This window comes from Nocardia brasiliensis (genome assembly GCF_042691675.1).
Lineage (GTDB): Bacteria > Actinomycetota > Actinomycetes > Mycobacteriales > Mycobacteriaceae > Nocardia > Nocardia brasiliensis_D.
The window spans coordinates 4,893,421-5,008,763 of the sequence record NZ_CP170507.1; the positions used below are offsets into that span (position 1 = coordinate 4,893,421).

Below are 115,343 nucleotides of genomic sequence, written 5' to 3' on the forward strand. Positions count from 1 at the left end.
GAATACACCGTCGGTTGACGTCCACTCGCCGGTACCCCTGTGCGTCTGCGCTGGCGCGATGTCGCCGCTACGCGGGTCGTGAGTGGTCGCCGAACAGGGCGGGGGCAGCCCTGTTCGGCGATCGAGACGGGATATCCGGCTAGCTACCAGCCGCCACCTGTGAGTGCGCCGAGGCCGTCGCCTGCGCCTGCGAGTCCGCCCAAGAGGTCTCCGGCGCCCTCGAGTCCACCGAAGGCGTCTCCGGCACCTTCCAGTCCGCCGAAAGCGTCTCCGGCACCGCCGAGTCCGTCCAGGAGATCCCCGAGTCCGCCGAAGTCGTTGCCACCGTCAGCAAGTGCTCCGAGGCCGTCACCCGATGGTGCGTCGAATCCGTTGCTCCAGGGATCGAAGGAGGAGTCGTTTCCGCCATCCGAGAACCAATCGAAGGCGTCCGCGGAGGGGTCTTCGGACGAATCCCCGCTGTCATCCGAGAAGATGTCGGAGCTGTCGCCCCAGGAATCCTCGGAATTGCCTTCATCTTCCGAGAAGATGTCCGAACCGTCGCCCCAGGGGTCCTCGGACGAATCGCCTTCACCCTCCGAGGACTCGCCCGAACCGTCACCCCACGGGTCCTCGGACGAATCACTTTCACCCTCCGAGGACTCGCCCGAACCGTCACCCCACGGGTCCTCGGACGAATCACTTTCACCCTCCGAAGACTCGCCCGAACCGTCACCCCACGGGTCCTCGGACGAATCACTTTCACCCTCCGAAGACTCGCCCGAACCGTCACCCCACGGGTCCTCGGACGAATCACCTTCACCCTCAGACGGCAGGTCGGAGCCGTCTTCCGTCGGACCTTCGGACGAATCGCCACCGTCACCTGAGGGCTTGTCGCCGCCGCCCGAGGGCTTGCCCTCGCCGCCACCGCCGGACGGCTTGTCCTTACCACCGCCGCCCGAGGGCTTATCCTCACCGCCACCGCCGGACGGCTTGTCCTTACCACCGCCATCAGAAGGCTTGTCCTTACCACCCCCGTCAGAGGGCTTGTCCTTACCACCCCCGGACGGCTTGTCCTTGTCTTTCTTCTTGTCCTTGTCCTTGTCTTTCTCCTTGTCCTTGTCCTTGTCCTTCTCTTTGTCCTTGTCCGAACCGCTGGACGTACCGAAATCTTGTGTCCAGTAAGGGGTTCCGTTTCCGCTCTTGGCGTAGCCGACACCGATATCCTCGAGCCCGCAGTTCAGGATGTTCGCGCGGTGCCCCTCGCTGTTCATCCACGCATCGACGACCTCGGACGCACTCGTCTGTCCCTCGGCGATATTCTCGGCCCAGGTCTGCGCCTTGTAACCCGCGGCGCTGATCCGATCGCCCGGATCGCCTTTCGACGAGTTGTGGTCCAGATTGCCGCTGGCCGCCATATCATCCGTATGGGCCTGCGCGGCTTCGGTGAGATGCTTTTCGGATTTCAATGCCGAGCAACCGGCCTTGCTCCGGGCGTCATTGGTAAGGCTGATCACCTCATCGGCGGGGGAATCGGAGCCCGCCGAGGCCGCCGGGGCGCCGGCAATAGTGACAGCAAAAGCAGAAACGCCGAAAGCGGTGGACAACGTGAGCATTGTAGTCGGCGAAAGACGGGACGTTTTCCGCGGTGCACTGTGCTTACCCATTGAATGCCTTCTTGTTGCTGTTGTCGGCGGACTCGACCCGCGCGGGTATCAGAGAGCGCTACCGGAGAGCAGGCCGAGCAGGGGCGCGAGTCCACCGACCGCTTTGCTGCCGGTAGCGGCGCTGCCGGTGGCTGCCGAGCTGCCGGTGCCGAGTGCCTTCGCCAACGGTGCGACGGCGGCGCTGCCGGTGTTGAGGCTCTTCGCCAGTCCGCCGAGCGCGGCACTGCCGCTGTTCAGCAGGTCTGCCGGGTTCGCCTCCGGCTTGGGCTTGCCCTTGCCACCGGGCTTCTTCTTCGGCGCAGTGGGACGATCGGCCTTGGCGTGCTTGGCGGTCTGCCGGCTGACGGTCTGCCCCGACACGCCCATCACTCGTTTCGCCGGTGCCACCGCCGCGTTGTCGATGCTGGTGGTGGTAGTCGTCGATTCGGCCAAGGCCTGGCCCGCTCCGCTGTTGGCTGAAATTCCCAATCCGATCAACGTCGCCGTCGAGAAAATCACCAATCGGGCCGGGACCGGATTCTTACGAGGTGCGCTGTGCTTACCCATGAGATGCTTTCCTTCGAAGTGGTCGGTCGCATGTCGTGCTGCCGCGTTCCAGCTGCTTTCGGGACCCGCCGAGCGCCGTTGGTCGATGGCCTGGCTCGCCGGTTCCATCTGAATTGCTGATCCCGCGTTCGAGGGTAGGACTAATCGGAGCAACCCACGAGTTGTCAGTCGCGTTCTAAAATCGAGTTGAGGTCCGACTAACAGATGCACCCGATCACGGGCGGATCACACCCGGATCACGTCCGATCACGAGCGAGCCGCGCCCCAGCTTCGGCGGGCGGATGGGCAGTGGCTCTCACTGAGATCGTCTGGGCGCGAAGGAACCACGTCGACGACGTGGGTCCAGTCGCTCAGCGCACAGGTCAGCCCTGGACGGGCGAGCAGGTCGACCACGACCCGGCTCGACCGAAACCGGCCAACCAGCAACCACATCCAGACACCGGGCACCTGGGCCCGGTCGGCGAAGGACTACCGGAACGGCGGCTCGTTGAAGGTGCGCAGCTTGCGCGAATGCAGCCGATCCCCCTCGGCACGCAACAACTCCACAGCGCGGATGCCGATCTGCAAGTGCTCGGAAATGGCACCTTCATAGAAACGGTTCGCCTGCCCCGGCAGTTTGATCTCGCCGTGCAGCGGCTTGTCCGACACACACAGCAAGGTGCCGTAGGGAACGCGGAAGCGATACCCCTGCGCCGCGATGGTGGCACTCTCCATATCGATGGCGACCGCGCGGCTGAGGTTGAACCGCAGTGCCGACGCGGAGTAGCGCAGTTCCCAGTTCCGATCGTCGGTGGTGACCACGGTGCCGGTGCGCAATCGCTGCTTCACCTCTTCGCCCGGCATGCGGCTGACTATCTTGGTGGCGTCATACAGCGCGCGCTGCACTTCGGCGATGCTGGGAATCGGAATGTCCGGCGGCAGCACGGAATCCAGGACATGGTCGTCGCGCAGATACGCGTGGGCGAGCACGTAGTCACCGATCGCCTGACTCTCCCGCAGGCCACCGCAGTGGCCGATCATCAGCCAAGCGTGCGGGCGCAGCACCGCCAAGTGATCGCAGATGGTCTTCGCATTGGACGGTCCGACACCGATATTCACCAGCGTGATGCCGCGGCGGTCGGCGGCACTCAGGTGCCAGGCGGGCATCTGGTGCTTCTTCCAGGCGAGATCGGAAGTCATCTCGCTGCCGGTGGTCTCGGCGGTGATCACAGTGCCGCCCGCGCACGAAAGACCGTCGTACGGACTGTCCGGATCGGCGATCTGCTCATGCGCCCAGCGCACGAATTCGTCGACGTAGCGCGTGTAGTTGGTGAACAGCACGAACGGCTGGAAATGATCGACCGGTGTTCCGGTGTAATGCTGCAGCCGCGCCAGTGAGAAATCGGTGCGCAGCGCGTCGAAATGGCTGAGCGGGAAGGTATCTACGGCATTGAAGATGCCGTCCGCGGTTTCGTCACCGATGCTGGCCAGATCGGTGGTCGGAAAATGCTTCGCGATCACCGCGGCCATCGAGCGGTCGAGCGCGAGGTCGGCCCGATCGATCACGTAGGGAAACGGAATCTCCTGCCGAGACGGCGCCACCTCGATGCGCACCTCGTAGTCGCCCTCGATCATTTCCAGCTGTTCGGCCAAGTAGTGGCGCAGCAGATCCGGACGGGTGATGGTGGTGGCATAGCTGCCCGGCCGGGTGAAGCGTCCCCAGGCGCGTGAGCGATTCTTCGGCGACGCGTCGCCGTCCCAGCTGATGCGCAGTTCGGGATAGACGAACAGACCGGCGTCCCGGGCCGCACGGTCCGGCACGGTGCCATCGACGACGAAGTCCCGTATCGCGGCGCGCAACGCGGTGACCGACCGTTGGTAGAGCGTCTCCAGCTGGTCCAGCGCCTCGGCGCCGGTCAACGACATAGCTGGTTGCCGACTCGGCATATGCCTCCCTACCTCGCGTTCGTAAGCCGTCGTGACAACACCGTATTTCACCTCGTCCGAGGCGGCCAAACCCGAGCACGGGTCGCTGCCCTTCGCCTCGATCTTCGTGCTCAACCGGCCGGTTGGACTTCGGCCTCCCCACGTCGACCGTGGCGACGCCAGCTGCGATATCCGCGATGCGCGGCGAAAGCTCCGAGGGTGGCGGTGATGCACCAGACTGCGATCGCGGCATAGGCCAGGGGCGCCGACAGGTCACCGATCGACGCGCCGAGGGCGGTGTAGACGAAGGCCCGCGGTGCCGATCCGATGAAGGCGCCGACGGCCATCTGCCACAACGGCACTCCGAACGCACCGAACAGGTAGGACGCCAGCGCATCCGGGGCGCCCGGGACGAAGCGCTGCCCGACGACGGCCCATAGGCCGCGCCGCTCGATCTGCGCGTCGAGGCGATCGGCGCGCTCGGCACCGAGCAACCCGCGTGCACTCTCGCGGCCTGCTCGACGCCCGAGGAAGCTGGAGATGGTCGCTGTGCCTACCGTCGCACCCAGCGTCACGAACGTCCCGACCAGCGGTCCGAACAGCAGACCGCTGCCAGCGGCCAGAATCGGACCAGGAACGAGGATCGCGCCGAGCAGAGCCGAAACCACCGCGTAGACCACCGGTGCCGCCGGACCCGTCGCCGCGATCATGCCGCGCACGCTTTCGACGTCGATGACCCGTGCGACGGCGACGAGATAGAACAGCCCGAGCAGGAACGCGGCGCACAGCGCGAGCCGCGCGCCGTGTCGCCACCGGCTGGTCGTGGCGGAGCCGTCGTTGTCGGTCATATCGAGGCCAATCCTGCCGCACGCTGACGGCGCTCGCGATTCGAGCCCATAGGCAGGCTTCGTCTCGCCCCTGCGCTCCTGCGACCGCCTCGCCGATGATCCCTGACGCCGAGCACTCGCGTATTGCGGGGAGCATTTGAACAGTTGTCAGCGCGACCACGATATCTTCGCCATCCCGATCTGATCAGACCAGGATTTCGCCGATAAATGCCCGGACGAGCGTAGAAAGCGGGCCTTAATAGTCTTTTCAGCACACCTTAAAGTCCGATGTCGTTGCGACACATTCGGTAAGAATCGGTAAGAATGCTTCCCATGATAGGGACGGCTTCAACCGGGTTTATAGTGCGGCAGGCCGACTCCCATAACCGCGCAGCCGGGGCACATCGTGCGCGGCGCGCCTCCCCGCGTGCGGAATTTCGGCCTGACGTCGAGGGATTGCGTGCCGTCGCGGTGCTGGCCGTCATTGTTTTCCACGCGGGTACACCCGGTGTCAGTGGCGGTTTCGTCGGTGTAGACGTCTTTTTCGTCATCTCCGGCTTTCTCATCACCGGAATGCTGTGGCGGGAGATGGCGGCCACCGGGACCATCGCACTCGCGCGCTTTTATGGCAATCGGGCCCGTCGGCTGCTGCCCGCCGCAAGCGTCGTGCTGGTCGCGACCGCGGTCGGTGCGGCAACGCTGCTGCCCCCACTGCAGGCCCGCGAAGTCCTCGGCGATGGGATTGCCAGCGCGTTGTACGCGGGCAATTATCGGCTCGCTCTGCACGGCACCGACTACCTCGCCGCCGACGCGCCACCGTCGCCGTTCCAGCAATATTGGTCGCTCGGCGTCGAGGAGCAGTTCTACCTGCTGTGGCCTGCGCTGATCATCGGCATCGCCTGGTTCGCACACCGCCGGCGCAAGCCAGGGACCGAGGCCTCGCCCGCGCCGTACCTGCTTGTCCTCGCGGTGGTCGCGGCGGCGTCGTTCGCGGTCTCGCTGGCCTGGACGCGCACGCTGCCGTCATGGGCGTTCTTCGCACTGCCCGCGCGGGCCTGGGAGTTGGCCGTCGGGGGCATCGTGGCACTCTCGGTCCCGGTGTGGCGCCGATTTCCCGCGCCGCTCGCCACCGTCGCCGGGTGGATCGGGCTGGCATTGATCGTCCTCAGCTGCATCCATCTGGATGGGCGGACGCCCTATCCCGGTACAGCGGCGCTGCTGCCGGTGCTGGGGACCGCGTTGATCGTCGGTGCCGGTTGTGCCGCAACCGAATTGGGTGTCGGTCGCGCGCTGTCGTGGGCTCCGTTGCGGGCGCTCGGCCGCTTGTCCTACTCCTGGTATCTCTGGCACTGGCCGGTGTTGCTGCTCGCGCCGTCGCTGGTCGGTCGTCGCCTCGGCACGGTCGGCACGGTGGGAGCGGTGGCGATGTCCGGCGGTCTGGCAATGCTCACACTATGGCTCGTCGAGGATCCCATCCGTTTCGCGGCACCGTTGCGAGGTTCGGCCCGCCGCAGCCTCGCCTGCGGCGGGGGCGTCACGGCGGTCGCGGTCTGCGTGGGGCTGGCGCTGCTGCTGGCCGTGCCCGCCCCGATCGGCCGTGGGGCGGCGGCCGCGGCCCTCACCGTCACCGCGGCACCGTCTCCCTCGCCATCGGAATCCGTCGATCCCATGGACGCGACGGTGCAGCAGCTGACCACTCAGGTGCAGGCCGCCGTCGCGGCATCGGCCGAGCTGCGCTCCGTCCCGTCGAATCTCTCTCCGTCGCTGGCCGACGCACCAGCCGATAAGGCGGCGGTTTTCGAAAACGGTTGCGTCCGTTCCTGGCTCGATGTCGGACAGGCCGAATGCGCTTCAGGAGACCCCGCTTCGGCCAGCACGGTGGCACTGGTCGGCGATTCGCACGCCGCGATGTGGAGTCCCGCGTTCGAACAGGTTGCCGAGCAACGGCATTGGCGTCTGGAGACGATGAGCAAGGTCACCTGCCCGCTGCTGGAACTGCCCATCACGAGTCCTTATCTGGGGCGCGAGTACACCGAATGCGTGCAGTGGCGCCATCAGATCCTCGCCCGATTGCAAGCCGAGCACCCGCGCCTGATCGTGCTGAGCATGTCCCGGCGATACGGCGGCGACTTCGGGTTCACCACGTACGACCCAGCCTGGATCGAGAGCCTGTCCCGGTTGACTGCACAGTTGCGCGCTACCGGTGCGAATGTCCTTGTCCTCGGCCCGGTTCCGGATCCGCACACCACCGTGCCGACCTGCCTGTCCGACCATGTGGACGACGCCACGGCCTGCGCGCCGTTACGGCAAGCCGCCGTCAACGACGCGGGCATCGCGGCCGAGCAGGCGGCGACCATCGCGGCAGGCGGACAGTACGCCGACCTCACCGCCCTGTTCTGCACCACCAGCCGCTGCCCGCTCATCACCGGCAACAACCTGATGTACCGCGACGACAATCATTTGACCGTCGCCTACGCCGAGGCGCTGGAGCCGATCGTTGCCGCGCTCGCGGACCGCGCCCTCGCTCGACCCTGAGTCGGCGCCTCTCGGCACCGAGCTCGCCGGTTCTACTTGACCCGACCGATCCGCTGGTTCATCCAGTCGCCGATCCGCTGGTTCGTCCAGTCGCCGAGCCACTGGATGGCATTGCGGCCGGAGCCGTCGACGATCAGCGAGCTGTAGTTCATGTGTACGCCGGATGCGACAAAGCTTGCGGCACTGAGGCCGTCGCGGATGAGAGTGGCCAGATTGAGGTCATGGAAGGATGCCATCCGAGCGAGCGGCCCGGTGAGATCGTCGAGGTCGTGCACCGGCGGGGCGATGGTGCGCGCCGGGGCGTCGGACCGCTTGCCCAGCACCTCCGGCGGAGTCTGCTGCGCCTTGCCGGACAGCATGTCGGCCGCGACCGAGGCCAAGTCCACCCCGATCGGCAGCAGGTCGGCCAGCGCGGCCCCCGCGCCGGCCAGGTCGGGTGCCTGCCCGGGCGGTGGAACCAGCTTTTCGAGCACCGACCATGCGACGTCCTGGATGCGGCCGACGATCTTCGCCAGTCGTGGGACATCGATGTTGGACAGGATCGAGGTCGCCCGCGCAGCCACCTCGGTGAAGCCCTGCGCGTCCGGGATCATCGACAGAATCTGCGAGATCCACTTCAGGTCAACGCTCCCGACGAGTTCCACCAATGGTTGGAGCTCGTTGTTCAGCTCACCGGCGACTTGGTGGGCGCCCGCGGCGTCCATCGCGACAACCTTCTGCGGCAGCGCGATGAGGTTGTCCAAGATCTTCGGGAAGTCGAAGGTGGTGACGTCGGCGGCGACGTCTAGTGCCTGGTCGACCAGCACGCTGGGTTTGAGCAACGCCAAAATTCTCGTTGCCGATCCCAGGGTGCTGGCTGGTGCGGCGGCCAGCGGTGCGACCTCGTCGCGCAGGTTGCCCGCCGCCATTCTCAGCGAACGCGCTTTGACGGAGCTCGGCCGCAGTTTGCCGACCCCGTTGTTCAGCAGCTCGGTCGCGTTATCGGCGATCCTGGTCGCCGCGGCTGCCGCACCCGACAGGTCGGATTCCCCGGCTATGGTCAGGACCTGGCCTGCGCTGTATTCGGCTGTGCCGGTGGGGGCGGCGGTCAGCCGGGCAATGGCGGCCGGGTTGGCCGCACCGGAGTCGATCAGGTCGACCAGCGGGTCGAGGGTGTTCGACACCTTGCTCGCGCTACTACGGACCCGTGCCAGATTGATGCCGACGGGGGACGTCAGGCTTGCGGTGAGATCGCCGATCGCGGCAGCCAGGCCTGGCAGGTCGGTCTTCGAGAAATCCGAGGTCAGGGCCGCGGCGAGCGGAAAGTTGGTGTCGGCGGGTGGTTGGCCAGCACTGAGCGCCTTGCTCAGGATCGAGCCCAACGCGCCGAGCAGTGGGTTATTACTCTTCTGGATCGAGCAGTACAGGTCCTGGGGGTCGCAGATCGAGGTGACCCGACCGGAAAGTTTGCCCATGCCCTGCGGTCGGGGATCGGCAATGCCCGTGCCCGCCCTCCCCGGACCGACGACGACTTCGCCCTCGGTGCCCGCGCCCGGGTCGGCGAGTAGGCCGACGGACAGTACCCGGTCGGCGGGTACCGGGCCGCGATCGTTGCCGATGTCGGCAGCGATATCGCCGGCGGCGTCGGCACCCTGGCTGTAGCCGTTGATGGTGAATTTCGCGGCGGGGCAACGGGTTCCGTAATCACGCAAGACGGCCGTCGCATTGGTCAGTGCGGTGTTCTTGCTGTCGGCGTAGGTGTAGCCGTTGTCGAATGCGCGGGCCATGTAGGGAGTGAAATAGATTTCGGATTTCGGACCGTGCTGGCTTTGGATGGTTTCCGCGATCGGTGCGAGCATGCCGACGGGTTGCGCCGGGTCGGCGTCCTCGTCGGTCTCCCAGGTGCCGGGTATGAACAGGTTCAAAGTCGCCGCGCAGGGAGTCGGCTCCGCGTGCGCGACGGCGGGGGCAGTAACGGCAGACGAACCGACGGCAACACCGACGGTCACCACCGTGGTGACCACACACCGCTTGGACGTACGCATGACTGACATCTGCACCCTCACTACCGAACTCGGCCGATCACCGCGGACACGCGCATCACCGAGCCGTCCGCTGCTGAGCGGACCGCGCTGGCCTATTGCCGGGCGAATAGCGTGCCGCGCCCATCGGCGGCGGCCTCTTCGACTGGTCGATTCGGGACCACGGTAATTCAATTTCCCGAACCATGAACCCTCTGCCGTGTCCTACTTACTTTCTTTAAGAAGGTCTTTCAAGACCTTCCGGTAGAAACACACTGCCGCACGGGGGTTCGGTGCGGCAATTAGGATTCGATGGCACGCAAGTACGCCGCGCCCCGCGGTGATATCTCGTAGCCGATGTCCAAACTGCGGGTGAGGCCGAGGTTCTTGAGTTTGCGGACGTCGAGTTTCAGCGATTCCTTGTCCCTGCCGAGCAGAGCCGCCAATTCGGCTGCGCGCCGACCGGGATTGGCTGCCACGGCGTCGAGGACGGCGGTCGTCCACGGACCTCGGCGACTGGCTGTGTCCAGTCGTGCCAGCGCGGCAGCGATCTCGTCGAGGTCGCACTGAGACAGCGTCGCACGGCTGCTCAGTTCGACACGATCATCGGGCCCGACGTAGCGGACCGTGATACGGAACACCGGGTCGTGCGCGGCGCCACGAAATGCCGCACGCACGGCGTCGGCGTCGCGTTCGCCAGCGGCTCGGGCGTCCTGATCCGAAATGTCGGACGGAGCAATCGGATCCACGCTGACGATCTCGACGATTCCGGCGGTGGTGTGCATGGTGCTCCCGGCGCGGACCCGCGGTGTGGCCCAGCGGCGGAAGACGTGCACGACCTCGCCGTCCGCGATCCCGCGCGCGACCCGATCGGTGAGAATCACGTGCTCCACTGTGCCACGGTGAAACCGGCGACTGAGCGCGGCGTCACCGCTTTGGACGATGTCTTATGTTTCCGCGCCTTTCGGACATGGGAAAACGGGCCGTCGCCTGCTGTGCTTGTTTCTATGACAATGCGAAACCCGGACCGTTGGTTGACGTCGGCCGCCGTGATCGCCACCGCAATCAACGGCGGAGTATTCTTCGACTTCTCCTTCGTCGTCATGCCGGGCCTGCGCGAATTGCCTGCCGCGCAAGGAATCACCGCCATGCAAGCCTTCGACCGCACCGCGGTCACCCCACCACTCATGCTGATGATGTTCGCTACCGCCGCATTATGCGTCGTCCTCATAGTCCGATCGATCACGACGTGGAGCAGCGCGTCCGCACCATGGACCCTCGCCGCAGCCATCGCATTCCTGCTCGCCGCGGTCGTGATCACCGGCGCGGCCAACGTCCCCATCAGCGCGTCCATCGACGCCCTCGACCCATCGAGCACAGCCGCGCACACCCGATGGGACCACCTGTACACCCAATGGATCTGGTGGAACCACGCCCGCACCCTCACCTCGATCGCCGCCGCCATAGGATTCGCCATCGCCCTCCGCCCACCACCCCAACCTGCCTGAGCCGACCGATCGGCTATGCGGGAACGGTTACCCTGCGGGCGAGGACAGGGTGAGGAACTCAGGGGACTTTCCGGGGAGGACTCGTAGCATGGGGACCGGCTTGTTGACCGGGTTGCCTACCTCGTCGAAGTCGAGGGTGCCGCTGGCGCCGCGGACTGCCGTTGCGCCGTGCAATCGGTTCATGGACTGCAGTACGTCTTCGGCTCGTACGACGTTGCCTGCGGCACCGGCTGCCTGGCGGATCGCTTGGACCGCGGTGACTACGGCGTCGTGCGAGATGATGGCGAAATTGTCTTCCAGTCCGTCGCTGGACAGTTCGCGGTAGCACACTCTGCCTTGGCAGGAGGCATCGAATTGCGCGATGGAGTGCAGGTTGAACGCGTCTTGCTTGGCTCGCCAGGCCTGCGGATGAGCCAGGCCGGTATAGACAACGGAGACCCCGGAATCGAGCGCGGTCTGGATGGCATCGTCCGGCGCGGTGTAGGAGGACATGTCGTCGCCGGTGAGGACGGTGATCGGGTCCTTGCGGCACCCGCGTTCGGCGAGTGCCTTGATGAATGTCATGGCGTGTCTGGCTCGGCCGGCGAAGTACACCACTTCGGGTGCGGCGTGGCAGATATTGGGCAACATGTATTGAAAAGTGTTGTCGACGTTGATGTCTTGGGAGTTGTACTTTTCGGTCGGACCCGAGAATTCGTGCGTGGCATCGGGAAAAGACTTGCTGAACTCTTCGGCGAGGGTCAGCGAATAGTGGTCCTGCGGATTCTCGTCACGAACGAGTAGCGCACGGTGCACGTCCGGTTTGATGTAGGCGGCGGCCGCCCGCGCCTGGGCCCTGTTGGTCGGTGATACCCGCAGCAAGCCCGGGATAGCGGAGAGGTTGTCGGCCGTCAGCGTCGAGCCGACCATCGGCATCCGCATTTCGGCCAGCCTGCGCATGGCGTTCACAGCGTTGTCGACGCTGATACCGAAGCCGGTCACTGCGACGATGCGCTCCCGATCGCGGCGCTCGGCGAGTTCGTCGACCGTCGACTTCCATTGCGCCAACCCGCTTCCCGCGTTGGCGAGCAACAACCGGATCCGTGGTTTGCTACCCCAGGTGGTTGCGTGGTTCGCCGCCAGCTGACCCAGGTGGGCGCCCTCCAACTGATGGCGGACCCACTCCATTGTCACGATTTCGTCCCCGGTGCCGCGCAAGGTCATCGGCAGCAGCACGGCAATGCTGACATGCGCAACACCCGACCTCGCCACATCGTCGTTCTCCTTGCGGATGCGCTCTTCGATGGCGCGCAGCTCCGGCGCGAACACCACGCGACCGTCGGTCACCCCCGTGCACTCGTTGTACGGCCCGGTTCGGACGACGCCATCGCCGCAACGCCTGACCCTATCGAGGATGACGAGCGTGGCGACCACCACGACGGCGACCGTGACGGCAGCCGTCGCGGCCAACGCCCACTTCCGCCACCACGGTGGCGGCGGCACGATCTGGGTGGTCACCGGTACTTCTCCGCCCGTTCGTGCAGCACTCCCGCGCCACGGCCGCGGCCGCGGGCCAGCTGCCGGAATTCGTTCTCGATCGTGTGGTTCAGTGCCCGCTCCGGATCGGCGACCGGGTCATTCGAAACCCACAGGCAGGCGACGAGCCAGGCCAGGGTGTTGTCGGGGCCGAGTCCGTTGTCCCGGACCAGTTCCGCGACTTGGTCGATCGGCGCCGCGGTGCCGCCGAGGCGGTTCGGTGCCGAGGTGATGAGATCCAGGTCCGACAGCCAGGCTGCCGCCGCGGGCACGTCGAATTCGGCGCCGTTCGATGCGAAAGGACGGGCGAGGTAGCCGACCACCGCGCCGAGGTCGCCCAGCGCCAGATCGTGGTAATGCGCGGCGGCCTGCTGACCGTCGCGCCGATAGATGTCGCGGCACAGGGTGTGTGTCCTGGTCCAGTCGCGCGGATCGGTGTCGGGTCGGTCGGCCAACTCCCGCAGCAGGATTCGCCGCAGCCAGGGGTTGATCGCCAGATCGGGTCCTCGACCGTACTCTTCCCTGATCCATAGTTGGTTACGCAGCGTCTCCAGCAACTGTTCGCCGTTGGGCACGGCCGAGTCGAGCACCTCGGGCCGATAGAGCATGTCGACATTGCGCGCGGCGCTCGCGGTAACCAGGTCGCGGCGTGCGGGTGACGTCCCGAAGTCCCGCAGCAGATCACTCGCCCGTTCGCGTACCGTCGACTCGACCGTCTCCGAGTCCGGCTGTGGCAGTGGCGAATCGAAGATCCTGCGCGCGGTGGTCGCACGCTCGCGGTCGTCGGCCCGAGCGAGCGCGGCGAGCACTTCGACGGTGCCACCCGGGTGGCCCGCGGTGAGCCCGCGGGTGAAGTCGGTGATCCACCGGTCCGCGTGCATGCCCTGTCCGACAACGTCATCGGCGAGATCGGCAATGGCTTCCGTGGTCAGCTGGCTCAAATCGAGCAAGTACCACGGAGCCCACGGGCAGTCAGGACTATCGGTATCGGGCCAGTCGGCATCGATGTCGGCGGGCTTGCGTGGGCTCGGCCACGGGATGTCGCCGGTGCGGTGTTCGCGTGGCCGGGTGTCGTCGTTCTCGTGAAACCGGTGCGCACCGGGGCGATGCCAGCTGTCGCTCCAGTACGGAATCCAGGTGCGGCTGCTCGCGAACACCACCATGGGATCGGATTCACCGGGGACCCTGCGGCGGGCCTCCTGCAGTGCCAGCAAAAATTTCCGCCCCGCGGGAGTGTGCACATTGTCGAGCAGCACAATGCAGTTCAGCGTCCGTCGCGACCCGTTGAATCCGGCGTACGCACGCCGCAGGTCATGCAGGAAAGCCTCGAAGAAGATGGCGTCGACATCATCGCGGACGTCGGCGCGGTCGTCGTCGTTCGCCCACTTGGCGAGGTCGATCAGAACGTCCACGCTACTGCCTTGCGCGCCGGGAAGTCTCGGCACGTTGCGCAGCAGCCTGCGACGACCGAACCAACCGAGTCCGCGTAACAGTCCGTCGGCGGCGGGGACCGCCCAGACCGGCAGTCCGCTGCTGGCCGTCCCCGTCGACTGCACCAATTCGACGATCCCGGTGCGATTCTGTTCGATCGGCTGAGTGTCCGAGATAATCTTGCGCAGCTGTCGGATGGCCTCTCTGCGGTTGTCGGCCCGGGTGTGCAGGGTGCTGCCCACGATGAGCAGGCACAACCACAGCTGCGGAAAAGCCAGTCTGCCGAACTGCTTCCAATGCTTGCTCAGCTCGAACGCGAGTTCACCGAGCACTTCTCGCGGTTCCCGCTCGGAGCGCTCGAAATCCAAATAGGCGTGCGGGATACGCTCGCACCGGTATTCCACCTCGCGTAGCAGCGCGGTCTTACCGGTGCCGCGTGGCCCGAGCGCCACCACGACCGGCAGGTTTCGGCTCCGTCCATTCGGCCGGTCGACCAAGTGTTCGAGCAGCCAGCCGGTCACCGCGTGCAGCCCGTGGAGACTCGGTCTCTCCTTTGGCATCGGGCCCCCTCGATCCCCTGACGTTCTTCCGCACCGCCGATGTGATGAGCACTGCACTCGTCGGGGCCGGATCTCCTGATAGTACGGACGACTCGTCCGGCTCGGGGCCGCTAGTCGCTTCGATACCCCAGAAATGGGGGGATCACTCCCCCGGTCGGCGGACTGGGATCGTCGCCGTGCGACAGGGCGAACGCGCCGTATCGAAACAGCCGCGAGGCCGAAACTCGGATACGAGGGTCGGTTGGGTAGCGTCGATGGCCTGCGCCGAGACTACTCATTCCGGGGAGAGACGATGCCGAAGAATGTCACGCTTATTCGTTCGAACACGCTGTCCGATGTGGCCGAATACGCTTACGCAGCAACCGCTCCCGCCGAGGCGCGGCTGATCTTTCTGGCGGGGGCCTGTCCACTGAATGCGGACGGATCGACTGTGGCCGTCGGGGATTACGCAGGGCAAGCGGCGAAAGTCATGGACAGTCTGCGGATCGCGCTCGCCGATGCGGGAGCAACGCTCGAGGATGTCGTCAGCACGCGGGTCTACGTCGCGGCCACGCGGCAAGCCGATCTGGTGTCCGCGTGGGAAGTGGTCCGCGCGGCGTTCGGCGAACACGACGTGCCGAGCACCTTGCTCGGGGTGACTGTCCTCGGCTATGACGATCAGCTGGTCGAAGTGGAAGCGGTTGCCGCAGTCGTGGATTGACGACAATGCCACGGACCGGATAGTGCTTGCCCCGGACGCTGCGACCTGCGGCTCTGGTGGCGCGGCTGCGTCGCTAAACTCGAACCCATGATCACCTGTGTCGTGGAGTACGTGATCGATCCCGCCGAAACAGCCGCATTCGAACGCTTCGCCCGTCGCTGGATGGACCTGGTCGATCGGCACGGCGGTACTCATCACGGCTATTTTCTGCCCTCGGAAGGCGCGAGCGACAAAGCCCTCGCCCTCTTCAGCTTCCCAAGCCTCGCAGCCTACGAACAGTACCGAAGCCTGTTCGGCACCGACCCGGAGTTCATCGCGGCGGACCGCATCCGCGAGGAGAGCGGCTGCGTCCTTCGCCACGAGCGAACCTTCATGCGTCCCTTGCTTCCTGACCACGACTAGCGCGTGTTCGGCCGCCAGTAGCGCGTGATCGACCAGCTCGATCCGGGTGCGGCACCGTCGTCCCGTCGCTACTGAGCAGGTCGAAGAAGCGGAGCGCCAAATCCTGGCGGTGTTCATCCGAGGACTTCGGGGGAACGGGCGAACCGGAGGGTGACGAGTTGGAAAGGCCGCAGGCGCAGGCGAACTCCCGCGCCTTCCCGGGTAGCTGCGGTGTTCTCCTGGATCGGCCGCTCCAGTAGATCGCAGACCTGGAATTCGGCGAAATCGAATCCGCCGGTTACCAATGCCGAGGCTCGGCCACCGTGTGCCTCGTAGACGCGGAGCACGACGTCGCCGCTGCCGTCGTCCGCGAGTTTGACCGCGCTGGTCACTACGGCGTCGTTGTCGATGGTGAACAGCGGCTCGACGGCTTCGGCCACACCTGGCGTCAGCTGCGGCAGGTTTACGCGGTAGCCCGCACGCACCGCGTCCCCGATCGAAGCACCCGGTAGCAGCGAGTGCCGGAAGTGGTGGGCACCGTGGTCGGTCTCCGGATCGGGAAATCGCGGCGCTCGCAACAGTGAAACCCGCAGCGTTGTCGTCGTTCCGCCGTCGGCGCGTACCGAGCGGGTGACGTCGTGACCGTAGGTGGCATCGTTGACCAGGGCCACGCCCCAGCCGGGCTCGGCGAAGTGGACGAACCGGTGGTTGCAGGCTTCGAACTTCGCGTACTCCCAGCTGGTGTTGGTGTGGGTGGGCCGGAACAGGTGTCCGAATTGCGTCTCGGAGGCGTAGCGGTCGGCGTGAATGTCGAGGGGGAAGGCCAGTTTGAGGAACTTCTCGGTCTCGTACCAGTCGACGCTGGTGTCGATATCGAGGCCGCCCGCCCGCAGCGCCAAGGTCTGCTCGACCTTGGAGGACCCGAACGAGCGGCCGATCCGCACGCTATTCGAATCCGGTTCCGCCACAACGTAGTCTGCTTCGATCAGGTCGGTGACCCGGTTTCGGTAGAACAGATCCACATCCCAGGCGTCCCACGAGTTCGGGAAGTCCGGATGCAGCTGCAGCAGGTTCGCGACCGAACCCGGCGGCAGTGTCTCGCGCTGATGCTCGAGATCGAACACCGACACGACGAGCCCGCGCGCATCCACTTCCACCCGCAAAAGCCCGTTGTCGAGAACGAACCCGCCACCCGCGCGCTCGGTCACCGCGCTCGGGCGCCCCGGCTGCTCCGGAGCGGCCGCACCGGCCGGAACCGACCACCAAGTGTGTGGCGTCGAGTTGAACATATTCGGTCCCACCCGCTCACCGCCGAGTGACCATTGCGCCCGCTCGATGAGCGTCGTCAGCTCCTTGGCCACTACCGCGTACGTCTGCTCCGCCTCTCGGTGCACCCACGCGATCGACGAGCCCGGCAGGATGTCGTGAAACTGGTGCAGCAGCACCGTCTTCCAGATCCGGTCCAGGGCCGCGTACGGGTACTCGACGTTCTTCCGCACCGCCGCCGTCGCGGCCCACAGCTCGGCTTCCCGCAGCAGGTGCTCACTGCGGCGGTTGCCCTGCTTGGTCTTCGCCTGACTGGTCAGGGTGGCGCGGTGCAACTCCAGATACAGCTCCCCCACCCACACCGGCGGGTTCTGATACTCGGCCTCGGCTTGGGCGAAGAAGTCGGCAGGCTTGTCCCACACCACCTTCGGTGAGCCCTCGAGATTCTTCATCCTGGCTGCCTTAGCGATCATCTCCCGCGTCGTCCCACCACCGCCGTCGCCCCAGCCGGTCGGCGCCAACGACCTCGACGCGCGCCCCTTGTCCTTGAAATTCCGTGCGGCGTGGGCGATCTCGCGTCCGTGCATGGTGCAGTTGTAGGTGTCGACCGGCGGAAAGTGGGTGAAGATGCGGGTGCCATCGATGCCCTCCCACAGGAAGGTGTGGTGCGGAAACTGATTGATCTGGCTCCAGGAGATCTTTTGTGTCAGCAGCGATTTGGCTCCGGCGGCCTTGATGATCTGGGGCAGCCCGGCCGCGAACCCGAATGTATCGGGCAGCCAAACATTCTGGTCCTCCACACCGAACTCGTCGAGAAAGAACCGCTTGCCGTGCACGAACTGCCGCGCCATCGCTTCCGAGCCCGGCATATTCGTGTCGGCCTCGACCCACATGCCGCCGGTCGGCACGAACCGTCCGGCCGACACCGCTTCCTTGACCCGTTCGTAGACCTCCGGGCGGTGCCGCTTGATGAAGTCGTATTGCGCGGCTTGGGACATCGCGAAGACGAACTCCGGTTCCTCGGCGAGCAAGGCGGTCATGTTCGCGGTGGTGCGCGCGACCTTGCGCACCGTCTCGCGCAGTGGCCACAGCCACGCCGAGTCGATGTGCGCGTGCCCGACGGCGGAGATCCGGTGCGCGGACGGTACCGCCGGTTTGGCCAGCACATCCACCAGGCACGCGCGCGCTGCCGCCGCGGTGGAGTTCACGTCCTGTAGATCGATGGCGTCGAGCGCGCGCTCGATCGCCCGGACGATATCGAAGCGGCGGGCGGGATCCTCCGGCATCTCGTGCATCAGTTCGCCGAGCACCTCCAGATCCAGCGCCAGCTGCCAGACCTCTTCGTCGAAGATCGCGAGATCGATTCGGCCCAGCCGGTATTGCGGCTCGGTACCGGCGGTGAGCTTGTCGCCCAGGGCATTCGGCGAGAAGAAGGGAATGATCGGGTTCGAAGCCGCCTCGACATGCAACACCACGTGCTCGCCGCCGACCGCCGGCGACCCCACCCGCACCCACTGATTACGCGGATGCAGACCCTTGACCGGCGATCCGTCCGGCCGATAAACCAAGCCCTCGCACTGGAAACCCGTCATGTTCCGGTCGAAACCGAGATCGATGATCGCCTCGACAGTCTTACCGGCCCACGCGGCAGGGACCGTTCCCTCGACGGTGAGCCAGCTGGTCCCCCACGGCGCACCCCACGGGGCGCCGGGCCGGGTAGGCGTCCGGGGCGCGACCAAGCCCTCGGCCACCGGCACCGGCTCATCGGGCGCGACCCAGATGGACACCGCCAACGGCACCGACTCCGGGTAGATCGCCGGAGCGATCCGCTCCGTCAGAACCCGCCCGAGGCGGCCCTCGACCAACCGACGGTCATCGTGCATAGCGGTGGCTCCGATCGGATCCGAGGGCATGGCGAAAACGCGACTACCCCCATTGTCCGACAGTGCCGTGAATTCTCCGGCACACCGGCCGCAGGTTTCAGTACTGTGACCCCACCGTCCACGGCCGGAGCTTTTCGGGATTACGTATTGCCCAAATGTGTGTGATCCGGTCGCCTGCGATGTCGAATGCGTAAACCGTCACGGTGACGCCGTCTTGCTGGGCGACCAGGCCGGGCTGACCGTTGACCGTACGTTCCAGCAGCGTCATGTCGGATGTCCGGCGGGCGAGTTCGATGACCATGCGCGCGATCTGCTCGGCACCTTCGAGCGGGCGCAGCACGGTGCTGGCGAGGCCGCCGCCATCACCGATGGCCGTGGCGGCCGGGTCGAGCAGGCCGATGATGGCGTGGATGTCCTTGGGCGGCGCACCGGGCCGTCGGGGTCGCGGGGGTCTGCGGCGCGCGAATGCGGCGGCGGGCCGATGCGGCCAGCTGGCGGCAGGCCGCCGGGGTGCGGCCGACGATCTCGGCCACATCGGTGAAGGGGTAGCGGAAGACGTCGTGCAGGATGAATGCGACGCGTTCGGCCGGGGTCATCGATTCGAGCACGACGAGGATGGCCATGTTGATCGACTCGTCGAGGGTGACCCGGTCGGCCGGATCAGCGGAAATGCCGTCGGCGCGCCCGTTCCACTCCGTCGGTTCGGGTACCAGCGGGCGTAGGTCTCCTGCACGACATCTTCGGCGTCGGCCAGCGAGCCGAGCAGCCGGTACGTGAGATTCGTCAGCTGCCGTCGCTCGCTCATGATCGCGCTCAGGCCGGGATCGGGTGTGCCGGGTTCCGGCTCGGATCGGGTGGTCATGGTGTCCTGGTCATCGTGTCGGTGACTCCCTTGGTTCGTGCCATCACCAGTTCGACAAGACAGCGCGAGAAATTGTGAGGTCGGCGCGTCGCCTCACATTTCGAGGGGTTCACCCCGGTCGCGCACGTCGGCAAGCCGATCCCCGGCAGGCCTCCGGGGAAGAACTACAGCAGGTAAAGCCCACCGAGATCGGCCGTTCTCGATATCACGGTTTCATAACGGGACGCGCGGGGTACTGGTTGAACATGACGGTGATGCTGCTCAGGGCGTAGCCGTCGATGGGTCGGCGATCCTGCCGCCCACAGCCAATACCCCTGCGCGGCAGGCCGATCCGCGTCTGGCGAACATCGACTCAGAGGAGTAGGCCAGTGCATATCGAGGAAACAGTGCTGCCCGTATCCGGATTACAGGTGCAGTGGCGTCCAGATGATGACCATTTTCGCATTCGCCCACCCGGCCACGATGACACCCTAATCGCATCCGAGAAACTGGCCTGGCGACCATGGTCAGGACACAGCGATATGGCCGTCGGCACCTCGGGGCCGCTCGCTGAGGAAACCCCCTCGATGTGGTGGGCGGTGTGGGGCGAGTACACCGGCACCGACGTCCTGGTCACCCTCGATGATCTGAGCCACCCGCCGGTAATGATCTTCGGCAAGCTGTGGCTGACCGAATGGTGTGGACCCGAACAGGAAGTCATCGTGGTCAGCGGCGGTCGGCAGGCCGAAGTCCAGTTCGCCACGCCCCCGGACCCGCCGACCGGACATCCCGAAGACCGCAGCGAGGACTGGCATTGCGTCGAAGCACCCGCCGGATTCCACGACATTCCCCGACTTCGGACGCCATGATTCGAACCGGCTGACTACTGCCGTGCCGGGCGGCGATCCGGCGCGCAGGCTGATCGGCCCGCACGCCTGCCAGATGCCGCGTTGCCGGAGCAGCGCGATCTGTTGGTCGATCCCTTCCCGGTGCTCGTCCATGGAAATCTCAGGGTTCAGCGCGGTGGGCGAAGTATCTTCAAGGCGGCCTTCAAGATCGGGCCCGGGACGCGATCTCGCATATTCAGTGCCGCTGCGGCGGCTGCGGCTCGTGCCTCGGTGCCGCGGCCGAATATCTTGTTCAGCGGGCCACCTGACGGCTCGAGGTCGATGTGCAGCGGGGGCTTGCCCTCGGCCGCGCCCAGCGCATGGGAGATGACGATACGCTGGATCTCGCTGGTGCCTTCGAAGATGGTGTACAGCTTCGCATCTCGGTACCACTTCTCCACCGGATGGTCGCTGATGTAACCCCATCCGCCCATTGTTTGTATCGCGCGTTCGGTGGCTTTCACAGCAACCTCGCTGGCCGCCAGTTTCGCCATCGAACCTTCGCCACGCTCGAAGGGGACACCGTTTGCCGCCATCCAGGACGCCCGCCACGTCAGTAGTCGCGCGGCGTCGAGTTGGGTGGCCAGATCCGCGATGGGGAAAGCTACGCCCTGATTGTCGATGATCGGCGCACCGAAGGCCTCGCGCCGGTTCGCGTAGGCAGTCATGTATTCCAGAGCGGCCCTAGCGATTCCGAGTGCTTGCGCGGCAACCATGGGACGAGTCTGTTCGAAAGTACCCAGCGTCACCGAGCCGGACCGGCCGTCACTGCGGGCTGCCGCACGCCGCTCGGCCAGCGAGTTCTCGAGCTTTTCCGGCCCACCGAGCAGATTGTCCATCGGCACGCGCACGCTGTTGAACTTCAACTCCGCGGTATGCGATGCGCGGCAACCCAGCTTGTCGAGCTTTCGCACCAGCTCCAATCCTGGTGTGCCGCCGGGCACAACGAAAAGCGCCTGGCCGCGGTGCCCCAGTTGCTCATCCACCACGGCGTTGACAACATGCACGTTCGCGATGCCGCCGTTGCCGATCCACATCTTGTGGCCGTCGATGATCCAGTCATCACCATCGCGGACAGCCCGTGTGCGCAGGTTGCGCACGTCGCTGCCGCCCTCGGGTTCAGAGATCGCGAGCGCCGCGAGCTTGAGATCGCCAGGCGTGCCGAAACATTCAGGAGCCCACCGCAACATCTGCTCGGGGGTGGCGGCTCGGCCGATTGCCGACAAGGCGAGGGCGGGCATCACGATCGCCAAGCCGATCCCGGCGCAGCCCCAGAACAGCTCCTCCATGAACATCGGAAGCGACAGTCCGGTCGGGTCGCCGATGAGGTCGCGATAGAACAGTGGGCTATAGAACCCCCGCTCGGCGGCCTCTTCGAGCACGGGCCAGGGGAACTCCTGGGCGCGGTCGTAGTGGGCCGCCACGGGCCGGATGCAGTCCTGCGCGAATTCGTGCGCCCGCTCGGCCAGGTCGTGCTGCGCTGCCGTTGGTTTCAGGTCGAAGGTCACGACTGGTCGATACCCGCCCACAGCGCGTCGACACGCCGGAGTGGCGATCGGGGATGTCACGAGCCTCCGAATCGAACGCGGGCAGGGCGATTTCGAGTTCCGGGCCGATTTCGATCGTATCTTTGAATAGTGACGCTCGATGACGCACAGATCACCACGTTCATCGAGGACGGATTCGTCCGTATCGAGGCAGCGTTCTCACGTGCTGTCGCTCGGCAGTGCGTGGAGATCATGTGGCCGGATACCGGGTGCGACCCGCACGATCCGACCACTTGGACCAAGCCGTTGGTGCGATTGGCCGGATACGACGCCGAACCGTTCCGTGTCGCCGCCCAAATGCCGGTGCTGGAGCGAGCTTTCGACCAGCTGGTGGGTCCCGGTCGATGGGTGCGCAGGTCCGGGCTCGGCACCATCCCAGTCCGTTTCCCGCATCCTGATCCGCCGCACGACGATTATTGGCACTTCGAGGGCAGCTACCTACCCCAAGGCTGGCACGGCCACTCCTATACCAACTACCGCTCCCGCGGCCGCGCCTTGCTGATGTGGTTTTTGTTCACCGACGTCACCGAGGTCGACGCGCCGACTCGGATCCGGGTCGGCTCCCACCTGGCCGTGCCGGGTCGCCTGCTTCGCTACGGCGACGAGGGCATCGACGCCACCCGAATCGATGAGACCGGGGTCCTGGAGGCGACCGCAGACCTGCCGGTCGCCTACGCCACCGGCCGCGCAGGCGACGTCTACCTGTGTCATCCGTTCTTGATCCACGCGGCACAGGCGCACCGGGGCGATACGCCACGCTTCATGGCTCAGCCCACCCTGGAACCCGCCGCTCCCCTGAAGGTCGACCGCGCCGACGACGCCTACTCCCCTGTCGAACGCGCCATCCGGCTGGGACTCGGCCATTCCGAGTGATCGGGCAGCGCCACCGAGGCGGCGAGACCCACGATCGGTGCGGTAGCGGTAAATTCGCTGGTACCCCGGACTCCTAGTCGAATCCAACGGTCCGCGGGTGCACGACCGTGGCCGACTATTTCGAGGAGGCGTTGTGGCCCGTTTGCCGTACGGCGATCTCGATGCTTTGCCGCCCGAGGTCCGAGCGCAGGTGAAACTGTTCGGGGACCTGAACATCGATCGGATGCTCGCGCACGCCTGCACCGTGATCGGACCCTTACACGAAACAACCCGTTCGATCCTGGCCGAATCCACACTCGACCCGCGCCTCCGGGAGTTGGTGATCCTGCTCGTCGCGCACCGACGCCACTGCGCGTACGAAGCGGTCCAACACGAGGTTTCGGCGCGGGCGGTGGGTGTGACCCAGGCTCAGTTGGACGCACTCGGCGCGAACGAACTGACCGACCGGGTGTGCACCGATGCCGACCGTGCCGTCCTCGGGCTGGTCGACGCCGCGTTGATCGGGCAGGGCGACGTTCCGGATGATGTTTTCGACCGCGCACACCACCATCTCGGCGATCGAGGGACGGTCGAGTTGATGATTCTGGTCGCGCTTTATTCCGGCATAGCCATTCTGTTGAACACCCTGCGGGTCGACATCGACGCAACTGCCCGGATGCGCTTCGCCCCGAATGGGAACGGAGCGGCAAAAGGACTTTGGGGTGGTAGCTGACGGTCGCTGACCAGGCGTCGGGGGCGGGTCAGCTCGGTGTCCGGGTTTCGCACGTGGAATGGTGTTCCGGTGCAGGCATGGCGGCGAATCTCGCGGACCGGGCGCGCTCGGCTCGCCGATGCGACGGCGCGGGATCGCGGACGGGCCGTGGTGGGGGTGCGTCGCAGACGGGTGGTGACCGCGCTGACCGTACTGATCGGGGCAACCGTCCTGGGGATGTCGGTGCGGCTGGATGCCGAGAGTCCGCTGTTCTATCCGGCGACACTCGGTCTTGCGGTGGTCTGGACGGTGGGTGCTGTCATGTCGGGGCCGGTGAGCATGGGCCCGATCAGATCGGACGAGCGGTTTCGTCGTCCCATCCTCGTGCCGGTCCTGGTGGGATCGGCCTTGGCGGCGATATTCGTTGTCGGCGGTGTGGTGGTCCGCGCGTTACCGTGGATCACCGACCAAGTCGATCAGGCACTATTGCACGCCAGACCGGGACCGACCATCGCGCTCATCGCGGTGACCGCCGTCAATGGAATAGCGGAGGAGTTGTTCTTTCGCGGCGCCGTCTACGACGCGGTTCGGGAACACCGGCCGGTACTCGTCTCGACGCTCATCTACACAGCCACCGTTCTTGCGGCAGGCAATTTCGCGCTCGGCTTTGCCGCCCTCTTGCTGGGTTTGGTCACCGGGTTGCTGCGTCGCGCCTACGGAGGCGTGATCGCTCCGATGCTTACTCATGTGATCTGGTCCGGGTGCCTGCTGTTCGCATTACCTTGGGCTTTTCCGGTTCCGTAAGGTTCGTCAGATCATCGGAGTCACCGCCTCGCAGTCCCATGCGAAGACGGGTGAGCAATGGTCGGGGTAGATAGGTTCGGCGTCCGTTTTCGATCGCGACATCGCCGCCCGCCCACTCGGGGTCGGTCGACGAGGGTGCCTGGACGTCTCCGTGTGCGGCCGTACCCTCACACCGAGTGGTCAACGATCGACGGAAGGCCTCGTCGATGCTCAGAAATTCTCGACCAGCGGCAAGGTCGCGTTTCGCGTCGTCGTCCCGGGCGATGAGATCGTGGGACAAACTTTCCGCCAAAGCGGTCACGGTGCTCGACGGCACCCCGGTTATGCCCGCGACGAGCCGCCCCACCAGCCAGGTGGGCACCAGCGGAAGCCGGATCTGAGTGCGTCGCAGGCCCGCGACGCGGGCGTACCTTTGCAGCAGTTCGGGATAGGTGAGGATTTCGCCACCGCCGATATCGTAGGCGTGGTTGCGCGGCTCACCGGTCACGCTCGCGCACAACAGATGCACCACGTCTTCGACGGCGATCGGCTGCACCTGCCGGTCCATCCAGGTCGGAATCGGCGTGACCGGGACTCGCTCGGTCATTTTGCGGACGATCTCGAAGGATGTGGAGCCCGCACCGATGATGATCGCGGCGCGCAGCACGGTCGTGGGGACCGGCGAGTTCAGAAAGATCTCTTCCACCATCTGCCGGGACCGCAGATGGTCGGACAAGTCCTCACCGACCGGGATGAGTCCGGACAGATAGACGATGCGTCGCACGCCATTGGCCGTGGCCGCGGCGGCGACGGCTTCGGCCGCTTCGGCGTCCTTTCGGACGAAGTCACCACCCGCCATGGAATGGACGAGATAGATGATCGCGTCGATATCGCGCGTGGCGGCGTCGATGGTGGCCGGGTCCTCGACGTCGAATTCCCGCGCGGCGACCTCCGCTCCCCAATCGAACCGGCGGCAGGACTCTGGGTCCCGCATGGCCGCGAAGACCGTGTGGCCTGCCGCGAGCAAGGCCGGTATCAATCGCGAACCCACATAGCCTGAAGCACCGGTAACGAGGATGCGCATAACGTCTCCTTCGCGTCTTCTTGCTGAAGTGGATTGCTACCGCGACCGCCCTCCATCCTCTCACTTTAGTGATCAACTGGCTATCGGATAAAAATGCAGGTTATCCGGTATTTAATCGGCAATCGATGCTGGATGGCAAATCTTTAGCAAGGTGATCGGTGCGCAGTCGTGAAATCACAAGCCAGCCGCGAAACCACCAGGCCCGCAACCGATTAGCGCCCTGCCATTCAGCTATGGACGACGGGCGCCGTGGGCAGACTTGGGGAGTTCGGCGGTGAGACGACCCGCGGCCTTGACCGTGGCCAATACGGGCGTGGCCTCCAATGTTCGGATGGCATCGTTATCGCCGAGGCGACGGGTCAGATAGTGGTGCAACGCGCCCGGGTCCGGGCACATCGCTTGCGCCACCAAGTTGCTCGGGCCGGTGGTGGCGTGCACGAAGGCGAGTTCGGGATGTTGAGCCAATTCGATCCCGACCTGGTCGAGTTGGCCGGGTGCGACCGACATCCACAGCAGCGCTTGGATATTGGCGCCGAAAAGGGTGTCGTCGGCTTGGACATCGAAGAAGATTTCGTCGCGTCCCCGTAAATCGGCCAGCCGTCGCGCGACGGTTGCCGGTGACCACCCGGTGGCCGCGGCCAACTCGGCCAGTCCCGCCCGCCCATCCGCCTGTAGCGCCGCCAGCAGGACATCGTCGGCGCTGGACACCGCCCGTCCGGACATCGGCTTGTCGTAGCGTGGCGCGAGCCGACGCCGCTGTTGTTCGTTCAGAGCCGCGATCTGTCCGTGCCACGGGGTCGGACCGCCCAGGTAGGTGTGCAGCACGTAATGGGCCGATACCGTCGCAATGCCCGCGGTGCGGGGTATGTCTTGCAGCAGCAACGAGTGCGCCGCGTCCGCCTGGCTCGGAAGGCGCACGATGAGCAGGATTTCCGTGCCGCCGGACAGCAGTTTGATCCATGAGGTGTCCGGACGGCGGGCCAACGAATGCGCGAGCGTTCGGGCCGCCGCGGTGGTGGCGCCCAGGCGTACCAGCCAGCGCGTGTGGTCATCGCGCTCCAGGTGGCTCAGGCCGACCACCCGCAAGCCCGCCTCGGCGCGCAACCTTCGATAGCGGCGAGCCACGGTCTGCGTCGACACGCCCAGCACTTCGCCGATCCGATTGAACGGTGCGCGGCCGTCGATGTGCAGGGCATGGACGAGGCACCGGTCCAGCTCGTCGATGGTGGTCATTTCCCTCAATATTCCAGTCCGGATGGAAAATTTCGACCAATCTGCGCTGGCACGTGGAGCGGTAGCTCGGTCGGATCGATGCTGGTCGAGTCGCGGGACTGGCCGCGACGCCCACGAACCGACGAAGGATGGTCATGATTCTTGTTACCGGTGCCACCGGCACTGTCGGCCGCTCACTTGTCCACCAGCTCGTCGCCGCGCAGGTGCCGGTGCGGGCGTTGACGCGGCGACCGGCCGCCGCGAAACTTCCCGATGTCGTCGAGGTGGTCGCAGGCGATTTGGGCGATCCCGCCAGTATCGCCGCGGCACTCCGTGGCATCGACCGGGTCTTCCTGCTTTCCACCGGTCCCGACATTCCTACCCACGACGCGAACCTGATTCGCGAGGCCGCGCGTGCCGGAGTCGCGCATGTGGTCAAACTGTCCTCCGGCCGCACCGGCGACGACACTGCCACCGACCCCATTCCGAGCTGGCACCGCCTAGGTGAACGGGTGCTGCGCGACAGCGGCATCGCGTGGACCATCCTCGGTCCACTCGGCTTCATGGCCAACGCTCTGCACTGGGCCGGCTCGATCCGCAACCAGGACAGCGTCTTCGCCACCTACGGCCACGGCCGGATCGCGGTCATCGACGAAGACGACATCGCGGCCGTGGCCGCCACCGTGCTCACCACAGATGGTCACGACGGACGCACCTATCGGCTCAGCGGACCGGAGGCATTGACGCCCCGTGAGATGACTGCCATCCTCGCGGACGTACTCGGCAGGCCGCTACGGTTCGTCGAAGTCGAGCCCGCCGTCGCCCGTCAGACGATTCTGAACCACGGACAGTCCGAAGTGATGACCGACGCCATCATGGCGCTGCGCGCTACCGCACTGGAGTCGTTCACCTCCGTGGTGCACCCGACGGTCAGCGACGTCACCGGGCGCCGTCCGAATTCGTTCCGCGAGTGGGCCACCCGGCACGTCGCCGACTTCAGCTGAACCGTTCTGTGGGGCGGTACCGGTTCCTTCGGCGGGCGAAGGGCCCGCTGCGGTGTTTCAGCTGGCTTTGAACCAACCGTCCCAGGTGTCTTGTGCTGGCTCGCTGGGCCAGCTATTCCAGGAGTCTCGCTTTGGCTGTCTCTGCCAACTATTCCAGGTGTCTTGTTCTGGTTGGCTTTGCCAGTCGCTCCAGCTGTCTTGTTCTGGTTGGCTTTGCCAGTCGCCCCAGCTGTCCTGTTCTGGTTGGCTCTGCCAATCACTCCACGGGTCTTGCCCCGGCTGGCTTTGCCAATCGCCCCAGCTGTCCTGTTCTGGTTGGCTCTGCCAATCACTCCACGGGTCCTGATCCGGTTGGCTCTGCCAATCGCCCCACGGGTCCTGATCCGGTTGGCTCTGCCAATCGCCCCACGGGTCCTGATCCGGTTGGCTCTGCCAATCGCCCCACGGGTCTTGCCCCGGCTGGCTTTGCCAATCGCCCCAGCTGTCCTGATCCGGCTGACTCTGCCAATCACCCCACGGGTCCTGACCCGGCTGACTCTGCCAATCATCCCAGCCGTCTTGGTCCGGCTGATCCTGCCAGTCACCCGGGTCGCCCGGCTGGGTGGTGTCACCTGTTGGTTCGGTCTCGTCGGTATCCGTCGGCGTGGTCTCGTCGGCCGGATCAGTCGGCTTTCCTTTTTGATACATGCTATTGAGCTGACTGATCTCATTTCGACTCAGCGGCGTCGGGCCGCTGTTGCACCTATTGACCACGCTGGCCATAATGCTGCAACCGCTGTCATTATGATCGAGACCGATAGAGTGCAGGAGTTCGTGTGCGGCGACCTCGGTTCTGTCGTCACGTTCCATATTGCGATTATTGGGGTCGAGTTTGACAAATGGGCCGTTGTCCCAGCCACCCAAGCCGACTACACCGCCCCCTAGCGGGCCGTGACTTATATTGATGGCACCCTTACCCGTGCCGGGTTTCAATACCAATTCGAGGCCCGGGGTCGAATTCAGGTGTTCGACTGCTTTCTCTATGTCGGGATCGTTGACTTTATTGTTGTAATGAATGATCGCTCTGCCGTCGGAGTCGTAGCCCTGAACATGCGCCCGGTAGTTGAAACTTGGCGCCTGAGCTGCGGCGGTGGCGGTTGTCGCCAAGCTGAGCGCGCCGGGCGCGAGCAGGCTACCGGCGAGCAGGGTGGCGAATAGTCGGGGTGTGCCATACGTGGGCGACTTTGCGGCTCGATGTCTTCCGCGATAGTTACGACGATGGACAGCAGACGGCATAGCGCGGGAGACCTCCGGGTGTAATACAGGCAAAGTTTCTACCGAACCCCGAATGGTGGCTGCGCCATCGGCTGCACACTTCCGGATCGGCACCGTCGACTGTACTGGTGACCTGGTGGGTAAAAGCAAGTTATGTAAGTCAGGCCTTAACTGTTGAAATCAGCCCTTAGGTAAGTCGACAGGACCGCTGTAGTTTCCTATGCTCGGTTGCTAATCACCGCTATCTGCCCCCACTGGGCAGTACAGCAGAGGCCGAAGACGACGGGCAGCGCGAGCGCGGCCACTGTCAACCATCGAGTGTTCGTTCGGAAAGCCCGGTAGGCCAGGTGACGTTCGGTCGGGGCGACCGGACACGCACCGACCCGGTCACTGCGGACCGGGTCGGTGAATCAGGCGGGGGTACTCAGGGGTTCGGCTGAGTCGGTGATTGTTTGTAAGGTGCACCGGCGGATTGGGCGGCGGTGGTGAACGCCCTCTTGATCTGCGGCCAGAAGGTGCTGTCCACGCAGGAGTAGCGGGGCATGAAGCCGCCGCACGCCGACGTGTTGTTCGGGCCGATTTCGATGGTGAGGGTCGCTAGTCCGAGGGCTCCGTGCGCCTGATCGTCGGTCGTTCCGGTGGTCGAGTATCCGACGGTCTCTTCGGAGGTGCCGACGATGAACCCGGGCACGATCTTCTTGGCCAACGCCCGCAACTGGCTCGCGTTCTTGGCGGTGGCATTGCTCGGAATGATGCCGTAATTGCCGTAAGCATGCAGATCGATGACGATGCCCTTGGCGGTATCCGGAACGTCACCGCCGCCACTGGGACGCTGATTGGTGAACAGGCTCGCGTACAGATTCTTTACCGCCTGCGTTTCCGGTTCGGAGCCGGCGCGCGGACCCTGGTAAGTCTGCGCACAGGGATTTCTCGAATCTCCGCCCCAGCGGACCGGGAAGTTGCGATTCAGATCCACACCGGGCCCCCGGCCGGACCCGTCGACGACGGCGCAGGACGGTGGTGTCGCGCTGTTGTCGACGTTCTTGCGTTGCATCTTGGGCCTGTTCCCGCCGCTGGCCGTCACGTCGACACCGTCCGGATTGGTCACCGGGACGATCCAGACCTCGGTGGTGTCCAGGATCGAGGTAGCCGTGGGATCGGTGCCATAGCCGGTGGCCAGGTAGTCGATCCATTTCCACGCGAGTTCACCGGTCGCCAGTTCGCGGGCGTGGATCTGCGCGGTCAGCAGAAAGCGAGGCTTGCGCGAGGAGGGTGCGAGTGCGCAGCCGTCCGGCTGGGCCGTCGCTTTCGCCGCGGCCTTCTCTTTGTCGGTCACCTTTTTCGCGGTTCCGGTCAAGCAGATGACGTTCATGGTGTGGCCGCCCGTGCCTCTTTCGGCCAGCCAACTTTTACCGATATTGTGCACCTGGGCGATTCCGGGATTCTTGGTGGCGACATCCCGGGCATGGCGGAGCATGTCGGCCGCGGTGTGATAGCCGCCGTAGTAGGTGTCGTCGGGGGCTCTTCGCTCCGGTGGTAGCGGCTTGTATACCGGCGCCCGCTTCGCCGGATTCAGTCCCTGCTTCCTCAGCTCCTCGGCAACCGCCTCGTCGACCGCGATGGTCACCATGCCCGGACCTGCGGGAACCATCTCGATCCCCGCGTCGGCGATGATGTCCACCTGCGCCTGCGACGGCACCGGAACGTCCCAGTAGTAGGGAACGTCATCTTGGGCGTGCGCCATCGCTGGATTGAGAACAAGCGTCGAAAAACCACCGACAACCACCGCGGAAATAGATGCAAGAATAGTGCGGAAACTGCTCATGGACTTCCCTGTCTCTCGCGCCACTTTCGAATGCCGCAGTCCACCGCGTGGCGTTGCTTAGTCCCCTGCGTCGAAGACTGGTGGGCGGCGACCGCCGGAGGCCGCCGAGGAGATATCCGTGACCGACCGACGCCTTGCCTCGGTGCCACCGCGAGCGACGGAAGATACGAGGGCATATCGGCTCCTCCACACGGGACGGATGAATTCCCGATGCCCGGAGATTAGGCCGATATGTCGGCTCGGTGAAACCCCAGTCGACGAGTGGGGAAAGGGTTGATCAACCGCTGAGCGCGCTTGCCGAAACCCGTTGCATCACTGAGAAACCCAGCGTGACGTCCTGATTGTCGTTGAGCACCTCACCGTACAGTTCGGTCCACGAGTGGAACGAATAGCGCGGGTTGGTGGAGGTCCGCTCCCGCGCCACGATGACCTCGGCGGGCAGTCCGATCGCCGAGAGATAGGTGCCCAGCGATAGCGAGCGGGCAAGACACAGTCCGTTGGGTTGCAACGTTCGCAGAACCAGCTGGCTGAACAGGATTTCGCGCCGGGCGAGCCGGATCGCTACCGCCGGTTCCAATTCGGCGAGCAGCTGCCAGCCCGGTCCGGGGCGCAGGTCCCGCAGGTAGTTGTGGGCCGGGCCCCACCCCTGCTTACCGAGCAGGCGGAGTGCGGTCCAGGTGCTCCGCAGCGCGTGCACGCGGAGCCGACGGGACAAGCGAGGCGGTGGTGGGACGCCGTCGATATCGGACAGCATGGACTCGAGTTGGCGGGCCAGTTCGGTCATCGCGGCGAATCCGTTCGCGTGAGTAGCTGGTGTTCGGCAAGCTGGTCGATCAGCTTGCCCAGCCCGGTCCGCAGTACCTCTGCGCTCGCGTCGATGCGTTGCTCGAGTTCACGCACCGCTTCCTCGACGGTCTCGTAGGTCATCGCGGCCTGAACCATCAACGTGGCCACCGGATTCAGTTCGAAGTAGACACCGGCCCGGGTGTCCATGATGATGCCGACGCCATCGGTGGTGTCCAGGATGGCGTCGTCGCCGAGTTGCAGCAGTGACATGATGATCAGCTCCTCACCGGGTGTGGTGTCCGGCTTTCCAGACTGCGCAGGAAAAGCTCCGTCATGGCCGCACAGATCAGGCTCTCCGCGTTGCGGCGGGTCGCGGACGGGTGGCCGAGGACGGCGGCCAACCGCTCGGGGTCCACGATGTTCATCCGTGCCAGCAGGGAGTCGGGCCCGAGCAGTGCGGTGAATGCCTCCGGATGGTTCAGGCAGAAGTTCTCGTGCGGCGAACCCAACCAGAGGCGGCCGTGCCGGCGCCAAATCATCGGTGGCAGCCGATCTTCGAGCATCAACCGCAGTACCGGCTTGTCGATGTTTCGTCCGCCGTAGGGAATACACCGGTAGGCCCGTGGCATGCCGGTGGCCAGCTCATACAGTCCGCGATCGGCCATCGGGGAACAGAATTGGACGCCGTGCGGCCAGGAGAGGGCAAGATCGGTGATCTGTTCCTCGGGAACGAATTCCGGGTTGGGCAACTCGAACGGCACGCCCGGCATCGGGACGAGGAAGTCCGGTTGCCGCGTGCGGTCGCCGAACGCCGAGGCATCGATCGCCAGTGAATACGACCGGCGGACGCTCTTCAGCAAAGCGTCCAGGGTCCAGCGTGAGCAGAGCAGGCCCCGCAGCATCAGGCTTTTCTCCGCCCAGCTCAGCCGACCCCACAGCACGTCGCGCACGCCGTAGTCGGGGGCCGGGCTGAACAGCAGGTCACCGTCTCGACCCCAGGTGAGCAGCTGCACGCCGTCCGCTCGGACCCGCTGCACGATCTGCTCCAGCCAGCGAAACCCGGTGTGGTTGTAGGGGTGGGAGAACCGCCAGTCCTCGCTCACGTGCCCGGCACCGGTATCGGTCATGATCGGCACGAAGGGGATGGACAGGTGTCGGCACACCTCGCGGGCGTAGCCGGATTCATCGGCCAGCGGATCGTCGGTGCCCAGGTGGTAGGCGGTGACCTCGGCACCGTTGGCCACCAGTGCGGCCGCGACCGCGGAAGAATCCAGGCCGCCGCTCAGCAGCAGACCGATGTGGCCGACCTGCGCGTAAGGGCGGGTCGCGGCCAGTAGCAGTTCCCAGGCGCGGTCCGCGTAATCGCGCGGCGTGCTGCCGCGTGGCAGCGGCTTCGGCGTGATCCGGTCGTACTGGATGACCTCGGCCGACACGCCGTCGAACACCAGCAGGTGCCCTGGGCGGAGCAAGCCCAATTCGGGATAGGCGAAAAGGCTGTCGCCGCGGCAGATTCGCCAGATGGTCTCCCGGTCCAGCCGGTCGAGGGCGTCGGGGACAAGGTCGGCAGGATCGCTGGACCATTCCACCGTGTTGCCGGACTGCTTGTAGAACAAGGTGTCTCGGGTGAACAGGCTGCGGAACAGGAAGACCCGATCGTCGGTGATCAGACAGCCGACCAGATCACCGGGCAACCCGGCCAGATCCGGATACCGTCCGCTGCGGAGCGTGGCGGTGGTCCGGTCGATGAGGGCATCGTCCAGCATTCCGGTGAGGGTGCCGCCCACTGCGAGATGGGTTCGATCGGTCGAATGTGCGGGCTGGACGGTCGCATCCGTTCCCGGTCTTGTCCACTGCCGCAGATATATCGGGCTGTCGGGGACGCGGCGTTCGGGAAAGGCGGTGTAGGGAACGCAGGCGTAGTCGACGGGCGTCCCGTCACGTGGCAAGGTCACTCGGCCGGCGCAACCGAGATAGTCCACGGTAAGTGGAGAATGGTCCATGATGGACGGAACCTCTCATTCGCCGACAATCTTCGGCTGAAGGGGTCCCCTCCCCCGCTGAATTCCTAGTCATGAGACGCGGGAGGGGACCACGGGTCGATCACTTCATACGGCTACACAAGGTTGCCGTGGCTGACGAGGTCGGGCACGCCCTTGAACAGGATCGTGGTGTGCTCCTCGACCGTGCCCAGGCGTGTCACCTCGGGCTCGATGTAACTCATCTTCATCATTGTTGTCACCTCCTTCCAATTTCGTAAACGGAAGTGCGCGACTGTCGCACAACAAAAATCGGATATGTGCTGCAGTCGACACACTGAGGATTCGGTCCGCAGCACCGACTGGGCAAGCTGGTGCGCGGCCAGGAACAGGTGGTTTTACCGGAATTTCCAGGAGCGGCGTGTTGACGCGCTGCGAAGAATCATCATCCGTATCCCGAGCGGATTAGGCTTACCGACCGGACTCGAATTCGCCGGGTACGCAATGGGTTCGGTGGTCCGGGTGATTTGGCAAGTCGGGCCATGACTTCCACCTAAAACAGGGTGATCGGATGATCGGATCATGCAGTGGACTCCGATGTCCCGCAATACATCTCGACTTCGAGATAGATCTTGCGCAAGGACTGCTAGGCCACAACCATAGCCCCCCAATGTCTTTCCGTCGACCCCTACTGTTCACCTAACTCCGGCCAATGTTAGTTAGCCTGCCCAGCCGATTTCGCTGGGTACGATTCCGACCGGTCGGCGGGTAAGGTCGGATACAATTACCCGCAAGCGAAGATATTCATTTTGGAAGTTCGACGCGCCGAACATGAGAACGACGACGCGAGACCGTCGCGGGCGAGCACCGGCAGATCTTCCGGCGTAACCGGACGGGGTCCCATGGCCATCGGCAGTCCGATGTCGTGCACAGGTCCCTTCAAACCCTGGTCACGAGATCCGTTCTGTCGCAAGGCGGATCATCCGCTGATGGCTTGACCCATGATCAACCGGCTGACCGGTTCGATAATCTACGACGTCGCTCATCGGCGAATCCGGCGGCGTCTTGGATCGAAATATGTTCGTATCGGCGAATTTTGACGGCACGATCTCGTAAAATCCGCGCGCTTCGCCGGATCAGTTGTATGCCATCATCAGGCGACTTTCATGTGGGGACAACTGGGTGTGCGAACGAGCGCAAATCCGGGTTGTCTGGTATGCACCGCGCAAGCAGCGGCACTCGATCAAGCGGACCGATGCCCGCCTGATCGAGGAACATTCCGCAGGGCTCACTCGGCATCGAACGGCCTCGCGAAACGCCGCGAGCGCGTGCACTCAATGCTCGCGCTCGCCGGGTGGTACCAGCTGAAAACGTCGAAGAAATCGTGTCAGTTGGTCGGCCGCGGGCTGATGGTGACACTGAACTTGTTTTCCACCGTTTGCTGCCAGTCCCGTTCGCACTGATCGATTTTCGCACGATCATTACCGGCATCGTTCACGCAGTCGGTGAAGTCGTCGCCGCCGATGAAGCCGAAGAGCGCAAAGCCGACGGCCACGGCTACTACCGTCGCGATCAAGGCCAGTATGCTCAGCACCAAGCCCGTTATTGCCATAGCCGAGCCACCGGCGGTGCCCTTACGAGCCTTCGAAGTAGCGATGATGCCAATGACAAGTCCGGCCAGGCCGAGCAGGATTCCGCCGATCACGGTCCAGAAGGTGACCAGCGCGAGGATGCCGAGCACCAACGCGGTAATGGCCAGACCATTGCTCTGGGACTGCTGCCCATAAGGCCCCGCAGGCGGCGGATACTGGCCCGGTGCCGTATAACCGGGGGGAAATTCCTCCGTCATGGCTGTCCTCTCTTCGCATCGGATACCAGCTACCGGTTTCGGTGACCTTCCGAATGCTAGTGAAATTCGAGCCGAGTGCACGCTTGCCACACACTGTTTTATTGGAAGAATGGTTTCTTCCATCCACCGACGTCGCTACCCCGAACCCGCCTGACCCGGAAACGCGGCATGCGGCGAGGACGACCCGGCCGCAAGAGGCAGGATGACCGGCTCATCCGACCATTGTGTGTTGCCGCCGGACCGCCGATAATGAGCCGGGGAGGGATCATGAGGTTCAGAGTCAGCGGAAGCCGGTCGGCCACAACGCTATTGATTGCCGTGACGCTGTTGATCACCGTGACGGTGTCGTGTGCGTCGCAGGACCGGCAGGCGGAGACGTGCGAGGTCACCAAAGAGGTCAACGTGCCGGACACGATGCGCGACGGCACGGTGCTGTACGCCGACGTCTACCGGCCGAAGACCGACGAGCCGGTGCCGGTGGTGCTGATCCGCAACCAGTACGGCAAGGACGTGGCGGCGCTCCAGCCGCACCGGTTCCTGTCGCCGCACTGGCTGGCCACCCACTGCTATCTGGTGGTGCACGAGGACGTACGCGGCCAGTACGCGTCGCAGGGCACGTTCTATGAGTTCACCCAAGAGGTGAACGACGGGTACGACTCGGTGGAATGGGCCGCCAAGCTGCCCGGGTCCAACGGCAAGGTCGGCATGTACGGCTCGTCTTACCTCGGGGCCACCCAATGGCTGGCCGCCGAGGCCGCACCGCCGCATCTGACCACCATCGTTCCGATGAACACCGCCAGCGATTACTACGAGGGATGGACGTATGAGGGCGGACAGTTCCGGCTCGGCTTCATCGAGCCGTGGGCGATGCACACCATCGTGCGCAGCGCCGCCGCCAATAGGGGCGACACAGCGCTCGTCAAGGAGCTGGACGCCGCGTATCTAGACGTCGCGAAGTGGCTGCGGCACCGGCCCTACAACACATTCCCGCCGTTCCGGCCGGACGACCCGAAGGTCGCACCGTACTTCTTCGACTGGATCAAGCACTCGACCAATGACGACTACTGGACGTCGCTGGCACCCGAACGCCACCACTCCAAGATCAAACTGCCGATCCTGCACGTGGAGGGTTGGTACGACTCGTTCCTGGACGGCGGCATCCGCAACTTCACCGGCATGACGGCCGATGGTGGTTCGCCGGAGGCGCGGGCCGGGCAGCGGTTGGTGATCGGACCCTGGGATCACAAGTCCTACAGTCGGCCGCCCGCGGAGGCCTACCGGCCGTCGCCGATGCTCGCGGCCATCGGAAAGGCCGGAGAATATCCGCTGGATGAACGGCTGCTCGCCTGGTTCGACCAGCACCTCAAAGGCCGTCCCGGTGACGGCCGCGCCGCGGTGGACTACTTCGAGATGGGCTCCAACACGTGGCGGCAGGCCTCGGCGTGGCCTATCCCGGGCACCCAGTTCACCAAGTATTACCTGGGCAGTGCGGGCCACGCCGCCTCACTCTTGGGCGACGGCAAGCTCGCCACCACACCGCCCACCGCCGGACAGCCCCCCGACCAATACATCTACGACCCGCGCGATCCTGTGCCGTCCGTCGGCGGGCACTCGTGCTGCGACAACACCGGCGGGCAGCAGGGGCCCTACGACCAGCAGACCGTCGAGGCTCGTCCGGACGTGCTGGTGTACACGAGCCCGCCACTGACCGCCGATACCAGGGTGACCGGTCCGATCAGCGTCGAGCTGTACGCCTCGTCCTCGGCCGAAGACACCGACTGGACGGCGAAGCTCGTCGACGTGCATCCCGACAGCACCGCGCGCAACCTCAACAACGGCATCTTGCGGGCCAGTTTCCGCGAATCCGCCACCCATCCGACGCCGATCGTGCCCGGCCAGATCTACAAGTACACGATCAAGATCTGGCCGACCTCCAACATGTTCAAAGCCGGGCACAAGATCCGCCTGGAGATCTCGTCCAGCGACTTCCCCCAATACGCACCGAACCCCAACACCGGCGCCCCCTTCGGCACCAGCGACGAGATCCGCACCGCCCAGCAGACCATCTACCACGACCCAGCCCACCCGTCCTCGGTCATCCTCCCCATCATTCCGGCCGACAAGTAAGCCCGGCCCCGCTGAAGTCGGACTCGATCGGCATGGTCGCTCCGGGTCGTCGACCAGCTCGTTCCAGCGGTCGGGTGTGAACCACGGTTTATCGAGATCGATCTCCGCCACCGCGGCAACCTCGACCAGCCATACTCACTGGGTCCGGCGGTGCCGATCCGCACCACCCTGACGTGCGGGTCGCGACCAACCGATTCCGTTGGCCCGCAGCTACGAACGGCAAACCAAGGAGGCAACCCGATGGTGACCATCGTCGGCGGCGGTATCGCTGGATCCACTCTCGCCGGTGCCCTTGCCCGCCGCGGCCACGCGGTGACCCTGCACGAAAGGCAGGGAAACGACGCTGGAGGCGGCGCGTTCCTGTTCATCGACGGACGGGGGCACCACGCCCTCACCGCTCTCGGTGTCTCCGAACCGGCCCTGCACGAAGCGTCCTATCCCCTCGCCGGGCTGAAATACACCACCAGCAATGGCCAGCGCTCCGAAATGGCCAGCCGCGGCCACCGGTTCTGGCTGCGCGACGACCTCATGCGAATCCTCGACGACTTCGTCGCCAGGTCCGGGGCCGACGTGCGATACGGCAGCCAGGTCATCGAAGTCACTGTCGCCCACCGCGATTGCACCATTCGCACCGGCACCGATGTCACCACGACCGACGGTCTGCTCGTGGCTGCCGACGGAATCAACTCGGTGGTGCGGACGTGCCTCGAACCTGACAGGCGCGCGGTCTACGCCGGGGATGTGGTGATGTACGGGACTACCACCTGCGGACTCGATCTACCGACCGATCAGGCGACCCTGCACTTCTTCGCCGAAGCAGACGCAGCCGGCGGCATGGCGAGCAGCACACTCGGTCACTTCTGGCACCCCGACGACGACCATGTGCACTGGTTCATCCGGCTCACCCGCGAAGCACTGGCAGCCGCGGACGACCTGGGCGTCCATCCGATCGACAAGTGGGCCGACACCATCATCCGGGCAACTCCGTCGAACGCGGACATGGTCGACATGTTCCTCGCGAACACCGACGTCGTACATGTCAGCAACGCACGCAATGTTCCGTTGGACAAAGCCACGGAGCCGACGACGCCAGCCTTACTGGTGGGCGACGCCGATCACGCCATAACTCCGGCTGCCGGCGTGGGCGCACGCGAGGCACTCGAAGATGTGCACGCCGTCTTCCAGGCCATCACGTCGAACTCCTCTCCCGCAGCCGCGATGGCACAGCGCCGCAGCGAAATCGTCGCTGAGCGCGACCGCGTACAACGCGCGAGGCGAGGAAGGTGACACACCCGCCAGCCCTCGCTGACGCGCCCCAGTAATCGGTCAACCCTCACCCTGGCCTGCCCGCACAAGGACATTGTCGAGTGTCCCAACTTCGCAAGCGGGGTCACGGCGCTGCTGGCGGGAAGTTCTCTCGAAGAGGCTCACTCGGGCGAAGTATTGCGTGGTTACATGGCGGTGAAGCCGCCGTCGGCCATGATTGCCGAGCCGGTGATGAAGCTCGATTCGTCCGCGGCGAGGAACACCGCGACATCGGCGAGTTGCTGGGGGGTGCCGAGGCCCAGGGGTTGCCAGCTGGTCATCTCGTCGAGGTACTGGTTGCGGTCGGGCTGGTTTCGCGGCAGGTAGGGGGCAGCCATCGGGGTGTCGACCATACCGGGGCACAGACAGTTTGCGCGGATGCGGTCTCGCGCGTGTTCGATGGCGATGGTTTTGGTCAGCATCAGGACGGCTCCTTTGCTGGCGCTGTAAGCCGCGAATCCCTCTTCGGCAACCACGGATGCCACCGAGCCCCAGGTGATGATCGATCCCCCGCCTGCCCGCCGCATCGACGGGATCACTGCTTGACAGGTGAGGGCGACACTGGTCACGTTCACTCGCATCGTCAGCTCCCAGTCTTGGGGTGTCATCGCCAGAAACGGCGAGGAACGTGCCACCGCCGCACTGGTACTCAGCACGTTGATCGCACCGAACCGCCGTTCGGCCGCCTCGACAATGTGCCGGATTGCTTGCTGATCGGTGACATCGGCGTGCGCTGTCGACAAACGCTCTGATGGTTGGTCGGCGGCCAGACGAGCCAACCCGTCCGCATCGATGTCGACAGCCACGACCGCCGCCCCGTGGCCCAGCATCGCCACAACAGACGCCCGACCCATTCCGGAGGCCGCGCCGGTGACGATGGCCACCTTGCCGCGTAGCCGGTCCATGCCGCTCCTCTTATCCGGCAACAACTTCGCTCCAGACCAGAGGTTAACTCTTTCCTTTTTATGAACAACCCGTGTCCTAATCGGACCACCTGGCCAAGCTGTGGAGGTGATCGGCGAGGAGTTGACTCGTGTCGGACGAGTGACCCGAGGTGTCGATGGTGAGTTGGCCTTCGTAGGTCGTAATGACATAGGGGGCAACGGATGTCATCGGATTGTTCGGCATAACGGGCTGGAAGTCTTCGATGGTGAGTTCGGCCGGGGTCGGCAGGTGTGGAATGACTCCCCAATTCGTCGACACCAGCAAGGTCGACAGCAACCCTTCGGGGGTGGCGAAATCCCCTCCGGCAGTGGCGGCGGACATGAACTGGGAGCTTCCGGCGAAGACCGCGCCGGTGGCGACTCCTTCGCGAAGCTTGCCGGTTACCGCTCGGGCCAGTGCGAAAAGGTCGTCGTCGGCCTGCGGGTCCGCCACGAAATAGGCAAGGCCGAGCACATTGGTGCCCTCGGGGTATCCGATCCGCGGGGTGAGTCTGGCACGCAGGTCGACCGGGTAGGTGTAGTGCAGGGCGCCGATGTCGACGCCGCGGCTTTGCGCGGTGGCGGCCAGCAGCGCGGCGGAGACCAGCCCATTGACCGTGGTCCCCTGGCTACGTCCGGCAACGAGGAGGGCAGCGGTGTCGGCGGCGGACAGTCGAGTGCGAACGCGCACGGGTGGACTCGCAGGGGTATCGGCGTCGGCAAGGGCTTTGAATAGTTCCGTCTCCGGCGGGGCGACGGCGGAACCGGTGTCGATGCCTCGTTGATCGAGCAGGTACTCGAGCGAGGAGGGGTAGTCGTGGCGCGGTGGAGCGGCAGGTGTGCCCGAAACGCAAGCGGTATAGCAGTTCCACAGTTCGGATAGCAGGTGTAGTGAGTGGTGACCGTCAGCAATGGCGTGATGGGTCAGCAGGGTGACCGCGGCGGTGTCGTCGCTGCCGCGCACCGTGTGGATCGCCGCGGCCCGGTCGTTCAGTTCGGGTAGTCCGAACAGGGGGTTATCGGTGGGACCGGCTACCTCATCGAGCACAGCGGGTAGTTCCGGCGCGGCTTCGATAGACGGCTGGCTCGTGTGGTCGAGCACCAGTCGGGTGGACAGGATCGGATAGGCCCCGCGCAGGATGTCGAACGCCTGGGACAGCGCGGCCGAGTCGAGCTTGCCGCGAACCTGCGTGCAGTACCCCACGTAGAGCCCGAACCGGAAGTGGATCACCTCGCTCGGCGCGAGCGGGCGAACCAGCAGTTGTGACGACGTCATGAATGGCTCCTTCGACTTCACCGGGGGTAGAGAAGCCTGAAACCGGCCCTTAGCGGCACTGGTAGGGGGAGGTCGGCTAACCCCAGGCTAAAGGCGAATGGCATACTCTGCCATAATGTCTGCATATGCCAAGTAGGTAAGTTCTGTCACTTTGCTAGGCTGGAGTGATGCCGAGCACAGACGCCGCACCGGAGCGCCCGAGTCCGGATCTGCGGGCACGCCGGCGGCGGCAGACCGAGTTGGAGATCCATACGGCCGCGGTAGAGCTGGCCGCCGAGCGCGGCGCGAACCAAGTCACCGTCGATGACATCGCAGTGCGTGCCGGGGTGTCCGCGCGCACGTTCTTCAGGTATTTCGCGACCAGGGACCGCGCTCTCGTCTTCGACCGGTGGGGGTTCAACGTCGCCGTCGGCGAACTGTTCGCGCGCACGGATTCGAACGAGGTGCGTTTGCGCGACGTCGAGCAGGCTTTCGGGAGCGTGCTGGCAAAGATCGACGACGGTCCGGACGTGGCTGCGACGGCGGTTACGTACCAGGTCATCACGTCATCGCCACAGCTGACGGCGGCGGCAACGGCGGCGGCGAACGAGCGGACCGACGGATTGCTCGCGACGATTCCCGCCTCGGCACGCTCGCGGGTGCGGTTCATGCTCGCCATCGCCGGCACGGTCCTGTTCACCGCCTTCACCGAGTGGATCGAAACGGGTTCGCCCACCGGCGCTTCCGACGCACCATCGGTCCTCGACATCTACCTGCGCCTGTGCGATGAACTCGGCACACTCTGAGCGTGACGGGGGTGGGCAGATTGTCCGGTGTCCGAGCTGGTCAGTTGGGGCCTGAGTGCCGGTAAGGGCGACTACCGACAATCCGGATTCAACTGTGGCGTGAGGTCTGGCTAGGGCGCGTCCTTCAGGTGGGCCAGCGACGTGATCATGCGGTCGGCGATGTCCGGTGGCCACGGGAAGGCGACGGTCGACGCGCGCTGGTGCGCCAGCCCGTGCAGGCCGAGCCACAGGCCGATGGTGTCGGCGGGCAGATCGGTGCTGGTGGCCTGGTCGGCGCGGACACAGTCCCGCATCACCTCCGTCAGCAGGCGCAGGGTCACCTCGCCGAGGGCGACCATGTCGGCCTCGGTGAGGGTGGTTTCGTCCAGTGCGGGCATCCAGAGGCCGCCGAACATGGTGCGGTAGCGCTGGGGATGGCGTTCGGCGAACTCCAGATACCCGTGACAGACGGCGAACAGTCGATCTCGCGGGTCGTCGCCCGCCGCGGTCACGGCGGCGCTCAGATACTCCTCGAGCTCACCGAATGCCTGCTGCACGACGGCCAGCATGATCGTCGGCTGGTCGGGAAAGTGACGGTAGATCGAGGGCGCGGCGATCCCGACGCGGCGGGCGACGGACCGCAAGGTCACGGCCTTTTCGTCGCCGGTCTCGTCGAGCAGTTCGACGGCCGCGGCCACGATGTCGTCGCGCAGGCGGGCACCCTCCCCTCGACGGTTGCGGACCCGAGTGGGAGACGCGGTCATGTTGTCTGCCATACCGTTAACTTACACCTGAAAACTTATCGGTGTTACCTCTTGATTCTCCGAACCTAACATGCGTATGTTTACAGCTGTAATCATTCACTGAGCGCGGAGAACGTCATGAACACCACCACTGTCACCACCGAGGTAGTGCTACCGGGGAAGGTCGAAGCCACCGACCTGCTGATCCGTACCCGCAAACTTCCCGCGCCCACCACGGGCCAGGTTGTCCTCCGGATGGACGCGACCGGCGTGTCCTTCGCCGAGCAGCAGATGCGCCGCGGCAAGTACTACGACCAGCCGCCGTTTCCTTTCGTTCCCGGCTACGACGTGGTCGGCACCGTCATCGCCGTCGGCCCCGAGGTGGACGCGGCGATGGTCGGGCGTCGGTACGCCGCGGTCGTCAAGGTCGGCGGCTGGGCCAGCCACCTGCTGATCGATGCCGCGGATCTGGTGCCGATCCCGGACGGCGTCACCGCGGCCGCCGCGGAAACGGTGCTGGTCAACGGGATCACCGCCTGGCAGATGCTGCACCGGACGGCCGAGGTGCCCAGCGGCGCCACGATCGTGGTGCTCGGCGCCAACGGCGGCGTCGGATCCACCCTCGTGCAGCTGGCCCGGCACGCCGGAATCACCGTGATCGGGACCGCGGCACCCAGGCACCACGACACGATCCGCGCGCTGGGCGCGATCCCGGTCGACTATCGCGACCCGGACATGTACCAGCGAATCCGGGAGATCGCACCCGGCGGTGTCGACGCCGTGTTCGACCACGTCGGCGGCGCTGGATTGACGCAATCCTGGGCGTTGCTGCGCAAGGGCGGGACGCTGGTGTCCTACGGCACCGCGGCGACGAAGGACGAGGACGGCAATTCCCAACTGCCAGTACTGAAGTCGCTCGCTCGGTTGGCGCTGTGGAACTACCTGCCCAATGGCAAGAGCGCCCACTTCTACAACTTCTGGGCGGGCAAGCGTCGGCTGCCCGCCTTCCGTAATCGGCTGCGCGAGGACCTTCTCCAGGTGTTGCGGCTGCTTGCCGACGGCGTTCTCGCGCCGCAGATTGCCGCACAGTTCCCGCTGGCCGACGTCGCGCAAGCGCTCGCACTCGCCGAGTCGCGCACGGTCGCGGGCAAGGTCGTCATCACGGCGTAGCCGATCACCACATCTCGAGCACTGTCAGTTCAATCCTGTTCGCACAAAGAGGAATTCAGCCATGGCAACCATCGCCCTCCCCGCCTCGCCCAACTCCGCTCTCGTCCGCGTCGGCGACGTCGACAACCGCGCCACCTACCTCAGCTTCGCGCTCGCGTACCTGTTCGGGCACGGTGCCGCCGCCCTGTCCAAAGGCGCCGATCCGATGGTCAGCCTGCCCGGCTGGCTGCCGATGGCTCTGCTCGGCGTCGGCCTCGCTGTCGGCACCGTCCACGCGACCTCGGCCGCACTGCGCGCTCAACGCGGCGCCGACAGCCCCGACATCTTGTCCGGCAAACTTCTCGGCATCTCCTGGGCCAGCGCCTTCGCCGCCCTCTTCCTCGTCATCACCGGTATCACCTCCTTGCTGGACAGATCCGACCTGCAGACGGTGCTCTGGCCCACCGGCGCCGGTCTCATCGTCGGGCTGCTCTACCTCGGCGAAGGCGCCGCGCGCCGCAATGTCCTGCACTACTGCCTCGGCACCTGGCTCGCCCTGGTCTCCACCGGCGCGCTCCTGCTCGGAACTCCCGGGCTCTTCTGGGTCCTGACCCTCGGCGGCGGTGGTGGCTATGCCGTCGCAACCGTCCTCGAACGCCGCCGCCTCGCGGCCCGCCACTAAACGTTCCACCGCGATCGAAGGAGATTTCGACTGGGGCGCGATCTTCGTCCTGGCGGATCTCGACGCCTACTGGGCGTACCTCCGCCTCCTTCGACCAGCCGCACCATCCGACGTGGCGAAGTCTGGGTTACGCGAGGACACTGAAGCCGTAGCGCCGATTCGTCTCCAGGAGGAACGTGATGGCATCTGACAGGCCTTTTGGGATCGATCCGGAAGAATTCGAACGCGCTTTACGGGAGGTGGGGATCGAATTCCGTGACCTCCTCGGAAAGGCCGGCGGGTACGTCGATCGCACCAGCATGAATACGCTGGCGTCGCTGTTCGGTCAATTCGTTCAGCCGGAGCGCGCGCGACCGCCGAAACCGGAAGAGGAGACCACCGGCGAGACCGGCAGCGGAGTGTGGGTGATCTACAGCATCGATGACGCCGGTGGTGCCAGGGTGGAGCAGGTCTTTCCCAGCGAACTCGAGGCGTTGCGGGCGCATCGCGACAATACCGACGAACGTCGTCGCGTGCGGTTCCTGCCCTACGGTGTCCCCGCGACTGTGCTGGACACGCCCTGATACAGACTGATCGACGCTAGATCCTCTTCCGCCACTCCTGACCCGCCTAGGGCTCGCTCATAGCGGGAGATCTGTTGCTGGCACAACACATCGCCGTCCTGATGCGGACGTCGATCGGTGGCGCGGGTCGACACGCGAGATCTACCATGCGAACACACGCTTCGAACACGAGCGGCCTGGACGGAGGAGCACGATGACCCGAATTCCGGCACCGCGATGACCACCGCATTCGACGGCCTGCCACTCGAGATCGACACTCGCGCAGCGGTTCTCGACCAGTACACGGTAGACGAGACCGGTCGAGCCGGGCAACGGCCGTGCGGAGTCGCGTACCCGGCCGATGTCGACGAGGTAGCCGCGATGGTCCGGTGGGCGCGAGCGACCCGGACGCCGCTCATATCCCGCGGCGCCGGAACCAGTTTGGAAGGCCACTTGCTCGCGCAGGGCAATGAGCTGATCATCGAACTGTCACAGGCGAATTCGATCCTGGACATCTCCCCCACCGATTTCACCGCCACGGTGCAACCCGGAGTCACCCGCACCCAACTGAACACGGCGACGGCGGAATCCGGTTTGCAGTTCACCGTGGATCCCGGCGCCGACGCTTCGCTGGGCGGTATGGCCGCGACCAATGCCAGCGGCACCACCACCGTCCGCTACGGCGGAATGCGCGCGAATGTCCTTGCCCTGCAACTGGTTCTCGCCGACGCAACGGTGGTGCGGCTCGGCCGCGCGGTTCGCAAGTCATCGAGCGGCTACGACCTGAAGGACCTGATCATCGGCTCAGCGGGAACGCTCGGCATCATCACCGAACTCACCGTTCGCCTGCACCCGATCCCGGAATGGCTGCGCTCACTGCGGATTTCGTTCCCCACCGTGACGGCAGCCGTCGACGCCGCCCTGGAGATGCTCGGCGCGGCGCTGCCGGTGAGCAGGCTCGAGCTGGTCGACACACCGGGCATGGCCGCGCTCAACGCGTTCCGCGGCGCCCACTACGCGGAGACACCGGCACTGTTCATCGATATCGAATCGTCGTCGGAACCGGCGGCCACCGCCGAGGAGCACGAGATCCAACGAATCGTGCAGGCCCACAATGCCATCGATATCGCCACCGCACGCACCCACACCGAGCGGCAGGCCCTCTGGGCGGACCGGCACAACCTCTTCTTCGCGCTCAAGTCACGCCACCCGGGAAGCCGCTTTCTGGTCACCGACACCGCGGTCCCCTATTCACAGCTCGCCGCAGCGGTCGACACCGCGACCCGCCTCGGCGACGAACTCGGTTTGGCGATCAGCGTCGCCGGACACATCGGGGACGGCAATGTACACACCATCGTCCCCTACACCGATATGAATTACGATGCTGTGCAACAGTTTTCCGACCGCTTGGTACGACACGCGCTCGCCGTCGGCGGAACCGCGACCGGCGAACACGGCATCGGCCTCACCAAAAAGAAGTACCTACGCGAGGAACACGGCGCGGCCGTCGATCTCATGATCGCGATCAAACGCACACTCGACCCCCTGTGCCTGTTCAATCCGGGCAAGGTGCTCGACACATAGTCCGATGATGCCGACTTGTTCGAGAGCATGGAAAGATCGATACTCGTGGAAACCATCGGAAGCCGCGCCGTGTACGCGAATCCTTGGATGTCGGTGCGCGAGGACACCGTCCGCCGACCCAATGGCGACACCGGGATTTACGGGGTCCTCGACCGCGCCGACTTCGCCATGATCATCCCCATGGACGGTGATCGTCTACACATGGTCGAACAATTCCGGTACCCCATCGCCCGACGCTGCTGGGAGTTCCCCGCCGGGACCCCGACACCAGGCCACCGAACCGACCCGATCGACCTCGCGCATGCGGAGTTACGAGAGGAAACAGGCCTGCGCGCCACGCGCATGACCTATCTCGGCACCCTCGACGCGGCCCCCACCCTGACCGCCCAACGAGGACACGTCTACCTGGCAACCGAACTCACCGCCGGACCACCCCAGCGCGAACCGGAAGAACAAGACATGCGGTCCGCGTGGCTGCCGCGCAGCACCGTCGAATCCATGATCCGCACCGGTGAAATCGCTACCGCGGGCACGGTCGCCGCCTACACCCTGCTGCTCCTGCACGAGTCACCCGCACGGAGTACATCCACCGAGTAATCACCCCGGCAGTTCGCACCGCCGCGTATCCAGCGCGTCGAACTCTCTGGCAGGGATCCATGCGAAAACCGCTGCGGTACTTCCTCGCCGCACGGGCGCTGAGCATCCTCGGCGACCGTGTCACCGACATTGTGTTGCCGCTGGCCGTGCTCGCGGCCGCCGGGTCCGCGGTCACGGCGGGCGTCGTCGGCGCGGCGGCCCAGCTGCCGCAGGTCCTGGCAGCGCTGCACGTCGGCGCCTTGGTGGATCGGCAGGAACGCAAGAGCCTGATGGTGACCGTTGACATCGTCCGGGCAGTCGCGTTCGTCGCGATCGGCGCGGAGGTGCTGCTCGGCGGCGCTCGGTTGGTGCCGCTGGTGTTGCTCGCGCTGGTAACCGGCGTCGGCGACGCGGTGTTCCACGCGGCGGCGAGCAGCTACCTCCCGAGCCTCGCCGGTGACCGAGACCTTATGCGCGCCAACGGTTTGGTGGAAGGTTCGGACGCCGCGGCGACGCTGACGGGACCGGCTGCGGGTGGCTGGCTGCTGCAGTCGCTGGGGCCGTTGGTGGCGTTCGCGGTCAACGCGGGGAGCTTCGTGGCGTCGGCCATGCTGCTGGCCCGATTGCCGAGAAACGTTCCAGCACCCGGGGAATCAGGCGGCGACGAGTCCGTGCTGGCCGGGCTGCGCCTCGTGCGGCGGGACCGGGCGCAGGCTGTGCTGCTGGCGAGCGCGTGCTACCTGCACCTGCTCGCGGCGGCGGCGTTCCTGCCGTTGCTGGTCCGGGCCGACGAAGAGCTACGCCTGACGCCGCTCACGACGGGACTCATCGTGTCGACCGCGGGTGTCGGCGGCCTGGTGAGCAGCCTCGTGCTGGCCCGGTTCTGCGACGTCGCCCGGTGGCCGCTCCTGCTGGCAGTGGTGCTCTCGGTCAACGGTGGTGCGGTCGGCGTGCTCGCCCTGTTCGACGCTCCGCTGTGGCTGGCGGCTACGGTGCTGGTGCTCGACGGCGCATCAGCGCTCGGATTCATTGTCGTGGCCACGATGCGGCAGCGCATCACACCGGATGCCGTGCGCGGGCGGGTGATCGCCGCGAGCACGGCGGCGACGGCCACTGTCCGCATGCTCGCCCTCGCCGGCGCCGGCGCGTTCATCGACCTGGCCGGCCCGCGTCCGGTGTTGTTCGGCTTGGCGGCCCTCGCGCTGCCGTTCGTTGTGCTGCTCGTCCTGCCCGGTTCGGCCCGCTTGGCCGAACCGGCATCAGTCGAATCGGAACTGAAGTGACCGTTTCGCGTATCAGATCACGGTCAGACCCAGTGCGCGGCAAATGTCCGCGGCTTGGGCGGGAGAAATCACCGCTCCGCGCAACTGCCGAGGATCCTTGGCGATGATGCCGCCGAGATCGGCGCCGCGCAGATCAGCGCCGCGGAGCCGGGTTTCGGAGAGGTCGACCTCGCGCAGTTTGCAGTCCACGAAGACGGCGTCGCGGAGGTCCGTGCGATAGAGATCGGCCTCGGTCAAGTCGGATCCGGTGATGTGCACGCCACGAAGTTTCGCCTCGGCGAGATTGGCCAATTGGAGATTGCAGTTCTCGATTGTCAGCGTCACCGCGAGACCACGCAGGGATGTGAGGTCGGTACCGGTCATCTTGCAGCCGGTGAATCGGGTTTCCGCCAGCAGCGCATCGCTGAAACGGGCCTGCGACAGATCGACGTTCTCGAAGACCGCGCTGGTGAGGTCGACACCGCTGAAATCGGTGCGTAAGAAGCTCCCACCGGTGATCGCCGCGTCGTCCAATCGGCAATCCCGGAGTACCGCGTCGTCGAACGTGCATCGGTCGATGACCGCGTCGGCCAAGTCGAGGTCGCTCAGGTCGGCGCCGGTGAAAACGCACTGCCGGAACGTCACCTTCTCCCCATCCAAGGCCGCGAGCTTCTCCCGAGGATCACAGCTCGTGAAATCCACTTCTTCGAACACGTTCATGACTCGACCTCTCAGCTCAAATCCGGCGATTCGACGTTGTCCGCCGAGCACCAGGGCGAACATTCTCGGGCAGTTCAGCTAGTCCGTTCAGGTCTGGTACGCGCGCTGCTGAATCCCATACAGCCGGGCATAGGTGCCGTCGAGCCGCATCAGCGAGTCATGATCACCGACCTCGGCGATCCGGCGACCTTCGACCACCACGATCAGGTCGGCCATCTGGACCGTGGAGAATCGATGCGAGACCAGCACAGTGATCCGGCCCTCCGCACCCGCCGCCTGGGCAGCCCGGGCAAAGCCCTCGAACAGGCTGTGTTCGGTCTCCGCGTCGAGGGCAGCCGTCGGTTCATCGAGCACCACCAGCAACGGGGCGGTCCGCATGAAACCGCGGGCCAGAGCCAGCTTCTGCCACTGACCGAAACTGACATCCACTCCGTCCGGCCAGCGCGGCCCGAGCTGTGTAGCCAACCCCGCCGGTAAGTGCGCGAGCAGATCGTCGGCACCACCGCGCTCGACAGCGGCCCGGACAGCGGACTCGTCGTCCATATTCCGCAGATCACCGATGCCGATAGCGGTCCGGGCGGCGAACTCGAACGTCGCGAAATCCTGAAACGCCCCGGCGATTTGTCGACGCCATTGCGCGGTATCGATCTGATCGAGTGGCACCCCGTCGATCTCGATGGTGCCCTCGGTGGGCGGGTAGAATTTGGTCAGCAGCTTGACCAGCGTCGACTTGCCCGCCCCGTTCTCCCCGATCACGGCGACCACCGAACCCGCTGGCAGCGTGAGGTTCGCGCCGACCAGCGTGGGTGTCGCGGCACCCGGATATCGAAAACTCACCTCGCGCAGGGTGATTCCGTGGCTGATCCGCTCGGGCGCGGGCCGGGCACCGGCCGAGGCGACCGCCCGTGCGTAGTCCTCCAACCACATGAGGCGGCGCGCCGCGTCCAGGAACACGCCACGGATGAAGTCGATCTCGCCGATAGCCGCCGAGACATAGTCCGACATCTGGATGCCCGCCGACAGCACCAGCACCACCCCTGCGGCGGGCGCCTCCGCGACCTCGACCACATAGAACAACATCAACGCGTAACCGAGTCCGAATACCGCCCAGGCACCCGCATCCCAGCCGGCGGAGACCGCTCGTGATCGACCGATGGGCCGGTACCACCTGGCCCATGCCTCCGCCCGATCCTTGACCAACCGCGGCCCGATCCCGGCCAGCCGGACATCTTTCGCCGCCGCCGGTGTGGTTGCGAGGTCGAACAGGTGATCGGCGAACCGACTATGCGGGGCGACACTCTCTTCGACGCGGCGCTCCACACCGGGCCGCAGCGCGGCCGTCACCATTACCGGAATAGCGAAGACCAGCAGCAACGGCAGCAGTGGGTCGACTGTGCTGAGCAGCAGCATGATCATCGCCAGCTGGAAGATCCACACCGCGCTGATGACGATCGACTCGTACAGGTGGTCGACCATGTACACCTGCTTGCGCAGCACCGCCAGCCGGTCCAGATACTCGGGCCGCTCGTGGTGTTCGATCGTGTCGATCGAGGCGAACAGCCGCGCTACATGGGTTTCCAGCGAAATCGTCAGCCGATCACGGAACCGGCGCCCCGTACGTTCGGCGGCGATCGTGAGCAGCCAGCTCGCGCAGGTGGACAGCGCCATGGCACCGAGGGCGACGAAGATCAGCACACCTCGGCGCTGCACGGCTCCCGCGGTCAGCATCCCCAACCACACGATGGTGAGCGGCCGGGGAACAGCCGCGAGAACCTGGACGGCCAGCGACACGATCATCAGCCGCGGCTCGAACCGGTAGCACAGTTTGATCAGCCGCCACATCGACGCCGGGCCACCGGGCAGCGCGACCTCCGAATCCGCCTCCGCCAGCACATCATTCGAGTACGAGATACTGCTCACCATCCTCGTTGTATTCGGTGGTGAACCGGCTGGCCTGCAAGTCGAACATCCGCCGGTAGTGCCCGTCGGCGGCGATCAGCTGGTCGTGGTTGCCGAACTCGGCGACCTTCCCATCGACCAGCACAGCGATCTGATCGGCCATCCGGACCGTGGAGAACCGATGCGAAATCAGCACCGTGGTCGTGCCTTTGGTCTCGGCCAGCAATCGGGAGAACACCGTCGCCTCCCCCGAAACATCCAGATTGGCGGTCGGCTCGTCCAGAATCACGAGCTGCGCCCCGGAGCGGACGCCACACAGCACGCGCGCGAGGGCTACCCGCTGCCACTGCCCGCCGGACAGGTCCGTCCCGCCGACGTAGCCCTTCGCCATGGGGGTGTCGAGATCGATGATGTGGTCCGCGCCCGCATCACGCAGCGACGCGCGAATCTCGTCGTCGGTACACCGGCCCGCGGGGTCGACATTGTCGCGAAGGCTCCGTTCGAAATGGGCGAAATCCTGGAACACGGCGGCGATCCGGGTACGCCAGGATGCCACGTCGAGATCGCGCAGGTCGATGCCGTCTATCAGTATTCGGCCGCCGGTCGGATCGTAGAACCGGCACAGCAACTTGGCGAGGCTGGTCTTTCCCACGCCATTGGCTCCAACAATCGCGAGCGACTTCCCTGGTGGTATGCGCAGATTCAGCCCGGAATAGACGGGGCTTTCCGACCGGGGATAGCTGAAGCTCACGTCATCCAGCTCCACCGCGACCTGTCGATTGGGCACCGTGCGCGCACCAGCGGAAAGGTGACCGGCGGGCCCGAGCAGCGGCTCGAGCTGGTTCACCGCCTGCACCGCGGTTGCCGCATCGTCGGCAGCCCAGCTCAATCCGCCGAACGCCACCCACTGCACGCCGACCGCCAACTGGACAGCCGAGATCAGGTCCTGTAACGGCCAATCCCCCGCCAGATAGCGATGTCCCATGAGGCCGAAGACCACGATGTTGCCCACGATCACCAGGGCCGCGGCCCCGAAGACCGACCGTTCCCGCAGCCGGGTCGCCAGGTATTGGGCGTCATACAACTCGAGCCGCCAGCTGGCGAACCGCTCCACCACCCAGTCCGGCAGGCCGAAAAGCCTTACTTCTTTGGCGAATTCGGGCTCCATGGCCAGCTCATACGCGTAATTGGCATGCTGCCGAGTCAGATTGACCTCGGTAGTGTTGCGGTCCTTCCACACCGAACTCTCCCGCAACAGCCAATGCGTGGAGGTCCAGATCGCTACCAGGGCCAATGCCGCCCACCAGCTGTACACGGCCAGGGTGAGCGCCGAAACGACGCCGACGAGAAACCGGTGCAGTGAGCCGCGCACGAAGTAGATCGCCAGATACAGCGGTGGACCGCTCATGCTGCGGTCGACATCGCGGATCGCGGCGAGGTCCGGGTGTTCCAAATGGGCCAGCCCGGCAGGCGCCACGCTGGCTCGCATCTGGCGGTCGTTCAACCAATTCGCAAGCCGCGAGCCGAGACTCATACTCACCACGGACTCGGCGTGCGGCAGCACCTGCATGAGCAGGAAGCACACCCCGAGCGCGATCAGGGCCGGCGCGAGCTGCCCGCCGTCCGGTGCGCTGATTCGACCGATCACCCGCCCGGTGAGCACCGCGAAGACCGACGGCAGCACAGCACCGACGATCAACAAGCTCCACCAGGCGACGGCGAGAATCGGCAACGCTCGCCACAGCGCGACGAACAATTGGAGCATGGGACGGCGCGCGCCAACCGCGGTCGGAGCTGCCGTTTCTACTTCCACTTGGTCACCATGGTCAGCACTTCAGGCACTTTGCCGTAACTTCCCCGCGAACGTCCATCACTCAACCTCCGACGCAGCCGCTCGCGAATCCGCCGGACGAGTACCGCCACGCTGGATCACCTCGATCCGTACGGTGCTGGGCGACAACGCTTCTCGCAGCAGGTCGACCGCCTTGGTAGCGCCGTCACCGATGCTGCCGCAGGTGAAAACGTCGACGAAGATGTCACCCGATTCCGGATAGGTGTGGATCGAGGCATGCGACTCCGACAGCAGCGCCACCACGGTGACACCCTGCGGCTCGAACTTCTTGTGTGCCACTTCGCAGATGGTGATACCGGCGCCCAGCAACGATTTTCGGAGCGCCGTGTCGAGTCGTTCGAGGTCGTCGCAGAGGGCTGCGTCGACACCACCGAACTCGGCCAGCACATGCCGACCGGTGAATTCTGCCGTCATGGCAAACTCACTCTCGCCTAGGGGGATGGCAGCCGGCGAAGCCGGCGGGGCGGTTAGGTTCAGCGCCACTGACATACGCGGTCAGTGGCGGAAACCAGGGAAGCGGATGCCGCCGGTGCCTGCTCATAGCCAGCAACGCGGCGAGCGAACGATTGTCGCGACCTGCCGGGCCGAACTCTCGATGTGTTCTATCGCGGTGACCACCCGCCCGGCGTCGGTGGCCTTCCGCAGGTCCGGTGTGCCGCGAACCCCGGCGATGAACTCCTCGAGTGCGAGTTCGATGGGGGTGCCGTTGCCGGACTTCGCACTGCGGGACAGCAGCGTTCGTCGTCCGTCCCGGAGCAGCCAGGCCGACAGGTAGCGGTCGGTCTCCGCCAACTGGAGGCTGCCGCGTTCCCCTGCGATAACGAAACCCCTGCGTTTGGTGCGGCTGATCCAGCAGGCGTGCAGTCGCAGGGTGATCGCCGACGGTGTCCGTCCGGTGAGCGCTACGCAGCCCGCGACCTGACCGTCCATCGTTTCCCGACACTCCTCGACCGCCAGGCAAGGCTTGTCGCCCTCCCCCAGTACGCCGAGCCGCACCAGTATGGAGATGTCGTGTATCGCCAAATCCCACAGTGCGTCCACGTCGTAGCGGACCGGGCCGTCGGCCGCACGTTCCACCGCTACCGCGACCACGTCACCGATCGCCTTGTCGGCCAAGGCCTTTTCCAGCGCGGCGACCTCCGCGCTCCACCAGTACTGGTGATCCACGGTCAGCATGAGATCACCGTCGCGCGCCAGACCCAGCAGTTCGGTGGTGTCTCGGGTGGTCACCGTGAACGGTTTTTCGGTGAAGACATGTTTGCCCGCGCGCAGCGCCTGCCGGATCGGTTCGATGTGTGCCGACGCCGGGGTGGTGACGATCGCCGCTTCGACCTGCGGGTCGGCCAATGCGGCGGCGAGGTCGCTCCCGCCGGGCAGCGCGGTGGGCCCGGTGAATCCGTCCTCCCCGAATCGGGCATCCACGACGCCGACGATCTGGAGTTTGTCCACCCGGCTCGCGATATTGAGGAAGCGCGAACCCCAGTATCCGTAACCAACCAGGATGGCTCTGACCGGCTGGGCGTTGACCACGACGGTCACCTTTCGATTTCGCGGATGAGCAAGAACGGCTCGGCTGCCGACGTCCCGATGACCGAGCCCCACAGCTCTGCCGACGCTTGGATCGCCCGCGCGGACCGCGGGTGCGGCCAATCCCGGTTCTCGGTGTCGTAGCAGGCGAAGGCGCGCAGCTTCGCGTCGATTTCGGCGCTGATGTCCACGAACCAGGTCGGTGTGAAGGTGCTCTCCGGCGCCGGGGTCCATTCGTTGCTGGACATCGGGGCGTAGGTGAGGAAGCGGCGGATCCGGCTACCCGGCCGTGGCCGGGCAACGACGGCGACGGACTCGAAAACTGCTCGGTGGTCGCGGTTTACGTCCGGGTGGACGCTGTAGACGGTGTCCGGTTCGGTCTGATCGACGGCGTCCGCGACAACCTGGTTGATCTCGACATGAGCGATGGTGTCCAGCCGCATGTCGGGCAGTCCGCCCTTTATCCAGTTGCGCACCCCGAGCGTTTCCAGTGCGGCCTCGGCCTCCAGGTACTTGCGTTCGATGATGTCGGGACGGCCGGGATACTGCGTGCTGCTGCCGTCGGTCACCCAGACGACCGTGACTTCGTCACCCTGCTTCACGTGGCGCGCGATCGTGCCGCCCATGCCCAAGATCTCGTCATCGGGATGCGCCGCTACGACCAGTACTTGTTTCGGCATGGTCGGTCCTGCCCTTCCGTTCTCGGTGAAGCCGATCCAGCAGCGCGTCGACCGGATCGCGCTCGGCGCGCATAGCAGTGCTCGCGGCGTGTAACCGCTGTTTGATCATGTCGTTGCCGATGGCTTCGTCAACAGCTCGGAAGAACTCGTCGGTACTCGGGGCACTGCCCAGATCGATGCCGAGTCCTTGTTCGGCGAGGGCCGCGGCATTGCGGCGGCCGTCGGGCCATTGCGTCATCATCACCGAGGGCACCGCGCCGCGAAGCGCCGCGATCAGAGTTCCCATGCCGCCATGGTTGACCGAGACGTCGGCGTAGCCGAGGACTTCGCGCAGGTTGGCCCGCGAAACGATCCGGGTGCCCGGCCCCGAGCTGAGCCCGGGAACCCGACCACCGATCATGAGCAGGCGATACCGGCCCTGGTCGGCACGGTCGAGGAACTGCCGCAGTTGATCGGGAAGGGTTCTGGCCCAGCCGTCTCCGAGGGTGCAGACAACGACAGGTACCGGACTCTCGGCGAGGAACTGTCTGGTCGGCTCGTCGAGTTGGTGCCGGTCTGAACCGTAATAGTCGGGGTATCCGACGATCTCGAAAGTCGGTGGGATGGCCGGAGGTAGCGTCGCCAGTGGCGACGCCGTCAGCACCAGCCCGCCTGCCCGGTCCACCCTGGCAAACGTGGTGGTGTCCGGCGCGGGGTCGAGGCCGATTTCTCGACGGACCTCGGCGATACGCGGCAACGCGAGCCGGTCGACCAGCTTCGCCATTCTTTCGTCCGATCGGGAGCGCATGCCGCTGGCCGCTCGGGTATCGAAGGTGGCGGGCACCGACGCACCCAGGAACGTCGATATCACTGGGACGCCGAGCATTTCGCCGCCCAGGCTCGCGCCCAAATGGTTCGAGGGCGCCACGATCGCCTCGGGTCGTGGCGCCAACCGCCCCAGCGCCGCGACGAAATGCGGTGCACTGCGCAGCGATGCGTCGAAGTAGAGCCGGTGCGTGGCCAACTCGGTACTCGGCGTTGCGGGACCGACCGGCACGTTCTCGAACACGTGCGCACACTGGCTCCCGGTGTGCACCAGATGGAAATCGAGTCCCGCCTCCTCGATATCGGATTCGTACTCGTCGTATTCCAACACGATGACCCGATGACCGCGCTCGACCAGGGATCGGCCGATGCCGAGCAGCGGGTACAGATCGCCGCGAGTTCCCTGACCGAGTAGGGCAATGTTCACCGGCCACCACCGATGGCCGCCGCGACATTACGGGTGTCGACGATCGGCGCGGAACTATTCCTCAGCAATGTCCAGTCCACCGCGTCGTGCGCGGTGAGGACCACGACACAGTCGTAGCCGGTGACGGTTTCGGCCGTGAGCGGGACCGACCGCAGCAGACCGGTTTCCAGTTGCAGCACCGGAACGTGCGGATCGTGATAGCTCGCCTCGATCCCGGCCTCGAGCAGTGCGGCCAGGATGGGGATGGCCGGTGACTCACGGACGTCGCCGATGTTCGCCTTGTAGGCGACACCGATCACCAGCACTCGCGCCGGGTGCGAACCGGCGAGCTGCTGGTGAATTCGGCCGACGATGACCGAGGGTCGCGCGTGATTGGCGGAGATCGCCGAGTCGAGGACCGGCGTGCCGACATCGTGGGACTTGGCGAAGTGCGAAAGATAGCCCGAATCCACCGGGATGCAGTGGCCCCCCGCGCCGGGACCCGGGTCGAAACCGTAGAAGCCGAACGGCTTGGTCCGGCAGGCATCGCTGATCTCCCACGGATCGAGACCGAGCGAGACGCACAGCGCTTCGTGCTCGTTCGCGAAGGCGATATTGACCAGCCGCCAGCTGTTTTCATAGAGCTTGGCCATCTCCGCGGCATACGTGCTCGACATCGGCCGCACGTCGTCCACCACGGTGCGGTAGAACTCCGTCACCGCCTTCAGGCATTCCTCGGTGCAACCGGAGACCAGCTTCGGAATGTTCTTCATCGTCCAGTTCTGGCTGCCCGGGTTGATCCGTTCCGGCGAAAATCCGACGAACAGATCGACACCGGGCGTCCAACCGGCTTCGAGGAAGGGCGGCAGGAAGATCTTCTCAGTGGTCCCCGGATAGGACGTGCTCTCCAGGATGACCACCGCGTTCGGGGTGACTACCGAGGCGATCGCCTTCGCGGCTTCCTCGATATTGGACGTATCCGGTAGCCCGGCGTCATCCAACGGCGTTGGCACCGCGACGATCCAGAGGTCCGCGGCAGGAGCGCTCTCGATGCTGGTGTACAGATCGACCAGGCCGTCCGCGACTGCCCGGCGGATATCGGCCCACTCGTCGGGACTGCGTCCGTTGGTGTCGGCGCGAAGGTCGTCGACGCGGCGCAGGTTGTTGTCGATCGCCGCGACTCGGTGGCCCGCCGCGCTGGACGCGAGACAAATCGCCACCCCGACGTAGCCGACTCCGACGACATTTACTGAAACTACTTCTGCTGACGGCACAGCCATGTCAGACCGATCCTCCGACCGACGTTTCTACAGGAGCCTCGACAATGGTTCGAATCACTGTTTCCAGTGGGGTGGCACAGGCACCGCCGACCAGCCGGCGCAGCCGGGTGGTGTCCGGAACTCGTCGCCGGATATCTCGCGCACCGCGGCCGTGGACGTGGTCATAAGGCTCGTGGCGAACCGTGGACGATGATCCGGTCAGCCGGATCACCAGCGCGGCCAGGTCGCTGACCGATGTTTCCTGGTCGCTGCCGATGTTGATCGTCTGTCCGTACGCGGCCGATGTGGTGAGTGTCGCGACGATTGCGCGCACCACGTCAGCGACGGCGCTGAAGCTGCGGGTTTGTTTGCCGTCGCCATGGATGGTGATCGGCTGATTGTCACGGGCCCAGCCGATGAACCGGGGAACCACCAAACCGTATTGGCCGGACTGGCGCGGTCCGATGGTGTTGAACAGCCTGCCGATCACGACCGGCCCCCCGGTGCGGCGCGCGTACTCGTTGACCAGCAGTTCGCCGACCCCTTTCGCGAAGGCGTAAGAGGACCGGGGATTGGCGGGTGGGGCGATGATGATGTCGGCGTCCTCGGCGAGCGGCAGCCGGTCGGAATCGCCGTAGATCTCGCTGGTGGAGGCGAAGAACAGCGGGACGCGGGTGTCATCGACGACCGCGAGCATCGTTTGGGTAGCCCGTATCGCGTCGAGTACCGTCTGTTCCGGATTCTGTTCGACGTACATCGCGCCGACCCGCCCGGCGAGATGGAAGATGTGCGTCGCTCCGGCGGCCACCGACCGGGTGAGCCGCTCGTCGAGCACCGAGCCCTCGGTGAATTCGAAGTCCGGCGAGAGCAATGGCCCCCGAAGGTTCTCCAGCGTGCCTGCCGAGAAGTCATCTATTCCGCGTACTCGCCAGCCCGCGGTCAGCAGGTACTCGACCAGATGGGATCCGATGAAACCCGCCGCACCGGTGACCAGCGCTGTTTTTCGGGAAGCGGAATTCGGCGCGGTCATGTCAACACCTGCGTGAGTTCCGCTGGCGCTATCGATGACCTCACCAATTGAAATGCCTCACCATATCCGCAACTCGCCTGGCTGCCCCGGAATTGCGCGAGACCGGTCAATGCCTCGCTGGACCGCGGGCCCGGAAAATGCGCGTGCCTGGACGGCATCTCACCGAACGCCGCGAGCTTGGCTTCCAGGGATTCGGTGATGTCCACCGTCCAGTGCGGATTGAATGCGGGCTCAGCTCCGGGAACATTCCAGTAGGTTTCGGAAATCGTCTCGTACATCGCCGTCAGCCGGATTTCGCGGCCCGCGCGGTAGGGCCGGGTGGCCACCACAGCCGATTCGAACGTGACCCGATGATCGATGTGGCGGTCCGGAAACGGCAGCAGCACAATGTCGGGCCGTACGTCGTTCATCACCTGCTGCATCCGGCCGTTCAGCTCCGCGACCGGGACCTGGTTCACCGCCGTAGTGGGGTAGTCGAAGAAGATGGATTCACTGACGCCCAAGACCTTATGGGCGCGGCGCGCTTCGTTCTGGATCATGGCGCGGTCCCCGGCCGCGAACACCGGCTCCAGCTCGGAACACACGGTGACTACGGTGACCGCGGCGCCCGCGCGAGCAAACAACGCGATCGTTCCGCCCGCACCGAGGCACTCGTCGTCGGAATGAGGAGCAACTACCACTACTTTCGTCAAGGATTATTCTCCCTGCTGCCTTTCGGCAAATCTGATGGGCTGTGAAGATACTCGGCTGACTTGTGAAGATACAAGGAGATTTACGTATGCTCCAGAGTCGTCATCGTCCCGAGGTTATTGGAGTATCTGTTGAATGTCGCCGAATCCCTTCGCCGAGCCAACCCAGCGTCGACGGCCGTGTCCGGCGCGGACGGCTCATGCACTTATGGGCAGCTCCTTGACAATGTGACACGACTGTCGTCCGCGTTCCGCCACATGGGTCTCACCCGGGGCGACAGAATCGGCGTGGTGCTATCCAACACGACGGTTCACATTCTCACATATTTTTCGATAACGGCCGGAGGATATGTCGTCGTCTCATTGAATCCAAAGTCGACGGCCGCGGAAATCACCCGCGCATTCGAATTGACCAGGCCGAATGTCGTCGTCACCGAAGCCGCCGCGCTACCCCAGGTGCGTCAGGCTCTGTCGGCCCTGCCGTACCCGGTCCGGCTGATCAGCGACAAGCCCGTCGACGGCGTCTCGTCCGTACCCGAGCTGCTCGAAGCGACACCGACCGGCGCGGCGATCGCCGACATGCGCACCGACGACCCGGCCTCGATCATGTTCACCTCAGGCAGCACCGGCCGTCCGAAGGGTGTCGTGCTGACCCACGCCAACGTGATCTGGGCGGCGCAGGCGAAGGCGTCCCGGATGCAGCCGACCGCACAGGACGCCGTCGTGCTGATATCGCCGCTGCATCACACGTACGGCCAGAATGCCGTGCTCAACGCGGCCTTTTCCGGCGGAGCGGCCGTGCTGCTGCTCGACCCGCGCCGTCGGCGGCAGTTGGTCGCGGATCTGGCCGAGTACGGGGTGACCGCGCTGCCGAGCGTGCCCGCCGTGTTCCAGCTGCTGCTCGATCTCGGTGCCGATAAGAGCAGCCTCCCCCGGCTCCGCTACGCCCTGTCCGCCGCCGCCCCGCTCCCCCGGCAGGTCACCGAGGAATGGGTGCGCAGGTTCGGATTCCCCCTGCACGAGGGGTACGGGCTCACCGAGACCTCGCCGTGCGCGCTCTACAACGATCAGCAATCCTCGGCACCCGGTTCGCTGGGGAAACCCTATGAGGGCGTGCGAACCAAGATCGTCGACGAGGCCGGCGCCGAGGTACCGACCGGGGAGATCGGCGAACTCCTGATCGCCGGCCCCAACGTCATGCGTGGCTATTTCGAGGATCCCGTAGCCACCGCCGAGGCGATCGTGGACGGCTGGCTCCATACCGGCGATCAGGTGAGCCGCGACGAGCACGGCGACTTCTGGCTCGCGGGCCGGAAGAAGAACATCATCATCGTCTCCGGTGCGAATGTCTTTCCCGCCGAAGTGGAATCGGTACTGCGCGGCCATGCCGCGGTGGCCGAGGCGGTGGTGGTCGGTCGGCCGCACCCGGTCGTCGGCGAGACCGTCGTTGCCCTCGTCCAACTGCGCGATTCCGACGATGCCGAGGTGGCCGCCGAGCTGCGCGACCTGTGCAACCGGGAACTCGCCGCGTACAAACGGCCGTCATCGATACGAATGATCGACTCGATTCCGCTACTCGCCTCAGGCAAGCCGGATCTGGAGCAACTCCGGCGCCTCGCCCTCGACTGACTAACCATCGCGATGCCGAAACGGGCAGGTCTGCCCGTTTCCGTCATCGCCGTCCGGCAGAAAGTACTGTCGCCACTCCCGATTGTCCGGATCGCCGTAGTCGCCGAGCACCCCGGGCGGCGGCTCCCGACGATCGAACTCGCGCAACCGTTTACGGATAACCCGCCGCGCCGCCGCCCCACGCGGCGTCGCGGCATCGATCTCCTCGAACACCCAGCGCGGTTGGAAGGAGATCATGAAGGTCGGGCTGAATCGGCTCCGGCGCGAAAGGTGCGCTGGTGTATTACACACCACGAACAGCGGGGTTCCGCCGAAGCTGAATTCCCACGTGGGGTTGTCGGTGTCCCGCGGTATCTCGGCGGGCCAGGTCGTCTCGTCGCGCCCGTGCAAGAACTGCAACACCTCCCAGAACCGCTGCCGATAACGGTCCAGATCGGCGACCGGCCCCGAAGACCCGAAGAACACGATCAGTGCGGTCTCCCGGTCGATCTGCCGGTAGACCCGCAGATATTCGGTGAGAATGTCCGGCAGCGCCGCCCATGTCCGGTCGTCGTCGACGTCGTCGACGAATCCGAAACGCAAGGTGGACTTGCGGACCGCGGACACCGCGAAGAAACACGGGAACGGATCCGCTCGGGAAGCCAGGGTGGTCTGGAGGTCTTCGATGGCCGCCGTCCCCCAGCTCGGTAGCCTGCCGATCACCTGGGTGAGCGGGTTCTCATTCGACAACAATTGATGCTCCATAGAAAACGGAGGAGACCGTGGCCACGAACGATCGAGCCACGGTCTCGGCGAATCTGGAGGGCAGGATCAACCCGAGAAATAGTCCTCGAGCCCGCCGCTACGGCGAATGTCGAGCGTCACGCAGTGGAAGCCGCCGCCGAGGCTGCGACCGTGCCGCCACCGGCACGGGATCGGGGTGAATCCGTGTTTCTCGAGGTCCCGCATCAGCGGTTCCTGAATGTCTTGGACCACCACGTGTTCCTGGTCCAGCGAGAGGACATTCATCCCGATTGTTTGGGATGCCAGCAGCGGGACACCGTCCTGGGCGATCTCGAGCGGGCGATCCAGCCACGAGTATCGAATGACATCCCAATTCCGCATGGGCGCGGGCAGCAGATCGATGTCGACGGTGTCGCGGGCGAGTAGAACACCTGGACGCAACGGCAATACCTCGCCGTCGATATGCGTGTCGGTGATATTCGTGAGGTGCACGCGGTATTCATCACCGAGGTGTTGCTTGAGCCACCGCGCCCCCATTCGGTGGTTCTCCGACGAGGCGTTGAACACCAGGTCCCGACCGAGCCGCATCACCTGGGCGCCGTCGAACATGATCTCGTAGAACGGTTGCTGCGGCTCCTCTTCCTCGAACCCCAGCTCCCGCAGGAAACCAGTGTCGAAGTTATGGTCCAGCAGGCGTGACTTCGGCGCCACCGTCCACTTCGCGCCTTTGTTGAAATACTCCGTGAACAGCTCTTTGTAGAGTTCGGGCTCGAAGTAGCGGGCACGCATCATCGGCGAGGTCTCGATAATTTCATTGCCGATCACCAGAAAGATGTCCCGGCTCATCAGCGCATGCCCCATCGGAGCTTTCCAGTACGGCGACTGCACAACCGGAACCTGCTCGGAGACTTCCGGCCGCCGGACCGTCACCCGGAAGTCGTCCATGATCTTTATCAGCTCGGCGATGTCCTCCAGACATTCTTCCTTCATCTGGTTCGACGGGCGGACTTTCCGCATATCGCCGTCGGTGTTGATGGTCGACCGATTCGTGTGGAAGAAGATTCGGAATGAGCGGTCGTTGTGGTAATCGAGGTGATAGGGGGTCCCGATGACGACTTCCTCCAGTGGGTCCCATTCGTTATGGGTACTCACTGGGCTGGTCAGCTTTTCATCGGGCACTAGGGTCTCGGCGAGTTCCGCTTCCACTGAACGTCGGTCTCCTCTGATCTGCGACAGAATCATCGTGTGTTGTGCTGCATCCGGTCGGACACCAGCGGCATCAAGGTGTCCTCGGTTGTTCCGCCGTCGACAAAGCAGCCCTCGAAGGTTCCGCCTGGGCCGAAGGTCGTCTGCAGATGGTCGATGTAGGCGTGCCAGGCCGGGTCGCTGCCGATGGTGCGGTCGGCGAGCGCCCGCAATTTGAGCCGGGCCCGGTCACTGCTGAGCGCGGACGCCAGTTGCGGTGCGCGAGCGATCAACGCCATCAACTCGACACCGATTCCGGACTCCTCGAGCTCGCGCCACAGCGCGTCCCGTGCCTGCTCCTGCCCAGCGAACAGTTCCACCTGACGCGGCCGAGGGCCGACGACCGGCGCTTCGATCACGCCACTGGTCAGCTCGATTCGTCGGCCGTTCAGGTACAGCACCGACACACCTTTGGCGAGGCAGAAGGCGATCGCCTGCGACGCTGTCTGAATGACGGGTTCCCCCTTCGCATTCAGCGAGGTGTTGCACACCATGGGGACACCGGTGCGCTCGGCGAACGCCGTCACCGCGGCGAACAGGCGGGGGTCGTCGGCCTCGGTCAGGCTCTGCAACCGGGCGGTGCCGTCGAGATGGGTGATCGCGGGCACCAGGTCTTGTTTCGCGGCGGCGACCCGGAAGACCTCCAGCATGTACGGCGACCGGCGGTCTCCGTCGAACCATTTCGCGACCTGGTCTTCCAGCACGATCGGCGCGACCGGCCGCCACCACTGCCGGTCCTTGATCTCGTTCAGCCGGTCTTTGCTGGCCTGCCGCCGCGGATCGGCCAGCAGGCTGCGATGGCCGAGGGCTCGCGGGCCGATCTCGCTGGCACCGTCCACCCAGGCCACCGGACCGCGCTCGAGATCGGCGGCAAACCGATCGGCGCTGAATTCGGATAGCTCGGCGATCGCCTCGGCATACTCCTGTCGCGCTTCGTCGAACTCGATCTCCTGCGGTCCGAGGTAGGGCCCCGGAAACACGAACTCCGCCGTGGGCAGCACGCCGTCCGCGTAGAAACCGGCGAGCCCGATGCCCAGCGCCTGCCCGCCGTCGTTCGCGCAGGGCGGGCAGAGCAAGCCGCGGAACCCGAACTCGTCGAGCAGCCGGGAATTGGTAGGACAGTTCAGCGCCGAGCCGCCGCTCATGCCCAGATAGGCCGAACGGGTGTCGATGGCGAACTCCGCCACCAATCGCTCGATATTGCGCACGGCGATGTGTTCGGCTATCTGCTGCACTCGCCACATGACCGCGGTCCGTACGTGCTCCTCGGGTGTGAGTCTGCTGTCTCCGCAGTTGCCGATCACGTTGTCCGCCAACAGCCTGTTGCCCTCGTCCACCGCGGCGGTCAGCACGCGCGTGGCCGTCGCCCAGCCGTTGTCCCTGGCACCGTAGAAGGTCAGCTCGTCGAGCGCGGACTGCGACAGCGCGGGGATCTCGGCACGGCAGGAGCACAGCGAGGTCGCGGCCATCAGCGTGCCCGGCTCCTGGCCGAAGACCATGACGGCGGCCGTGTACAGCAATCCGGGCGATTCGACTGGCCGGATGTGCAATTCGCCGTTCCGGACCACCGCGCCCGAGTACCAGTAGGCCGGAACTCGGTCTTCCAGGACGAAGTCGGGTCCGCCATCGATAGCGAGCGCGACGATCGTTTCCTCGCGGAAGACACGCGAGTCCAACAGCAGCGAAGAGAACAGGTGTCCGATGCTGTGTACCGAGGTGCGGGCATCGTGGGCCAGCTGCCTGATCTTGCCGCTGTCCCCGGCGTCCGGAAGTCCCCAGATGCCGCTGATATCGGCCATGGTCAGGCCTTCGGTCCGCACCAGCGCATCGAACAGCTGGGTCCGTCGCTCCTCGGTGAAGAACGGCCAGACGTGATGCTTGAGACCGCTGATGCGCTCCAGCTCCCAGTAGCGGACCAGCTCGACCCGCTCCCCCTCGCGCCGCCACAGGGCGACGCACTGGTCGTGGCGCTGCCAGTACAGCGAGCCGGGGCCGACGGCGGAGACGTAGGCTGACAAAAAGTGTTCAACGGTCACGTCGATTAGTCCTCAGCCCGCGTGTCCACGAATTTCGCGAGACCGTCCAGGGTCATCCCGCCGATTTCGAACATCTCTTCTTCATCGATCTCGACATCGAATTCTTCCTCGATATCGAGCGCGAGTTCGACCACCATCAGCGAATCCAGGCCGAGGCCACCCTCACCTATCCGGGTATCGGGTCCGGGTGGCGCACCATCGGATGGCCATTCCAGTCCGACGAGGATCATCTTCACCAGCTTGTGCAGGGTAGAAATATCATTTGTCGCTGTCTGGGATTCCACAGGACTCTCCTCCCCCAACTGCCCCGAGTCAGGCAGTTTCCCATCATTGCCGACCAATGCGGACAAGTAAATTCCTCCAGCCATGTCGATGGATTGCGGCTCAGGCGAACAGCTTTCGCGCCGAAGAACCGCCGCCGGGCCGTCTCGGCCATACTGGCCGCCGCAGCATGCGGCAGCAGCCCACTACGTCGGCAACCGCACACTGCGGGATGCGATCCGACTTCGAACGTACCCGTGCGACTCGCGCCTGGTCTTCGAAAGTTTCGCGTAACGCCGAGGGCGGGTTCAACCTCGGAAATTCCGAGGTTGAACGTTCACCCTCGCGGCCGACGCGGTATCCCGAGTAAAGCCGATTGCGGTCGTGTGAACACCTTTGCGCGTTCTCGCTGGTGCCGCCGGACCGGCCGAGTCGGGACCCGGCCGGTGGCCGACGACTCGTTAGATCCCCGTCATCGTTTGGTGACGAAGAAATTGTCGATGACAAGGCAATCGATGTCGCTGCCGAGGAAACAGCCGATCGCGTCGCCAGGGGTTTCGACGATGGGTTCGCTGTCGTTGAACGAGGTGTTCAGCAGGCCGGGCACACCGGTCAGCGCTTCGAATCGAGTGATCAGCTCATGGAACCGAGGGTTCGTCTGCTCGGTGACCGTCTGGTACCTGGCGCTGGCATCGACGTGGGTGGCTGCGACGAACTGGCGGCGCGCCTGTTCGTGGACTTTGCCGTTCATGCACATGTACGTGGACGGCGCGGCCGTATCGAGCACCTCCGTCTGCCGGGCCCCGAGGATGGCGGGAGCGAACGGCCGGAAGCCCTCGCGGTGTTTCACCACGGAGTTGATCCGGTCCTTCATCTCCGGCCTGCTGGGATCGGCCAGGATGCTCCGGTTGCCCAGGGCGCGCGGACCGAATTCCGATCGCCCCTGGAACCAGCCGACGACTCCGCCACCCGCCAGGACGCCCGCGGCCTTGGCACAGACGTCTTCGTCCTCGGTCCAGTCGACCCTGCCCGCTGCCTGGAGGGCGGCCAGCGTCTCGTCGCGGGCATAGCGGCGACCGGTGTAGATCAGCTCCTCCTGGTCGGGCAGCTTTCCGGTGTGCTGGTGATAGCCGTACAGGGCGGCACCGATGGCGGTTCCGCTGTCGCCGGTCGCCCCGTGCAGGTAGTAGTCGCCGAACGGCCCTTCATCGCGAATTCGCTGGTTGGCAACGGAATTGAGGAACACGCCACCACCGACAGCCAGTGCGCTGCGCTCGCTGCGGTGATGCAGATCGTGCACGCGCCGCAGCAACGCTTCCTCCAGAACGGCCTGCACTCCCCTGGCCACATCGGCCTGATGCTTCCACTCTTCCGTCGCGGCCGGCTCGGCCGCGATCAGCCGAGCCAGCTCCGTGCGGGTGGCGTCGTCGAACCGCACCCGGCCGATCGGATCGACCTCGATGATCCGATGGAACTCCTCGACCAGACGCTCGGAGCCGTACGGCGCCAGCCCCATCGTCTTTCCCGCGTCGTGCAGGCCGAAGCCGATGCCCTCGGTGACAAAGGAGTACAGCTCGCCGAGCGAGTGCTCGACGAAGTCGAAGTTCTTCCAGCTGAACGGCCGGTCGGCGTGGACCCGCCGGACCTGGTTGGTCTCGCGGTGGATCAGCCGCGGCACCCGGTCTTCGTCCGTGACGAAGTAGGAGACGGTCTCCGCCTGTCCGTCCCGCATCGAGCCGAACCCGTCCACCACCAGAATCGCTTGCTCCGCGTGTGGCGACAGGTAGCTGACCAAAGCGGCGTGACTGAGGTGGTGATTGATCGGCCGCACTGCGGGAAGCGACCGCAGCGCCCCTCGGTAGACCAGGTCGTTGGCGATCACGAGGTCGACGTCATCGAGGGTCGCGCCGATCTCGCGCAGGCAGTAGTCGACCGAACTCAGCCGCATGTCGGAGACCCGAAGGCGTTCCAGGGAGTGGTGTTTGATGCGCGACAGGCGTTCTTCCTCGACCGCGATCCGCACCTGGCCGTCGACCAGAACACAGGCGCTGAAGTCGTGGGTGGAGCCGCCGATACCGAGAACGATCATCGTTCGGTTCCGGTCTCGTCCGCGCCGAACAACTCCTCGTCGGTCCCGCACTGGCGCTGCGCCTCGGCCCGCAGCAGCTCCCAGACGGCACGGACTTCGGGCGCCAACGGCCGGTCGTCCCCCAGCCGTGGGGTCGCGGCCAGCATGTCCGCCAGCCAGGGCCGGTCGGTGCCCGGACGGTAGTCGGCGATTTGCGCCAGCTGGGCTACGCCGAGTGCGAGTGAGCCGAGCACCAGTTCCGACCGTTGCAGTTGGCGGGCCACCCGCAGGGCACCCATCAGGGCCATCGGCACAACGTCCTGGTTGTCGAGGTTCGTGGGTACCGGTGTGGTCGTCGCGGGTGCGCTGAGCTGCCTGATCTCGGCCAGGAAGGCGGTCGCCGCCAGCTGCACCCCGGCCAGTCCGCTCGTCGCGCCCGGCCGGGCGGCCAACAGCGGGGGGCGCCCGCCGTTGCTCGTCGGGTTCAGGATCAGCGCGAGCTGGCGTTCGGCCATGAAGGCGATCTGATGCAGCAGGGTGGCGTGCTGATCGGAGACCAGTCCGGCCGTGATCGCGTAGAAGTTGCCCGCGTGGAAGATGCCGTCGGCGCTGACGATGGGGTTGTCCGAGCAGCCCGCGCGCTCGCGGCCCAGCATGAGCGAGAACGCGTCGAGGAAGTCGAGCACGGATCCGACGATCTGCGGCGCGCACCGCAGTGAGTACGGCTCTTGGAGTTGGCGCGCGGAACTGCCGTCCCGCGGCTCGGTGATCTGGGCGCGGATCCAGGTGGCGGCCAGGGCATGTCCTGGCGAGCCGCCCCGGGCCTGCCCCACCACCTGGTGGTAGGCCTCGGTATTGGCATGGAGCAGGTCGGCGATCACGCCGGTCAGCGTGGCGGCGATCCAGCACTGTTCGCGGAGGCTGGCTTGGTTGCGCAGCGTGGCGGCCAGGCTCGCGCTCGTGCCGTTGACGAACGCGAGGGCCTCCCGGGCGCCCCAGGTGATCGGTTCCAGCCCGAGCTGACGCAATCGCAGGTCCGCGGGCACCTGCACCGGCGGGTCCGAATCCAGGTCCCAGGCAAGGCCTTTCCCGGACATCGCGCTGGCCGCGTGGGCCAGCGGGATGAGGTCGCCGCTCGCGCTGACGCTGCCCAGCGAGGGCACGACCGGGACGAACCCGGATCGCGGCAAGTTGACGATTTCTTCCCAACGCTCCGGGTCGATGCCGGAGTATCCGCGCGTCATCCCGCGCAGCCGCAGGTCGAGCATCAACCGCGTGGTCTCGATGTCGAGGTCGTCACCTTGTCCGGCGGACAGGTGCGAGATCAGGCCGAGACCGTGCCTGTTGGCATCGGTGTCGGCTTCGAATTCGGCCAGCGGACCGAAGCCTCTGGAGACACCGTAAATCGGTGCTTCGGTATCGAGCGCAGCCGACAAAACTTCGCAGCTGCGCTTCATTCGCTCACGAGCGGTATCATCCAATCCGTAGAATTCCGGGGGACGATGCGATGTCCATTCACCCATTTGGGATGCAACCATGGAAACCAATGTGCATGGCCAGAGAAAACATAGTCAAGGGATACAGATGAGGGTGGATGACGTTCTGAAAATGCAGCTGAACGGTCACCGGCAGTACGCGAATCACATCAGATCAGTGCCCGTCGATTTCGGTATATTGGCGGGCAAGCGCGTATTCGTGACCGGCGCGGGCGGCTCGATCGGTTCGGCGTTCTGCCGTGCCGTGGCCACGATGCCCGCCGCCGAGCTCGTCATGCTCGACCGGGACGACTCAGCGCTGCACGCGTTGCAGCTGAGTCTTGCTGACCTGCAATGCATTCCCGCGCAGACCTACTACCTGCGCGACATCTGCGACGAGGACGCACTCAGCGAGGTCTTCCAGCGCGAGCGACCCGAGGTGGTCGTCCACGCGGCCGCCCTCAAACATGTGCCACTGCTCGAGCAGCACCCGTCCGAGGCGTACCGCGTCAATGTGCTCGGCACTCGGACGGCATTGTCCACGGCCGCGAAATGCGGTACCGAGATCTTTGTGAATGTCTCCACCGACAAAGCGTCCAACCCTACGTCGGTGCTCGGCATCACCAAACGACTGAGTGAACGTTTGACCTCACATTTCGGCGCCACCTACAATCGCCGTTTTGCCAACGTCAGATTCGGCAATGTGCTGGGCAGTCGTGGTTCATTCCTGCCGACGTTCGTCGAAAAGATCGAGAACAACAAACCGCTGCTTGTCACGCACGCGGATGTGACCCGCTTTCTCATGAGCATGGACGACGCGGTCAAGCTGATCGTGCTCGCGGCCGAGCACGGCCGAAGCGGCGAAACCCTGCTCGCCGATATGGGCGAGCAGGTCCGCATCCTCGACGTCGCACACACGCTGATCGATCACGCGGGCTCGAACCTGCCCGTCGAGATCGTCGGGCTGCGACCGGGCGAGAAACTGCACGAGGACTACCTCGACGACTCCGAGTCGCCGGTGCGTGACGTGGTGACGAACGGTTTGGTCAGGGTCCGCGTGGAGCCGCTCGACCCGGCCTCGGTGCGGTTCGAGGACTTCCTGCAAGCGAGCAAGTTCTGAGAGGCCGAAGCGATGACCATCCGGATTGGCGTGCACTTCATTCGGCGCCGCATCCTGCGCGCCGCCGAGAAGTACGGCGGGCCGGCCGCGCACAGCAGCGTCTTCCGCTGTGCCCAGGGATTCGACGCCCTCAGCGCGGCGCCGGCGGGTAAGGACACCGTCTTCGAGGCGTGGGACGAGCGAGAACCGGCCGACGACTTCGTCGGCCGGGTCGACGTCTTGGTCGGCATCCCGGACATCCGCCTGTTGAATGCCCGGGACCGCGCCCGGCACCGGCCGCCCTATTTGGCGCTGGTCATGGGCGACGCGACGCGGGCGGTCCCCTGGCGCGTGGCCCTCATGCGGCGGTTCCAGTCGAACGACACACTCGTCTGTAGTTGCTCCGCCGATCGCGAGATCTTGCGGACGTTTCTCGACGCACCGTGGGAATCCAGCGTGGACGTCGCTCCGATGCCGACTGATCTGGGGCTCTTCCTGCCGAGCGGACCGGCGCCGACGGCGCTGACCGAGGCGCTGGCGGGCTTCGACCCGCGGCGTCCGGTGATCCTGAGCGCGGAGCGGATGAAACCGGAAAAGGGTGTGCACCACATCGTTCCGCTGGCCGCCTGGCTTCGCGATCACGGCCATCGCCCGGTGCTGGTGTTCCTGCACGCCGCGGCGGGCGCGGCGAAGACGGCGTATCAAGCCGAACTCGAGGCGTCGCTCGCAGCGGCCCAGCTGACCGACGCCGCGGTCTTCCTGCCGTTTCTGGATGCCCGCGGACTCGCCGCGGCGTATGCCAGGGCGACGTTCGTGGTGTCGGCGTCCACGATCTACGACAACAACTTCGGCTACGTCCCGATCGAATCGCAGGTCGCCAGAACGCCACCCATCGTCGCCGACTGGGGTGGCTACCGCGACAGCGTGCTGCACGGCCGGACCGGCGTGCATATGCCGACCACCGTCCAGCTCGACGGCAGTGTCACCGTCGACTGGCTACCGGCGGCCCGCGCCGCCGCCGACTTGCTCGCCGATCCGGAGCAGTACGACCGGACCACCGAGGCGGGGTGGCGGCATGTGCAGGACCGGTTCTCGATCGAGGCGTCGCTGCGGATCTACTCCGCGCTCGCCATGACCGCGCTGGAGCGAGACATCGAGGCGGCACCCGCTTGGCGGATCAACGAGCTCGGGCAACACGCGATCGATATCGGCTGGACCGACCAGACCGATACCCCGGACCGCACCGGCCGCCAGCGGTGGCGCGACCTCGGCCGCGCCGCGGATTACGACGCCATCCACCAGCTGATCTACGGAAAGTACGCCACCCACTCGAAGGTGATGAGCCCAGCATGACCCAAGACAAAACCCCCACCGCGGTACTCGACCAGTTCGGCTTCCCGGCACGGTGGTCGGTGCACACCCGGCGCGAGATCCGCCGCGTCGCCCGGGTATTCGACGCGCTGTCCCCGGTGGACCGGCTACGCCTCGCCGAGGGCCGCCACGCCGCCGACGCCCTGATCGGCGACCGAGCCGATCCGGGGCCGGTCACCACCTCGTCGGTCCCGAACCGAAGAGTCGTGCTCGTCCTGCCCTTTCCCATCCAGACGGGCGGCATGCGCGTGCAACTCGAGCTGGCGAAGATGCTGGGCGAGGAAGGCGCCGAGGTGCATGTCCGCCAGGTCCGGGGCGAGGACTGCCTGGACGAGAAGTACGACAAGTACGGTTTCGCCTCCCGTGCGCCGCTGGCGGACCCGCGCTCACTGGCCGACGCGCTACGTGAACTGGCACCGGCAACGCTGTTGGTCGGCTGCTGGATCGACTACTTCGCCGCACTGGAATCCGGCGCGGGCCCGGTGATCGGATACTCCGCGGGCGAGCCGACCTTGCGCAAAGAACCCGACGGATTCGACCGCGACTTCATCGACTTCGCGTTCCGGATGCACCAGTTGCCGGTGACGTTGTGGGCCGGATCCCAGTCCATGGTGAACATCTTCGAGCAGCGCTTTCACCGTGCGGCCGAACTGATTTCGGTCCCGATCGCGAGCGAGATGTTCGACCAGGACTGCACGCCGGCGCCACAACCGCCGTTCCGCGTCATCGTGGTCGGCCCCGAGCACGTGACCACCAAGGGCATACCCGGTGCGCTACAGGCGCTTTCGTCACTGCGCGAGGAGGGCGTCCACATTGTGTGGGTATCGCCGGGCCCGCCATCGGAGCAGCTCGCGAACCTCGTCGACGAGCTGCGTATCGGGCTGAACGCCACGGAGGTGGCGGCGGCCATCGGTTCCTGCCACGCGTTGGTGTTCCCCAGCAGAGTCGAGGGTCTCGGCAATCCCCCGTTGGAAGCGATGGCCCTCGGTGTCCCCGCGGTGCTCTGCCCGAATGGCGGTTCGGCGGAATACGCGATGCCGGAACGGAATTGCCTGCAGGTCCCCTTCGGCGACGCCGACAGCCTGCGCGCGGCGGTCCGCCGACTGCGCGATGAGCCCACCCTCGCGACCCGGCTCCGAACCGCGGGCTTCAGCACGGCCGAGCGCTACCGTCCGGAAAACATCCAGCGGATCGTCCGTGAGTTCATGGCCACCAAGTTCGAACACCTGCCGTTCGTCCCGCTCAACGAATCGAACTGACCGTGTTCGGGCGTCCCGTCGTGCCGCGCTCGACGGGACGCCCGAATCGGTTGGCAGCACCCGCCCGTCCCGGCGCCTCGGTGCTGCCCGGATACCTACTCCGGCAACGGCTCCGGACACGCTTTCAGGCGAAGTCCGGCCCGCCGATGCCGTCGATCTCGCCCGTCGACCTCACGCAGGGCGTAGGTGGCGACCGTCACGGCAGCGCGAGCACAGCCGAGAATCCCTCTCGCCGTGGACGATTCGGGTTGATTGAGCATCGCCACGCCATCCATCGCGCAGCGCACGAGATGTGTCGCCGCCGAGGCCAACGGATCGTCTGCCGGGGCGCTCGCCAACTTCTCGTACGCGGTACGGAGCAAATCCTCCGCCTCCACGAAAGAACCCCCAGACATATCCCACTCTTTCCGTCTCGTACGACCAGTGCTGTGGTGGCTCGGGGCGTTTGCTCACCCCTTGGGCGCGGTCAGCTCGTTCACCTCGCGAGCCACCCGGAGCAGATCCTCCCGGCCGAGCGCCGGGAAGATCGGCAGCGCGAACATCGTGCTGGAGACCGCGTCGGTGACGGGCAGGTCGACGGGGGCCTGCAGCGGGGCGAGGCGGTGACAGGGCACCGGGTAGTAGGCACCGGTCCCCACCTGCCGGTTGCGGAGTTCCTCGCGTACCTGGTCCCGATCGACCCCCTCGGGTACCCGAACGCTGTACTGGTGGAAGACATGCTCGACATTCGGGCCTACCGAGGGCACCCGCACATTCGTCAGCTCCGCGGAATACTGCTTGGCAATGTTACGACGCTGCTCGTTCCATCCGGCCAGGCTTTGCAATTGCACTCTGCCGATCGCGGCAGCGGCCTCGGTCATTCGATTGTTGAAGCCGACGATCTCGTGGTCGTACGCTTTTCGAGCGCCCTGATTGCGCAACAGCCTTGCCTTTTCCACCAGGGCAGAGTCGCCGGAAACGATCATTCCGCCTTCGCCGGTGGTCATGTTCTTCGTCGGATAGAAGCTGAATGCGCCGAACGTGCCGAAACTGCCGACCGGGCGGCCGCGCCAGGTCGCGCCGTGCGCCTGGCAGGCATCCTCGAACAACGCGATACCCGCACCCTCGGCCAGCGAGACCAATTCATCCATATCGGCCGGGTGACCGAAGAGGTGCACCACCAGAATGGCTGCGGTACGCGGCCCGATCAACGCCCGCACTGATTCCGGAGAAGCGCAGTAGGTTTTCTCGTCGATATCGCAATAGACCGGCTGAGCCCCCGCCAAGCGCACCGCATTGGCTGTACCCGCATAGGTGAACGATGGCACGATGACCTCGTCACCGGGACCGATACCAGCAGCCAGCAAACCGAGATGGAGCGCGCTCGTGCCAGAGTTCACGGCCACGCAACTCCGGTCGGCGACAACAGCTTTCGAGAACTCGTTCTCGAAAGCTCCGACCTCCTCGCCCTGCACGAGCTTGCCGCTGCGCAGTACCCGATCCACCGCACGACGCTCGGCCTCGCCGATCGTTACCAGGGTCTGCGGAACAGGGTTGGTCATCTCGCTCCTCCATAACATTGCCACCATCGAACAGTGTGCTATTTGTGAATAACTGATGGATAGATAAGGATTTCGTCTCATGTCATTGTCGAAGCCGCCACAGTTCCGAATCCGGTTCGCGCAGCCAATCATGGGAGAACCGGAGCTGCAAGCCGTACAACGAGTGCTGTCATCGGGGTTCCTCACTAACGGTCCGGAAACCGCGGCATTCGAGGAAGAATTCGCGCGAGTCCACGCGGTGCCATACGCCGTGGCAATGGCGAACGGAACAGTCGCGTTGACCGCGATGCTGCTCGCCCACGGAATAGGGCCGGGCGACGAGGTTATCGTGCCCTCGTTCACTTTTCTTTCGACGGCGACTGCCGTCGTACACGCCGGCGCGCGCCCGGTATTCGCAGAAGTGCACGCCGACATCCTGAACATCGACGCCGATCACGTAGCCGCGCTGATCACCGCACGGACCAAGGCGGTCATCGCGGTGCACTATGCGGGCCAAGCCGCCGACATGGCCGAACTGCGCGCCCTGACCGACCGGGCCGGGATCCTGCTGCTCGAAGACGCGGCGGAAGCCCACGGCGCGAGCTATCGAGGCCGCCCCGTCGGCGGTCTGGCCGACGGCGCCATGTTCAGTTTCACCCCGACGAAGAACATCACCATGGGCGAGGGCGGCATGGTGACCACCCACGACCCGGACTACGCCCGACGCCTGCGACAGCTGCGTAACCACGGTGTCGCCGATGACGGCACGCCTCGAACCTCGATCGGTTACAACTGGCGAATGACGGAAATGCAGGCGGCGATCGGTCGAGTGCAGGTGACCAGACTCCGCGACATCATCGAGCGCAAGCAGGCCAACGCGGAGTTTCTGGCCGCTCACCTGCGCGACGCCGACGTCCTCTTTCCGCCCAACCGCCCCGACCGAACAGCGACCTACATGATGCTGACCCTTCGTTCGAGCACGCGCCGCGACGCGATCGTGCAGGGTCTGCGCGACCGTGGCATCGAAGCTCGGGTGTACTTCCCACCAGCCCACCTCGACACGGTGTTCGCCGCCGACAACGTCACACTGCCGCGCACCGAAGAGGTCGCGAACACTGTCTTCTCCATCCCCTGCCATGCGGAGCTGACCGAGGACGACCTAGCGCTGATCGCGAAGGAGATCACCGCACTAGCCCCGCGCCACGCGGCCTGAGGTCAGGCCGACCATTCCTCGGTGGCGTACTCCAGGCAGACGAAGCCGTCGGCACACGAGACCACCGCCGCCTGCTTCGTCTCCGCGGCAATCGCGCCGATCTCGCCGCCGGGCAGCCCATGTGGCAGCAAGTACGCGTTGCGCACCGGCCTGCCGCGGAAGGTGGGCAGTTGGAAACCTGGGAAGGTCATGGCCAGGCATTCGGCGCGGACCTCCGCCGCGGGCCGCGCGAAATCGGTGATCTCGGCTTGCGTGAAGTCCACATCCGCGCGCCGATGGGCGGGTTCGCCGGGGTCCTGCTGCGGCCGCGCCGTGTAACTGCCCTCGATCAGGGCCCGGGCCTGTGCGGTCAACAATTCGAACGCGTGATCATGGAACATCTCGAATAGATCACCCGCGGCGGTGAATTCGGGCAGCGGAAAAGACCGCGCGGCGATGATCGGCCCCGCGTCCACACCCTTGGTCAACTCGTGCAACGTCACACCGACCGTCTGCTCCCGACCGGCGATCGGCCAATAGCAAGGGAGGCTGCCGCGGTGGCGTGGCAGCAACGCGAAATGGAGATTCACCGCCCGCGCTCCCCCGAGGTCCGCGATCCGAATGAGCGTCGGATATTGCAGGGACACCAACAGATCCGCGGAATCCAAACCGAGCGCGGCGATGGTGTCGTAGATCGGCCAGCCATTGGCTCGGGCCGCACGGCGTAGCGATGGCCGCCAACCATCCGTGCCGTCATCGTCTGTCGACGGCACGCACACGAGTTCGGCGCTGCGGCATGTCATATGCGCGAGCAGGCTGAACAGATGGGCTCCACGGACAGCCAGTCGACCACGGCCTGCGATGACAATCTTCATTGTGCGCCTTGTCTTTCCGTGTCGATGATTGATCACTTGCGGCATTTTCTTCGCGGATGGAACGATACAACAACGAAAGGAGACACAGCTATGGATGGGGCTCTGACTGCCGAGCAAATCGAGCTATACGAGCGAAATGGTTTGCTGGTCCTCGAGAATGTGGTCTCGCAGAAAGCTCGCGACCGAGTCGCCGAAGTTTTCCAGAGGATCGTCGACGAGTATGCTCTCGAATTGGTCGACAGCGGCGAACTTTCGCGCCTGTACGACGAATTGCCGTTCGAGCAGCGGTGGGCCGCGATCCGAGCGGAGGTGCCGGCCTCCAGGCCGATCGTCTGGCGCCGAATCCTCATCGATCCCGCCGTCTACCAGCTGTGGTTCGAGCCGGGCCTACTCGGTGCGGCACAATCGATTCTCGGCCCGGAAATCCGCGCCTACCACCTGTTCAACGGCAGGCCGCGCGAACCGCACGATCCCAGCCAAACCATCGACTGGCATCAAGACGCCTTCAATTGTGACGACTGGAGTGCCGACGACAGCCGAATCCTGACCTTCTGGATTCCGCTGGTGCCCGTGGGTATCGAATCCGGCTGTCTCGCCGTCGTACCCGGCTCGCATAAGCAGGGCGTACTGCCGAAGAGCACCGACGAATTCGGTATCACCACACTCCGGGACGCACCCGAATTCACCACGGAACCGATATCGGTACCGATGCGGCCGGGCGACGCGCTGATGTTCAACGAACTCGTCCTGCACCGCTCCCTCGACAACATCTCCGACCGGGTCCGCTGGAGCGTCGATATCCGGTTCTCCGCCAACGAGCCCGCGCATCAGGCCAAGGCCCCGGGCGGTTTCCGCGTTTCCTCCGAGCACGAGCCGCCGGAGACCTTCGAGGAGTGGGTTGCCAAATGGGATCGCAAGTCCGGCGTCATGCGGCGCCACCTCCGCCGACTGGATCTGTACGCCCGTTCGCTCAGCCCACAGGAAAGACGAGACGTCCAAAGCTACTGACGCCATGATGATTTCACATACGCACGCCGAGCCCGCACCCGTACCGGACCGCCTCTACCTCGGCATCATGACCGGACCGCACGATCCGTCGGCGGCCATCGTCCAGGACGGCCGAGTGCTGGCGCTCGCCGACGAGGAACGCTTCATTCGACACAAGCACGCGTTCGGCATCTACCCGATCAATGCGATCCGGTACTGCTTGGAAGCGGCGAAGGCCGACCTGTCCGATGTCCATCGAATCGCAATGCCCTGGGATGTAACCGGATACAGCGATGGCCGTATCGCCGCCTTCTACCAGCGCATGAATGAAACCTGGCCGGTCGACGCCGCGACGAGCCGCTGGCAGCACAAGCAGTTGTCCACGTTCAATCGGGACAGCCTGCGGGAACTGCATCGGCGCGAACTCGGCCGCACCTTCGGCGTGGAGGCCATTCCCGAGATCGTCGGAACCGGACACCATTTCACCCACGCGTTCCAGGCCGCGCACGAAAGCCCGTATGGCGACGCGGTCGTACTCGTCCTCGACGGCTCCGGCGACACGCACACCGGAACCGTCTGGTTGAAAACGGGAGCGGCGCTGGAGCTGATTCGAGAGATCGAGATCCCGCACTCACTCGGCTGGTTCTATGCCGCGATCACCGAGTATCTCGGGTTCGATTCGTCCGACGGCGAGTACAAGGTGATGGGCCTGGCCTCGCACGGCAGGCCGGATTCCGGACTGGACACGCTCGTCAGCGCGGTGCTGCACCCGGCCGACAACGGTATCGACTACCGCGTCGCACCCGAGTACATCCACTACGGCCCGCACACGTACTCCGGTCGGTTCACCGATCGGCTGGCCGAGTTGTTCGGACGCCCGCCGAGGTCTCGCGTGGCACCGGTTGAACCGTGGCACCAGGATCTCGCCCTCGCCGCACAGATCGCCACGGAGCAGGCGGCATGCCGACTCGTGTCCTGGGCCGTACGGGAAACCGGCGTCAGCACAGTGTGTCTCGGCGGCGGCGTCGCGATGAACGTCAAGATGAACGCCAGAATCGCCATGTTGCCCGAGGTGGATCGTGTTTTCGCCCATCCGGGATGCGCGGACAACGGCGCGGCGGCCGGGGCGGCGCTGGTTGCCTGCCATGCCGACGCCAACACGCTGCCGAAACCGTTGGGCTCCATGGCACTCGGTCCCGCCTATTCGACTGCCACGATCGAGAGCACGCTGCGCAACGTGCAGGCGGAGTTCGAGTTCGTCGACGACCCGGCACCGGTGATCGCGCGCGAGCTCGCACGGGGTTCGGTAATCGGCTGGTTCGCCGGGCGGATGGAGGCCGGGGCCCGTGCCCTCGGGCATCGAAGTATCCTCGCCGATCCGCGGACACCGGAGATGCGCGATCGAGTCAACGCGGTGATCAAGCATCGCGAGCCGTGGCGACCGTTCGCCCCCTCGATTCCCGAGGAGCACGCGGACAGCTACACCGATCACGGCGGTGACGCGCGGTTCATGATGATGGCCTTCACCGCGAACGAGCACCTGCGCACCGACGCGCCCGCGGTGGTCCACGTCGACGGGACATCCCGGATCCACCGGGTCGTACAAGCCGACAATCCCGCCTTCCACCGCCTGCTCACCGAGTTCGGCAACCTGACCGGCGTGCCCGTCCTACTGAACACGTCCTTCAATGTCGCGGGAGAACCGATAGTCTGCACTCCGCTCGATGCGCTGCGCACCTTCCACGCGTCGGGCATGGACATCCTGGTCATGGAGAATTTCATTATCCGGAAATCCGCACCGCAACTACTTTGACCATCCGAGATCTGTTCTCGGTGGTGATGTTTCGCGACCAACCCGAGTGCTACCCTTCCGGCATGCCGAAGATACTTGTCACGGGAATGTCGGGGACGGGAAAGTCGACAGTTCTAGAAAAGCTCGGTGAGCGTGGTCACCGCGTTGTGGATACGGATACCGACGAGTGGTGTCGCTGGGTAACGGAGGAGGATGGTGGGACCGACTGGATTTGGCGCGAAGAGGCAATTGAGAAATTGCTGGCAGACCATGAACAAGGCATGCTATTCGTGTCCGGTTGCAAGTCGAACCAGGCCGACTTCTACGATTCGTTCGATCACGTGGTCCTGCTGAGCGCACCAGTCGACGTGATGCTCAGCCGTATTGCCAGCCGGACCAACAACCCGTACGGCAAGAGCGATGAAGAACGTCAGATGATCCTCGAGCATCAGCGATTCATCGAGCCGCTGCTGCGCAAGAGCGCCACCCTCGAAATAGACACCACGGCACCGGTCGACGACGTCGTCCGCGAACTGGAAAAGCTTTCCGCCTGAATCGATCAGGTTGATTCGAGGATCGTGCGGGGCAGCTGCTGCCCCGCACGATCCGGACAAATGGCAGTCATGTGTTCGTTTCCTCGTGTGAAGGTTGAGCTATGGACCAACGGCTGGTCGAGTTTCACGGTTCGCGCTCAGCGGTCGCACCCGCCACCTGCGCACAACGGCAGCTGTGGGGGGCCATCCAGCAGAAGCTGCCGGATTCCGCCTTCTTCAACCAGATCTACCGAGTCGGCCTTTCGATGAAACCGACGTTGCCGGACGTACTCTCGGCCCTTTCGGCGGCGGTCGGCGCGCACGAGTCGCTACGCACCGTGTTCGTGGCCGATGCCGCCGGAGCGTTGTCCCAGCATGTATCCCAATCGGGTTCGTTCTCGGTGCATACGGCCTCGGTCGGACCGAGTGAGGATCCCGGCACGGTGTTTCGCGCGTGGGAAGCGCGGATGCTCCAGACCGGCTACCAGTTCGAGGTAGATCTCCCCTTACGTGCCCTGGTGGTGCTGGACCGGGAAGTGCCGGTACTGGTGGCCTTTTGCGTGTCGCATCTCGCGGTGGACCTGACGTCGCTTCGCGTGCTGGCCGACGAACTGATTGCCAGACTGAATGGCCATGCGGTGCCAGCGAACTCACGACAACCGGTCGACCACGCGCTTTTCGAGCGCTCGCCCAAGGGACAACGACTGCTTGCTCGGTCGCTGGCCTACTGGCAACGCCAGCTGGCCGACGCACCGCCGACCGCGATTCCCGCACAACGGTCGGGACAGTGCGCGACCCTCGCGATGGACTCCCGGGCCGTCGCGCTGGCGTTGTCGACGCTGGCCGCGCGGTACGACATCAGTTCGGGGGCAGTGTTACTCGCCGCCGCCGCCCAGTTGCTTGGACGTCGAGCGGGCCTGTCGCGTGTCGCCTTCAGATTGCTGGTGTCCAACCGGTTCGCACCCGATTTGCGCAACGCGGTAGCCAACCTGCACCAGGAAGTTCCCGCGACCATCGATGTCGGGTCACCATCGTTCGCCGCGGTGGCGCGGTCGGCTTTGAAGTCCTCGATGGCGGCCTACTCACGCGGCCATTACGACCCCGACCTGGTCGATGAACTCGTTCGGCAATGTCATGCCGAGGACGCGTTTCCCGCCTGCTTCAACGATATTCGGGAATCTCGCGGTGGCTCGATCGCCGATGCCGACTCGATCTGCGCTGCGCTGGACCACACCGTTGTGGCCCCGCACAGCTTTCAAGAAGCCGAACCTTTCTTCCTAATGATCGACGGCGATGGATCCGAGTGGATTCGCATCCTGCTGTCCACGGACACCGCCGCGATGCCGCCGTCCGATGCTCACCGATTCCTCGTGGACCTCGAGCAGTTGCTCGTTCAGGAAGCGCGAACCGCGCAGGGGTAGCAGGGGTTCCGCATCATGCTCGTCGCGCGCTGACGATCCGCAGTTCTCCGGCGGAGCGCCCCAGGCTGTCCGACTCCGCGCAGTGCGCTTCACCCACGAATCGCTGAGTAGCGCCGGTCTCACACTGACGAGCTTCGAGCCTGCGAGCGAACTGCTGCCAGGCTTGGGCACACCTACGGGCGGCCTCGGCGACCGAGGCGGTCGAGTGCGTCGGCACGTTCTCGATGAGGCGTTCCCATGCCTGCGCGCCCATCATCTGGCTGTGCAACAGCCGCAGAATGGTCCGGCCCTCCTCGTTGAACCGGAGCGCGGGATCCCGTGCCAGTACGTCGAATTTCGCCTTCCAGTCCGGGGCCAGCGCCAGCGCGTCGTTCAGATCCGGTGGCGTGTCAGCCGAATCGTGCCGGTCCGCCGTGGTGGTGTCCCGACAGGTCCGGCCGCGACGCTGCTCAGGGACGGGGTCCTCGCCGCGGCGCAGCCGTTCGCGCACATCGCGCGCGGTGTTCAGCGAGATTCCCGCTTCCGCCGCCACTTCGCGCAGCGGCGCGTCCGCCCGCTCGGTGAACAGCGCGCTGGCCCGCATCCGGCCCTCGGTCGGGTTGAGTGGTCTTCGGCGACCGTCCCTGCCGATCCGGTAGTTCACGGCTGGATGCTCCGCGGTCGATGCGCGGCGGATGGCCGCCACGGTCTTGTCCGAGATGCCGGCCAGCGCGGCGATCGCCTGGTCCGACCATTCTGGATGAGCACCGAGGACTCGTGCGGCCGCGGCGGTCCGGTCGGCCGCGGACAGTGGGAGTCCGTGCGCCGCGTTCAGTTGCACCGCGAGAACGAAGGCATCTTCGTCGTCGCCATCGAAGTAGCGGACTTCGATGTGATCACGTCCCCGAAGGATGGCCGCCTTCAAGCGGTGCATACCGTCGATGACCCGCATGGTCGATCGGTGCACGACGATCGGCGGCAGTGGGACCTGCACCTCCGACAACAACTGAACATGATCGAGATCCACCCCGTCGGACCGCGGCGAGTCCGAATCCCGCAGCGAGGCGATCGGTACTCTCTTCACCGGGTCCCGAGGTTCCAGGCGTTCGCCGCCCAGCACGGTCGTACGTAGGGCAGGCTCCCCGTTCCCAGCTAATGGCGTCATAGCTTACCCTCCAAAGTTGTGACCTCAAACATTCCGCCCGGAACAAACTCTTAATGGTTCGGCCGCAAAGATCAACTCGGTCAGCGATCCCGTTGCTCGCCCGGCGCCGACCGCGCTCGCCACGGGCAGGCCGAAACCGACACTCTCGCTGACCCTCTCGCAACGGTTCGGCCCAGGCCGAGCTGGTCATCTGCCCAGATGACCAGCACCATCGCGTGGGATCGAGTTGCCCACGCCCGCAACGGTTCACGATGGCGTCGGCCACACGGGTCGCCCGGCATGATGGTGCTCACATCGCCGACCGGCCTCCCCCATCGATCGCTACGCGGTGGCGGACTCCCCTCTCGTACGTGAACTCCGCACCGACTCTGAACGAGGCTCGATCGGTGCCGGAGACGATGTACCGTAGCAATGCACGTGAGTCCCCCTACCGACCACGTTGCGAGCCGGTGATCGCATACAGGCCCTCGACACCGGCGCCTATACCGCGAGCTATTCGTCGGTGTCCTTCAACGGTTTTCCGCCCGTGACCTTGCATGCCTCGGGCGCTGAACCTGCCCGCCCCGCCGGCTTCGCCGGCTGCCCCCTAAGCGAGAGCGAGTTGCCCATGACGGCGGATTTCACCGGCTGGCACGTGCTGGCCGAGTTCGGTGGTGTCGACGCGGTGCTCTGCGACGATCTCGAACGACTCGAATCGGCGTTGCGTGAGTCTTTGATCGCCGCGGGCGTCACCATCTGCGATGTCGTACACAAAAAGTTCGATCCGCAGGGGGTGACTGTCCTCGCGCTGTTGTCGGAGTCCCACGCCTCGATTCACACCTATCCGGAGTCCGGCGACATCTTCGTCGACGTCTTCACCTGCGGCAGTATCGGCGCCGGCGCGTCGAAAGCCGTCGAACTCCTGCGAGACAAACTCGCCCCCAACGACGTTCGCATGCAAGTCATCCGACGCGGACACGGCTCCCAACGCATCGAAGAACCCGTCGGAGCCGGACTGACCCGCATCTGGGACCTGCACGAGGTCATCATCGACACCCACACCCCGTTCCAGCACATGGTCATCGCCCGCACCGACCAAGGCATCAGCCTGTTCTCCGACAACGACCGCCAATCCACCGAATTCTCGCAGCTGACCTACCACGAAGCGATGATGGTCCCCGCCTTCGCCCTGGCCCAGAAACTGGACAAGGTCCTCATCATCGGCTCCGGAGAAGGAGTGGCCAGCCAAATGTCGGTCACCGCGGGCGCGACACAGGTCGACCACGTCGACATCGACCAACGCGAAGTCGAGTTGTGCGCCCAACACCTGCCCTACGGCTACACCAGCGACGAACTGGCCGCCGCGGTCAACGGCGAGGGACCGATCACCGTGCACTACGCCGACGGCTGGGACTTTTTGGCCCGCGCCGCCGACACCGGCACCCGCTACGACGTCATCGTCATCGATCTACCCGACGAAAGAGTCGAAGACGCACAACACAATCGGCTCTACGAAACACAGTTCCTGTCGCGATGTCGGGAACTACTCGCCCCCGGCGGCGTACTCAGCGCCCAAGCCGGTTGCGCGACGATGTGGCGCAACGAAACATTGAAGCGATCCTGGCACCGCTTCCACGAACAGTTCGCCACCGTCGTGCAATACGGCAGCGACGAACACGAATGGACATTCCTGTTCGGGCTCAACGAACAACTCACCGACCCAGTACAAGCCATGACCCAACGACTGGCCACACTGCCCTACCATCCAGAAACCATCGACGCCCGAGCACTCGTACGCGGCGCGATCGAACCACACACTCTACGCGTCCAACCCGAACCCGTGGTCTGATCAGACTTATCGGTTTTGACTACCAGCTGTCCGCGGATACCGTTGCCAAGCTCCAGACCCTTTGGCGTGCAACAAAATAGTTCGCTACCGACGGCTAGAGGAGACACAGTGCAGCAGAGGAAGCGCTCTCGATCGAGTGCCGCCGCGGCTCTTGCCACGACCGTGCTGGTCGCCGCGTCCGGTCTCGCGGGATGCGGGACGAGTCGGGACGAGGCCGCCGATCAGGTGCACAACATCATCTTCCTGCTCGGCGATGGCATGGGCCGCAGCCACATCACCGCGGCCCGGCAACGCTTCTACGGCGCGAGCGGTCGACTGAACATGGAGAAGCTGCCGCACATCGGCGCGGTCTCCACCTATGCGGTGGAACCGAACAGCACCCAGCCGGTGCTGGTTACCGACTCGGCCTCGTCGGCCACCGCGTGGTCGAGCGGCGTGAAGACCTACAACTCCGCGATCGGCGTGGACGCCTACGGCAAAGCGGTGCCCACCCTCATGGAGCAGGCCAAGGCCGCCGGTTTCGCCACCGGCAACGTGACCACCGCCGAGGTCACCGACGCCACCCCGGCCGCCATGTACAGTCATGCGCTACTACGCAGTTGCCAGGGTCCCACGTTCTCCGAATCATCGTGTCTGCCAAAGAAAGCCGATGGCAGCTTCGAAGCGGTCCCGGACGACAAGACCGTGCTCACACCGATCGCCGACCAGATCGCCCGCACGGCCACCGCCGACGTGATCCTCGGCGGCGGCTTGTCTCGGTTTACCCCTGAGGACCAGAAACTGTTGCAGGACAACGGCTATGCTGTGCTCGGCAGCATGGGCGACCCGGCCATGGCCGCGCAGACCGCCGTCAGCCAGCGCACCGCCACCAAGCAGGACCTGAGCGCCGTCTCCAGCGCGAAGGTCATCGGTCTGTTCAGCCGCGGCAACATGACCGTCGAACAGGCCAAGGCCGCGCTCCCTGACACCGCGCCACAGCGTCAGGAACCCACCCTGACCGAGATGACCACCAAGGCCATCGATCTGCTGTCGAAATCCAAGGGCGACAAGGGTTTCCTGTTACAGGTCGAGGGCGCGCAAATCGACAAACGCTCACACACCAACGAAGCCGCCCAAGCCCTCGGTGAACTCAAAGCATTCGACGACGCCGTCGCCGCGGCCATGGACTTCGCCGAACGCGACGGACACACCCTGGTAATCGTCACCGCCGACCACGAGGGCGGCGGCCTCGGCATAGTCGAGCCGGGCAACTTCACCAACGCCGAATCCGTCTCCCTACCCCCCAACATCGACCCCGGAAACCCCGCCAACAACGGTATCCCGTTGCGCGACAAGGAACAGCTACTCGACCCCAACCGCTCCCGCGGCCCCCTCAACGCACCCCAGGCAGACCCACAAACATTCGCCCCCGCGACCTTACGCACCCCCGACGACCCAGCCGACATCACCGACGGCTCCCCAGACGCCAGCCTCTGGCTGACGTACCTCTACGGCGACCACACCGGAGCCGACGTCCAGATCTACACCTACGGCCCAGCCTCACCCCAATTCGCCACCACCCAAAACAACACCGACCTCTACACAAAAATGCACGCGGCACTGTTGCAGTAGACCCTCACCGGCAGCGAGTCCCGGACACCGCCGGGCACGATCTCCCCGCCAGCCCGTGAAGCATCGATACCGAAGTGGCTACTCGACTCGACCCAAGAAGCCGGTACGGAAGAGCTCTTGAAGGAACCCGCACATGAACTGCGCCCATTCCTCCGGCGAAGTGAACGGTTGGGGTAAACGCGGGGTAGACCGCCGGAAGTAGTCGCTGCCTTCGCTGAGATCGTCCTTACCGGGCAACTGAACCTTGTGTTGTAGTTCTTCGCCGGTGTCGAGCCGCCGGAATACGATCCCTGCGGTAGTCCCGTCCAATCGCATTGCCAGCAAACGGAATCGGGTATCGACCGACCCTTTGACGCGGAGTTCGTTCAGCAACGCCTCGGCCGCTGATCGAGCATCCTCAGGCCCTGCACCAATCAGTTCCACCGGCCAGTACAAGGTCGCGCCGCGCGCAGCCGCAGCGACGTATTCAGTGGCGATCTTGCCATCAGAAGTTAGCCGCAGCGGACGCACAAAGATATCCCCCGACCCGTTGGTTGCGCCCGGAAAATAGAAATCGTTCGGGATCTCGATCGGCTGTCCCTCATCATCGACCACCACGAGATAGCCTTGCCGCCAACGCAAGTCACCTCCCGAGCTACGCACTGCGTAGGAGCAGTCGGACCGTCTTGTCCCGAGGACCGCGCGTGCCCAGCCCTCGGACTCGGTATCCGGTAGGACACCCCCGTCGCTGTGATCGGCCCAGACATACACCATCACTCCCAGCGGCTGCGCGTCCGAAGTGAACGTGCCCAAGTCGATCACATCGACGTAGACCACTGCGGTGTCGACTTCGATCCCAGACAGGGTCACAGCGGGTCCGCGCAACCCTCCTTCGGGCCCCAGCACCGCTTCCTCACGCCCCCATCCCCCCGACTTCACGACCGCCCGGTCGAGTTCCCCTTGTGCGGCAAGTTGTTCCGGATACCGGCGTTCGACCTCACACCGCACATCGTCGACCATCACAACCTCCACCTCGTCGGCGAGCAACCCGAAACTGGCACCACATCTATCATCGCGTGGAAGGCCGCAGCCCTTTGTTGACCCAGTCCTCACACCGTAGCTTGAACTTATCCTCGTAGTCGCAGTAGACGGTCAGCAGCCCGACCGGGTTTCCGGCCGGCATCTCGTAGTAGGTGTCGGCGTTCTTGTTCGACGATGCACCGATTACCTTCTGCTGTTTCGTGGCTTTGCACTCACGGCCGTCACGCTGGCACACCAGCTCCCGTGCATAGGCCACGAAATTGTAGCCTTCCGCCGACCTGGAGGTTACTGGAGATTTCAAAACGAAATCTATTGCGTTGAGCGAGGTTATCTTGTGTCGATGACGGGCTTTGTCATAACCGAAGCCGAAGGCGCTGAGTGATTCCTGAGCTTCGTTTCCGACGGCGGAGTCCGGTACGCAGTAGAATCCTCGTCGTATCGGCACGGTGCCCACAGTGGTCTGGACTTGTCGCATGATCTGGGCACTGTCATAGCCTGGAAATGGTGGCTGTCGTTTGGAGCAGTCGGTGGATGTTTGGGCTGATGCTGGCCCTGCAGCCAGAACCGTCCCGAATACCACGGCGGCGCAGGAGAGTATCGCTGTGATTCTCATATCGTTCCTCATGGTGGAGTGCCGGTTCGACGAAAGGTCGCTATTCGCCGTAGTCGCCTACGTAGGCGATACTGTTGCCGTCGAATCCCACTGAGCCGTGCTGGAATTCCTGCGCGATGACGATCCCTTCGGGAAGTTCAGTCGTCTGCGGGTTCGAAACCGGGTACCCGAGACGCCCGGCTTCGTACTTCAGGAACGCCCAGATGTTCAAGATGGGTGCCGCTACCCGCCATGCACCGACTACCGGCAGCCAATAGATGGCGGTGCCGTTTTCGAAGTACGCGTAGTGACCTATGCCGTCGGCTGCTACCTGCTCATCACCAGTGGGGTAGCCGAGCGCGCCGCCTTCACGTCCCACCTCTGCCCATCGGTCACGGATCGCACCGTAGAGTAGCCGCGATCCTATGAGCTCGGACCAGGTTATGGTTCCGTTCTCGAAGTTGTTGTAGCGACCGTCGTTCTTGGCAACCGGTAGCTCGTCAGTGTTCGGATACCCTAGCGGCCCCCCTTCCGCCCCGACCGAGTTCCATTTATCACGGATCGCTCCGCCGATGGCGTATGCCTCGTTGAGATGCCAGTAGATCGCCGCGCCCTGGAACTCTTGGCGCCGACCGGCATTCGCGCCGGGGATCTCATCGGTCGTCGGATAGCCCAGGTATCCGGCCTCGTATCCGTGGCGGGCCCATGCAGCGAAGAAATGATTCACTACCGGATGTGCACCACCACCAGGTGACCAGTAGATCGGACCGTTCACGAACTCGCTACGCCGACCGATGCCATCGGGATTTGCGAGCTCATTGGACTTCGGAAACGACAGGAAACTGTTCGGTCCGCCGAGTTCGTTGTATTTGTCGCGGATTGCCCCGCACACCTCATAGGGCGATGGCCAATACACCTGGCAGCCCGGCACGGCGAGCGCCGACCGCGATTGCGTACCCGACGATGCGAGGGCTGCTTCCATTGTTTCCGCTTTGTCGGCGTCGCCCTTGCTGAACCCTCCGGGGATCTCTTCGCAATCCGACCGCATCTTGCCCGGTTCGACAGTCGCACGCGGCTTGTCGGTCGGTTTCCACTCTTCTGGTTTTACCTTCTTGCCCGGCGCACAGGTGGTCTTCTCCGCAGGTGGCGCTGAGGAGGTCGGTCTCACCACTGGCGTTGTCGTCCGTGGCGGCGGGGATGTCGTGCCAGGGGGCGGTGGGGTAGGCGGTGGCGTAGCGGCGGTGGGCCCAGCAGGGGTGGAGCTCGACGCCGAGGGCAGTGCCGCTGTGGTCGTCGATGATGCACTCGAGGAGCTCGGCGCAGACGGCGTCGAAGTCGGTTGCGCCTGTGCCAGAATCCCAACTCCCACAAAGACACTGATCGACACCGTGAGGACCCCAACGCGAGCCAGTCGCGGACGTCGACGGTAACCCTTCATTAGATCGTGCTGCGAGAACGCCAAGGAAAACCTCCCCAATCGAACGGATGAGCAACTGGTGTCACCCGCAATCCGTTTCGTGCCAAGGCCGTTCGGTGGGCGTTCCGATGTCTAAACCAAATCCCCCTGCCTCGAGGGCATTCCGTCGGTTACAAGGTTAGCGGGGCTCACTACGACGAGCTCCCCAGTCATCGACTGGGGAGCATTTGACCCTCGCTACAGCAAGGCCACTCGCTTGGCACCAGCGGGCGGCAAGCCGAGCACAGAACCCTGAGTAGGCGCGTGTCCCATCCCAGAGCTCGAATTCGTTGTAGCAGTTCATCGATCGGGACGGACTGCTCGGCCCTGATGTCTGGCTGACCACGCACCGTCGGTGGCGTCGCGCCCCGCTCGAGTTCTGGGGGTAGCTCTTGGGTCCGCGTCAGTGATTAGTTGGGCCAGTGCGGGGCGGTCGATCTTGCCGCGGGGGTTCAGGGGTAGGGCGTCGAGGCGCAGGAAATTGCGGGGGATCATGTAGTCCGGGAGTCGGCGTTGTAAGTGTCGGCGGAGGGTGTCGGTGGTGGGGTCGTTGCTGTGGGGATCGGTGGTGAAGGCTGCGGCGAGGGTGGTGTCTCCGCCGGGCCGGGTCAGGGGTACTACTGCCGCGTCGGCAATCTCGGGGATCTCACGGAGGGCGGCGGCTATTTCGGCGAGTTCGACACGGTAGCCCTGCACTTGTACTTGCTCGTCAGTTCGGCCGAGATGGATGAGGACGGGGCGATCGGCCGAGTCTGGTGTAGTGCTGATTCGGTCACCGGTGCGGTACCAGTGGGTGTGGTCGAGCGGGGTGTTCGGATCGTAGGGATGGCCGTCTGCCGTGTAAAAGCGCCCGTTATCGTCGGCGGGATCGAGGTATCCGTCGAAGCGTTGTGGTCCGCGGACGCATAGTTCCCCGTCGATCACTCGGTATTCCACTCCCGGGTACGGCGTACCGATGGGGACGGTGCCGTTATGCGTGCGCGGCCAGTCCCGTAGCTCGTGCGGGAGGGTGTACGACGTGCAGGTGACGGTGAGTTCGGTGGGGCCATAGGCATTCTCCACTCGACTGTGCGGCGCCGCGATCCGCCATGCCTCGGCCTGGTCCAGCGTGAGTGGTTCACCGCAGAAGACGCTGCGCCGCAGTGTCGGCATGGCCTCGGGACGCAGCATGCGCAGCCGATGGGCTATGGAGATCACCGAGGGGACCGAATTCCAGTGCGTGATGGCGTGCCGGTTCACGAATCGAACCGGTGCCAGCAGGTCGGCGCGAGTCGGGACCACCAAGGTGGCGCCAGACCCCCAGGCGGCGAACATATCGAAGACCGACGGGTCGAAGGTGAGATCGAAGGTCTGCGAGACCCGTGCACCCGGCCCGGCTCCGTACCGCGCCACAGTATTTCGCAGAAACGCGCACACATTGCCGTGGCTTATGGGCACACCCTTGGGGACACCCGTCGAGCCGGACGTGAACAGAATGTAGGCGGCCCGCCGCGGTTCCCCGGCACGGATCGACGGAACGCTCTCATCGGCCGAGGCGGCCAACCGAGCATGGTCCAACACCAGCGCTCGATCACACAGCCCGGTGGAATCCGCGCTGCCGTCGGCGAGTACGACGTCCAACCGCGCCGCCGCCGCCACGGCCGCATTGCGCTCAGCGGGAAAACTCGTGCCCAGCGGCACCACCGTGGCGCCCAGGCGCAGGACCGCGAGGTATCCGGCGTAGGCCGTGGCGGTACGGGATGCCAGCAGCCCGACTCGACGTGGCACCTGGCCATCGCACACTGAGAGAATCCTGGACGCGATGTTTCCAGCCGCGTTCGCCAAGCGGCGGTAGGTCCAGGCCACGCCGTCGACCTCCAGAGCCACGGCATCGGGGTGTGCCCGCGCGGCATCGCCGAACCACTCGTAGAGGCTATCGGCGCTGGTCTCGGCTGTGTTCGTCACGGCTCTTCCTCGGTCGGGACGGCTGCGAATGCGTAACTCAGTGGAATCGGTGACCTGCCACGCAGACTCGACCAGACGAAACGCCCCCAGCGACCGGCGCACGTTCGGGGCAGCACCGGGATTGTCCAGGGGTGCCCGGCCAATCCGGCGCCGTCGGCCTTGACGCACGCCTCCTGCACGGTCCATATCCAGGCGACCTCCTCGGCGGCGCGATTCGGCGGCATCCCGTGCAACAGTGGCGCGTTCGTGCCGAGTAACCGACGGACCATACCGTCGCCGACCACTGGATCCGGCTGCTGGACATCGACGCCGAGCGCCGTACCCACCGCCACCCCCGCGGCGATCACCTCCGCGCAATGCGAGACGCTGATACCGATTTCGGGATAGCCGACCAGCCAAGGCTTCCCCCGCGCATCGGGTTGGACGACGGCATCGGCGGCGTGCGGCGCGGCGACGGTGAGCAGGCGGCGCAACAGGTCGCGCCCCGCCAGGAATTCCCGTACCCGCCACGCGGGTCGACCCGCCACCGGTCGGCGGTCACCGGGATGCGCGACGGCACCGAGTGCGGAGACGTCCGCAATGGCCAGCCAGATATTGGTCCGCACCGGAAAATAGGTGATCACGGTGCACTCCGCCCGGCCAGCGCCGCCAGCGCACTGTCCGCGTACTCGGCCACCGTCTCGAGGACGACTTCAGTTGAGCCGCCCCCGATTCCGAACAGCGCGGCCTGAGCGCGCAGCTCCTGCAGTCCGCCTGCCGCGAAGCCGTCCGCGCCCCACAGGTGCGCGCACTCCCCCAGCACGAAGCCGACGGTGTCACCGGCGGCTGCTTTCAACGTCGCCGCAGCGGCCGCATCGTGGTGTCGCGCAACGGCGTTCGCGTGCACCCGGCACAGTGCATCCAACTGCTGGGCCCGCACGATCGCGGTGGCGAGCCGCTGTCGCACAGCCGGTTGATGCCACAGGGTGCTGTCGCCGTGCGCCCGGCTTGCCAGGCGATCGCGAGTGCGAGCGATGACCCGACGGCACAGCTGAACTCCCCACAGGGCGCTCGCCAGCCGCTCGGTCGCGATGTGTCGGGCGAACACCGGCAGCCCCAACCCGACCCGCCCGAGGATCCGCTCCCGCCCCACCCGGACCCGGTCGAAATCGATATGCCCACTGCCGGAGGCGGCGAACAGTGTCGAGTCGGCAGGGTGCACTGTGACCCCGTCGGCGTCGCTGGGGACCAGTACCCAGGTGAAATCGGTGATGTGGCGCCCAGGTCGGTGGCGGGCCAGCACCAGAATCTCCTCGGCGGTAACGGCATTGGCGATCCAGCGCTTGGTGCCGGAGACCTCCGCGCCCTCGGCGTCGAGATCGATACGCGTGCCCAGCGCCGTGAGGTCGGTGCCCGCGTTCTCGTCGGTCACCGCCAGCGCGACGGTGGACGCTCCGGAGAGCGTGCGCTCGACCGCCGATTGCGCGACTTCCGCTGCGCCGGTAGCCAATACGGGAACTGTCGTCGCCAATGGCAAACTCACCGAAAGGGTGGCCGCCACCGAGAAGCGCGCGTCCACGGCCGTCAGCAAGTCAGCGATGCGCTCCGGATCCACCCCGGCCCGGACGTCACCGCCGCGGTAGCAACGGATCAGCAGTCCCGCCGAGCCGAGGGCCGCCCACACTTGGGCGCCGCTCGACGTCGCCGGTAGCTCCGCGAGCGCATTCGAGGCTGGTGCGGTGCAGGACAGCTCAATCGACAAAGTGCACTCCCCGGTCACGCAGTGCGAGTCGGCCGTCGGCGAGATGCAACCGGTCGTTGCTGTAATTCAGCGCCGCCGAACGAAGATCACGCAGGGCCAGCTCCAGCCGGGTAGGTGAGTCGCGCAGATACCCGTGCCGCAACCCGACCGCGTCGACCAACCCGTCGACCGCCGCGAGGCACAGTTCGGAGGCGCTGAGCTTCAAGGAGTTCAGCAGCAACTGCCGGGGCGGCGTCTGCAGATCAGCACCCGACTCGACGAGATCGACCGCCTGCCGCAACAGCGCATGCACGGTGTCGAGCTGCTGCCGCGCCCGCGACAGGCGAGTGAGCAGCAGTTCCGAGCCGATGTCGAAGCTGCGCCGCTGCGCCGGATCACGCACCAGATGCAGTACCCGCGACAGTGCACCGGCCGCGGTGCCGAGCCAGGCCGCGGACCAGCCGATGTGGGCCAGTGGTGCGAACACCTCGGTGGCGATGCGGTGGAATACGCCGGGCCCGCCGATGACCTGGTGCCGCGGCACCGAACCGCGCAGCCGCACCGGAATGCTGTGGCTGGCGCGCATGCCCATCGGCTGCCAGTCACCGGAACACTCGACCGCCAATTGGTCTCGATCGGCGTATACCAGTGCGACGTCGTCACTTCCGGTCGCGTCGAGTCCGCGCATGGTGATCAGGAATCCGTCGGCGTACGCCGCTCCGGTCACGATCGGCGCGAACCGTTCGATGCGTACGTGGTCCTCGGTCACCACCAGTGGCGCTCGCACGCCGAACAGATCACCTCCGGCTTCCGTCGTCACCGATGCCAGGTAGACGTCACCGGCGGCGAGACGCGGCAGCAGGTCCGCACTCAGTTCCGCGCCCGCGAACCGGGACACCGCATGGACCTGCTGGCAGTGCATGGCGAACACCATCGCCACCGACATGTCGCTGCGCCCCAACCGCTGTGCGCAGGCGGCCATATCCCGCACTGTCCCGCCGAGCCCGCCGTGTTCGGGTGATACGAGCAGCCCGAGCAAACCGGTGCGCCGCAGGGCATCCAGAGCGGACACCGGAAAGGTCGCGTCCCGATCAGTGCTGCGTACATGCTGTTCGACGACCTCGACGACAGCGGCGAGCCTGGTGTCGACATCGACCCCGTGCAGTTGCGCTGTCACGTATCCGCCTCGCCGGTTCGGTCGGGCAACTGCGCGGCGACCGCCCGCCACAGGCTGCCCGCCGTCGCGAAGGTGGTGTCGTTCATGTGCTCGTCGGGCAGCGATATCCGGTAGGTGTCCTCGATGGCGAACAACAACTCGATCGCCTGCATGGAGGTGAGGCCGAGGCGGCGCAGATCGGTGTCCGGGCCGATCTCCAGCTCAGTGGACTCGGCGAGTTTCAGGAACGGGCGCAGCAGATCGGTGAAGTGGGATTCCATGGCAACTCTGTTCTCTCGGTGTGGCATACCGGCCGCCTAGCGCGGAGTCGCGGCCCGCACACAGTCACGCAGGTCGTCGACGGTGCGCAGCTTCTCCGGCACCAGGAGCTCGGCGGGGATTTCGACCGCGAACTCGTCTTCGATACTCTCGATGATTTCCACCAACCGGAAGGATCCGAAGGTGGGGTAGGCATCGAAGGCGGTGCCGTCGACCAGTCCGGACGTTGGCACGCCGAGAACGGCGCCGACGAGGTCCGCGATGCGGGAGCGCACCGCGTCCGGCGGTGGCGCGAATACCGTTGTGTCGTCGGCGAGTACGGCCGCCAATCGATCCAGCACGCCCGGTGGCTCGGGATGCCCGCGGCTCACTCGCCGGAACGCCAGGTAGGTCTGTTCGACCACGTGGTCCCAGCTGCGCAGGTGCTCGGCGGCCGGCTCGGGCGGTCCGAATGTCCGCTGCCGGAATCGGGCGTGCAGCTTCCGGGCGCGCGCCAGCAGCCAGGTTTCGGCAGTGAGCCGCTCCAGTGCTCGGACCCGATCGGGGCAGTCCCGATAAGCGGCGAGATAGCCGTCGACCGGGGTAGCTGAGCCGTCGTGCCGTGTCGGATCGGGATCGGCCGGAGCGAGCTCGAAGACCTCCGCACGGGAAATCCCTTGCAGCTCCTGCTCACCCAACTCCCAACGTCCGGGCGCGGCAGCGCCCCAGCGTGTTTCGTTCTGATAGGCGTCCACCACATACCAGCGGTCGCCCTCTCTGGTCAGCAGAAAGCTGTGCGGCATATGCGCATTTCGGTGATAAGGCAGCCACGGCAGTTCGAAGGCGTCGGCAACGACGTACCGAACGCCCTGCGCCATACCGGAATTCGCGATATCGGCACCGGTGCCCCCCTGCCGCTGGACGACCGTCAACCCGATCGCCCGCGCAGCGCGCAACTGCTCGTCCAGCGGCGGATCCACGGTGGGGAGATTCGCTTCACCCGGCCACGCCCTGAAGACCACCTGCTCCCCCAGCCACAGGTGAGTACCCGCGCCGTGCGCAGCATCCGCCAGGACGGCGAGGTTGACCTGAATGCAGTCCAGCAAGCCAGGATCGACTGCCGGTTCTGCCGATTGCGCACCGACGCAGGCGATCTCGAGCAACGCGGCGGACGAACTCCACCGATCGACCACCGCCGGACCGAGGATTGGGTGCTTCATCGTGTCACTCCGGTTTTCGCTTCGGCAGCTATGGATCGCTGATCGGTGAGCCGGGCCAAGCCGTGCGCAATCTGCGCGAGGTTCGCCCGGATCTGAGGTAGTGCCACCGGATCAGCAGCGGCCAGTGCCGCCGATTGCTGTTGTTCATCGCCGTAGAGCAAGCTCGTGGCGGCTTTGAACCGCAACGCACCAGGGTCGTCCCCGAGCAGGTGACCGGCCAGGACCACGACCCCGGATTCGCGCAGCAGCGCTTCGGCCAGCGAGGCCGAATCGGTGATGCCCCGCTCGGCCAGCCGCGGGCGCAGCGGATCCAGGTCCGGATAGACGTAGAAACCGGCTGTCGGCGGTCGGCATCGCGCGCCGGCCTCGACGGCGATCCGGTGCACCGCGCGGGCAACCTGCCCATGCAGGCGAGCCGCATCGAGCAGGCGTTCGGTGATCTCCGGTGGTTCGGCATACGCGTAGGCGGCGACCTGCTGCATCGGGGCGGCCAGTGCCGACCACAGCTCACTGGCCGCGGCAAGCACCGGATTCCGCAGCCGATCGCCGGAATCGCCGTGCGGGAAGCGCGCCACACCGATGCGCCAGCCACCCAGTCCCAGCGACTTCGACAGGCCGCTGACGACGATGGTGCGCTCCGGAGCCACCTCGGCCGGACTCAGAAACGGCGTGGCGGCGGGGTCGTGGACGATATCGCGGTAGATCTCGTCGGAAACGATCAGCAGATCCTCCGCGCGGGCCAGCGCGCACAGCTGCCGGATCAGCTCGGGCGGGGCCAGGGTGCCGGTCGGATTGTCCGGCAGGGTCAAGATCAGCAGCCGGGGTGTGCCGCCTTCGCGTCGAGCCCGGATGAGGGTGTCCCGCAACGCCTCCGGATCGGGTACCCCACCGCACTGGGCGGGGACGGGCATGCCGAAGCCGCGCTTGCCCGCGTAGTTCACCTGCGGAAGGTAGGTGTTCCACGCCGGGCGCGGCAGCACCACGTCTCCCGGAATCGCCAGCTGGATCGCCATGAGCAGGGCCTTGCTCCCGGGGGCCAGCACGATCTGGTCCGGATCGGTCGGCAGGCGGCGGCGGCCGAAATACCCCGCCACCGCGGCACGCACCTGGGCCGACCCGGCCACCGGACCGTAGGAGGTGCGGGCCGCCCCGATCGCGAGCTGTTCGGCCAGCTCGGGCAGCAACGGCAAGCGCGCCTCACCGAAAGCCAGGTGCACCAACGATTCTCCCGCCGCCCGGCGTTGCTCCACGAGTTGGTTCAACGCCAGGTTCGGTGACAGTCCTGCACTATTCACCGCGAATCGCCTCCGCCAGATCCCGTGGGGTATCCGCGGCCAGTTCCAGTTCATCGAGCCAGCCGACGTCGTCGGAGAAGCAGGCCCGGAACGGACGGCCGACCAGTGCGGGATCGCGCGCCTGCAGCATCCGGAGCCGGAAATGGCGGCCGTCGGCAGTCGTCTCCACACCGTCCACCACCACCTTGCCCGGCGTCGCCGACATCACCGGACCGCGAACGGTCCGGGCCAGACCGGGTAGCGAGCGGTACGCCTCGGCGAAGATCGCGACGGCCCGCGCCAGCGGCACCTTGAAATAGTTGTGCGGGCCCGTATCCCGTTCCACGAACAGGTAATACGGCACCGCGCCCTGCGCCAGTTCCGCGCGCCACAATTGCGCCCAGGTCGCGGCGTCGTCGTTGACATGCGCGATCAGCGGCGCCTGGCAATAGATCACCGCCCCGGTGCCGCGGATACGCCGCAGCGCCGTTCGGGTCCGGTCGGAATCCAGTTCGCGCGGATGGCTGAAATGGGCCATCACCGCCAGCTGTCGACCGCCGTCGACCACCTGCTCGAACAATCGCAGGACGTCGTCGGCGTCCGGGTCGGTGACGAAGCGCTGCGGCCAGTAGGCCGGCGACTTGGTGCCGATCCGAATCGTGCGCACGGTCGGCACCCGCAGTAGCGGCTCGAGATGCGCCCGCAGCCGTTCGGTGGACATGATCATCGGATCGCCGCCGGTCACCAGGACGTCGCTGACTTCGGGATGCTCGCCCAGATAGTCGACCAGTTGCGCTGGATCGGTTGCGGCGAAACGTAGTTCGGGATCGCCGACGAACTGCGCCCAGCGAAAGCAGTAGGTGCAGTAGGCGTGGCAGGTCTGTCCCTGGCCGGGAAAATACAGCACCGTCTCCCGGTACTTGTGCTGGATACCCGGCATCGGCCGCCCGCCCCGGCTGGGCACATTGAGGTGCATCTGCCCGGACGGATGGGGGTTCAGCCGGTGCCTGATGTCGCGCACGGTTGCTTTGAGCCGCAAAGCATTCGCCGGATCCGCCGAGAGCTCGGCCAGTTGCCGGTCATCGGCGGCCGTGAGCATCCCGTGCTGCGGGAAGGTCAGCTGAAATATCGGATCATCGGGGATCCGGTCCCAATCGATCAGTTCGGTGAGCACGTACTCGTTCACCCGGAAGGGCAGGACCAGCGAGACGCGGCGGATCGTCTCCCGCATCTCGTCGGAAAGGCCGAATCGCGTAGCGATGGAGTCGATATGGCGTGGTCCGTAGGCCCGGAACCTTTCGGTGGGCAGCTCGAGTTGGATGGTCACCGCGACTGCCTCGCCGAACTCTTCTGGTATAGCCGGTCGCCCAGGACCAGGAAATCCAGGTCCATCGAGCGGAAGGCGGCCACCGCCTCGGCCGCGGTATTCACGATGGGCTGCCCCCGGTCGTTGAACGACGTGTTCAGCAGCACCGGGGCCGCGCCGTGCCGCGGCATGGCATCGAGAACGGCGCCGACCGCGGGCGCCTCGTCCCCGTGCAACAGCTGCGGGCGGGTGGTGCCGTCGGCATGGACAACCGCGGGCGCGGTGCGGGCACCGAAGTCGGTGACCTCGGCCGCGCCGAGCATGTACCGGCTCAACAGATCCTGCTGTTCCCACAGCCGTGCGGCGAACTCCGGGCGCGCCACACCGGCGAAGGGTCGCCACTGTTCGCGATTCTTGATCACGTTCACCCGCGTCCGCACCGCAGCCGAATTCGGCACGGCGATGATGGATCGGCGGCACAGGGCCCGCGGTCCCACCTCGGACCGGCCCTGCGCGACCGCGCCTACCTGTCCCGCCAACAGCAGTTCGGTCAGCCGATCGGTATCCAGATCGGACCCGACCAGTCCCGCGGTGTCGGGCACCGGGTAGCCCGGACCGTGAAGGTCGCTGCCCAGGTACGGATTCAGCGGCTCGACGTGGCGGCGCGGCGGACACACTGTCCACGCGGCGCCCAGTGCCACCCCCGCATCGTGCGGAACCGGCGGCACATACACCGGGCCGGGCAGGGTGCCGTTGGTCGAACAGTTCAGTGCCACACCGCCCGCCAGGCACACTTCGTCGACACCGGACACCTTGCGGGTCAGCGACGTCAGGTGAGCGACGGTCTCCTCGACGATCCGCTGCGCCAGGTAGGCGACTTCGACGGCCTTCGGGTCGGCGGCCAGATCGCCCTCGGGTCGGCTCGGCTTGTCGACACCGACGATCGTCGAATACAGCGTCCGCCACCGCGCCGTCACGTCGTCGTACTGTTCTTTGATCTGCGCCGCGGTGGCGCGTTCGGGTCCGATGCCGTGCGGAGCGACGGCCAATCGAAAGTCATCGCCCTCGACCGAAACCAGGGATTCCACCTGGAGTTCGCGGGCGCGTCCATAGGCCGCCAGGCCCATGGTCTTGCCCGCGTTCAGGAACGAGAAGCCCAGCCATACCGATGCCGCGTCGTAGGCATAGCCCAGCGAGGCGCTGCGATGCCAGCTGCGCTCCAGCTTGGGCTCGCGACCGTCCTCGAAGGTCCACATGGTCGACGATTCGTTCTCACCGTGTCCGTCGACGACCAGGACCCCGGCCTTCGCGAAAGGCGAAGCGTAGAAGGCGGAAGCCGCGTGGGCCCGATGATGCGGAACGTGCACCACCTCCGGGGTCCGGGCAGCGAAGTCCAGGCCGACCGCGTACGAGAGGGCCGCCGAATCAGAGCCGAATTGTCCGGGGTAGAGCTGCTCGACGTCCCATCCGATGGCGACCACGTCGATATCGGCGGGCCGAATTCCCGCCTGGTCGAGGCAGAATCGCGCGGCGCCGAGAGGTTTACGGTACAGCGAATGGCGGTGCCGATTGCAACGCTCCTCTTCGGAGAAGGCGACCACATTGCCGTCACCATCGATGAGGCAGGCGGCGCTGTCGTGCCAGCCTGCCGGTGGTGCATTGACACCCAGAATCCACATGAGGACCACATTTCGTACTAAGAGCGTTGGTCTCGAACGCCAGGAGACAACGTCGCCGGGCGATGAATGCCCGGATGAATGCTGGTTCCCCCCTAAGGAACTCGCAGAATTTCGACAAATGGTTATCCGTCAGGGGCGGGCCCCGACGTTACCCGAGCACCGACAGCCTACTCATGCCCTGGTGGTTTCGATCCACTGTAGAAAGCCACAGTTAGTCGACGGGATAGCTGTAACCCATTGTGCGAAAGCATGATTCACAACGTCCGAGTCCCGCACCTAGGTTGGGCATCGACGCTCGACTCAACCGCCCTCCCCTGCCGAGGGCGCGGGGGAAAATCATGACAGATCATCAATTGGATTTCAATTCGCCTGCCACTCAACAGTTTTTCCTGCACGATGCCCTGCTTGCCTGGGCGAGGAGAACACCGGACGCACCGGCCGTTATCGAGTCGCCCGCTGCCGGTCTGCTGGAAACCACGACATTCGCTGAGATCGAAGCACTTTCGAACTCTTACGCACGGCAGCTCGAAGCCCTCGGGCTGGAGATCGGCGCGCGCGTCGTGCTGGAAGCCGACGCCGCCGCACACGCCATCGCCATGTTTCTCGGCTGCTCCAAGGCCGGACTCACCTTCGTTCCGGTGAGTCCGGCGCTACCGTCGGGGCGGCTGCAGATGGTCCTGTCCAGCACGCGCCCGGCTCTCCATGTCCGGGCCGAGGAGATCGCGGCCGTGCCGCGCGTCGACATCGACTACCCCGACGGCACCGGCGTCGTACGGTTCGGTCCGACAAGCGGATTCAGTGTGGACAGCGCGCCGGAGCCGGGAGTCCGGCTCCGTCGTGCGCACTGCACGACCGATGCCGCCTACATCATCTTCACCTCGGGAACGACCGGTAAACCCAAGGGCGTGGTGATGAGCCACCGCGCCGTAACCTCCTTCTACCACGGCATGTTCAGCCAGGGTCTCGCCCAACCGACCGACCGCATCGCCAGCACGCCGCCACTGCACTTCGACTTCGCCCTGCTCAATATCGGTCTGGCCCTCGGCAGCGGCGCGGCGATCGTGCCGATTCCGCAGCGGTTCGTGCGCTGGCCGCGCCACTTCCTGCGCGTCCTCGCCGACACCGAGGCCACTCAGGTGAGCGGGGTGCCGTCCATCTGGCGGCCGGTACTGCGCCATGAACCCGACCGTGTCGCCGCCCTGGCGCGGCTCCGCGCGATTCTGTACTGCGGCGAGGAATTTCCCGTTCCGGAGCTGCGCAGGCTTCGCGAACTCCGGGCGGGGCTGCGGATCGTGAACTGTTATGGCAGCACCGAATCGATGGCGTGTTCGTTCTATGAGGTGCCCGATCCCCTGCCGCGGCACGTCGCACACATCCCGATCGGCCCCGCCCACCCGGGAGCCGAGTTACTCCTCGCCGACGAGAACGGTGCGATCATCGACGGGACCGGGACGCGCGGCGAACTGCTCCTCCGGACCCCCGCCCTGTTCACCGGGTATTGGGCCGATCCCGAGGGCACGCGGGCGGCCCTGGTCGCCGACCCGCTGGCCCCGGAGTCCGGCGCGCAGCTGCTGCGCACCGGCGATCTGGGCTATCGCGGCGAGGACGGCGAGCTGTACCTGTGCGGCCGCACCGACGCGCAGGTGCAGATCAACGGGAACCGCGTCGAACTCACTGAGGTGGAGCACCGGCTACTGGAATTCCCGGCCGTCACCACCGCCGTCGTGGTACCCGATGAAACCGGCACGGGCGATGCGGCATTGGCCGCTTTCGTCATTCTCGCCTCCGGGGCGACGGCGGACCCGGTGGGACTGCGCGATTTCTGTGCCGCGACCCTGCCCGAGTACATGGTTCCGAGTCGTATCAGCATCGTCGACAGCCTGCCGATCACCGGCAACGGCAAGGTGGACCGTGGACTGCTCAGCGCGGGCAGCACCGGCGCAGAGAGCACCCACGCGTGAGCGCCACGCCGTGGACCACGGAGACACTGCGGGCATCCGATGGCGCCCCGCTGACGGTGTACTCGGCCCGCGACCCGGACCGCCCAACTGTCCTGTTGTGCAATGCCGTCGGGATGCCGGTGGAGTTCCTGCGCCCGTTGTCGGATCAGTTGCTCGCGACCCATTCGGTGATCACCTGGGAGTCCCGTCTGCTACCGAGCCCGGTGGGACCGTTCGGCGCGACACTGGAGCGGCAGGTAGCAGACGCCATGGATGTCCTGGCCCACTTCCGGGTATCGCGCGCGATCGTCGCGGGCTGGTGCCTGGGTGCGAACCTGGCGCTGTGGTTGACAGTTCGTTGGCCGGGATCCATTCCCGCGCTGGTCCTGATGAACGGGGGGTACTACCTGAACCCGGCCGACTACACCCCGTTCGAAGCGAACATGGTGCGCATGATGCCGCGGGTCGCGGGTGATCGCCGGTACGCGGCGGCATTCCACCGCACGATCTTCTCGACCGGCGCGGCCTGGGTGGGCGCGAACGAGGCGCAAGCGGGCGTGGGCACCTCCGCCACCCCGCAAGCCCAGGCAGCCGCGGAGCAAATCAAGCAATTGGCTTCCCTTCCTTACAAGTCCGCTGAGGCGCTGCACCAGTTCGCTCGCCTGACAACCGCGCATATGGAAGCACCACCCGATATGGCCCGCTTGCCACGGACACCAACCCTCGTGTTGACCAGCGCGAACGATTCGACAACTGGTGCGCCCTCGTCCCACCGCATCGCCGCGGCGCTGCCCGACGCCACCTTGATCTCCTCGCGGTCCGGTGACCATTTCTCGCTGTATTGGGAGCACGCGTACCGATCTCAAGTGCAGCGCTTCGTGCGGAAATTCCGCTGACTCGACCACCACTCAGAGAGGACACCCTGTCTTGTCGAACTCGATCGCAGGCGATACCACCATCGTCGACCACTACCCCCGCTGTTTCGGATGTGGGTCGAACAACCCCGCCTCCATGCGGATACACGCGGTGCGCGACGGCAATCGGATAACCGCGGATTGGCTGCCCCCGGAAACCGCCGAAGGCGGACCCGGCCTGGTGCACGGCGGATACCTCGCCGCGGCCGTCGACGAGATCCAGGCGCTGCTGGCCTCCTCGGTCGCCGGCGTTCCGGCGATGACGGCCACCATGTCGATCCAGTACCGCAAACCGGTGCTCCTCGGCCGCCCCCTCACCCTGGAGGCCGAGGTGACCGAACAGCGCGGGCGCAAGCTCACCGTGACGATGCGCGCGCTGGACAACGAATCCGGCGAAGCGTGCTTCGAGGGATCCGGCCTCTACATCGCGGTCCGGTCCGAGGTCTGGATGAGCCAACTGGACAAGGGCGGCAAGAGCTTCAGCGGAATGGATTTCTCCAACGGCGATCTGTCCACCTTCTTCGGCTGGCACGTGCGCTCATTGCGGGAAAACTACCGCGGTACCGCCGACAGCGACTCGCTGACAGCCAGGGTCGAGTTCGCGAATCTCCAACCCGCCCAATGGGTCTTTCGTCTGAACGGTCCCGAACTGAATATCGATCCCGCGACCGATGCGGAGTCGACCGTCGATATCGAAATTCATCCGCTGGACTTCAACACCTGGCTGGCCATGCTCGAGCGGCCCGAGCGGGCCGCCGAGCTGCTGGCCGAATCCGGAACCCGAGTCCATGGGGAGCCGGGCACACTCACGAAATTCTTCGCGCAGCTATCGAGCACGGAAACAAAGGTGACGGAATGACATCGAGTATCGAAGAACAGATCGGCAGGATCATCGCCGGGTTGGCACCCAAGGCCGATATTTCGATCGAGCCGAACAGCAGACTGGTCGAGGATCTGGGTTTCAATTCCCTCATCCTGCTCGAACTGGCCATCGCACTGGAGGCGGAGTTCAGCCTGCCCGACCTCGACCCCTCGGCCGCCGCCCAGATCGTGACCGTGGCCGATGTCATCGAACTCACCGTCGGGCGGCTGCCCGCCGCGGAATCGGAACCGGTGTGAGCGCACCGGAGGCCGCCGCCGAGGACGGGACCCAGGCGCTGCTGGCAGCGGACCGCGACATCAGCGGACGGGTCGCACCGCTGGACCTGTACTACCGATGGGAATCCCAGCACTGGCAGATCAGCTCGCTGACCATCGCACAAGACCGTCCCGATTGGGCAGCCCTGCCCGGTTTCCTCCGGGAAGAGTTGCTGCATACCGTCTTTCGCTTCGCCGCGGGCGAGCTGGCGGTGACCCAGACCCTCGCGCCGATCGCGCATGCGGCGCCGACGGAGGACTACCAGATCTACCTGTCCACCCAGATCGCCGACGAGGCCCGGCACGCCCTGTTCTTCCGGACCTACGTCGACAGCCTGCGGGCCGTCGGTATCGCACCGTCGGTAATCGACCGCGAAGGCGACGAAACAGTCAGTGTCGGAGACCTTTTCGAGCAGTCGCTGCGCACGATCACCGACCAGGTGCGGGCCGACCCCGACGATCTCGCACGCTGGTACGAAGCAATCGTGGTCTACCACTTGCTGATCGAGGGGACGGTCGCGATGACCGGCCTGCACAGTCTGCTGCGCACCATCCGCGAGCACGGCGGTTTCGCCGCACTGCGCGAGGGGCTCACCAATGTCGCGCGTGACGAATCGCGGCACGTCAACTTCGGTGTGCTGGCGTTGCGCGACGGAATTCGGGCGGGGCACCGAGAGCTGATCGTCCACGCGGTCCGGCGGCACGTTCCCGCGGCTGCGTTCACGATGGTCGCCCCCGAGTACCGCGACACCACCCCACGGCTGGTGCAGTCGCTGACCGACCGGCCCCGGCGGATCGGCGAGCAGTGGCAGTTCGCGATCGCGTCGCTCGACAAGCGGTTGACGGCGACCGGTTTGGAGCCCGAAACCGTACGGTCACTGGTGAATTCCTTCCGCCAGGGCTGCGTCGACGCAGTGGCCCGCTACCGGGAACTGCATGGCGTCGACCATCCAGTGCGAGTGGAGTCGATGGATGCCGACCCGCTCGTGGCCGAGGTGGCGTTGTGATCACCGACTTCTTCACCTGGACCGATCAGCCGTCCACCACGCGGGGAATCCACCGTGCGGTCGCCGACGGTTGGCAGCTGACGACCTACGACGAGCTGCGCGATCGAGCCCGGGCGCTGGCCGAACGGTTGCTCGACTCCGGCATCGGGCGCGGCGACGTGGTGTCGATCATCGAGCCGAAGGTCGACGACTTCGTCGCCGCCTTCTTCGCCGTCCTGCTGGCGGGGGCAGCGCCGAACCCCATCGCACCGCCATTTCCATTGCAGGGGGCCGATTCCTACCGCCGCCAGCTCATCCGACTGCTCGGGGTGGCACGGCCCGCGACCGTCTACGCACCCGCCCGATACGAGTCCCTGCTCGAGCCGGTGCTGGGTAACATCCCGCGACTCGACCACCGAATCGGGCCGGTACGCACCACGAATTTTCCGCAGTGCGCGCCTACCGACATCGGTCTACTCCAATTCACCTCCGGCAGTAGCGGAACCCCGAAGGCCGTCCGGGTGCCGCTCGCGAGTCTGCAGGCGAATATCGCCGACATCTTCGCATGGCTGTCGGTAGGTCCGGACGATCACATCGCCACCTGGCTGCCCGCCTATCACGACATGGGGCTGATCGGCTGCCTGCTCGCGCCGACGGTGGCGGGACTGGAGATCGATGCCATGGCGCCGATGGAATTCCTCCAGGAACCACAAAAGTGGTTGTCCTGCTTCGGAACCCGGACGGCGACAATCGGCGCCGCACCGAACTTCGCGCTGTCCTACCTGCTGGCCAAGGTCGACGGAGCGGCATTGGCGGAGATGAACTTCGGCCGCTGGCACGCCCTGGTGGTCGGCGCCGAGCGAATCGACCCCGCCGTGCTGCGCAGGTTCGCCACCGAATTCGGCCCCTACGGCTTCCGCTCCACCGCGATCTGCCCCGCCTACGGACTCGCCGAGGCCACCCTGGCGGTCAGCGGTGTCGGCCCACGCGAACCGGTCGAGGTGATCACCGTCGAACCCGGATCCCAGCGGATCACCGGGCCGTTCGATCTCCTGACCGCGCCGCTCACCGACGGCCGGACCTGGCTCGTCGGCTGCGGGCGGCCGGTCGGCACGGTCAGCGTGCACCTCAGCGAGGAGTCCCCCGGGACCGGCGAAAAGGTCGGTGAATTGTGCGTCACAGGACCGAATGTCGCTCTGGGATACCGCACCGCGGCGGGCGATACCGATCTCGCCCGAGACGCTGTCGGCGGACTCGCCACCGGTGATGCCGTCGTGCTGGTGGACAAGGCGGTGTATCCGATCGGCCGCATCGGTGACGCGGTGAAGATCCGGGCCACCACCGTCTACGCCGAGGACCTGGAAGCGGCGGTGGTGAACGCCACCGGGGTACCGTCGAATCGCGTTGTCGCACTTGCCGGAACAGTAGACGGCCGCCCGCAGATCGCCGTCCTGCTCGAAACCGCCGACCTCGACATGGAGATCGTCGGCACGGTCGTGCGCGCTCACGTCGGCGGTGATGATGCGCGGATTCGGTTCTTCCACGCGGATTCGGGCATCATCGAGCGCACCACCAGCGGCAAGCCGCGCCGTCGCCGGATGTGGCAACGCCTGACCGATGGCGAACTCGACCGCCTCGAAATGGGTGCACCGGCGGGCAGCGGAACATGACCACGCCGGACAAGCGGATCGAATGGCTGGAACCGATCGCCGCCTCCACCCGACGATTCGCCGCGACCGTGCGAACACTGACCGACGCGGACGTGTCCGGCGCTTCGCTGATCCCACCGTGGACGCGCGGGCATGTCGTCACGCACGTCTGCCGGGCGGGCGACAGCCTCGTTCGACTGTTGAGCTGGGCCCGCACCGGCGTCGAGGTGCCGCAGTACCCGAGTATGGAATCCCGCGCCGCCGAAATCGAGGCCGGTGCGGCGCGGACGGTGGCCCAACTGCTCGCCGACCTGGCCGAGAGCGCCGAACGCTTCGCCGTGGCGGTGCAGACACTTCCGCCCCGAGCGTGGGACCGTAGCGTCCGGCCCCGCACCGGTGAACTGCGCACTCCGGAAACCCTGGTCCCCATGCGGCTTCGGGAGCTGGAGATCCATCACGTGGATCTGGACGCCGGGTACTCGTTCACCGATATTCCGCCGCCCGCGGCCCGTTGGATTCTCGACGACATCGCCGACGCCCTGCAGCACCGCGAGTCCGACTGCCCGGCAATGCGATTGCGAGCGACCGACAGCGGATTCAACCGCCGGGTCGGCACACCGGAGGCTGGTCCGATCACTGTCGTCGGCTCGCAGGCCGACCTGCTCGGCTGGCTCAGCGGGCGGTGGCCGGTAGCGCGGACGGCACTGACGGCCGGTGCCGACCCGGTGCCGAACGCACCCAGGTGGATCTGACAGCAGCCGCCACAGCCGTGGCGATGAGCGAGAGTATTTCGATAGCAATGGAATTCAGCCTCTTCTTCTTCTCCAGCGATGCGGAGCGCGACGCCGCCGAACGCTATCGACTGCTACTGGACAGCGCTCGATTCGCCGACGCCAACGGATTTACCGCGATCTGGTTGCCGGAACGGCACTTTCACCGGTTCGGCGGTCTGTACCCGAATCCCGCGATTCTCGGTGCGGCACTGGCCGCCTCGACCGCACGGCTGCGGATCAGGGCGGGCAGTGTCGTATTGCCGCTGCACCATCCGGTTCGGGTCGCGGAAGATTGGTCCGTCATCGACAACCTCTCCGGCGGGCGGGTGGACGTCGCGTTCGCGACCGGATGGAATCCCGACGACTTCGTACTGGCTCCGGACAACTACGCCGGACGGGTGGAAACGACCCGCTCCGGCATGCAGATCGTGCAGCGCCTGTGGCGTGGCGACCAAATCGCTCTCGACAACGGGACCGGCGAAGAGCGCACGATCGGCTTGTTCCCCACACCGATACAACCCGCCTTGCCGACCTGGCTGACCTGTAGCGGTGGTATCGAACGCTTCCAGATGGCGGGCGCGATGGGTGTGAATATTTTGACCGCCCTGCTGTTCCAGGGGACCGATGAGTTGGGCGAGAAGTTGACGGCCTACCGCAAGGCGCGAGCCGAACACGGTCACGACCCTGCTGCCGGCACCGTCACTCTGATGCTGCACACCTTCCTCGGCACTGCCGAACAACACGTGCGCGATACGGTCGAAGGGCCTTTCACCAAGTACCTGGCGGACTCGATAGACCTCTGGCGGCGCGGATCGGAAGACCTGGCGAACCTGACACCGCGGCATCGCTCGATGGTGCTCGCGTTCGCGTTCGAACGGTACTACCGATCCAACACTCTTTTCGGTACTCCGCAGAGCGTCGCACCGATGGTCGAGAGGCTTCGCGACGTCGGGGTCGACGAGACCGCCTGTTTGGTCGACTTCGGCGTACCCGACCATGAGGTGCTCGCCGGTCTCGAACCCCTTGCGGCCCTGGCGAATCGGCAGAAGTCCTGATCTCGACCGCGGCAACCTCGGCTTGCCCGCTCCGGCCCCGCTCGAGTACGGCTGGTAACCCCCGCCCCGCTTCGCTTGGGACGGGGGTTATCGAACGGCGGTGACTACCACAAAACGGGTAGGCGCTCCGGGATTCGTTTCATGAAGCGGGTGCGCCAGACGAGTTGGTCGATGGGCACGGCGAGGTCCAGACCGGGCATGCGGTCCAAGAGCACTTCCAGGCCGATCTGGGCGTGTCTGCGGCCCAGCGCGGTGGCCGGGCAGAAGTGCTGACCGCCGCCGAAGGACAGGTGCGCATTGCCGTTGGGGCGATTCAGATCGATCGTCTCGGGCGCAGGGAAGGCGGCGGGATCGAAATTGGCGCCTTCCACCAGTACCAGCACCAGTTCACCCTTACTGACCAGGACGTCCCCGAGCTGGATGTCTTCGGTCGCCAGCCGCGGCAGCCCATCGCCGATGGACAGGTTGATGCGCAGCAACTCCTCTACTCCGGCGGGGATCAGCGCCGGGTTTGCCAGCAGCTGAGCCTTCAGCTCCGGATGCTGAATGAGCGACACCAGCGCCATGGTGAGGAAGCCGCCGGTGGAGATCACGCCGGCGCCGAACAAGGTGACCCCGACGGTAGCCAGCATCTCCTCCGAAACCTGTGCGTAGTCCGGATCGTCCCGCAGTGCCGCGAGTTCGGCCATCAGGCCCGAGGTGGCCGGGTCGTCGAGACGCTCGACCATGTACTCGATATCCCGATTCCAGTTGAGCTCGGCGGCCGCGATGGGCTCCGCGGAATTCATGAACGCGATGTGCAGACTGCGCATCAGCTTGCCCGCATCCTGTTGCGGAATGCCGAGGATATGACAGTGCAGTGCGGCCGCGAACGGGTCGGCGAAATCATTGCGCAGGTCGGCGGGAGCACCCTCGGCGACGAGGTCGTCGACCAGCCGCGCAGCCGCGGTCCGCAAGAACTCCTCGAGGCCGGGCGATTTCGGGTTCAGAGCCTTCATCACCGCCTTGCGCAAACCGGCACCGGTGATGTTGCCCATGTTGTTGACCACTTCCGGCGGGATAGTGAGGGCGTACTGTCGCGGCGCCCCCGGCGCGGAGGTGTCCTTCAGCGAGAACCGCCGATCTTCCAACACTTGTTTGCACAGGGCGTAGGAGCTCACCAGCCAGGCCTCGTCACCGGCGATGGTGCGCACCTTGCGTACCGGCGTGCTTTCCCGAAGGACGTTGACCTCCTCGGGAATTCGGTCGCCGCGGGCGGAGAACGGGAAATCGAGCAGGGTGTCGACGGTCGTCATGCGGTGGGTCCTTCGAGGGGAGTAACGATGGCGTGACCCTGGTTGCGGGATGCGCGGAGTCCGGAACCGCGCGCATACAACAGTTCCGCCATGGGCAGCAGTTGGTGATAGCAGTTCAGCGACGACGGCACCCCGAGAATCGCGGGCGTGTCCAGGAACAGTGGGGCCTCGGCGCGGATGTAGTCGAGGCACACCTCGTGCTGGCGGCAGGTAGGTGCGCGCCCATCCAGCACTTTCGAGGACAGGAACCGCGTCACCAGTTCATGACACACCGCGCGGAATTCCTCATCGTCGGCCGATCGCCTGATGAGATCCGCGTGCAGGTCCCGGTACGCCTCGTTGGACCGGAACTCCGACATCGCCGTGGCGAACAACCGCTGTCCAGCCGGATCCACATCGTCAACGGCCGCAATGATTTTGGCGCGCACACCACGGATGTTCTTGTCTGCCTTGCGCCGAGCACCGAGCTCGGAATATCCCAGGGCCTCGAACATCTCGGCCACATACACATCGGTATAGACGATGTCGACTCGATCGAAGTGCGCCAGTCCCCACCGGGCGAGATCCCGGATTCGCTGACCGGAGAAGTAGCTGTTTCCTGGTGACACACCGATGACGGCGTGATCACCATCGTGCTGGACCACCTGGCAGTGCCGGGTGAATGGCCGGACCAGAAAGCCCTGCTGGACAATGGGTCTCAGTGTTTCTAACGCAGATCTGGAGAGCGTTGCCGACGTCACGATTGCGCGCCTTTCGCTGAAGAGTGATCTACCGAATTACCCGCTCATTCCCGCTCTGCCGAGGCAGTGGTGCACGCCGTTGTCCCCGAGCCCCTGCGTCGCTCGCGAGTTCTTCGATCCTCACGGTGCGCACCGCGCCGCGGCAACGACGAGAGATCCAACGCCCACACCGCATCCCCGCGCGAGATTCTCGTGATCGCACAGTTCCGAACTCGACCGTCGTCACCCCTACGGGTACTGTCTCAGCACCGTGCCGGTGATGTCTGCCGCCAGCTAGGCGACGCCGTAGTCGTCGATCAGGGCGACGATGACAGCCGGTCGACCGTCATTGAAAACACCTGTAGAGCAGCCGCTTTCGCGGCAGTCGGCTGCCCAGTCCTTGTTCGGCGATGTCGGAAGAGTTAGGGACGACCTGGGCCGGTTGAGAGAGCGGAAACGACGACAGAGAGGCCTACGAGTCCGCCACCGGGCCCCCGCAGGTGACGTTGCCGTTGCGGTAGATGAATTCGTTGTAGAGGTTCGCTGGCAGCAAAGGATTCGGCCGCACCGTCACCGAGCATCCGGGGTTTTCCCGGATTACCTTGGGCCGCATCGACCGCCCACACGTTGCGGCTCGCCGAAGCAGAGTCGGTCGAGCCGCGCGTACACAGGTGGCTCGACCGACTCCGGATGTCGTGGCGGACTCGGGATAACTCAGAAGGCGCCGGTTCCGTTGGGGGTGCCCAAGCCGGTGGGCCCGTCCCAGCCCGCACCGGATTTGCACCACACGGCGGTGGTGCAGTTTCCATTGGTGCCGGAGGTGACGTCGTAGAGGTTGGCGGCGTGCGCCCAGGTGTAGGACGCCGGAACGCCCGCGGTGTTGCCGGACAGGGCGTAGACGGCGGCGATGATCGGGGCCGACGCGCTCGTACCGCCGAAGACCATCCATCCGGCCGAGCCTTGACTGGGTGTCGAATCGTATACGGCGACACCGGTATTCGGGTCGGCGACGGCAGACACATCCGCGTTCGCCTTGCCGCTGCACCGGGTGGCGGCGGTCTGCCAGGCGGGTTTGGCATTGATCGTGGAGCACCCGCTGCCCGCACTGGACCATGCCGATTCGCTCCAGCCCCGGGCACTCGTGTTCTTCACCAGGCTGGTCCCGCCGACGGCCGTCACCGTGCCGAAGGAAGCCGGGGATTCGACGCCGTAGCCGCTGTCGCCGGTCGACGCCGTTATCGCGATGCCGGGGTGGTTGTACGCCGACCTCGCCGCGGAATCGTTGCCGCCATAGGAGTTGCTGATGGCAACGACTCCGGGCACCGAAGCGGCGTAGTCGACCGCGGTCCCCAGGTCGGCGAACGACGCGGATTTCGCCTCGACCAGCAGGATCTTGCAGTCCGGGCAGGTGGCCGAGACCATGTCCAGGTCGAGACTGATTTCCTGGGCCCAGCCGGCGTCGACCTGCGGCAACGCGGTGCTGCTGCCGGTTTGCCCGACCTTGGTGAAGCATCCACTCGCGGTGGTGCACGGTGCCAAGCCGAATTGCGAGCGGTAGGTGGCGAGATCGGCCGCGGCCGTCGGGTCGTCGTAGGCATCGATAATCGCCACGGTGCGACCGTTGCCGCTCGCGGATGCCAGGTTGTACGCACCCCGGATGTCATTCGGGCCGAAGCCGGCCGGACCGGCCGTGAGCTGGGGCGTGATCCCGCCCTCGTCGACCCGGACCAAGGCGTGGCACCGAGCGAAGTGGGCGGGAACTTCGGTGCAGACCCGGGCCGCTTTGTGCCGAGGAACGCCGGGCGGTGGATCAGCCTGTACTACTCCCGCTGTCGATCCGGCGATGCCGATTATCGCGATAGCGACGAGGGCCGGTCGAGTCGACCATTTCATGCGAACTCCTAAGACTATCCACGAGTGCGGGAGCAAGACCGCCCCGGACGGGGCATAGGAACAAGGTTTACGACTGGCCATTTCGTCGGCGTTAACCGCAGAATAACTCGAAATGTATTGCCGTGCCGCACATTTCTCTACCACGAAGTAATCGAATCTTCCTCTAGCCGATCTCGTGGATTACCCGCACCGCGATCGGTCCGAGCCTGCGCCGCTGATCGGCCCCGAACAATGCGGTGCCGCGGAAGTCGCTCGAATCACGAAAATGGGTAGCAGCGGAATAGACGAATTGCCCGTCTCCGCGAGGGCCACGGGTTAACCGGCGGACGACAGACTCGCCCGCCGGTCGTTTTCGTCACCACTGTGGATCAAGCGTGTCCGCCGCCCAATCCCGGCTTGTGCATACGTGGCTGTGTTCCGACGGTGGGCCGCTCGGTGGTAGTCACCGGTCCTGGCGCGTCGACCACGGCACCACGATTGTCCGTTCGTACCGCGTCTCTGGCATCGACCTCGCGTCGGGCGAAGGCGATATCGCGGGCACTACGCACTGACAACCGGCCCAGTGAGGTCGCGGCGAAGAACAGGATCAGCGCGCCGAGACCGTAGAAGAAGGTCAGCTGCAAGATGGCGCGTTTCAGGTCGGACGTCGCGACCGGGTCGCCGACAGCGCCGATGTTCAGCAGGTCCGCCAGGAACGGCCCGACGATGAACCACAGGCCCGCCGCCGCTGCCAGCCAACCACCGAAGCCGGCTACCAGGCGGTTGCGACTGGCCAGCATCAGCAACCCACCGATTATCGCGGTGACACCGGGAAGCACCTCGAGCCAGCCACGTGCCGATGTCCACACCCATGACTCATCCGGCGTGAACGCGAAATCGAAGTACGGCCCGAGGAACGGAATCAGTGCACCCCAGATACCCAGCAATAACACCGCGAGCCCGCCGAGGGCTCCCCGGCTACGCGGAATTCTGAGCGCCGGGCCGCGGTCCGCGGAAATGTTCTGGTCGGCGTTCATCAGAGCCTCCATTCGTCGAAGTAGCTGCTCTTACCGCCTACCCTCGGTTCGCAGACATATGCGCAAGCTGCATAACTGGGTCCGCACACGGCCACAGTGGGCCCCCGGGTCTCGGGCAGCCACCGTACAAGCCGGGACAGCCGATAAATGTCAGCGGGGCGGATGCCACTCGATGCGGCCGCCCTGGAAGTCTTGGGCTCGGCCGTCGTTGTAGTCGTACTCGTCGCTGATCGGGTAGCCGTAGCGGCCGTTCTCCCAGTTCTGGCTCGCCCAGATGTCCCTGATCGCCCCGACGATCACGCGGGCGCCGGTGTCAGGTGACCAGTAGATCGAACCGCCCTCGAAATGCTGCCCGGCCCCGTCGTTCTTGGCGCGGAACTCGTCGATGACCGGGAAGCCGAGTCTGCCGTCCTCCCAGGAGAGGGTGGCCCACTTGTCGCGGATCGCTCCCCAGGTGTTGTGCGCCCCGGTCGCCCGCGACCAGTGAATCGTGCCGCCCTCGAAGTGGTTGAAACGACCTGGCTTACGGGTCGGGAGCTCTCTGCTGGTGGGATAGCGCAACGCGCCGTTCTCCCAGCCGAGTTCGCCCCATTTGGCGCGGATCGCACCGCCGATCTGGTTGGCATGACCGTCGGATACCAGCGGATGCCAATAGATCGAGCTGTCCTTCTCGAACGCTTGCCAGCGGCCGCCGCGGGCGGCATCGGACTCCGGGTTCACCGCGTTGCCGAAGAAGACGAAACCACCGGCCTCGTCGTATTCCACCCGTATCGCTCCGTAGATCGGGTATGGCTGCGCGGAGGCTTCGGTGGGAGTCAGAGTCAGGGTGGTGAGCATCGCGAGAACGGTGGCGGCCCGGACCATTCCGGCAGATCGACGGCGCCCGTGCTTCTGAGTTCGCGGACCAGGTGACATGGCAGCTCCTTGCGCCCCGTGTATGGAAGCTAGTTTACTTGCGCCCGAGCGCCTTCGACAGTGTCGAAACCCCACTACGACAGCCGGTTTCGGGGTGGCCGACCGCCCGGTCCACGACCTCGCGGATCGCCGGGGACCACAGCATCCGGGGGCGCGGGCACCGGCCCGCCGCGATCCACAGCATGATGGTGGAATGTTTGAACGGGTGAGCGCATGCGCGCATTGCTGATATTGATCGTCGTGCTGGCGATTGCGCTGGTCGTCGGCGACCGGGTCGCGGTCGTGATGGCACAGAACGAGATCGGCCGCAAGATCGCCGCCGAATACGAGCTCGCGCACCAACCGAGCGTCGACATCAACGGCTTCCCATTCCTGACCCAGGCCGTCGACGGCAAATATCACGACATCGACATCCAGGTCGGCGACTGGAGCGGACAGAACATCACCGTCCACAACCTCGATGTCACGCTCACCGACGTAGCCGCGCCGCTGACCGATCTGCTCAACAACCGCACATCGAACCTCGTCGCGACCACGGCGGCAGCGACGGCCGTGGTTCCCTACGACACCGTGCGGGGCTTCGCCCCCTCGGGAGTGGAGTCGATCTCCTACAGCCCCGACGGGGTGCGCGTCACCGGGACATTCTCGGTGGAAGGAATCCCCGTGCCCGCGACGGTCGTCGTCACCGTCGCCCCCACCGAGGACGGCATCGAAGTCACTCCCGTCTCGGTCCAGTCCAAGGTCGGCGGACCAACGGTCCCCCTGTCGATGCTGCGCCGAACCCTCACCTTCACCGTGCCGCTACAGCGCCTCCCGCTCGGCGCACAACTCACGGCCATCCAGCCCGGCACCGACGGCCTCCACGTCACCGCCGTGGCCCACGACGTGCACTTCTCCAACCTGCCGTGAGCACGGACCCGGCCCACCGTGCTCACAACGTCCTCCGCGCAGCGCGAGACCAACTCCGAACGGGCCTAACGTTGCATTCGTGACTGATCACCTTTCCCATGGCGAGAAGCTCGTCGAGATCAACGATGTCGAGCTGTGCGTCGAAACCTTCGGAAATCCCGCGAATCCGGCGATCCTGCTCATCGACGGTGCGGCCGCCTCGATGCTCTGGTGGGAGTCCGAGCTGTGCGAACAGATCGCGCGCGGCGACCGGTTCGTCATCCGCTACGACAACCGGGACACCGGCAGATCCACCAGCTACCCGCCAGGGCGGCCGGGTTACACGTTCACCGATCTGGCCGGGGACGCGCTCGGCATCCTGGACGCCCTGAACGTCGAGCGCGCGCACATTGTCTGCCGGTCGATGTCCGGCGGAATCGGGCTCATCCTCGGGGTAGACCACCCCGACCGGGTGAAGTCACTGACGTTCGTCTCCACCTCCACGGGCGAGGACGGACTCCCGCCGTCGTCGGACGAGCTGAGCAGCGGCATCCCCGCCGATCCGGACCCCGCCGATGCCGCCGCGGTGGTGGACTTTGTTGTCGCATCGGCAAAGGCGTACTCGGGCGGCTCGCCCTACTTCGACGAGACCGCCACGCGCACGCTGGTCGAGCGGGACGTGGCCCGCGCTCGCGACATCGCGTCCACCCTCGTCAACCACTATGCGATGAGCTTCGACGGATCTTCCCGCGATTTTGCCGCCATCAAGGCGCCGACTCTGGTGGTGCACGGCGACCGCGACCCGGTGTGCCCGCTCCCGCACGGACACGCGGTGCGCGACGCGGTTCCCGGCGCGACACTGCTGACCCTGGAAGGCGCCGGGCACGACCTGCCGAAGCCGCTGTGGGACGTGTTCGTCCCGGCGCTGCTCCAGCACACCGGCGGCCGACCATGACCCGGCTGCGGCCGGCGCTCTGGCTGCCGACCTTCGAGGAGAAGGCTACAGTGACGGTGATGTCCGATTTGTTCGACTACGACGCGGAATTGCGCCTGCACAACGAACGCTTCCGCGCCGCGACCCGCGTTGGTGCTCACGACTGCGTGCTCGACATCGGTTGTGGCACAGGGCAGTCCACGCGCGAGGCGGCCCGCGCCGCCGTCTGAGTGGGCCACCGCGATCCGCCAGTCCCTCACCGCCGCCTCGGCCACACCCCGCGGGCCGGACCCGTTCTCGCTGGCCGACCCGACCGTCACCGAAGGCATCCTGACGGCGGCGTGTACTTCGACTCACGTGCCTGGATCGTCACAGCTCGCCGCCCACTCTGACCATCTCCTACCGCTCGGCGCTCACCACC

Annotated in this window: 101 protein-coding genes and 3 pseudogenes; 41 read left to right on the forward strand and 63 right to left on the reverse strand. The window is 65.5% G+C overall.

Going from position 1 to position 115,343, the window contains the following annotated elements:
* Window positions 1-143: 143 nt before the first annotated feature.
* The 4 genes from ACFK0J_RS22395 to ACFK0J_RS22410 form a co-directional block, all read right to left on the reverse strand.
* Window positions 144-1,586, reverse strand: coding sequence for a CAP domain-containing protein (locus ACFK0J_RS22395; protein WP_378730285.1), 1,443 nt, complete (start codon window positions 1,584-1,586; stop codon window positions 144-146).
* 108 nt (window positions 1,587-1,694) lie between these two features.
* A complete protein-coding gene (locus ACFK0J_RS22400; protein ID WP_378730287.1) occupies window positions 1,695-2,192 on the reverse strand; it encodes a hypothetical protein in 498 nt (165 codons plus the stop codon).
* A gap of 468 nt (window positions 2,193-2,660) precedes the next feature.
* Window positions 2,661-4,232: an AMP nucleosidase gene (locus tag ACFK0J_RS22405; protein ID WP_378730289.1), complete on the reverse strand. Its 1,572-nt coding sequence runs from the start codon at window positions 4,230-4,232 to the stop codon at window positions 2,661-2,663.
* Window positions 4,229-4,945: a TVP38/TMEM64 family protein gene (locus ACFK0J_RS22410; RefSeq protein WP_378730291.1), complete on the reverse strand. Its 717-nt coding sequence runs from the start codon at window positions 4,943-4,945 to the stop codon at window positions 4,229-4,231. The genes ACFK0J_RS22405 and ACFK0J_RS22410 overlap by 4 nt, the downstream gene beginning before the upstream one ends.
* A gap of 312 nt (window positions 4,946-5,257) precedes the next feature.
* Here ACFK0J_RS22410 and ACFK0J_RS22415 point away from each other — a divergent pair, with 312 nt between their 5' ends.
* Complete coding sequence (locus ACFK0J_RS22415) at window positions 5,258-7,459, forward strand: acyltransferase family protein (RefSeq protein WP_378730293.1); 2,202 nt, start codon at window positions 5,258-5,260, stop codon at window positions 7,457-7,459.
* A gap of 32 nt (window positions 7,460-7,491) precedes the next feature.
* Here the strand turns inward: ACFK0J_RS22415 and ACFK0J_RS22420 are convergent, their stop codons facing one another.
* Both ACFK0J_RS22420 and ACFK0J_RS22425 read right to left on the reverse strand, forming a co-directional pair.
* On the reverse strand, window positions 7,492-9,483 hold the full coding sequence (locus ACFK0J_RS22420) for a cutinase family protein (protein ID WP_378730295.1): 1,992 nt from the start codon (window positions 9,481-9,483) through the stop codon (window positions 7,492-7,494).
* A 278-nt stretch (window positions 9,484-9,761) separates the two neighbouring features.
* Window positions 9,762-10,352, reverse strand: coding sequence for a hypothetical protein (locus ACFK0J_RS22425; protein ID WP_378730297.1), 591 nt, complete (start codon window positions 10,350-10,352; stop codon window positions 9,762-9,764).
* A gap of 114 nt (window positions 10,353-10,466) precedes the next feature.
* Here ACFK0J_RS22425 and ACFK0J_RS22430 point away from each other — a divergent pair, with 114 nt between their 5' ends.
* Window positions 10,467-10,967, forward strand: coding sequence for a DUF1772 domain-containing protein (locus ACFK0J_RS22430; RefSeq protein WP_378730299.1), 501 nt, complete (start codon window positions 10,467-10,469; stop codon window positions 10,965-10,967).
* Window positions 10,968-10,994: 27 nt separating this feature from the next.
* On the opposite strand, the gene ACFK0J_RS22435 is transcribed toward ACFK0J_RS22430, so the two are convergent.
* Window positions 10,995-12,464, reverse strand: coding sequence for a hypothetical protein (locus tag ACFK0J_RS22435; RefSeq protein WP_378730302.1), 1,470 nt, complete (start codon window positions 12,462-12,464; stop codon window positions 10,995-10,997).
* Window positions 12,461-14,473 (reverse strand): hypothetical protein, encoded by a 2,013-nt coding sequence (locus tag ACFK0J_RS22440; protein WP_378730305.1) that lies wholly within the window; start codon window positions 14,471-14,473, stop codon window positions 12,461-12,463. The genes ACFK0J_RS22435 and ACFK0J_RS22440 overlap by 4 nt, the downstream gene beginning before the upstream one ends.
* Window positions 14,474-14,765: 292 nt before the next feature.
* Here ACFK0J_RS22440 and ACFK0J_RS22445 point away from each other — a divergent pair, with 292 nt between their 5' ends.
* Both ACFK0J_RS22445 and ACFK0J_RS22450 read left to right on the forward strand, forming a co-directional pair.
* Window positions 14,766-15,173, forward strand: coding sequence for a RidA family protein (locus ACFK0J_RS22445; RefSeq protein ID WP_378730308.1), 408 nt, complete (start codon window positions 14,766-14,768; stop codon window positions 15,171-15,173).
* A gap of 102 nt (window positions 15,174-15,275) precedes the next feature.
* Window positions 15,276-15,575 (forward strand): NIPSNAP family protein, encoded by a 300-nt coding sequence (locus ACFK0J_RS22450; protein ID WP_378730311.1) that lies wholly within the window; start codon window positions 15,276-15,278, stop codon window positions 15,573-15,575.
* Between the two features lie 113 nt (window positions 15,576-15,688).
* Here ACFK0J_RS22450 and ACFK0J_RS22455 read toward each other — a convergent pair whose 3' ends face one another.
* The 4 genes from ACFK0J_RS22455 to ACFK0J_RS22470 form a co-directional block, all read right to left on the reverse strand.
* Window positions 15,689-18,703 carry an alpha-mannosidase gene (locus ACFK0J_RS22455; RefSeq protein WP_378730314.1) on the reverse strand — a complete coding sequence of 1,005 codons (3,015 nt, stop codon included), beginning with the start codon at window positions 18,701-18,703 and terminating at the stop codon, window positions 15,689-15,691.
* Between the two features lie 97 nt (window positions 18,704-18,800).
* Entirely contained in the window at window positions 18,801-19,043 is a 243-nt protein-coding gene (locus ACFK0J_RS22460; protein ID WP_378730317.1) for a hypothetical protein, read from the reverse strand.
* A gap of 22 nt (window positions 19,044-19,065) precedes the next feature.
* A complete protein-coding gene (locus ACFK0J_RS22465) occupies window positions 19,066-19,326 on the reverse strand; it encodes a sigma factor-like helix-turn-helix DNA-binding protein (RefSeq protein ID WP_378730320.1) in 261 nt (86 codons plus the stop codon).
* Window positions 19,296-19,565 (reverse strand): sigma factor, encoded by a 270-nt coding sequence (locus tag ACFK0J_RS22470; RefSeq protein WP_378730322.1) that lies wholly within the window; start codon window positions 19,563-19,565, stop codon window positions 19,296-19,298. Before ACFK0J_RS22470 ends, ACFK0J_RS22465 begins: the two co-directional genes overlap by 31 nt.
* 521 nt (window positions 19,566-20,086) lie before the next feature.
* On the opposite strand from ACFK0J_RS22470, the gene ACFK0J_RS22475 reads away from it, so the two are divergent.
* On the forward strand, window positions 20,087-20,413 hold the full coding sequence (locus tag ACFK0J_RS22475; RefSeq protein WP_378730324.1) for a hypothetical protein: 327 nt from the start codon (window positions 20,087-20,089) through the stop codon (window positions 20,411-20,413).
* A gap of 146 nt (window positions 20,414-20,559) precedes the next feature.
* Here ACFK0J_RS22475 and ACFK0J_RS22480 read toward each other — a convergent pair whose 3' ends face one another.
* Window positions 20,560-21,939 carry an acyl-CoA dehydrogenase family protein gene (locus ACFK0J_RS22480; protein ID WP_378730326.1) on the reverse strand — a complete coding sequence of 460 codons (1,380 nt, stop codon included), beginning with the start codon at window positions 21,937-21,939 and terminating at the stop codon, window positions 20,560-20,562.
* A 129-nt stretch (window positions 21,940-22,068) separates the two neighbouring features.
* Here ACFK0J_RS22480 and ACFK0J_RS22485 point away from each other — a divergent pair, with 129 nt between their 5' ends.
* The 3 genes from ACFK0J_RS22485 (at window position 22,069) to ACFK0J_RS22495 (ending at window position 24,346) form a co-directional block, all read left to right on the forward strand.
* Window positions 22,069-22,851, forward strand: a complete 783-nt coding sequence (locus tag ACFK0J_RS22485) for a phytanoyl-CoA dioxygenase family protein (protein ID WP_378730328.1) — start codon at window positions 22,069-22,071, stop codon at window positions 22,849-22,851.
* Between the two features lie 133 nt (window positions 22,852-22,984).
* Window positions 22,985-23,563: a carboxymuconolactone decarboxylase family protein gene (locus tag ACFK0J_RS22490; protein WP_378730330.1), complete on the forward strand. Its 579-nt coding sequence runs from the start codon at window positions 22,985-22,987 to the stop codon at window positions 23,561-23,563.
* A 69-nt stretch (window positions 23,564-23,632) separates the two neighbouring features.
* The gene (locus tag ACFK0J_RS22495) at window positions 23,633-24,346 is read left to right on the forward strand and encodes a type II CAAX prenyl endopeptidase Rce1 family protein (RefSeq protein WP_378730332.1); all 714 of its coding nucleotides are present in this window, start codon (window positions 23,633-23,635) and stop codon (window positions 24,344-24,346) included.
* On the opposite strand, the gene ACFK0J_RS22500 is transcribed toward ACFK0J_RS22495, so the two are convergent.
* Both ACFK0J_RS22500 and ACFK0J_RS22505 read right to left on the reverse strand, forming a co-directional pair.
* Entirely contained in the window at window positions 24,282-25,409 is a 1,128-nt protein-coding gene (locus ACFK0J_RS22500; RefSeq protein ID WP_378730334.1) for an NAD(P)H-binding protein, read from the reverse strand. The genes ACFK0J_RS22495 and ACFK0J_RS22500 overlap by 65 nt on opposite strands.
* Window positions 25,410-25,640: 231 nt before the next feature.
* On the reverse strand, window positions 25,641-26,642 hold the full coding sequence (locus ACFK0J_RS22505; protein WP_378730336.1) for an Lrp/AsnC family transcriptional regulator: 1,002 nt from the start codon (window positions 26,640-26,642) through the stop codon (window positions 25,641-25,643).
* Window positions 26,643-26,776: 134 nt separating this feature from the next.
* On the opposite strand from ACFK0J_RS22505, the gene ACFK0J_RS22510 reads away from it, so the two are divergent.
* Window positions 26,777-27,625: an SDR family oxidoreductase gene (locus ACFK0J_RS22510; RefSeq protein WP_378730338.1), complete on the forward strand. Its 849-nt coding sequence runs from the start codon at window positions 26,777-26,779 to the stop codon at window positions 27,623-27,625.
* Window positions 27,626-27,682: 57 nt separating this feature from the next.
* On the opposite strand, the gene ACFK0J_RS22515 is transcribed toward ACFK0J_RS22510, so the two are convergent.
* The 6 genes from ACFK0J_RS22515 to ACFK0J_RS22540 all read right to left on the reverse strand — a co-directional run bounded on the left by ACFK0J_RS22515 (window position 27,683) and on the right by ACFK0J_RS22540 (window position 35,315).
* Window positions 27,683-28,900 (reverse strand): matrixin family metalloprotease, encoded by a 1,218-nt coding sequence (locus ACFK0J_RS22515; protein WP_378730340.1) that lies wholly within the window; start codon window positions 28,898-28,900, stop codon window positions 27,683-27,685.
* 403 nt (window positions 28,901-29,303) lie between these two features.
* On the reverse strand, window positions 29,304-30,623 hold the full coding sequence (locus tag ACFK0J_RS22520; RefSeq protein WP_378730342.1) for a M14 family zinc carboxypeptidase: 1,320 nt from the start codon (window positions 30,621-30,623) through the stop codon (window positions 29,304-29,306).
* Between the two features lie 358 nt (window positions 30,624-30,981).
* Window positions 30,982-31,488: a lasso peptide biosynthesis protein gene (locus ACFK0J_RS22525; protein WP_378730344.1), complete on the reverse strand. Its 507-nt coding sequence runs from the start codon at window positions 31,486-31,488 to the stop codon at window positions 30,982-30,984.
* On the reverse strand, window positions 31,485-31,760 hold the full coding sequence (locus tag ACFK0J_RS22530) for a PqqD family protein (protein ID WP_378730346.1): 276 nt from the start codon (window positions 31,758-31,760) through the stop codon (window positions 31,485-31,487). The genes ACFK0J_RS22525 and ACFK0J_RS22530 overlap by 4 nt, the downstream gene beginning before the upstream one ends.
* Before the next feature lie 5 nt (window positions 31,761-31,765).
* On the reverse strand, window positions 31,766-33,490 hold the full coding sequence (locus tag ACFK0J_RS22535; RefSeq protein WP_378730348.1) for an asparagine synthase-related protein: 1,725 nt from the start codon (window positions 33,488-33,490) through the stop codon (window positions 31,766-31,768).
* 1,363 nt (window positions 33,491-34,853) lie between these two features.
* Window positions 34,854-35,315, reverse strand: coding sequence for a DUF4190 domain-containing protein (locus tag ACFK0J_RS22540; protein ID WP_378730349.1), 462 nt, complete (start codon window positions 35,313-35,315; stop codon window positions 34,854-34,856).
* Between the two features lie 267 nt (window positions 35,316-35,582).
* Between ACFK0J_RS22540 and ACFK0J_RS22545 the strand changes: the two genes are divergently transcribed.
* Entirely contained in the window at window positions 35,583-37,442 is a 1,860-nt protein-coding gene (locus tag ACFK0J_RS22545; RefSeq protein WP_378730350.1) for a CocE/NonD family hydrolase, read from the forward strand.
* A 240-nt stretch (window positions 37,443-37,682) separates the two neighbouring features.
* On the forward strand, window positions 37,683-38,729 hold the full coding sequence (locus ACFK0J_RS22550) for an FAD-dependent oxidoreductase (protein WP_378730352.1): 1,047 nt from the start codon (window positions 37,683-37,685) through the stop codon (window positions 38,727-38,729).
* 164 nt (window positions 38,730-38,893) lie between these two features.
* On the opposite strand, the gene ACFK0J_RS22555 is transcribed toward ACFK0J_RS22550, so the two are convergent.
* On the reverse strand, window positions 38,894-39,652 hold the full coding sequence (locus ACFK0J_RS22555; RefSeq protein WP_378730354.1) for an SDR family NAD(P)-dependent oxidoreductase: 759 nt from the start codon (window positions 39,650-39,652) through the stop codon (window positions 38,894-38,896).
* Window positions 39,653-39,728: 76 nt separating this feature from the next.
* The gene (locus tag ACFK0J_RS22560; RefSeq protein ID WP_378730356.1) at window positions 39,729-40,946 is read right to left on the reverse strand and encodes a hypothetical protein; all 1,218 of its coding nucleotides are present in this window, start codon (window positions 40,944-40,946) and stop codon (window positions 39,729-39,731) included.
* 167 nt (window positions 40,947-41,113) lie between these two features.
* On the opposite strand from ACFK0J_RS22560, the gene ACFK0J_RS22565 reads away from it, so the two are divergent.
* On the forward strand, window positions 41,114-41,731 hold the full coding sequence (locus ACFK0J_RS22565; protein WP_378730358.1) for a TetR family transcriptional regulator: 618 nt from the start codon (window positions 41,114-41,116) through the stop codon (window positions 41,729-41,731).
* 110 nt (window positions 41,732-41,841) lie between these two features.
* Here the strand turns inward: ACFK0J_RS22565 and ACFK0J_RS22570 are convergent, their stop codons facing one another.
* Complete coding sequence (locus tag ACFK0J_RS22570; RefSeq protein ID WP_378730360.1) at window positions 41,842-42,486, reverse strand: TetR/AcrR family transcriptional regulator; 645 nt, start codon at window positions 42,484-42,486, stop codon at window positions 41,842-41,844.
* 105 nt (window positions 42,487-42,591) lie between these two features.
* Here ACFK0J_RS22570 and ACFK0J_RS22575 point away from each other — a divergent pair.
* Window positions 42,592-42,927, forward strand: a pseudogene (locus ACFK0J_RS22575) (alcohol dehydrogenase catalytic domain-containing protein); the annotation flags it as partial.
* 74 nt (window positions 42,928-43,001) lie between these two features.
* Here the strand turns inward: ACFK0J_RS22575 and ACFK0J_RS22580 are convergent.
* A pseudogene (locus tag ACFK0J_RS22580) lies at window positions 43,002-43,106 on the reverse strand (hypothetical protein); the annotation flags it as partial.
* On the opposite strand from ACFK0J_RS22580, the pseudogene ACFK0J_RS22585 reads away from it, so the two are divergent.
* The 6 genes and pseudogenes from ACFK0J_RS22585 to ACFK0J_RS22610 all read left to right on the forward strand — a co-directional run.
* Window positions 43,072-43,623: pseudogene (locus ACFK0J_RS22585) on the forward strand (zinc-binding dehydrogenase); the annotation flags it as partial. The pseudogenes ACFK0J_RS22580 and ACFK0J_RS22585 overlap by 35 nt on opposite strands.
* Before the next feature lie 61 nt (window positions 43,624-43,684).
* Window positions 43,685-44,284, forward strand: coding sequence for an ABC transporter permease (locus ACFK0J_RS22590; RefSeq protein ID WP_378730362.1), 600 nt, complete (start codon window positions 43,685-43,687; stop codon window positions 44,282-44,284).
* 179 nt (window positions 44,285-44,463) lie between these two features.
* Window positions 44,464-44,847 (forward strand): hypothetical protein, encoded by a 384-nt coding sequence (locus ACFK0J_RS22595; protein ID WP_378730364.1) that lies wholly within the window; start codon window positions 44,464-44,466, stop codon window positions 44,845-44,847.
* Window positions 44,848-45,063: 216 nt separating this feature from the next.
* Window positions 45,064-46,410, forward strand: coding sequence for an FAD-binding oxidoreductase (locus ACFK0J_RS22600; protein WP_378730366.1), 1,347 nt, complete (start codon window positions 45,064-45,066; stop codon window positions 46,408-46,410).
* Window positions 46,411-46,437: 27 nt separating this feature from the next.
* Window positions 46,438-47,007: an NUDIX domain-containing protein gene (locus ACFK0J_RS22605; RefSeq protein WP_378730368.1), complete on the forward strand. Its 570-nt coding sequence runs from the start codon at window positions 46,438-46,440 to the stop codon at window positions 47,005-47,007.
* Between the two features lie 59 nt (window positions 47,008-47,066).
* Window positions 47,067-48,269, forward strand: coding sequence for an MFS transporter (locus ACFK0J_RS22610; RefSeq protein WP_378730370.1), 1,203 nt, complete (start codon window positions 47,067-47,069; stop codon window positions 48,267-48,269).
* Between the two features lie 12 nt (window positions 48,270-48,281).
* Here ACFK0J_RS22610 and ACFK0J_RS22615 read toward each other — a convergent pair whose 3' ends face one another.
* The 10 genes from ACFK0J_RS22615 to ACFK0J_RS22660 all read right to left on the reverse strand — a co-directional run bounded on the left by ACFK0J_RS22615 (window position 48,282) and on the right by ACFK0J_RS22660 (window position 59,117).
* Window positions 48,282-48,968, reverse strand: a complete 687-nt coding sequence (locus ACFK0J_RS22615) for a pentapeptide repeat-containing protein (RefSeq protein ID WP_378730372.1) — start codon at window positions 48,966-48,968, stop codon at window positions 48,282-48,284.
* A gap of 87 nt (window positions 48,969-49,055) precedes the next feature.
* Window positions 49,056-50,891, reverse strand: coding sequence for an ABC transporter ATP-binding protein (locus tag ACFK0J_RS22620; protein WP_378730374.1), 1,836 nt, complete (start codon window positions 50,889-50,891; stop codon window positions 49,056-49,058).
* Entirely contained in the window at window positions 50,863-52,680 is a 1,818-nt protein-coding gene (locus tag ACFK0J_RS22625; protein ID WP_378730376.1) for an ABC transporter ATP-binding protein, read from the reverse strand. The genes ACFK0J_RS22620 and ACFK0J_RS22625 overlap by 29 nt, the downstream gene beginning before the upstream one ends.
* A gap of 57 nt (window positions 52,681-52,737) precedes the next feature.
* On the reverse strand, window positions 52,738-53,208 hold the full coding sequence (gene speD, locus ACFK0J_RS22630) for an adenosylmethionine decarboxylase (protein WP_378730378.1): 471 nt from the start codon (window positions 53,206-53,208) through the stop codon (window positions 52,738-52,740).
* Window positions 53,209-53,256: 48 nt separating this feature from the next.
* A complete protein-coding gene (locus ACFK0J_RS22635) occupies window positions 53,257-54,249 on the reverse strand; it encodes a Gfo/Idh/MocA family protein (RefSeq protein ID WP_378730380.1) in 993 nt (330 codons plus the stop codon).
* Window positions 54,250-54,254: 5 nt separating this feature from the next.
* On the reverse strand, window positions 54,255-54,926 hold the full coding sequence (locus tag ACFK0J_RS22640; protein WP_378730382.1) for a PIG-L deacetylase family protein: 672 nt from the start codon (window positions 54,924-54,926) through the stop codon (window positions 54,255-54,257).
* A complete protein-coding gene (locus tag ACFK0J_RS22645) occupies window positions 54,886-56,157 on the reverse strand; it encodes a glycosyltransferase (RefSeq protein WP_378730384.1) in 1,272 nt (423 codons plus the stop codon). The genes ACFK0J_RS22640 and ACFK0J_RS22645 overlap by 41 nt, the downstream gene beginning before the upstream one ends.
* Window positions 56,154-57,416, reverse strand: coding sequence for a nucleotide sugar dehydrogenase (locus ACFK0J_RS22650; protein WP_378730386.1), 1,263 nt, complete (start codon window positions 57,414-57,416; stop codon window positions 56,154-56,156). The genes ACFK0J_RS22645 and ACFK0J_RS22650 overlap by 4 nt, the downstream gene beginning before the upstream one ends.
* 1 nt (window position 57,417) lies before the next feature.
* Complete coding sequence (locus ACFK0J_RS22655) at window positions 57,418-58,425, reverse strand: NAD-dependent epimerase/dehydratase family protein (RefSeq protein WP_378730388.1); 1,008 nt, start codon at window positions 58,423-58,425, stop codon at window positions 57,418-57,420.
* The gene (locus tag ACFK0J_RS22660; RefSeq protein ID WP_218469465.1) at window positions 58,422-59,117 is read right to left on the reverse strand and encodes a PIG-L deacetylase family protein; all 696 of its coding nucleotides are present in this window, start codon (window positions 59,115-59,117) and stop codon (window positions 58,422-58,424) included. The genes ACFK0J_RS22655 and ACFK0J_RS22660 overlap by 4 nt, the downstream gene beginning before the upstream one ends.
* Before the next feature lie 129 nt (window positions 59,118-59,246).
* Between ACFK0J_RS22660 and ACFK0J_RS22665 the strand changes: the two genes are divergently transcribed.
* Entirely contained in the window at window positions 59,247-60,743 is a 1,497-nt protein-coding gene (locus ACFK0J_RS22665) for a class I adenylate-forming enzyme family protein (RefSeq protein ID WP_378730391.1), read from the forward strand.
* Here ACFK0J_RS22665 and ACFK0J_RS22670 read toward each other — a convergent pair whose 3' ends face one another.
* The 6 genes from ACFK0J_RS22670 to ACFK0J_RS22695 form a co-directional block, all read right to left on the reverse strand.
* On the reverse strand, window positions 60,744-61,472 hold the full coding sequence (locus ACFK0J_RS22670; protein WP_378730393.1) for a YqcI/YcgG family protein: 729 nt from the start codon (window positions 61,470-61,472) through the stop codon (window positions 60,744-60,746).
* An 81-nt stretch (window positions 61,473-61,553) separates the two neighbouring features.
* Entirely contained in the window at window positions 61,554-62,618 is a 1,065-nt protein-coding gene (locus ACFK0J_RS22675) for a hypothetical protein (RefSeq protein ID WP_378730395.1), read from the reverse strand.
* 86 nt (window positions 62,619-62,704) lie between these two features.
* Window positions 62,705-64,747 (reverse strand): carbamoyltransferase C-terminal domain-containing protein, encoded by a 2,043-nt coding sequence (locus tag ACFK0J_RS22680; protein WP_378730397.1) that lies wholly within the window; start codon window positions 64,745-64,747, stop codon window positions 62,705-62,707.
* 5 nt (window positions 64,748-64,752) lie between these two features.
* Complete coding sequence (locus ACFK0J_RS22685; protein WP_378730399.1) at window positions 64,753-65,097, reverse strand: acyl carrier protein; 345 nt, start codon at window positions 65,095-65,097, stop codon at window positions 64,753-64,755.
* A gap of 383 nt (window positions 65,098-65,480) precedes the next feature.
* Window positions 65,481-67,097: a carbamoyltransferase gene (locus ACFK0J_RS22690; RefSeq protein WP_378730401.1), complete on the reverse strand. Its 1,617-nt coding sequence runs from the start codon at window positions 67,095-67,097 to the stop codon at window positions 65,481-65,483.
* Window positions 67,094-68,614, reverse strand: a complete 1,521-nt coding sequence (locus ACFK0J_RS22695) for an aromatic amino acid ammonia-lyase (protein ID WP_378730405.1) — start codon at window positions 68,612-68,614, stop codon at window positions 67,094-67,096. The genes ACFK0J_RS22690 and ACFK0J_RS22695 overlap by 4 nt, the downstream gene beginning before the upstream one ends.
* 52 nt (window positions 68,615-68,666) lie before the next feature.
* On the opposite strand from ACFK0J_RS22695, the gene ACFK0J_RS22700 reads away from it, so the two are divergent.
* Genes ACFK0J_RS22700 through ACFK0J_RS22710 form a run of 3 tightly spaced genes read left to right on the forward strand, consistent with a single transcriptional unit; the run spans window position 68,667 to window position 72,280 of the window.
* On the forward strand, window positions 68,667-69,671 hold the full coding sequence (locus tag ACFK0J_RS22700) for a polysaccharide biosynthesis protein (RefSeq protein ID WP_378730408.1): 1,005 nt from the start codon (window positions 68,667-68,669) through the stop codon (window positions 69,669-69,671).
* Window positions 69,672-69,683: 12 nt separating this feature from the next.
* Entirely contained in the window at window positions 69,684-71,003 is a 1,320-nt protein-coding gene (locus ACFK0J_RS22705) for a glycosyltransferase (RefSeq protein WP_378730411.1), read from the forward strand.
* On the forward strand, window positions 71,000-72,280 hold the full coding sequence (locus ACFK0J_RS22710; protein WP_378730413.1) for a glycosyltransferase family 4 protein: 1,281 nt from the start codon (window positions 71,000-71,002) through the stop codon (window positions 72,278-72,280). The genes ACFK0J_RS22705 and ACFK0J_RS22710 overlap by 4 nt, the downstream gene beginning before the upstream one ends.
* A 95-nt stretch (window positions 72,281-72,375) precedes the next feature.
* Here ACFK0J_RS22710 and ACFK0J_RS22715 read toward each other — a convergent pair whose 3' ends face one another.
* Complete coding sequence (locus ACFK0J_RS22715; protein WP_378730415.1) at window positions 72,376-72,675, reverse strand: hypothetical protein; 300 nt, start codon at window positions 72,673-72,675, stop codon at window positions 72,376-72,378.
* A gap of 54 nt (window positions 72,676-72,729) precedes the next feature.
* Entirely contained in the window at window positions 72,730-73,821 is a 1,092-nt protein-coding gene (locus ACFK0J_RS22720; RefSeq protein WP_378730417.1) for a DegT/DnrJ/EryC1/StrS family aminotransferase, read from the reverse strand.
* A gap of 130 nt (window positions 73,822-73,951) precedes the next feature.
* Here ACFK0J_RS22720 and ACFK0J_RS22725 point away from each other — a divergent pair, with 130 nt between their 5' ends.
* Complete coding sequence (locus ACFK0J_RS22725) at window positions 73,952-75,013, forward strand: DegT/DnrJ/EryC1/StrS family aminotransferase (protein WP_378730419.1); 1,062 nt, start codon at window positions 73,952-73,954, stop codon at window positions 75,011-75,013.
* 2 nt (window positions 75,014-75,015) lie between these two features.
* Here ACFK0J_RS22725 and ACFK0J_RS22730 read toward each other — a convergent pair whose 3' ends face one another.
* Window positions 75,016-75,867, reverse strand: a complete 852-nt coding sequence (locus ACFK0J_RS22730) for a formyltransferase family protein (RefSeq protein WP_378730421.1) — start codon at window positions 75,865-75,867, stop codon at window positions 75,016-75,018.
* Window positions 75,868-75,957: 90 nt separating this feature from the next.
* Between ACFK0J_RS22730 and ACFK0J_RS22735 the strand changes: the two genes are divergently transcribed.
* The 4 genes from ACFK0J_RS22735 (at window position 75,958) to ACFK0J_RS22750 (ending at window position 80,600) form a co-directional block, all read left to right on the forward strand.
* Window positions 75,958-76,875: a phytanoyl-CoA dioxygenase family protein gene (locus tag ACFK0J_RS22735; RefSeq protein ID WP_378730425.1), complete on the forward strand. Its 918-nt coding sequence runs from the start codon at window positions 75,958-75,960 to the stop codon at window positions 76,873-76,875.
* A gap of 4 nt (window positions 76,876-76,879) precedes the next feature.
* Window positions 76,880-78,667, forward strand: a complete 1,788-nt coding sequence (locus tag ACFK0J_RS22740) for a carbamoyltransferase (RefSeq protein WP_378730427.1) — start codon at window positions 76,880-76,882, stop codon at window positions 78,665-78,667.
* Window positions 78,668-78,729: 62 nt separating this feature from the next.
* On the forward strand, window positions 78,730-79,200 hold the full coding sequence (locus tag ACFK0J_RS22745) for an AAA family ATPase (protein WP_378730429.1): 471 nt from the start codon (window positions 78,730-78,732) through the stop codon (window positions 79,198-79,200).
* Window positions 79,201-79,301: 101 nt separating this feature from the next.
* A complete protein-coding gene (locus ACFK0J_RS22750; protein WP_378730431.1) occupies window positions 79,302-80,600 on the forward strand; it encodes a condensation domain-containing protein in 1,299 nt (432 codons plus the stop codon).
* 13 nt (window positions 80,601-80,613) lie between these two features.
* Here the strand turns inward: ACFK0J_RS22750 and ACFK0J_RS22755 are convergent, their stop codons facing one another.
* A complete protein-coding gene (locus tag ACFK0J_RS22755; RefSeq protein WP_378730433.1) occupies window positions 80,614-81,663 on the reverse strand; it encodes a ParB/RepB/Spo0J family partition protein in 1,050 nt (349 codons plus the stop codon).
* A 688-nt stretch (window positions 81,664-82,351) separates the two neighbouring features.
* Here ACFK0J_RS22755 and speD (ACFK0J_RS22760) point away from each other — a divergent pair.
* Together speD (ACFK0J_RS22760) and ACFK0J_RS22765 are read left to right on the forward strand one after the other, a co-directional pair.
* Window positions 82,352-83,572 (forward strand): adenosylmethionine decarboxylase, encoded by a 1,221-nt coding sequence (gene speD, locus ACFK0J_RS22760; RefSeq protein ID WP_378730435.1) that lies wholly within the window; start codon window positions 82,352-82,354, stop codon window positions 83,570-83,572.
* Between the two features lie 108 nt (window positions 83,573-83,680).
* Complete coding sequence (locus ACFK0J_RS22765; protein ID WP_378730437.1) at window positions 83,681-85,183, forward strand: alkaline phosphatase; 1,503 nt, start codon at window positions 83,681-83,683, stop codon at window positions 85,181-85,183.
* A gap of 78 nt (window positions 85,184-85,261) precedes the next feature.
* On the opposite strand, the gene ACFK0J_RS22770 is transcribed toward ACFK0J_RS22765, so the two are convergent.
* The 12 genes from ACFK0J_RS22770 to ACFK0J_RS22825 all read right to left on the reverse strand — a co-directional run bounded on the left by ACFK0J_RS22770 (window position 85,262) and on the right by ACFK0J_RS22825 (window position 98,808).
* A complete protein-coding gene (locus tag ACFK0J_RS22770) occupies window positions 85,262-86,182 on the reverse strand; it encodes a hypothetical protein (RefSeq protein ID WP_378730439.1) in 921 nt (306 codons plus the stop codon).
* Window positions 86,183-86,231: 49 nt separating this feature from the next.
* Window positions 86,232-86,816, reverse strand: a complete 585-nt coding sequence (locus tag ACFK0J_RS22775) for a hypothetical protein (protein ID WP_378730441.1) — start codon at window positions 86,814-86,816, stop codon at window positions 86,232-86,234.
* Between the two features lie 40 nt (window positions 86,817-86,856).
* Window positions 86,857-87,963, reverse strand: a complete 1,107-nt coding sequence (locus tag ACFK0J_RS22780; protein WP_378730443.1) for an LGFP repeat-containing protein — start codon at window positions 87,961-87,963, stop codon at window positions 86,857-86,859.
* A gap of 588 nt (window positions 87,964-88,551) precedes the next feature.
* On the reverse strand, window positions 88,552-90,195 hold the full coding sequence (locus ACFK0J_RS22785) for an AMP-binding protein (RefSeq protein ID WP_378730445.1): 1,644 nt from the start codon (window positions 90,193-90,195) through the stop codon (window positions 88,552-88,554).
* Window positions 90,192-90,818 (reverse strand): 4'-phosphopantetheinyl transferase family protein, encoded by a 627-nt coding sequence (locus ACFK0J_RS22790; protein WP_378730447.1) that lies wholly within the window; start codon window positions 90,816-90,818, stop codon window positions 90,192-90,194. The genes ACFK0J_RS22785 and ACFK0J_RS22790 overlap by 4 nt, the downstream gene beginning before the upstream one ends.
* The gene (locus ACFK0J_RS22795; RefSeq protein ID WP_378730449.1) at window positions 90,815-91,936 is read right to left on the reverse strand and encodes an acyl-CoA dehydrogenase family protein; all 1,122 of its coding nucleotides are present in this window, start codon (window positions 91,934-91,936) and stop codon (window positions 90,815-90,817) included. Before ACFK0J_RS22795 ends, ACFK0J_RS22790 begins: the two co-directional genes overlap by 4 nt.
* Complete coding sequence (locus ACFK0J_RS22800; protein ID WP_378730452.1) at window positions 91,926-93,092, reverse strand: acyl-CoA dehydrogenase family protein; 1,167 nt, start codon at window positions 93,090-93,092, stop codon at window positions 91,926-91,928. Before ACFK0J_RS22800 ends, ACFK0J_RS22795 begins: the two co-directional genes overlap by 11 nt.
* Complete coding sequence (locus tag ACFK0J_RS22805; protein ID WP_378730454.1) at window positions 93,089-93,352, reverse strand: phosphopantetheine-binding protein; 264 nt, start codon at window positions 93,350-93,352, stop codon at window positions 93,089-93,091. The genes ACFK0J_RS22800 and ACFK0J_RS22805 overlap by 4 nt, the downstream gene beginning before the upstream one ends.
* Before the next feature lie 36 nt (window positions 93,353-93,388).
* Window positions 93,389-94,549, reverse strand: coding sequence for an acyl carrier protein (locus ACFK0J_RS22810; RefSeq protein ID WP_378730456.1), 1,161 nt, complete (start codon window positions 94,547-94,549; stop codon window positions 93,389-93,391).
* Window positions 94,546-95,844: a pyridoxal phosphate-dependent aminotransferase gene (locus ACFK0J_RS22815; RefSeq protein ID WP_378730458.1), complete on the reverse strand. Its 1,299-nt coding sequence runs from the start codon at window positions 95,842-95,844 to the stop codon at window positions 94,546-94,548. The genes ACFK0J_RS22810 and ACFK0J_RS22815 overlap by 4 nt, the downstream gene beginning before the upstream one ends.
* Window positions 95,837-97,150, reverse strand: a complete 1,314-nt coding sequence (locus tag ACFK0J_RS22820; protein WP_378730461.1) for a KamA family radical SAM protein — start codon at window positions 97,148-97,150, stop codon at window positions 95,837-95,839. The genes ACFK0J_RS22815 and ACFK0J_RS22820 overlap by 8 nt, the downstream gene beginning before the upstream one ends.
* Window positions 97,147-98,808 carry a carbamoyltransferase C-terminal domain-containing protein gene (locus ACFK0J_RS22825; RefSeq protein ID WP_378730464.1) on the reverse strand — a complete coding sequence of 554 codons (1,662 nt, stop codon included), beginning with the start codon at window positions 98,806-98,808 and terminating at the stop codon, window positions 97,147-97,149. The genes ACFK0J_RS22820 and ACFK0J_RS22825 overlap by 4 nt, the downstream gene beginning before the upstream one ends.
* Window positions 98,809-99,146: 338 nt before the next feature.
* Here ACFK0J_RS22825 and ACFK0J_RS22830 point away from each other — a divergent pair, with 338 nt between their 5' ends.
* Genes ACFK0J_RS22830 through ACFK0J_RS22865 form a run of 8 tightly spaced genes read left to right on the forward strand, consistent with a single transcriptional unit; the run spans window position 99,147 to window position 107,262 of the window.
* Window positions 99,147-100,769 (forward strand): AMP-binding protein, encoded by a 1,623-nt coding sequence (locus tag ACFK0J_RS22830; protein WP_378730467.1) that lies wholly within the window; start codon window positions 99,147-99,149, stop codon window positions 100,767-100,769.
* Window positions 100,766-101,644, forward strand: a complete 879-nt coding sequence (locus ACFK0J_RS22835; protein WP_378730470.1) for an alpha/beta fold hydrolase — start codon at window positions 100,766-100,768, stop codon at window positions 101,642-101,644. The genes ACFK0J_RS22830 and ACFK0J_RS22835 overlap by 4 nt, the downstream gene beginning before the upstream one ends.
* A 31-nt stretch (window positions 101,645-101,675) precedes the next feature.
* Window positions 101,676-102,521: a PaaI family thioesterase gene (locus ACFK0J_RS22840; protein WP_378730472.1), complete on the forward strand. Its 846-nt coding sequence runs from the start codon at window positions 101,676-101,678 to the stop codon at window positions 102,519-102,521.
* Window positions 102,518-102,781: a phosphopantetheine-binding protein gene (locus tag ACFK0J_RS22845; RefSeq protein WP_378730474.1), complete on the forward strand. Its 264-nt coding sequence runs from the start codon at window positions 102,518-102,520 to the stop codon at window positions 102,779-102,781. Before ACFK0J_RS22840 ends, ACFK0J_RS22845 begins: the two co-directional genes overlap by 4 nt.
* On the forward strand, window positions 102,778-103,806 hold the full coding sequence (locus ACFK0J_RS22850) for a ribonucleotide-diphosphate reductase subunit beta (protein WP_378730476.1): 1,029 nt from the start codon (window positions 102,778-102,780) through the stop codon (window positions 103,804-103,806). The genes ACFK0J_RS22845 and ACFK0J_RS22850 overlap by 4 nt, the downstream gene beginning before the upstream one ends.
* The gene (locus tag ACFK0J_RS22855; RefSeq protein ID WP_378730478.1) at window positions 103,803-105,455 is read left to right on the forward strand and encodes an AMP-binding protein; all 1,653 of its coding nucleotides are present in this window, start codon (window positions 103,803-103,805) and stop codon (window positions 105,453-105,455) included. Before ACFK0J_RS22850 ends, ACFK0J_RS22855 begins: the two co-directional genes overlap by 4 nt.
* A complete protein-coding gene (locus ACFK0J_RS22860; protein WP_378730480.1) occupies window positions 105,452-106,186 on the forward strand; it encodes a maleylpyruvate isomerase family mycothiol-dependent enzyme in 735 nt (244 codons plus the stop codon). The genes ACFK0J_RS22855 and ACFK0J_RS22860 overlap by 4 nt, the downstream gene beginning before the upstream one ends.
* Window positions 106,187-106,209: 23 nt before the next feature.
* Complete coding sequence (locus ACFK0J_RS22865; RefSeq protein ID WP_378730482.1) at window positions 106,210-107,262, forward strand: MupA/Atu3671 family FMN-dependent luciferase-like monooxygenase; 1,053 nt, start codon at window positions 106,210-106,212, stop codon at window positions 107,260-107,262.
* A gap of 104 nt (window positions 107,263-107,366) precedes the next feature.
* On the opposite strand, the gene ACFK0J_RS22870 is transcribed toward ACFK0J_RS22865, so the two are convergent.
* The 6 genes from ACFK0J_RS22870 to ACFK0J_RS22895 form a co-directional block, all read right to left on the reverse strand.
* Window positions 107,367-108,557, reverse strand: coding sequence for a cytochrome P450 (locus ACFK0J_RS22870; protein WP_378730484.1), 1,191 nt, complete (start codon window positions 108,555-108,557; stop codon window positions 107,367-107,369).
* A complete protein-coding gene (locus ACFK0J_RS22875) occupies window positions 108,554-109,297 on the reverse strand; it encodes a tRNA-dependent cyclodipeptide synthase (RefSeq protein ID WP_378730486.1) in 744 nt (247 codons plus the stop codon). The genes ACFK0J_RS22870 and ACFK0J_RS22875 overlap by 4 nt, the downstream gene beginning before the upstream one ends.
* Window positions 109,298-109,748: 451 nt before the next feature.
* Complete coding sequence (locus ACFK0J_RS22880; protein WP_378730488.1) at window positions 109,749-109,889, reverse strand: hypothetical protein; 141 nt, start codon at window positions 109,887-109,889, stop codon at window positions 109,749-109,751.
* Between the two features lie 101 nt (window positions 109,890-109,990).
* Entirely contained in the window at window positions 109,991-111,169 is a 1,179-nt protein-coding gene (locus tag ACFK0J_RS22885) for a hypothetical protein (protein ID WP_378730490.1), read from the reverse strand.
* A 368-nt stretch (window positions 111,170-111,537) separates the two neighbouring features.
* A complete protein-coding gene (locus tag ACFK0J_RS22890) occupies window positions 111,538-112,185 on the reverse strand; it encodes a hypothetical protein (RefSeq protein WP_378730492.1) in 648 nt (215 codons plus the stop codon).
* A gap of 150 nt (window positions 112,186-112,335) precedes the next feature.
* On the reverse strand, window positions 112,336-113,022 hold the full coding sequence (locus ACFK0J_RS22895) for an LGFP repeat-containing protein (RefSeq protein WP_378730494.1): 687 nt from the start codon (window positions 113,020-113,022) through the stop codon (window positions 112,336-112,338).
* A gap of 291 nt (window positions 113,023-113,313) precedes the next feature.
* Between ACFK0J_RS22895 and ACFK0J_RS22900 the strand changes: the two genes are divergently transcribed.
* The 3 genes from ACFK0J_RS22900 to ACFK0J_RS22910 all read left to right on the forward strand — a co-directional run bounded on the left by ACFK0J_RS22900 (window position 113,314) and on the right by ACFK0J_RS22910 (window position 115,152).
* Window positions 113,314-114,009 (forward strand): DUF2993 domain-containing protein, encoded by a 696-nt coding sequence (locus tag ACFK0J_RS22900; protein ID WP_378730496.1) that lies wholly within the window; start codon window positions 113,314-113,316, stop codon window positions 114,007-114,009.
* A gap of 79 nt (window positions 114,010-114,088) precedes the next feature.
* Complete coding sequence (locus tag ACFK0J_RS22905) at window positions 114,089-114,943, forward strand: alpha/beta fold hydrolase (RefSeq protein ID WP_378730498.1); 855 nt, start codon at window positions 114,089-114,091, stop codon at window positions 114,941-114,943.
* Window positions 114,940-115,152 carry a hypothetical protein gene (locus ACFK0J_RS22910; protein ID WP_378730500.1) on the forward strand — a complete coding sequence of 71 codons (213 nt, stop codon included), beginning with the start codon at window positions 114,940-114,942 and terminating at the stop codon, window positions 115,150-115,152. The genes ACFK0J_RS22905 and ACFK0J_RS22910 overlap by 4 nt, the downstream gene beginning before the upstream one ends.
* The last annotated feature ends 191 nt before the right edge of the window (window positions 115,153-115,343 follow it).

Coding starts and splice junctions, on each gene's coding strand:
- ACFK0J_RS22830 (WP_378730467.1), top strand. CDS start 99,147: ATGACAGATCATCAATTGGATTTCAATTCGCCTGCCACTCAACAGTTT.
- speD (WP_378730435.1), top strand. CDS start 82,352: ATGACGGCGGATTTCACCGGCTGGCACGTGCTGGCCGAGTTCGGTGGT.
- ACFK0J_RS22900 (WP_378730496.1), top strand. CDS start 113,314: ATGCGCGCATTGCTGATATTGATCGTCGTGCTGGCGATTGCGCTGGTC.
- ACFK0J_RS22730 (WP_378730421.1), bottom strand. CDS start 75,867: ATGAAGATTGTCATCGCAGGCCGTGGTCGACTGGCTGTCCGTGGAGCC.
- speD (WP_378730378.1), bottom strand. CDS start 53,208: ATGTCAGTGGCGCTGAACCTAACCGCCCCGCCGGCTTCGCCGGCTGCC.
- ACFK0J_RS22510 (WP_378730338.1), top strand. CDS start 26,777: ATGATTCTTGTTACCGGTGCCACCGGCACTGTCGGCCGCTCACTTGTC.
- ACFK0J_RS22445 (WP_378730308.1), top strand. CDS start 14,766: ATGCCGAAGAATGTCACGCTTATTCGTTCGAACACGCTGTCCGATGTG.
- ACFK0J_RS22640 (WP_378730382.1), bottom strand. CDS start 54,926: ATGCCGAAACAAGTACTGGTCGTAGCGGCGCATCCCGATGACGAGATC.
- ACFK0J_RS22550 (WP_378730352.1), top strand. CDS start 37,683: ATGGTGACCATCGTCGGCGGCGGTATCGCTGGATCCACTCTCGCCGGT.
- ACFK0J_RS22610 (WP_378730370.1), top strand. CDS start 47,067: ATGCGAAAACCGCTGCGGTACTTCCTCGCCGCACGGGCGCTGAGCATC.
- ACFK0J_RS22745 (WP_378730429.1), top strand. CDS start 78,730: ATGCCGAAGATACTTGTCACGGGAATGTCGGGGACGGGAAAGTCGACA.
- ACFK0J_RS22725 (WP_378730419.1), top strand. CDS start 73,952: ATGGGAGAACCGGAGCTGCAAGCCGTACAACGAGTGCTGTCATCGGGG.
- ACFK0J_RS22890 (WP_378730492.1), bottom strand. CDS start 112,185: ATGAACGCCGACCAGAACATTTCCGCGGACCGCGGCCCGGCGCTCAGA.
- ACFK0J_RS22710 (WP_378730413.1), top strand. CDS start 71,000: ATGACCCAAGACAAAACCCCCACCGCGGTACTCGACCAGTTCGGCTTC.
- ACFK0J_RS22870 (WP_378730484.1), bottom strand. CDS start 108,557: ATGACGACCGTCGACACCCTGCTCGATTTCCCGTTCTCCGCCCGCGGC.
- ACFK0J_RS22595 (WP_378730364.1), top strand. CDS start 44,464: ATGGCATCTGACAGGCCTTTTGGGATCGATCCGGAAGAATTCGAACGC.
- ACFK0J_RS22910 (WP_378730500.1), top strand. CDS start 114,940: ATGACCCGGCTGCGGCCGGCGCTCTGGCTGCCGACCTTCGAGGAGAAG.
- ACFK0J_RS22690 (WP_378730401.1), bottom strand. CDS start 67,097: ATGATCGTTCTCGGTATCGGCGGCTCCACCCACGACTTCAGCGCCTGT.
- ACFK0J_RS22555 (WP_378730354.1), bottom strand. CDS start 39,652: ATGGACCGGCTACGCGGCAAGGTGGCCATCGTCACCGGCGCGGCCTCC.
- ACFK0J_RS22560 (WP_378730356.1), bottom strand. CDS start 40,946: ATGACGTCGTCACAACTGCTGGTTCGCCCGCTCGCGCCGAGCGAGGTG.
- ACFK0J_RS22475 (WP_378730324.1), top strand. CDS start 20,087: ATGGCCGTCGGCACCTCGGGGCCGCTCGCTGAGGAAACCCCCTCGATG.
- ACFK0J_RS22545 (WP_378730350.1), top strand. CDS start 35,583: ATGAGGTTCAGAGTCAGCGGAAGCCGGTCGGCCACAACGCTATTGATT.
- ACFK0J_RS22590 (WP_378730362.1), top strand. CDS start 43,685: ATGGCAACCATCGCCCTCCCCGCCTCGCCCAACTCCGCTCTCGTCCGC.
- ACFK0J_RS22440 (WP_378730305.1), bottom strand. CDS start 14,473: ATGCCAAAGGAGAGACCGAGTCTCCACGGGCTGCACGCGGTGACCGGC.
- ACFK0J_RS22470 (WP_378730322.1), bottom strand. CDS start 19,565: ATGACCACCCGATCCGAGCCGGAACCCGGCACACCCGATCCCGGCCTG.
- ACFK0J_RS22410 (WP_378730291.1), bottom strand. CDS start 4,945: ATGACCGACAACGACGGCTCCGCCACGACCAGCCGGTGGCGACACGGC.
- ACFK0J_RS22895 (WP_378730494.1), bottom strand. CDS start 113,022: ATGCTCACCACCCTGACTCTGACTCCCACCGAAGCCTCCGCGCAGCCA.
- ACFK0J_RS22770 (WP_378730439.1), bottom strand. CDS start 86,182: ATGGTCGACGATGTGCGGTGTGAGGTCGAACGCCGGTATCCGGAACAA.
- ACFK0J_RS22455 (WP_378730314.1), bottom strand. CDS start 18,703: ATGCACGATGACCGTCGGTTGGTCGAGGGCCGCCTCGGGCGGGTTCTG.
- ACFK0J_RS22825 (WP_378730464.1), bottom strand. CDS start 98,808: ATGTGGATTCTGGGTGTCAATGCACCACCGGCAGGCTGGCACGACAGC.
- ACFK0J_RS22415 (WP_378730293.1), top strand. CDS start 5,258: ATGATAGGGACGGCTTCAACCGGGTTTATAGTGCGGCAGGCCGACTCC.
- ACFK0J_RS22525 (WP_378730344.1), bottom strand. CDS start 31,488: ATGACCGAACTGGCCCGCCAACTCGAGTCCATGCTGTCCGATATCGAC.
- ACFK0J_RS22620 (WP_378730374.1), bottom strand. CDS start 50,891: ATGGTGAGCAGTATCTCGTACTCGAATGATGTGCTGGCGGAGGCGGAT.
- ACFK0J_RS22430 (WP_378730299.1), top strand. CDS start 10,467: ATGACAATGCGAAACCCGGACCGTTGGTTGACGTCGGCCGCCGTGATC.
- ACFK0J_RS22650 (WP_378730386.1), bottom strand. CDS start 57,416: ATGGCTGTGCCGTCAGCAGAAGTAGTTTCAGTAAATGTCGTCGGAGTC.
- ACFK0J_RS22505 (WP_378730336.1), bottom strand. CDS start 26,642: ATGACCACCATCGACGAGCTGGACCGGTGCCTCGTCCATGCCCTGCAC.
- ACFK0J_RS22845 (WP_378730474.1), top strand. CDS start 102,518: ATGACATCGAGTATCGAAGAACAGATCGGCAGGATCATCGCCGGGTTG.
- ACFK0J_RS22775 (WP_378730441.1), bottom strand. CDS start 86,816: ATGAGAATCACAGCGATACTCTCCTGCGCCGCCGTGGTATTCGGGACG.
- ACFK0J_RS22615 (WP_378730372.1), bottom strand. CDS start 48,968: ATGAACGTGTTCGAAGAAGTGGATTTCACGAGCTGTGATCCTCGGGAG.
- ACFK0J_RS22865 (WP_378730482.1), top strand. CDS start 106,210: ATGAGCGAGAGTATTTCGATAGCAATGGAATTCAGCCTCTTCTTCTTC.
- ACFK0J_RS22740 (WP_378730427.1), top strand. CDS start 76,880: ATGATGATTTCACATACGCACGCCGAGCCCGCACCCGTACCGGACCGC.
- ACFK0J_RS22570 (WP_378730360.1), bottom strand. CDS start 42,486: ATGGCAGACAACATGACCGCGTCTCCCACTCGGGTCCGCAACCGTCGA.
- ACFK0J_RS22600 (WP_378730366.1), top strand. CDS start 45,064: ATGACCACCGCATTCGACGGCCTGCCACTCGAGATCGACACTCGCGCA.
- ACFK0J_RS22540 (WP_378730349.1), bottom strand. CDS start 35,315: ATGACGGAGGAATTTCCCCCCGGTTATACGGCACCGGGCCAGTATCCG.
- ACFK0J_RS22860 (WP_378730480.1), top strand. CDS start 105,452: ATGACCACGCCGGACAAGCGGATCGAATGGCTGGAACCGATCGCCGCC.
- ACFK0J_RS22805 (WP_378730454.1), bottom strand. CDS start 93,352: ATGGAATCCCACTTCACCGATCTGCTGCGCCCGTTCCTGAAACTCGCC.
- ACFK0J_RS22880 (WP_378730488.1), bottom strand. CDS start 109,889: ATGCGGCCCAAGGTAATCCGGGAAAACCCCGGATGCTCGGTGACGGTG.
- ACFK0J_RS22885 (WP_378730490.1), bottom strand. CDS start 111,169: ATGAAATGGTCGACTCGACCGGCCCTCGTCGCTATCGCGATAATCGGC.
- ACFK0J_RS22810 (WP_378730456.1), bottom strand. CDS start 94,549: ATGAAGCACCCAATCCTCGGTCCGGCGGTGGTCGATCGGTGGAGTTCG.
- ACFK0J_RS22695 (WP_378730405.1), bottom strand. CDS start 68,614: ATGGTTGCATCCCAAATGGGTGAATGGACATCGCATCGTCCCCCGGAA.
- ACFK0J_RS22605 (WP_378730368.1), top strand. CDS start 46,438: ATGGAAAGATCGATACTCGTGGAAACCATCGGAAGCCGCGCCGTGTAC.
- ACFK0J_RS22715 (WP_378730415.1), bottom strand. CDS start 72,675: ATGTCTGGGGGTTCTTTCGTGGAGGCGGAGGATTTGCTCCGTACCGCG.
- ACFK0J_RS22515 (WP_378730340.1), bottom strand. CDS start 28,900: ATGCCGTCTGCTGTCCATCGTCGTAACTATCGCGGAAGACATCGAGCC.
- ACFK0J_RS22535 (WP_378730348.1), bottom strand. CDS start 33,490: ATGGACCATTCTCCACTTACCGTGGACTATCTCGGTTGCGCCGGCCGA.
- ACFK0J_RS22565 (WP_378730358.1), top strand. CDS start 41,114: ATGCCGAGCACAGACGCCGCACCGGAGCGCCCGAGTCCGGATCTGCGG.
- ACFK0J_RS22530 (WP_378730346.1), bottom strand. CDS start 31,760: ATGTCACTGCTGCAACTCGGCGACGACGCCATCCTGGACACCACCGAT.
- ACFK0J_RS22735 (WP_378730425.1), top strand. CDS start 75,958: ATGGATGGGGCTCTGACTGCCGAGCAAATCGAGCTATACGAGCGAAAT.
- ACFK0J_RS22520 (WP_378730342.1), bottom strand. CDS start 30,623: ATGGCGCACGCCCAAGATGACGTTCCCTACTACTGGGACGTTCCGGTG.
- ACFK0J_RS22465 (WP_378730320.1), bottom strand. CDS start 19,326: ATGGCCATCCTCGTCGTGCTCGAATCGATGACCCCGGCCGAACGCGTC.
- ACFK0J_RS22420 (WP_378730295.1), bottom strand. CDS start 9,483: ATGCGTACGTCCAAGCGGTGTGTGGTCACCACGGTGGTGACCGTCGGT.
- ACFK0J_RS22705 (WP_378730411.1), top strand. CDS start 69,684: ATGACCATCCGGATTGGCGTGCACTTCATTCGGCGCCGCATCCTGCGC.
- ACFK0J_RS22500 (WP_378730334.1), bottom strand. CDS start 25,409: ATGCGCATCCTCGTTACCGGTGCTTCAGGCTATGTGGGTTCGCGATTG.
- ACFK0J_RS22400 (WP_378730287.1), bottom strand. CDS start 2,192: ATGGGTAAGCACAGCGCACCTCGTAAGAATCCGGTCCCGGCCCGATTG.
- ACFK0J_RS22720 (WP_378730417.1), bottom strand. CDS start 73,821: ATGACCAACCCTGTTCCGCAGACCCTGGTAACGATCGGCGAGGCCGAG.
- ACFK0J_RS22655 (WP_378730388.1), bottom strand. CDS start 58,425: ATGACCGCGCCGAATTCCGCTTCCCGAAAAACAGCGCTGGTCACCGGT.
- ACFK0J_RS22750 (WP_378730431.1), top strand. CDS start 79,302: ATGGACCAACGGCTGGTCGAGTTTCACGGTTCGCGCTCAGCGGTCGCA.